We start from the raw sequence: 111,343 nt of genomic DNA on the forward strand, positions 1-111,343 counted from the left end.
TGCAGGCGGTTCGCCGGATCGGCGAGAACGAAGGTCGCCGTCCCGTCCTTGCCGGCGATCTCCTCCGCCAACGCCTTGCCGCGTTCTTCGTCCGTATCCGCCAGAACGAGCCTGTCGCCATGCGCAGCGAAGCGGCGCGCGCAAGCCGCCCCCACGCCGCTCGCAGCTCCGGTAATGACGACAGAGCGGCCTGCCATAAACGGTTCCTGTCGTGTCAGAAAATTATAACCGCCCTGCGCGAAAATCGCCGCGCATCCAGCGTTCGCGCCCTTTTCTCAATCGCTTTCGACGCCGCGCGCCCCTCTCAGGACGCGCGGCGCAGTTGATCCTGCGTCAACTCGAATTCGAACCGTTCTGCGTGCGGATGCTCTCGATCTGGTCCTTGATTCGAAGTTTAAGGCGCTTCAGTTCGGTCACCCGGGCGTCGTCATGGCTGGGATGCTTGAGTTCGGCGGCGATCGCCGCTTCAAGCTCCTGATGCCGCTGAGTCAGCGTTTCCAGATGAGCCTTCAACGCCATAGGAAACCTCCTTCGATTGGGACGGTGAAAAGTAAAGCATGGTCGAGCCCCGCCTGTCGACAGGCCCTGTCGCTCAGGTGGGCCTTCGCGCCGGCTTTGCCAAGGGCCGTCTCATGATGTATCAAAAGTCTTACAACCTATTGAGAAAACAGTGAAAAATCCTGACAGACTCATCCTTGGCGTGAGCGGCGCTTCCGGCGCAATCTATGCGCGCCGGGCGCTGGAGGCGCTGGCTGCGGCGGGCGTCGAGACGCATCTCGTGGTCAGCAGGGCTGCTGAGATGACCATCGGCTACGAGCTCGGCGAAAAGCTGAAGGATTTCGCCGCGCGCGCCGATCGTCATTACGCCGCGAGCGACGTCGGCGCGCCGATCGCCTCCGGATCGTTCCGTACGCGGGGCATGCTGATCGCGCCTTGCTCGGTGCGCACCATGTCCGAGATCGCGGCAGGCGTGACGACGAGCCTGCTTACGCGCGCCGCCGACGTCGCCCTCAAGGAGCGCCGCCGGCTCGTGCTGATGATCCGCGAAACGCCGCTGCATCTGGGACATCTGCGGACCATGACGCAGCTTGCGGAAATGGGCGCGATCATCATGCCCCCCGTCCCCGCCTTTTACGCGGAGCCGCGAACGATCGACGATCTCGTCGATCAGTCGGTCGGCCGCGCGCTCGACCTGTTCGACATCGAGACGGATTTCGTGCGCCGATGGGGCGAGGATCTCGAAAAGGGCCGGCGCAAGTGAACGACGCGCGCGCGCAGGATTTCTGGGCGTGGTCGCTCGACCGTTACGCCCGGCCGGGCGTAGAGGAAACCCTTCTCGTGCTGCAGGACCGGCGCGGGCTCGACGTCTGCCTGCTGCTCTGGTGCGCCTGGCGGGCCGAGCGGGGCGACGTCGTCGATCGGCGAATCATGGCTCAGGCCGTCGCGCTTGCGGAGCCGTGGTCGCGGGAGGTGACGGGCCGCCTGCGCGCCGTGCGGCGCGCGCTCAAGACGGCTCGCCCCGAAGCGGTCGCCGCCGGCGCGCCGGCGCTGCGCGAGGCGGTCGGAAAACTGGAGCTCGAAGCCGAGCGGGCCGCCTGCGCCATGCTCGACGGCCTCGCGCCTGAGGCGCCGCCGACGGGCGCTTCGCCTGATGCGGCGGACGCCGGGACGCAGGCGCGACGCAATTTCGCCGCCTATCTCGCCGCCGCCGGGCGCGCAAGCGAGGCCGACGCGGAAATCCGGGCGCTGCTCGACGCCCTCGCCGCGCGCCTCTTCGCCTGTTCAGCCGGGCCTTGAGGGAGTAATCTTCAATCGATGAAGGATGACCTGCCGCCCGGTCCCGATGACGGCGCGCCCGACGCGAAAACGCTGAAAGGCCGGTTCCCGGCGCGCGAGAAATCGCTCGACGCCGCCAACGACGAAGCGTTGCTCATCAAGCTGCGCCTCTTGCAGGAGGAGCACGCCGATCTCGACGCGGCCATTTCCGCTCTCGAAGCGCAGCCCCATCACGACCGCCTCGCCGTTGCGCGGCTGAAGAAGAAGAAGCTCCTGCTCAAGGACCAGATACAGGCGGTCAAGGACCAGCTCACGCCCGACATCATCGCGTGAGGCCGGCGCCTTTTCCGCCGGCGCCGCCCTTTCAGCAGGCTCACGCCAGCAGCTTCTTTTCGTATTCGGGCTCGAGCCGCGCGATCGCCGCCCAGAACGGCGGCGGCGTCGCCCCTTCGAGCTTCGCTTTTAGAATGTCGAGATGAGAATGCCAGCCGCCGGAAATGCTGATGAGGTCCTGCGGCGTCCGGAGCTTCGAATGGGTCAGCGTCAGGCGCACCTTTCCGCTTTCCTCCGTCAGCCGGATTTCGACCTCGGTCCAGTCGCCGGACTCTTCGGGCCATTCGAAAACCAGAAGATGCGGCGGTTCGGCCTTGACGATGCGGCCGTCGAAACGGGTCTCCCCGGCGTGTTTTTCGTATTTCGGCGGCGGCTTGTCGTCCGCCGATGTAATGCGGCGGTGATCGAAATGAAATTCGGCGCGCCCGCCCGGCCGCAGATCGAACTCGCCGGCGCAGAACCATTCGGCCCGTTTGTCCGCCTCCGTCAGATAGGCCCACACCCGCTCCAGCGGCCCCGGCAGCAGCCGCTCGATGCGGAACGTCGTCTTGTCGAGATATTCGCCATAGTCGCTCATCTCTTTCGTCCTTTCCGTAGGCGTTGCTTCGCCGCGTCGTCCTCGACGAGGGCGCGCTCGAGCGCGTCGAGCCGTTTCGTCCAGAAGGCGCGCTTCTCCTCGATCCAGGCCGCGGCCTCGTCGAGCGGCGCCGGATTGAAGGACAGGAAATGCTCGCGGCCCGACCGGCGCCGGCGCACCAGCGAAGCCCGTTCAAGCAGGCGGATATGTTTCGACACGGCGTTGAGCGAGACGGCGAACGGCGCGGCCAGATCCGTCACGCGCGCCTCGCCCTCGCGCTGAAGCCGGTCGAGGATCGCGCGTCGCGTGGGATCGGCGAGCGCCAGCATGACATGATCCAGGGTCTGAGGCTGCATGCCTGCTCCTACATTAAACCTTTTAGTTGAATATATGGCTTTCCGCGCGCCGTCAACCCGCCCCCGCCGCGCCCGAGCGGCCGCGCCAATGCGCTTTCCGTCCGGCTCACGCAGGCGTGACGGCCTTTCCCGGGCGGCGGACTTGCGCAGCAGCGCAGCCGGTTCCTACCTCAGCGTCGCGCGAAACGCAGTCGCTTTCGCGCCGGCGCCGTCTTCCACGGTTTCAAATCCGTATACGTATCAATAAAGGAGAAGATCATATGGCGAGGCTGACGCAGGTCTCAGACGAAAAGGCCGCTCCGAAGGCTGCGGAGCTGTTCGGCGCGATCAAGGAAAGGCTCGGCGTCGTGCCGAACGTCTATCGCGTGCTCGCGAACGAGCCGGCCGCGCTCGCCGCCGCGCTCGCCTTCAACGAAGCGCTGGCAAAAGGCTCGTTCGACGCCAAAACCCGCGAGGCGATCGCGCTGGCGACCGCCGGCGCGAACGGCTGCGACTACTGCGCCTCCGCGCATACGGCGATCGCCAAGGGGCTGAAGGTGGATGACGGCGAAATCGAAAAGCGGCTTCAGGGCCGTTCGGACGATCCCAAGGTGCAGGCGATCCTCGCATTCGCGACGGCCGTGATCGACAAGCGCGGTTGGGCGACGGACGCCGATCTCAAGGCCGCGCGGGACGCCGGGCTTACGGATGGCGAGATCGTCGAGACCGTGGTCAACGTGGTCGCCAACATTCTCACTAATTACATCAATCATGTAGCCGAAACCGATATCGACTTTCCCGTCGTCAAGGCCAAAGCGGCATAAATCGTTCGGCCTGAATATCGAGGCGCAGCGGGGTCCGTCTTGCGCGCTCTTTTCGCTTGCGGCGATCCGCGCCGGGACGATAGGCTCGGCGCATGATCGCGCGCCTTCTGACCCCCTTTTTCGCGCTCGCCCTGCTTGCAGCCGCATGGTCGCCGACGACGCAAGCGGCGGATTTTCCGCCGGTCTTTCGCGCGCTCGAAGGCGAATGGCGCGCGGAAGGCGAGGCCTTCGGCGCAAGCGCGAAAAGCAGCATGATCTGGGCGCCGACGCTCGACGGGGAATTCTACCGCATCGTCTATCGCATTGAGATGGCGCGCGCCACTGGCATCGAGATTTTCGAAGGCGTCGGCTACTATCAGGCGCTCTCGGCGGAAAGCGCGCGGGGGTTCTGGGTCGACAACAGCGGCGATCTTCATCCGCTTACGGTCAAAATCGAACCGAGCGCCCTGACGAGCCACTGGGGAACGGCGGGCGGCAAGCAGGGACGGACCGTCTATCGGCTCACCGCCGGCGATTCGGTGGAAGTCACGGACTGGATTCTCGCCGAGGAGGGCTGGCGGCGATTCAACAGGGCGGTGTTTCGCCGCGCCGGCGCGGACTGATAGCCGACGGCGACGCCGTTAGCGCGCGCGGCGCGGAAAGGCTATGATGGCGCGCTGTTGTCCTGGCCCGCTGAAACCTTATGACCGACGCTGAAACGCTTGTTCTTCGACTGAACCCGCGGCTCGATCCTGAACCGTTCGCGCGCGCCTATGCGCGCGACAGGATCGTGCGCATTCCGGACATTCTAGACCCGGAAACGGCGGAAGGAGTCTACGAAGTGCTGACCCGCGCGACGCCCTGGCGGCTCGTCTACGCCGATGCGAACGGACGGGCGGTTCATATGTCGCAGGAGCAGATCCGCCGACTAGGCCGCGAAGAGACCGCCCGGCTCCAGGCCGAGCTGATGGAGCGCGCCCGACGCAATGTCGGCTACGCCTACAACTGCTATCCGATGATCGAGGCCTATCTCGGCGGCTGGGATCGCGGCCATCCGATTCATCTGCTGACGGAGTTTCTGAATTCGCCCGAGTTTCTGGAATTCGGCCGCAAGATCATCGGCGCGCCCCTGATCACCAAGGCCGACGCGCAGGCGACGTTCTATGCGCCCGGACATTACCTGACGCGCCATGTCGACGACGGCGAGCGGCGCGAGCGGCGCGCGGCCTACACGCTCAGCTTCACCAGGAACTGGCAGCCGGACTGGGGCGGGCTGCTTCTGCTGCTTGACCGCAATCTCGACATCGCGCGCGGCTTCCTGCCGCGCTTCAACGTGCTCACCCTGTTCGACGGGATGATGGTGCACACGGTCTCTTGCGTATCCCCCTTCGCCGGCGGCGGGCGCTATTCGGTCACCGGCTGGCTCAGGGACGACCCGACCCGCAAGGACATGATCGAGAAAGGCGCAGCCTACGACCGCCCGCCCCTCAAGCCCTATTATTTCGGGGAGCCTTGCCCGAACTGAGCCGTGGCGCTTCAAGCCGCCGGCAAGCCCATCATCGCGCGCGCCTCGGCCGGGGAAGCGACCTCGCGGCCAGCCGCTCGCGCGATCGCAGCGAGGGCTTCAATCATCGGTCCGTTGGAGGCGGCCTTCGCGCCGTTCGGCAAATAGAAGCTGTCCTCGAGCCCCGTGCGCAGGTCGCCGCCGAGCTCAGCCGCGCGGGCGTGCACAGCCCAGACTTCCTGCCGGCCGATCACGGTCGCCTGCCAGGGCGTCCCGGGCTTCTTGTATTTGATCAGAATGGGGAGCAAATCCGGATCGGCCGGCATGCCGCTCGCCACGCCCATGACGAAATTATAATCGGCGTGATCGGTCATGCCGTTCTCGATATAGAGGCCGACCGAACGCACGATGCCGAGATCGAAACATTCGAATTCCGGCAGGATCCCCTGCTCTTTCATCACATCGAGGAAGGCTTTCACCTTCTCCACCGGGTTGTCGAAGACCATGGGCGGCCAGGCCCAGGAGCCGTCCTTGCGCGTTTTGAGATAGTTGAGCGTGCCGGCGTTGCAGGCGGCCATCTCCGGCCGGCAGGCGCGCAGATAATCGAGCACATGGCCGTAATCCTGCCCGACCACGCCCGTCGTCATGTTGATGACGACGCCCGGGCAGGCTGAGCGGATCGCCGCGTTGATCTCGTTGCAGATCGCGGGATCCCAGGTCGGCAGATGACCCTTGCCGGGGCGCTGGTCGCGGTAGTGAACATGCATGACCGCGGCGCCGGCGTCATAGGCGCGCTTAGCCTCCGCCGCCATCTCCTCGGGGGTTACAGGCACGGGATGCTGCTGCGGGTCGGTGAGCACGCCCGTCAGAGCGCAAGTGATGATCGCCTTGTCGGCCATGGCGGACTCCTGCAGCCGCTGTTTTCATGCGCTCAGGATTCCACCTTTTCGCCCGGCTCTCCAAGGATGAGATGCAGAAAGCGGCCCGCCAGGGGGCCGCTTGCCGTTGAATGACGCCGGCGATGCGTCGCGCGCCGCTATTCCTCGTCGCCTTCGTCCTCGGCGAACGCGGTCGGGCCGGAATCTTGGCCCTTGGCGGCCTCGTCGCGGTCGACGAACTCGATGACCGCAAGCGGGGCGTTATCGCCGTAGCGGAAGCCCGCCTTCATGATCCGGATGTAGCCGCCGTCGCGTTCGGCGTAACGAGGGCCGAGCGTCTCGAAGAGCTTTTTCGTCTGCGTCTCGTCGCGCAGGCGCGAGGCCGCCAGCCGGCGCAGATGCAGCGCGCGGGATTCGTCCTTGCCCGCCTTCTTCGCCAGGGTCACCAGCTTCTCGACGATGGGCCGCAGCTCTTTCGCCTTGGGCAGGGTCGTGGTGATCTGCTCGTGCTTGATGAGCGCGGCGGCCATATTGGCGAACATGGCCTGGCGATGTTCATGCGTGCGGTTCAGTTTGCGATGCGCGAACCCGTGTCGCATGGCTTCGTCTCCTCATGCCGGCGCCGGAGAAGGCCTACCGGATCTGATCCTCGTACTTCTTGGCGAGTTCTTCAATATTGTCCGGCGGCCAGTCGGGCACGTCCATGCCGAGATGGAGGCCGAGGCCGGCGAGCACTTCCTTGATCTCGTTGAGCGACTTACGGCCGAAGTTCGGGGTGCGGAGCATCTCCGCTTCCGTCTTCTGGATGAGGTCGCCGATATAGACGATATTGTCGTTCTTGAGGCAGTTGGCCGAACGTACGGAAAGCTCCAGCTCGTCGACCTTGCGCAGGAGCGCCGGGTTGAAGGGCAGCTCCTCGTGAGCGGCGCCGCCGACGTCCTTCTTCGGCTCGTCGAAATTGACGAAGATCTGGAGCTGGTCCTGCAGGATGCGCGCCGCATAGGCCGCCGCGTCCTCGGGCGTGACCGAACCGTCGGTCTCGATCTCGAGGATCAGGCGGTCATAATCGAGCACCTGGCCTTCGCGGGTGTTCTCCACGCGATAGGCGACGCGCCGGACCGGCGAGTAGAGGCTGTCGACAGGAATGAGGCCGATCGGCGCGTCCTCGGGCCGGTTGCGGTCGGCGGGCACGTAGCCTTTGCCCGACTGCACCGTCAGCTCCATGCGCAGCGAGGCGCCCTCGTCGAGATGGCAGATGATCTGGCTCTTGTCGAGAATCTCGACGGCCGACGTTTCCTCAATGTCGCCCGCCGTGACCGGCCCCGGCGTCGACTTCTTCAGCGTCAGGCGCTTGGGCGTATCCGAATGGCAGCGCAGCGCGAGCTGCTTGATGTTGAGGACGATGTCGGTCACGTCCTCGCGCACGCCCGGTATCGAGGAAAATTCGTGCACGACCCCTTCGATCTGGATGGAGGTCACAGCCGCGCCCTGCAGCGAGGAAAGCAGAATGCGGCGCAGCGCATTGCCGAGCGTCAGGCCGAATCCCCGCTCGAGCGGTTGCGCGATGATCGTCGCCCTGCGCTGCGGATCGTGACTGGGCGTCACTTCCAGCTTCGAAGGGCGGATCAGTTCTTGCCAGTTCTTCTCAATCACGGTTGCCATGGCTCCTTGCGGCGCCCGATGCGCCATTCTGTTCGGGCGTCGTCAGCGCCCGGAAAATACGCCGTTCCGTCCGCGCCCCGAGGGCGCTCCGTCAGACGCGCCGGCGCTTGCGCGGCCGGCAGCCATTGTGCGGGATCGGCGTCACGTCCCGAATGACCTGAACGATCAGTCCCGCCGACTGCAGCGCCCTGAGCGCGCTTTCGCGGCCCGAACCGGGGCCGCGCACTTCAACGTTCACCGTTTTGAGGCCGTGCTCCATGGCCTTGCGCGCTGCGTCCTCGGCGGCGAGCTGGGCCGCGTAAGGGGTGGACTTGCGCGAACCCTTGAAGCCCATCGACCCCGCGGACGACCAGGAGATCGCATTGCCCTGCTCGTCGGTGATCGTAATCATGGTGTTGTTGAATGAGGCGTTCACATGCGCCACGCCGGCGGTGATGTTCTTGCGCTCGCGGCGACGGACGCGCGTGGTCGATGCGGCAGGAGATTTCGCCATCTGAGGTGGTCCTTACTTCTTACCGGGCTGCTTCTTGCCCGCGATCGGCTTGGCCGGTCCCTTGCGGGTGCGGGCGTTGGTGTGGGTCCGCTGCCCGCGAACCGGCAGGCCGCGGCGGTGACGCAACCCGCGATAGCAGCCCATGTCCATCAGGCGCTTGATGTTCACCGCCACTTCCCGGCGCAGATCGCCTTCCACGACGTAATCGCGGTCGATTGTCTCGCGGATCTGCAGGATCTCGGCGTCGGAAAGCTGGTTCACGCGGCGTTCGGCCGGAATCCCGACCTTCTGGCAGATTTCCGCGGCCTTGGCCGGGCCGATGCCGTGAATGTAGCGCAGCGCGATCTCGACGCGCTTGTTGGTCGGAATATTGACGCCTGCGATGCGGGCCACGGGATGCTACCTCTTCTGTCTCAGCTTCCGCCCAGGGGCGGCGAAAGACGCCCCGAGGCCTTATTCCAAGCCATAAAACAAGGCCCGCCCCGGCGCGCTTCCTCGGAAGGAGCCGGGCGAGCGTTACGCCTGTCGGGCGGAGGCGCGTAGATATACTGGCGTTCCGCCGCCCGTCAACTCTTAACTCGCCGCCCTTCGGCCGAATTTTCCGCCTTTGCGGCGTCGATTTCGTCGAGGACGGCGTCGACCGCCGCCGCCACCTGTTCGACCGTTCCCATGCCGTCCACCCGGCGCAGCTTGCCCTGGTTTTCGTAATAGGGAATGAGAGGCGCTGTCTGCTCGCGATAGACCTGCTGGCGCTTTTGGAAGGTCTCCTCCGTGTCGTCGGCGCGCAGCGGCTGGCCGGCGGCCTCAGCCTCGCGAATGCGGCTGCGCAGGCGGTTGAGGAGCTCCTTCTCGTCGACGACGAGCTCGATCACCACGTCGAGGCTGCGGCCCTGCCCGGCCAGAACCCGGTCGATCATTTCCGCCTGGCCGACGGTGCGGACCGCGCCGTCGAGGATGAAACCCTTCGCGCAATCCGGCTCCTGGATGCGGGCGGTGATGATTGCTTCGATCACTTCGTCGGAGACAAGGTCGCCCCGATCCATGATCGCCTGGACCTTCTTGCCCAGCTCGGAACCCGAGGCGATCGCCGCGCGCAGCATATCGCCGGTGGAAAGCTGCGGAATGCCGCGCTTCTCGACGATGCGCTGGGCCTGGGTGCCTTTGCCGGCGCCCGGCGGGCCGAGAAGAATGAGAATCATCGCCGTCCCCCGCGCAGCTTCGCCTTTTTGATAAGCGACTCATACTGCTGCGCAAGAAGATGGCCCTGAATCTGACCGACCGTGTCGAGCGTGACGGAGACTACGATGAGCAGCGACGTGCCGCCGATATAGACAGGTATCGCCTGGCCGTAGCCCATCTTCAGGACCTCCGGCAGGATGCACACGAAGGTCAGGTACAGCGCGCCGATGACGGTCAGCCGGGTCAGCACGTAATCGAGATACTCCGCCGTGCGCGGCCCAGGCCGGTAGCCCTGGATGAAGCCACCATACTTTTTGAGATTGTCCGCTACGTCCTGAGTGTTGAACACGACGGAGGTGTAGATGAACGTGAAGAGAATGATGAGGGCGGCGTAGAGCGCGATGTAAAGCGGCCGGCCGGGCGAGAACATGAACTGCAACGTCTGCAGCCATTCGGGCGAATCTGCGCCGACCGCGCCCGCCGCCGTCGCCGGCAGGAGAAGCAACGAAGAAGCGAAGATCGGCGGAATGACGCCGGCGGAATTGAGCTTCAGCGGCAAGTGGGACTTCTCGCCCTGAGTCATGCGCTGGCCGACCTGGCGGCGCGGATACTGGACAAGAATGCGCCGCTGCGAGCGCTCCATGAACACCACGAAAGTCACAAGCGCCAGCGACAGCACGACGACCGCCACGATGACGCCGCCCGGCAGGCTCGCCCCGCCCGCTCCCGCCCCGCGCCCGAGCGCCAGCAGGCCGGCGATCGCGCGCGGCAGCTCCGCGACGATGCCCGCGAAAATGATGAGCGACACGCCGTTGCCTACCCCGCGCGCCGTGATCTGCTCGCCCAGCCAGAGCAGGAACATCACCCCGCCCACGAGCGTGACCACGGTCGTCAGCAGGAAGAACGGGCCGGGATCGGCCACCACGGGAACGCCGCCGCCGGCGTTCGACTGCAACGTGACGGCGATGAAATAGCCCTGCATCGCCGCCAGAAACACCGTAAGATAGCGCGTGTACTGATTGATCTGCCGTCGCCCCTGCTCGCCTTCCTTCTTGATCGCTTCGAGGGAGGGAATGACCGCGGCCATCAGCTGCATGATGATGGACGCGGAGATATAAGGCATGATGTTGAGCGCGAAGATCGCCATCCGCTCGACGGCGCCGCCGGCGAAGATGTTGAGCGTGCCGAGAAGACCGCCCGTCTGCGTCTGGAAGGCCTGGGCGTAAGCCTCGGGATTGATGCCGGGAATCGGCACATAGGTGCCGAGGCGGTAGATCACGAGCGCGCCGAGGGTGAAAAGCAGGCGCTTTTTCAGCTCCTCGGCCTTGGCGAAATTCGCAAAGCTCAGATTCGAAGCGAACTGTTCGGCGGCGGATGTCATCGGCGTATCGCTCGGCTCCCGATCTCAGTGCGCGGCGCGGCGCATTCTGCGGTTTCGCCGCCCCGAACGGCGCAGATGTGGCGGCGGCGCGCGGCCGGCGCAACCGCCTGCGCTGAATTAATCCTGCTCGGCGTCTGCGGCCTTTTTCGCCTTTCTGGATTTCGCCGGCTTGGCGGACGCGGCCTCCTCGGCCTTGCGCGCGGTTTCGACCACGGCGCCGCCGGCCTTTTCGACCGCCGCGCGCGCGCGCGCCGAAGCGTGGGCGACCTCGATCTCGACCTTGGCTTTCAGCTCGCCGACGCCGAGCAAGCGCACGCCGTCGAACGGGCGCCGGATGACGCCCGCCGCAACGAGCGCGGCCGCGTCGATCTTCTTGCCGGCGTCGAGCTTGCCGGCGTCGATCGCCTGTTGCAGGCGGCCGAGATTGAGCTCGACGAATTTCAGGCGGTTCGGCTTGTTGAAGCCGCGCTTGGGCAGGCGCATGTAGAGCGGCATCTGGCCGCCTTCGAACTGGCGGATACCCGTGACGCCGGAGCGGGATTTCTGGCCCTTGACGCCGCGCCCGGCGGTCTTGCCCTTGCCGGAGCCGATGCCGCGGCCCACGCGCACCCGCTCCTTGCGAGCGCCGGGATTGTCTCTGAGATCGTTGAGCTTCATCGCTGTCTTCCTTCGACTTGCGGCAAGGGCGCCTGGCCCGAGCCTCGCCTGTTTGGGCGAACGCGAACGGCGATCGGGAGCGAAACAAAGTCCTGCTCGCTCCTGGCCGCTCCCTATTCGGCGGCTTCAACCACCTCCACGAGGTGCGACACCTTCGCGATCATGCCGCGCACGGCGGGGGTGTCCTCGAGCTCGCGCTCGCGGCCGATCTTGTTGAGGCCGAGGCCAACCAGCGTCGCGCGCTGCTCTTTCGGCCGACGGATCGGGCTGCCGGTCTGGCGCACTTTCAGCGTCTTTTTCTTCTTCGCTGCCATGACGTTCAGCTCCTTCAGGCGGCGTCGGCGTCTGCGGCCTCGCCGGCGCGGCGGGCGACGATTTCCGAGACCTTCTTGCCGCGCTTGGCCGCGACGAGACGGGGACTCGTCTGGGCCTTCAGGGCGTCGATGGTCGCGCGCACCATGTTGTAAGGGTTCGACGAGCCGAGGGACTTCGCTACCACGTCCTGCACGCCGAGCGTCTCGAACACGGCGCGCATCGGACCGCCGGCGATGATGCCGGTGCCCGCCGGCGCCGAACGCAGGACCACCTTGCCGGCGCCCCAGCGCCCATGGGCGTCATGGTGCAGGGTGCGGCCTTCGCGCAACGGCACCCGGATGAGCGAGCGCTTGGCCTCCTGCGTCGCCTTGCGGATCGCCTCCGGCACTTCGCGGGCCTTGCCCTTGCCGTAGCCGACCCGGCCTTTCTGATCGCCGACGACCACGAGCGCGGCGAAGCCGAAATTCTTGCCGCCCTTGACCACCTTGGCGACGCGGTTGATGGCGACGAGCTTGTCGACAAATTCGTCGCGATCGTCCCGGTCGCGTCCGCGGCCGCGTCCGCGTCCTTCGCCGCCTTGATGTTCACGCGCCATGCGAATTCTCCTTCGGAACCCTTAGAAATTAAGGCCGGCTTCGCGCGCAGCCTCAGCCAACGTCTTAACGCGGCCATGATACACGTAACCGCCCCGGTCGAACACGACGTCCTTCACGCCCGCCTTGAGCGCGCGCTCCGCGACGGCCTTGCCCACGATCGCCGCGGCAGCCTTGTCAGAGCCCTTCGCGAGCGATTCCCGCAGATCCTTGTCGAGACTCGAGGCCGCGACGATCGTGCGTCCCGCCGCGTCGTCGATAATCTGCGCCGAGATGTTCTTCGACGAACGGAACACCGACAGGCGCGGACGGCCTTTCGACACGCGCCGGATCTTGCTCCGGGTGCGACGGGCCCGCTTGTTCGTCATTTCCTTCACTTCAGCCATTGCTGACCATCCTCGATGCTCAACGTCGCCGCGCCGGCGCGTTACTTCTTCTTGCCTTCCTTACGGAAGATGTACTCGCCCTCATACTTGACGCCCTTGCCCTTGTAGGGCTCCGGCGGTCGGTAGGCGCGGATTTTCGCCGCCGTCTCGCCGACGAGCTGTTTGTCGATGCCGGAGATGACGATCTCGGTCGGCTTCGGCGTTTCGATCTTCACGCCTTTCGGCACAGGAAAGTCGATCTCGTGCGAAAAGCCGAGCTGGAGATTGAGCGCCGACCCCTTCATCGCCGCGCGATAGCCGACGCCGACGAGCTCCAGCTTCTTGGTGAAGGCCTCGGTCACGCCCGCCATCATGTTGGCGATCATCGTGCGGTTCATGCCCCACTGCGCGCGCGCGGGCTTCGACAGATTCACCGGCTCGACGGAAATCTTGTCGTTTTCAAGCGCGACCCGGCACAGCTCGTTGACGACGAATTCGAGTTCGCCCTTGGGGCCTTTCGCCTTCACCGTCTGGCCGTCGACCGTGACCGTCACGCTCTTCGGCACGGGAACCGGCCTTTTACCGATGCGGGACATGGCTCCATCTCCTCGTAACGCTTAGTAGACCTGGCACAGCACTTCGCCGCCGACATTCGCGGCGCGCGCGGCCTGGTCCGACATGACGCCCTTCGGCGTCGACAGAATGGAGATGCCGAGGCCGTTGCGCACCGGCGCGAGCTCGCTCACCGAGGAGTAGACCCGCCGGCCGGGCTTCGACACGCGCTTGATGTTCGAGATCACCGGCTCGCCGTCGAAATATTTGAGCTCGACCTCGAAGGTCGGTTTTTCGCCTTCCTTTTCGACGCGCGCATAGCCGCGGATATAGCCTTCGGCCGCGAGAACGTCGAGCACCCAGCCGCGCAGCTTCGAGGCCGGCACCACGGTCTTGGAGTGCCGGCGCATCTGCGCGTTGCGGATGCGGGTGATCAGATCACCGATAGGGTCGTTGATCGCCATCGTCAGCGCTCTCCCTTACCAGCTCGACTTAACGAGGCCGGGAATCTTGCCGTCCGAGCCCAACTCGCGCAGAGCCACGCGCGACATCTTCAGCTTGCGATAGAAGGCGCGCGGACGGCCCGTCACCAGACAGCGGTTGCGGATGCGGGTCTTTGACGAATTGCGCGGCAGCTCGGCGAGTTTCATCGCCGCTTCGAAGCGCTCTTCGGCGGGCTTGGACTGGTCGCGAACGATCGCCTGAAGACGCGCGCGCCGGGCCTCGAACTTCTTGGCCATGCGCCGGCGCTTCAGGTCGCGTTCGATCATGCTCTTTTTAGCCATCAGGATCTCCGTTAAGCCGGTTTCCGCCTCATTGCGGACCTTGCCTATTTCTTCGTCTCCTTGCGGAACGGGAAGTTGAACTGAGCGAGCAGTTCGCGCGCCTCGTCGTCCGTTTTCGCGGTGGTGCACACGATGATGTCCATGCCGCGGATTTTCTCGACCTTGTCGTAGTTGATCTCGGGGAACACGATGTGCTCCTTGAGGCCGAGCGCGTAGTTGCCGCGCCCGTCGAAGCTTTTCGGGCTCAGCCCCCGGAAGTCGCGCACGCGCGGCAGGGCGATGGTGACGAGCCGGTCGAGGAACTCGTACATGCGGTCGGCGCGCAACGTGACCTTGCAGCCGACCGGCATGCCTTCGCGCACCTTGAAGGAGGCGATCGATTTCTTCGCCTTGGTGATGACCGGCTTCTGGCCGGCGATCAGCGCAAGGTCGTTCGCCGCGGCCTCAACCGCCTTGCGGTCGTTCACCGCGTCGCCGACGCCCATATTGATGACGACCTTCTCAAGCCTGGGCGTCTGCATCGGGTTCTTGTAGCTGAATTTTTCGTTCAGAGCGCCGCGGATCTTGCTCTCGTAAAGCGTCTTGAGCCGCGGTTTGTAGCTTTGCGCCTCAGCCATCGATCACCTCGCCCGACCGCTTGGCCACGCGGACCTTGCGGCCGTCTTCCTGAATCCTGAATCCGACGCGCGTCGGCTTGCCGCCGACGGACAAAGCCACATTCGACACGTGAATCGGCGCCTCGCGCGTGATGATCCCGCCCTGCTGCGTCGGCGTCTGGCGCTGATGCTTCTTGACGAGGTTCACGCCGCGCACGACCAAGCGCGATTCCTTCGGCATGACCTTGAGCACCTCGCCCTCGACGCCGCGATACTTGCCAGCGAGCACGACGACCTTGTCGCCCTTCTTGATCTTCGCCGCCATTACAGCACCTCCGGCGCGAGCGACACGATCTTCATGTGATTAGCCGCGCGCAGCTCGCGCGTGACCGGTCCGAAGATCCGCGTGCCGATCGGCTCCTTGTTGTTGTTGATAAGAACGGCCGCGTTGTTGTCGAAACGGATGACGGAGCCGTCCCGGCGCTTGATGTCCTTGGCGGTGCGCACGACCACGGCCTTCATGACCTGGCCTTTTTTCACGCGCCCGCGCGGGATCGCTTCCTTGACGGAGACGACGATGATGTCGCCCACGCGAGCGTATTTGCGCTTCGCGCCGCCGAGCACCTTGATGCACATGACGCGCTTCGCGCCGGAATTATCCGCCACATCCAAATTCGTCTGCATCTGGATCATTTCGACCCTCTTACCCCGGACTTTCTGCAGGCCCGGGCTTTCCTATCACACGCGCAACGCGCGCCGATTCACAGAGCGGCTTCGCCGCGACTTTTCAACCCTTCGCCCCGACGCCGATCACTTCCCAACGCTTCAGCTTCGATTTCGGCGCGCATTCGCGGATCTGCACCACCTCGCCGACTTTGTAAGCGCCTTCCTCCACATGCGCGTGATACTTCTTGGAGCGGCGCACGGTCTTTTTCAGCACCGGGTGGGTGAAGACGCGCATGACGTCCACGACGACCGTCTTGGGGTTCTTGTCGCTCACCACTGTGCCCTGAAGAATGCGTTTCGGCATGTTCGTTCGCCCTTGTCCTTTCCGGCCTATCGCGCGGCCTGAGTCGCGCGCGTCTTCTCGTTCAGGATGGTCTTGATGCGCGCGATGTCCTTCCGGACTTCCCGGATGCGCGACATCTTTTCGAGCTGGCCGGACGCGCGCTGGAAGCGCAGATTGAACTGCTCCTTCTTGAGCTGCATCAGCCTGTCCTTGAGCTGATCTTCAGTCATGTCGCGAATTTCGCCGGCTTTCATCGGACTTCTCCCTACTCGCCGATGCGCTTGACGATGCGCGTCTTGATCGGAAGTTTGGCCGCACCGAGGGTAAGCGCCTCGCGCGCGACGTTTTCAGGCACGCCGTCGATCTCGAACAGGATGCGCCCCGGCTTGACGCGCGCCACCCAGTATTCGGGCGAACCCTTGCCCTTGCCCATGCGCACCTCGGTCGGCTTCTTGGAGACCGGCACGTCCGGAAAGACGCGGATCCAAAGCCGACCCGCGCGCTTCATGGCGCGGGTGATGGCGCGGCGCGAAGCCTCGATCTGGCGCGCCGTCACGCGCTCCGGCTCGAGCGCCTTCAGGCCGAGCGAGCCGAAGTTGAGCTCGACGCCGCCCTTGGCGACGCCGCGAATGCGCCCTTTGAACTGTTTGCGGAACCTCGTCCGTTTCGGCTGCAACATCGCCTGTCTCCAACTCCGTCCTTATCGGCGCGCCCTGGCTTAAGCGCGCGCTTCGTCGCGCCGGCTCGGCCCGAGGCCGCCCGTCTGCGCGTCGAGAATGCGTTTCTCCTGGGCGAGCGGGTCGTGCTCCAGGATCTCGCCCTTGAAGATCCAGACCTTCACCCCGATCGTGCCGTAGGTGGTGCGCGCAGTCGCCACGCCATAATCGATATCGGCGCGGAGGGTATGCAGCGGCACGCGGCCCTCACGATACCATTCCATGCGCGCGATCTCCGCGCCGCCGAGTCGGCCCGACACGTTAACGCGAATGCCGAGCGCGCCCATGCGCATGGCGGTCTGCATCGCGCGCTTCATAGCGCGACGAAACGCCACCCGGCGCTCGAGCTGCTGGGCGATGTTTTCGGCGACCAGAGTCGCGTCGATCTCGGGCTTCCTGATCTCGACGATGTTGAGAACCGTCTCCGAGGTCGTGAGCTTCTGCAGCTCGCCGCGCAGCTTTTCGATGTCGGCGCCCTTCTTGCCGATAACCACGCCCGGCCGCGCGGTGTAGATCGTCACCCGACACTTCTTGTGCGGGCGCTCGATGACGATGCGCGAAACGCCGGCCTGCTTCAGGCGCTTGTTGAGGAATTTCCGGATCACAAGATCCTCATGCAGAAGATCTGCATAGGTTCCTTTATTCGCGTACCAGCGCGAATCCCAGGTCCGGTTGATTCCCAGCCGGAGGCCGATCGGATTGACTTTCTGGCCCATTAAGCGGCCTCCTCGACTTCTTTCACGACGATCGTGATTTCCGAAAACGGCTTCAGAATGCGTCCGACGCGCCCGCGCCCGCGCGGCGACCAGCGCTTCATGACGATGTTGCGTCCCACATAGGCCTGATCGACGACCAGCGAGTCGATGTCGAGATCGTGGTTGTTCTCGGCGTTGGCGACGGCGCTCATCAGCACCTTCTTGACTTCGCGCGCCGCGCGCTTGCGCGAGAAGGTGAGATCGGCCAGCGCCTTCTCCACCTTCTTGCCCCGGATGAGTTGGGCCACCAGGTTGAGCTTTTGCGGCGAGGTGCGGATGAGCCGGCCCTTGGCGAGAGCGGCGTTCTCCGCGACCCGTCTGGGATTTTTCTTCTGTCCCATGACTATTTCCTCTTGGCCTTCTTGTCGGCGCCGTGTCCGTAGAATGTGCGGGTCGGCGAGAACTCGCCGAGCTTGTGCCCGACCATGTCCTCGGTGACATGGACCGGAATGAACTTGTGTCCGTTGTAGACGTTGAACGTCAGACCGACGAATTGGGGCAGGATGGTCGACCGGCGCGACCAGGTCTTGACGCCGCCCTTATGGCCGCCCGAATGCGCCTCTTCCGCTTTCTTCAGCAGATAGCGGTCGACGAACGGGCCTTTCCAGACGGAACGTGGCATAGTTTTTCTCCAGCGCCCTACTTCTTCTTGCGCGCGTGACGCGACCGGATGATGTACTTGTCGGTCTGCTTGTTGTTGCGGGTCTTGCGGCCCTTTGTCGGCTTGCCCCAGGGCGTGACCGGATGACGTCCGCCCGAAGTGCGCCCTTCCCCGCCCCCATGCGGGTGATCGATCGGGTTCATGGCGACGCCGCGCACGGACGGACGGCGGCCCTTCAGGCGGCTGCGGCCGGCCTTGCCCAGGGTCTCGTTGAGATGATCCGGGTTCGACACGGCGCCGACCGTGGCCATGCATGCGCCATGCACGAGACGGACCTCGCCGGACTGCAGGCGAATTTGCGCCATTGCGCCGTCGCGGCCGACGAGCTGAGCGTAGGAACCCGCCGCGCGAGCGAGCTGGCCGCCCTTGCCGGGCTTGAGCTCGACATTATGCACGATCGTGCCGACCGGCATCGACTTGAGCGGCATGGCGTTGCCCGGCTTCACGTCGACGCGCTCGCCGGCGATGACCTTGTCGCCTGCTTTCAGCCGCTGCGGCGCCAGGATGTAGGCGCGCTCGCCGTCGAGATATTTGATCAGGGCGATGAAGGCGGTGCGGTTCGGGTCATATTCGAGACGCTCGACCTTCGCCTCGACATCGCGCTTGCGGCGCTTGAAGTCGACGATGCGATAAAGCTTCTTCGCCCCGCCGCCGCGTCGGCGCACGGTGATGCGCCCCATATTGTTGCGTCCGCCATGGGATTTCAGCCCCTCGGTCAGCGACTTGACGGGATCGCCCTTCCACAGATCGCTCCGGTCCACCAGCACGAGCTGCCGGCGGGCGGGCGACGTAGGATTGAATGTTCTCAGCGCCATTGGTCCGTATCCGTCCGGTTAGAGCCCCGTCGTCACGTCGATCGAGTGCCCTTCCTCAAGGGTGACGATCGCCTTCTTCACGGTCGAGCGCGCATACGGCCGGCCGCGAAACTGCTTGGTCTTGCCCTTTGCGCGCAGCGTGTTGACCGCCTTCACCTTGACCTTGAAAAGCGCCTCGACCGCTTCGGCGATCTCGGGCTTGGTCGCGTCGAGCGGCACGCGGAACACCACCTGATTGTTCTCCGTCGCGATCGTCGACTTCTCGGTGATGACCGGCGCGATCAGCGTGTCGTAATGCTTCTCGACGACGCCGGCCGCCTTCTTGCTTTTCGCCGTCTTGCTCATTTCAGGCGGGCCTCCAGCCCTTCGACCGCCGCTTTGGTCAGCACCAGCTTCTCGCGGCGGAGGATGTCGTACACATTGGCGCCCACGACCGGCAGAACGTCCACGTCCGGAATATTCCGGGCCGCCAGGCGGAACTTTTCATCGACCTCGGCGTCGACGATCAGCGCGTTCGACAGGCCGAGCTTGCCGAAAGCCTCGATGAGCGCCTTGGTCTTCGCCTCGTCGAGCAAGGCCTGATCGACGACAATCAGCTCCTTGGCGGCCTGCTTGGCCGAAAGGGCGTGCTTGAGCGCCAGACGGCGCACCTTTTTCGGCAGACCGATCGCGTGGCTGCGCGGGCGCGGCGGATGCGCCACGCCGCCGCCGCGGAATTGCGGCGCAGCCTTGTTGCCGTGCCGGGCGCCGCCGGTGCCCTTCTGGCGGTGCATCTTCTTCGAGGTCGCCTTGACCTCGTTGCGCGGCTTCGCCTTGTGCGTGCCCTGCTGGCGCTTGGCGAGCTGGTAGACCACCATGCGGTGCAGGATGTCGCGGCGCGGCTCGAGCCCGAAGACCGCGTCGTCAAGATCGATCGACCCGGCCTTCTTGTTGTCGAAGCTGAGAACGTCGACTTTCATTATTCGTCGCCCTTCTTGTCTTTTTCGGTCCCGACGTCGGCCGCGCCTTGAGCCGGCGCGTCCGTGACCGGCGCGCCTTCGGCGATCATCTCCGCTTCTGGCGAGGCCGGCTGGGGCGAGTCGACAGGCGCTTCCTTCTCGAGGAGCGCGGCAGGCTTCGGCGCGTTCTCCGGCAGCGGCGCCTTCACCGCGTCGCGGATCATCACCCAGCCGCCCTTGGGGCCGGGGACCGCGCCCTTGACCAGAATGAGCCCGCGCGCGCCGTCGACGCGAACCACCTCGATGTTCTGCGTCGTGCGCTGCGCCACGCCCATATGGCCGGCCATCTTCTTGCCTTTGAAGACCTTGCCGGGATCCTGGCGCTGGCCGGTCGAGCCATGCGAGCGGTGCGAAATCGACACGCCATGCGTAGCGCGCAGACCGCCGAAATTGTGCCGCTTCATGGCGCCGGCGAAGCCCTTGCCGATGGTCACGCCCGAAATATCGACTTTCTGTCCGGGCACGAAGTGCTCGGCCGAAAGCGCGGCGCCGACGTCGACGAGATTATCCTCCGACACGCGGAACTCGGCGATCTTGGCTTTCGGGGCCACGCTGATCTTCGCGAACTGGCCGCGCTCGGCCTTGTTCACGCGCTTGGCCTTCTTCTCGCCGGCGCCGAGCTGCAACGCGACATAGCCGTGCTTGTCCTTCGTGCGCTGGCCGACAACCTGGCAGTTGTCGACATGCAGCACCGTGACCGGCACGTGCGCGCCGTCCTCGCGGTAGATCCGCGTCATGCCGACTTTCTTCGCGATGAGACCGGTCCGCATTTCCATTCCTCCGGGCCCCTTTAAGCGCCGAGCCGGATTTCGACGTCGACGCCCGCCGACAGGTCGAGCTTCATCAGCGCGTCGACCGTCTGCGGCGTCGGATCAACGATGTCGAGCACGCGCTTGTGCGTGCGCATTTCGAACTGCTCGCGGCTCTTCTTGTCGATGTGCGGCGAGCGGTTGACGGTGAAACGCTCAATGCGCGTGGGCAGCGGGATCGGTCCGCGAACCTGCGCGCCGGTGCGCTTGGCCGTGTTGACGATTTCCTTCGTCGAAGCGTCGAGCACGCGATGGTCGAACGCCTTCAGCCTGATGCGGATGTTCTGTTGCATGGTCCTGACGCTTCGCTTGACGGTTCCGTTCCGAGAAGAAAAGCGCGGACCGGCGAAAACGACCGGCCCGCGCTGACTTGCAGCTATGGCCTACTCGATGATCTTCGAGACGATGCCGGCGCCGACCGTGCGGCCGCCCTCGCGGATGGCGAAGCGCAGCTTCTCCTCCATGGCGATAGGCACGATCAGCTCGACATTGAGCTCGACATTGTCGCCCGGCATGACCATTTCCGTGCCTTCCTTAAGCGTGACGATGCCGGTCACGTCGGTGGTGCGGAAATAGAACTGCGGACGGTAGTTCGAGAAGAACGGCGTGTGGCGCCCGCCCTCTTCCTTGGTGAGGATGTAGGCTTCAGCCATGAACTTCTTGTGCGGCGTCACCGAGCCCGGCTTGCAGAGCACCTGGCCGCGCTCGACCGCCGTACGCTCGATGCCGCGTAGAAGGACGCCGACATTGTCGCCCGCCTCGCCGCGATCGAGCAGCTTGCGGAACATTTCGACGCCCGTGCACGTCGTCTTCTGGGTGTCGCGGATGCCGACGATCTCGAGCTCGTCGCCGACCTGAACGACGCCGCGCTCGACGCGGCCCGTGACCACCGTTCCGCGGCCGGAGATCGAGAACACGTCCTCGATCGGCAGCAGGAAGGGCTGATCGATCGGACGCTCCGGCGTTGGAATGTACTCGTCGACGGCCTTCATCAGTTCACGAATGGAGTTTTCGCCGATTTCCGGATCGCGGCCTTCGAGCGCGGCTAGCGCAGAACCCTTGATGATCGGGATTTCATCGCCAGGGAACTCGTAGGACGACAGCAGCTCGCGCACCTCCATCTCGACGAGATCGAGAAGCTCCGGATCGTCGACCTGGTCGACCTTGTTGAGATAGACGACGATCGCCGGCACGCCGACCTGACGGGCGAGCAGGATGTGCTCGCGGGTCTGCGGCATCGGGCCGTCGGCGGCGTTGACCACGAGGATCGCGCCATCCATCTGCGCCGCGCCGGTGATCATGTTCTTCACGTAGTCGGCGTGGCCCGGGCAGTCCACATGGGCGTAGTGGCGGTTCTCGGTCTCATATTCGACATGGGCGGTCGAGATCGTGATGCCCCGCGCCTTTTCCTCCGGCGCGGCGTCGATCTGATCGTACGCCTTGAACTCGCCGAAATATTTTGTGATGGCGGCCGTCAGGGTCGTCTTGCCGTGATCGACGTGACCGATCGTGCCGACGTTCGCATGCGGCTTCGTGCGCTCAAACTTTGCTTTTGCCATTTTACGTCTCTCCGTCTCCTGACGACATTCCTGGTTTTCGTTCACCTGCCGCTTCCACGCTCCCGCGGAGGAAGGCTCCTTTCCTCAAGGCCCCTAACCGGCCAGCTTGGCGCGGACCTCGTCCGCCACCGCCTGCGGCACTTTCTCATAGTGGTCGAACTGCATGGTGTAGTTCGCCCGGCCCTGAGTCATGGACCGCAGGTTGTTCACGTAGCCGAACATGTTGGCGAGCGGCACCATGGCGTGGATCACGTTGGCGTTGCCGCGCATCTCCTGGCTCTGGATCTGGCCGCGGCGGGAGTTGAGGTCGCCGATGACGCCGCCGGTGTACTCCTCCGGCGTAACGACCTCGACCTTCATGATCGGCTCCAAGAGGGCGAGGCCGAGATGCGGCTTGGCCTCGCGCATCGCGGCGCGCGCCGCGATTTCGAAGGCGAGTACCGAGGAGTCGACGTCGTGATAAGCGCCGTCGATGAGCTCCACCTTGAAATCAAGGATCGGGAAGCCGACGAGCAGGCCCGCCTCGCGCACCGAGTCGATGCCCTTCTGCACGCCCGGGATGTATTCCTTAGGAATTGCGCCGCCGACGATTTTCGACTCGAATTCATAGCCCGTTCCCGGCTCGCCGGGAATGATGTTCATCTTCACGCGGGCGAACTGGCCGGAGCCGCCGGTCTGCTTCTTGTGGGTGTAATCGATGGTGTAGGGCTTGGTGATGGTCTCGCGATAGGCGACCTGCGGCGCGCCGATATTCGCTTCGACCTTGAACTCGCGCTTCATGCGGTCGACGATGATGTCGAGGTGAAGCTCGCCCATGCCCTTGATGATGGTCTGGCCGGACTCTTCGTCCGTGGACACGCGGAAGGACGGGTCTTCAGCCGCGAGGCGCTGCAGGGCGAGGCCCATTTTCTCCTGGTCGGCCTTTGTCTTGGGCTCGACGGCGAGCTCGATGACCGGCTCGGGGAACTCCATTCGCTCAAGGACGACCGGCTTGTTCGGATCGCACAGCGTGTCGCCCGTCGTCGTGTCCTTGAGGCCGACGATGGCGATGATGTCGCCGGCGTGCGCTTCCTTGATCTCTTCGCGGGAGTTGGCGTGCATCTGCAACATCCGGCCAATGCGCTCGCGCTTGCCCTTGACGGTGTTGAGCACGGACGAGCCGGACTCGACCTTGCCGGAATAAACCCGGCAGAAGGTCAGCGAGCCGACGAACGGATCGTTCATGATCTTGAAAGCGAGCATGGCCAGCGGCTCGTCGTCGGAGGACTTGCGCGTCACTTCCTCTTCCGAATCCGGCAGATGCCCTCTGATCGGCGGCACGTCGAGCGGGCTCGGCAGATAATCCACGACAGCGTCGAGCAGCGGCTGCACGCCCTTGTTCTTGAACGCCGAACCGCACAGCACCGGGTACCAGGCGAGCGTGCGCACCGCCTTGCGGATGAGCGCCTTGAGCGTATCGATGTCGGGCTCCCGACCTTCGAGATAGGCCGTCATCGCGTCGTCGTCGAGTTCGACGGCGGCCTCGATCAGGTTGTTACGGTACTCCTCGGCCTTATCTTTCAGATCGTCCGGGATCGGCTCTTCATGAAAGGTGGCGCCGAGGGTCTCCTCCTCCCAGATGATCGCCTTCATCTCCAGAAGGTCGACGACCCCGCGGAAATCGCTCTCAACGCCGATGGGCAGCTGAAGCGGCACCGCCTTCACGCCCAGACGCTGCTTGATGGTGTCGAGGCAGAAGTAAAAATCCGCGCCGATCTTGTCCATCTTGTTGGCGAAGATGATGCGCGGCACCTGATATTTGTCGCCCTGGCGCCAGACGGTTTCCGTCTGCGGCTCGACGCCCTGGTTGCCGTCGAGCACGCACACCGCCCCGTCGAGAACGCGCAAGGAACGCTCGACCTCGATAGTGAAATCGACGTGGCCGGGCGTGTCGATGATGTTGAGTCGCTTGCCCTTCCAGAAGCAGGTCGTGGCGGCCGAGGTGATGGTGATCCCCCGCTCCTGCTCCTGCTCCATCCAGTCCATGGTCGCCGCGCCGTCGTGGACCTCGCCGATCTTGTGGCTCTTGCCCGTATAATAGAGCACGCGCTCGGTCGTGGTCGTCTTTCCGGCGTCGATATGCGCCATGATGCCGAAATTTCGATAATCTTCGAGTTTGTGCGTGCGGGCCATGACAGCGATCCAGTTACTCTGCAGCGGGACTTACCAGCGGTAGTGCGAGAAGGCGCGGTTCGCCTCGGCCATCCGGTGCGTGTCCTCGCGTTTCTTGACAGCGGCGCCGCGGTTCTGGGCGGCGTCGATGATCTCGTTCGACAGGCGGTCGATCATGGTCGTCTCGTTGCGCGCGCGGGCGGCCGAAATGATCCAGCGCATGGCGAGCGCGAGCTTGCGCTCGGGGCGCACCTCGACCGGCACCTGATAGGTGGCGCCGCCGACCCGGCGCGAACGAACCTCGATCGACGGCGTCACGTTGTCGATCGCCTCCTTGAAGAGCTCGACCGGCGCACGGCGCAGCTTCTGCTCGATCTTGTCGAACGCGCCGTAAACGATCTTCTCGGCGGCGGACTTCTTGCCGTCCGCCATCACGTAATTCATGAATTTCGACACCGTCCGGTCCCCGAACTTCGGATCGGGGTGGACGACGCGCTTGTCAGCTCTGCGACGACGGGACATGACGCGATCCTATTTCGGCCGTTTGGCGCCGTAGAGAGACCGGCGCTGCTTGCGATCCTTGACGCCCTGCGTGTCGAGCACGCCGCGGATGATATGGTAGCGCACGCCCGGCAGGTCCTTCACGCGCCCGCCCCGGATCAGCACCACCGAGTGCTCCTGCAGGTTGTGCCCCTCGCCGGGGATATAGCCGATGACCTCATAGCCGTTGGTCAGGCGGATCTTGGCGACCTTCCGCAAGGCGGAATTCGGCTTTTTCGGCGTGGTCGTGTAAACGCGCGTGCACACGCCCCGCTTCTGCGGGCAAGCCTGCATCGCCGGGACCTTGTTGATCTTCCGGCGCGGCTTCCGCGGCTTGCGGATCAGCTGTTGGATCGTCGGCATTCGTTCTCCAAATCCTCGCCAATCAGGGGCCTGCCCCCGTCATCTGTCGCGCCGCCTCAGCGAAACCTGAAACGACGCAAACGAGCGGGGCTCCGGTCGGGGCGGAACGCCGCTCAGTAAACTGCACTACAATGTCTTCGGCAGGGCTGGCCGCGTTTCAGTCGCGCCCGAGGGACAATCCCCAGGCGCCGCTGACAGCCGGCCTTTCCAGCGGCGCGGAACCTATAGGCGCGAATCGCGCCGGTCAATACGCCGTCGCAAAATTTTCGCGCGTTTGCGTCGCTTTCCTTCGCCCTTTTCAAGCGCCCTTCTTGCGCCGCAGCTCCTCTCGCGTCCGGTTTGGTTTTTGAATAGCCTCGTGTAGCGGAACTTTTAGAGAGCGCCAGCCCCGGAAGAACCGATGACCGTTCCTGCCATGAACGACCAAGACCCCGACCGCACCCCCGGCGCGTCCGGCGAGCTTATGGTCATCCCAAGCGTCGGTTTCGCCCGGCGGGCCGGAAAGCTCTGGCTCGATACGAAATTCGTAGAGGGCATGCGCCTGAACGCTCGCCTGTGGGGCGGCCCGATCAGCGCGGCGATGCGCCCGGCCGAGGAAGGCGCCATCCCCTTCGGCGCGGCCTTCGAACCTGGCTCCCTGCCTTTCCGTCTGATCGAACTGCCGGAGCAAGGTCCGATCGAGACGACGCATCTGCGCGGCGCGGCCGTGATTCTCGCAGGCGGCGACATGCACGACCAGCTTCATTTGCCTGCTCTTTTGAATGGCGAAGGCAGGCCGGCGATCTGTTACATCGTCGAGCACGATCAGGCGAATCGTTACCGGATGATCTGGACCAACGGCGCGCCGCTCGTCAGGCGCATAAAGACGCTCGCCTGGACCTGGCTGACGGAACGCCGGCGACTGCGCGCTTTCGCGCGCGCCGACGGCGTGCAGGCCAACGGCGCGCCGGCCTTCGCCAGCTACAGCCGGCGTCAGTCGAATATGCTCCTGTTTTTCGATTCCCGCACCCGCGAGGATATGCTCGCCCGCCCGGAGGAAATGGCCGCCCGCTCCGCGCGGCTGCGCGCCGGCGAGCCATTGCGCCTCGTCTTCACAGGCCGGCTTGAGCGCATCAAGGGCGCGCAGGATCTTCCGGCCGTCGCACAAGCCCTTATGACTCTCGGCGTCGACTTCACTCTTGACGTGTTCGGGGCCGGCTCGCTGGAGGAGGAGATCAAGGAGGCGATAGAAAGGCTCGGCCTCGGCGGGCGCGTGATCCTGCACGGAATCGTCGATTTTGAAACTTCGCTGACGCCCTATCTGCGCGCCAGAGCCGATATGTTCGTTTGCTGCCATCCGCAGTCGGACCCGTCCTGCACTTATCTTGAGACCTATGGCTGCGGCGTTCCCATCATCGGATACGATAACGCCGCCTTTGAAGGCCTGCGGCGCGCCTCTGGCGCGGGATGGTCGACGCCGATGAACCGGCCCGACATGGCGGCCCGGGAAATCGCCCGGCTTGACCGCGAGCGGGAGGAAATCATCGCTCATGCCGAACGCGCCCTCGCCTTCGCCCGCGAGCACACATTTGAAAAGACCTTCGAACGCAGGATCGCGCAGCTCAGGAAACTCGCCAAAGGTCGTCGAGCCGAGCCTGTCGCGCCGACGCCATGATTCGTTTACGGAATCATGAGTTTCAAGCAAAAACCGCGCAAAGCCTTCCCCGACGCAGCGCAAGACAAGGACATCGATCACTTCAGTACGGCGGATAGGGAGCGGGACTAGCGCTCATGAGCGCCACTTTCAACAGGCATTACTTTGGGCACGCGATATCATCTGCAATCATGTCGATCGTCTTATCGAGAGCCGGGATATCGACTTCAACCCCGTCGTCTCGCGCTGCACCAATGACGAAACCGTATCTGCACGAAATCTGCGCCGCAAAATCGTTCCAGATATTGTTTACCATGGTCGGCATCTGGATCGCGACATAGCCGGCTGGGGCTCCCAGAAGATATAAGGCATGGGATTGTTGGCTGCCTTCTATGGATACGAATAATTTCGCATCCAGCATTGTGGCGGCGATTTCTTCGATAGGGTCGCGTGTAACGTCGAGAATATGGAACCCGCGCCGGATGAGAAAATCAATAACCTCTGGTTCATTTCTTATGATCCGCTTATGTATGCCGGAATCGCCGCGGGCGAGATACACGCCGTGTCCTGTATATTTCGGCGTCACCGCTCGACGGATGCGCCGTCTGAGCTCTTGATATCGAGCAATCTTGTGACTGTTCTGGCCAACATCTCGGATAACGAAGAGCGTCTCAATGTCAGCGGCGTCAGTAGGCGTCCAGTCCTGTCCGAAAGCGGAAGCGTAAAACGCGCGATGCGGCCAATCAGGCGCGCGGATAGCCAATGGTTCGCCAAAAGTTTCCGCAACTAATCGGGTCGTCGCATCGTCTCTCAGCCAATGGCCAAAATATTGCACCCCGCAATAAGACGATGAAAGCGCGCATACGGCCTTTGACGTAATCGCCGGCTTATCGTTGTCCTTTAAGTCAATCCGTGGAAAGTACATCGACCACCGGCCTTTATAGAAACCAGCGTCGCGCAGCCGGACATTTTCGAGTCGATAGGCCACTGTCGCCGCGTGCCGATGGACGCCGCCGCGGATGCGGCGCTCCTCCGTCTCCCGCGTCGTTTCAGGATGAAACGACTGTATCTTCTCAAGTTCAGATTCAAGATAGATTGCGGGCGGGGAGATAATTTCCTCCGCCTGATGCAGAACGATGCGATCCGTGGACACGGCTTCGAGCGGCTGGGCGCCTCCAAACAGCGCCCGCTGGGCTAGGTGCGCGGCATGGGTCAGTGAGTAGCTACGCAAAGCTCGTTCCCTTACACGAGGCCGAAGAGGCGATCAGGCTGCGTGTCCCCTCAACCTGCCGACCATGAACGGCGCGCGTCAGCACTCCAACTGTCGCAAGAACGGCAGCCGCAAAGGCCGCCGTTTCGCGTCTCTCTTCTACAGGGCCTATTCCGCCGCGGCCGATTCGCCGGCCTGGGCTTCCTCGCCGCCCGGCGGCAGGGCCGCCGCGGCGCGCTTCTCGCGTTCGGCGAGGAGCGCCTTGTCGCGCCGGTCGGCTTCGAGCTGATAGCGCGACAGGCTGCCGCCCGTGCCGGCCGGAATGAGGCGGCCGACGATGACGTTCTCCTTAAGCCCTTCGAGGGTGTCGACCTTGCCGTTGACGGCGGCGTCGGTGAGCACCCGGGTCGTCTCCTGGAAGGACGCCGCGGAGATGAAGGAGCGCGTCTGCAGACTGGCCTTGGTGATGCCGAGCAGAACGGGAGCGGCCCTGGCCGGCGTCTTGCCCTCCGCCTCGAGGCGCGCGTTGGTCTCCTCGAACTCCAGCTTGTCGACCTGCTCCTCCTTGAGGAACATCGAGTCGCCGGGGTCGGAGACCTCCACCTTCTGCAGCATCTGGCGAACGATCACCTCGATGTGCTTGTCGTTAATCGGCACGCCCTGCAGTCGGTAGACTTCCTGGATCTCATTGATGAGATATTTCGCCAGCGCCTCGATGCCGAGGATCTGGAGAATGTCGTGCGGCGCCGGGTTGCCGTCGATCAGAAACTCGCCCTTGGCGATGTAATCGCCCTCCTGCACGGAGATGTGCTTGCCTTTCGGAACGAGATACTCGATCGGCTCCAGGTTTTCGTCGGTCGGAATGATCCGGATGCGGCGCTTGTTCTTGTAATCGCGGCCGAATTCGATGCGCCCGTCGACCTCCGCGATGATGGCGTGGTCCTTCGGTCGGCGCGCTTCGAACAGCTCCGCCACCCGCGGGAGACCGCCGGTGATGTCGCGGGTCTTGGCGCCTTCGGTCGGAATGCGCGCGAGCGCGTCGCCCATGCGCACTTCGTCGCCGTCCTCGACCGAGAGGATGGCGCCCACGGGCAACTGGTAGCGCACCTCGCCGCCGGTCGTTTGCGACTTAAGCGGCTTGCCCTCGTCGTCGACGATGATGATGGCCGGCTTCATGTCCGCCGCGCGGGGATTGGCCCGCCAGTCGGTGACGACGCGGCTTGCGATGCCGGTCGCCTCGTCGGCGACCACCTGCATGGAAAAGCCTTCGGTGAGATCCTCGAATTTCACCTTGCCGCCGATCTCGGTCAGGATCGGAATGGTGTAGGGATCCCAGTCGGCGAGCCGCTGGCCGCGCACCACCTTCGCGCCTTCGTCGATCCGCAGCTTGGCGCCGTAGGAGACCTTGTAAGAGGCGTGCTCCCTGCCGTTCTCGTCGACGATCTTCACCAGGGTGTTGCGGCCCATGACGATGAGGTCGCCGGAAGAGTCCTTCACGACGTTGCGGTTCTCCAGCGCGATAACGCCGTCATGGCTCGCCTCGATGAACGAGGTGTCGCCGACCTGCGCCGTGCCGCCGATGTGGAACGTGCGCATGGTAAGCTGGGTGCCAGGCTCGCCGATCGACTGGGCGGCGATGACGCCGACCGCCTCGCCGATATTGACGTGGCTGCCGCGCGCGAGATCACGCCCGTAACACTTAGCGCATACGCCGGATTTCGAATCGCAGGTGAGGACAGACCGTACACGAACTTTCGTCACGCCTGCGCCTTCGATCTCCTCGGCCTGCGCTTCATCGATCTCATCGCCGGCGCGGGCGAGAATATCGCCCGTCTGCGGATGGGCGATGTCCTCCAGCGCGGTGCGCCCGAGGATGCGCTGCGACAACGGGACGACCGTCTCGCCGCCCTGCACCACCGCCTCGATGGCGATGCCGTTCTCGGTCCCGCAGTCCTCTTCACGGACGATGCAGTCCTGCGCCACGTCGACGAGACGGCGCGTCAGATAGCCTGAGTTCGCAGTCTTGAGCGCGGTGTCGGCGAGGCCCTTGCGCGCGCCGTGGGTCGAGTTGAAGTACTCGAGCACGGTCAGGCCTTCCTTGAAGTTGGAGATGATCGGCGTTTCGATGATCTCTCCTGACGGCTTCGCCATCAGGCCGCGCATGCCGGCGAGCTGCTTCATCTGGGCCGGAGAGCCCCGCGCGCCCGAATGCGACATCATGTAGATCGAGTTGATCTCCATCTCGCGGCCTGTTTCCGGATCGACGCGCTTCTTGGAAATCTCCTTCATCATCTCGTCGGCGATGCGGTCGGTGCACTTCGCCCAGGCGTCGACGACCTTGTTGTACTTCTCGCCGCGCGTGATGAATCCGTCCGCATACTGCTGTTCGTAATCGCGCACCAGCGCGCGCGTCTCCTCGACGAGCTTGTGCTTGGCGTCGGGGATGACCATGTCGTCCTTGCCGAAGGAGATGCCCGCCTTGCAGGCTTCCTTGAAGCCGAGATCCATGATCCGGTCGGCGAAGATGACCGTCGCCTTCTGGCCGCAATGGCGGTAGACGATGTCGATAAGGCCCTGAATCGTCTTCTTCGTGAGGAGCTGGTTGACGACCGCGAAAGGCACGTTCCCGTCCTTGGGCAGGAGCTGGGCGACTTTCATGCGGCCCGGCGTGGTCTCCACGATCTCGCGGATCGGCCGGCCGTCCTTGCCCACCGATTCCCAGCGCGCCTTTATCTTGGAATGTAGAGTCACGACGCCCGCTTCGAGCGCATGCTCGATCTCGGCCATGGAGGCGAAGACCATGCCCTCGCCCGGCTCGTTCTCCTTTTCGAGCGTGATGTAGTAGAGGCCGAGAACGATGTCCTGCGACGGCACGATGATCGGCTTGCCGTTCGCCGGCGACAGGATGTTGTTCGTCGACATCATGAGCACGCGCGCTTCGAGCTGGGCTTCCAGCGACAGCGGCACGTGAACGGCCATCTGATCGCCGTCGAAGTCGGCGTTGAAAGCGGTGCATACGAGCGGATGCAGCTGGATCGCCTTGCCTTCGATCAGCTTCGGCTCGAAAGCCTGAATGCCGAGGCGGTGCAGGGTGGGCGCGCGGTTCAGAAGAACCGGATGCTCGCGGATCACCTCGTCGAGAATGTCCCAGACCTCCGGGCGCTCTTTCTCGACGAGCTTCTTGGCCTGCTTGACGGTCGCCGCCAGTCCCTTGGCGTCGAGGCGCGAATAGATGAACGGCTTGAAGAGCTCGAGCGCCATTTTCTTCGGCAGGCCGCACTCATGCAGCTTCAGCTCCGGACCGACCACGATGACCGAGCGGCCAGAATAATCGACGCGCTTGCCGAGCAGATTCTGGCGGAAACGGCCCTGCTTGCCCTTAAGCATGTCGGAGAGCGACTTCAGGGGGCGCTTGTTCGTGCCGGTGATGACGCGCCCGCGCCGGCCATTGTCGAAGAGCGCGTCGACCGCCTCTTGCAGCATGCGCTTTTCGTTGCGCACGATGATGTCGGGCGCCCTGAGCTCGATGAGGCGTTTCAGGCGGTTGTTGCGGTTGATGACGCGCCGGTAAAGGTCGTTGAGATCCGACGTGGCGAAACGGCCGCCGTCGAGCGGGACGAGCGGGCGCAGCTCCGGCGGGATGACCGGGATGACGGTGAGGATCATCCATTCGGGGCGGTTGCCCGACTGGATGAAGGCGTCGATGAGCTTCAGCCGTTTGGCGAGCTTCTTGGGCTTGAGTTCGCTAGTCGATTCGGCGATCTCGACTCGCAGCCTCTCGGCCTCGGCCTCGAGATCGATTCCCATGAGAAGCTCGCGGATCGCTTCCGCGCCGATCCCGGCGGTGAAACTATCCTCGCCATATTCCTCCTGAGCCTGAAGATATTCTTCTTCGGTCAGGAGCTGGCGCTGATCGAGCGGCGTCAGGCCCGGTTCGATAACGATGTACTGCTCGAAATAGAGGACGCGCTCGACATCCTTCAGCGTCATGTCGAGCATCAGCGCGATGCGCGAGGGAAGCGACTTCAGGAACCAGATATGGGCGACCGGCGCAGCCAGCTCGATATGGCCCATGCGATCGCGACGCACCTTGGTGAGCGTGACCTCGACGCCGCATTTCTCGCAGGTGATGCCCTTGTACTTCATGCGCTTGTACTTGCCGCACAGACATTCGTAGTCCTTCACCGGACCGAAAATGCGGGCGCAGAAAAGGCCGTCACGCTCCGGCTTGAAGGTGCGGTAATTGATCGTCTCGGGCTTTTTGATCTCGCCGTATGACCAGGAGAGGATTTTCTCCGGCGACGCGATTGAAATCCGGATCTGATTGAACGTCTGCGGCGGCGCAGCCGGATTGAAGATGTTCATCATTTCCTGGGACATGGAGACCTCATCTTTCGTGCGAACAGGGTTCGCGGAAAATCAAACTCTTGGTTCGTCTCTCAGTGCGGCCCGCAAGGGGGCGAACCTGCTTGAAACAAAGCGGCGGCCTAGCCGTTCTGCAGCTCGACATTGAGGCCGAGCGAACGCATTTCCTTCACGAGCACGTTGAAGCTCTCGGGGATGCCAGCCTCGAAGGAGTCGTCTCCGCGCACGATCGCCTCGTAGACCTTGGTGCGGCCAGCGACATCGTCCGACTTCACGGTCAGCATCTCCTGCAGCGTGTAGGCGGCGCCGTAAGCCTCAAGCGCCCACACCTCCATCTCGCCGAAACGCTGGCCGCCGAACTGCGCCTTGCCGCCGAGCGGCTGCTGCGTGACGAGCGAGTACGGACCGATGGAGCGCGCGTGGATCTTGTCGTCCACGAGATGGTGCAGCTTCAGCAGATATTTGTAGCCGACGGTCACGGGGCGGGTGAACTTCTCGCCCGTGCGCCCGTCATAAAGATCGACCTGGCCGGTCTCATCCAGTCCCGCCTCTTTCAGCATCTCGACGATCTCGGCCTCGCGCGCGCCGTCGAAGACGGGCGTGGCGACCGGCACGCCGCGCGTCAGGTTCGACGCGAGCTCTTTCAGCTCCTCATTGGAGCGCGGCAGCACCTGATCCTCGCCGTAAATCTCCTTGATGCGGGCAACCAAGTCGTCGCGACTCGCCTCGCCGGCGCTCCACTTCTCAAGAATCTGACCGATATGATGGCCGAGGCCGCGGCAGGCCCAGCCCAGATGGGTCTCGAGGATCTGGCCGACGTTCATCCGCGAAGGCACGCCCAGCGGGTTGAGCACGATGTCGACCGGCGTACCGTCTTCCAGGAACGGCATATCCTCGATCGGCGAGATCTTGGAGATGACGCCCTTGTTGCCGTGCCGGCCGGCCATCTTGTCGCCGGGCTGGAGCTTGCGCTTCACAGCGACGAAGACCTTGACCATCTTCATCACGCCCGGCGGGAGCTCGTCGCCGCGCTTCAGCTTGTCGACCTTGTCCTGGAAGCGCGCCTCTAGCCGCGAGCGGCTTTCGTCATATTGCTTCTTGAGGGCTTCGACCTCGCCCATCGCAGCCTCGTCTGCGAGGCCGATCTTCCACCACTGGCCGCGCGTCAGTTCTTCAAGCGCGGCTTCCGTCACCTTGCCCTTTTCGAAGCCTTTGGGCCCCGACACGGCTTCCTTGCCAAGCAGAAGCGCCTTCAGGCGATCGAAAATGTTCCGCTCAAGGATCGCCAGCTCGTCGTCGCGGTCCTTGGCGAAGCGCTCAATCTCTTCGCGCTCGATCGCGATGGCTCGCTCGTCCTTGTCGACTCCATGGCGGTTGAAGACGCGCACTTCGACGACGGTGCCGGAAACGCCCGGCGGCAGCCGGAGCGAGGTGTCGCGCACGTCGGCCGCCTTCTCGCCGAAGATCGCGCGTAAAAGTTTCTCCTCCGGAGTCATCGGCGATTCGCCCTTGGGCGTGATCTTGCCGACGAGAATATCGCCGGGGTTGACCTCGGCGCCGATGGCGACGATGCCGGCTTCGTCGAGGTTGCGCAGCGCTTCTTCCGACACGTTTGGAATATCGCGCGTGATCTCCTCCGGTCCGAGCTTGGTGTCGCGCGCCATGACCTCGAACTCCTCGATATGGATCGAGGTGAATACGTCGTCGCGCACGATGCGTTCGGAGATGAGGATCGAGTCCTCGAAGTTGTAGCCGTTCCACGGCATGAAGGCCACGAGCACGTTCTTGCCCAGCGCCAGCTCGCCGAGCTCGGTGGACGGGCCGTCGGCAATGATGTCGCCCTCGCGCACGGTGTCGCCGATTTTCACCAGCGGACGCTGATTGATGCAGGTCGACTGGTTGGAGCGCTGGAATTTGCGCAGGTTATAGATGTCGACGCCCGGCTTGGTCGGGTCCTTCTCTTCCGTTGCGCGGATGACGATGCGCTGGGCGTCCACCTGCTCGACGACGCCCGGCCGGCGCGCGGTGACCGCCGCGCCGGAATCGCGCGCCACGATCGACTCCATGCCGGTGCCGACGAACGGCGCCTCGGTCTGAATGAGCGGCACCGCCTGGCGCTGCATGTTCGAGCCCATGAGCGCGCGGTTGGCGTCGTCGTTCTCAAGAAACGGAATGAGCGCGGCCGCGACCGAGACGAGCTGCTTCGGCGACACGTCGATATAGGCCACGTCTTCACGCGGCACGAGGGTCGCGTCCCCGCCGACGCGGCAGTTGACGAACTCGTTTTTGAGCCGGCCGTCCTCGTCCACCTCGGCGTTGGCCTGGGCGATGGCGTAGCGCTGCTCCTCCATCGCGGACAGATAGACGATCTCGTCGGTGATCTTGCCGTCGACGACGCGCCGGTACGGGCTTTCAATGAAGCCGTATTTGTTAATCTGCGCATGCGTGGCAAGCGAGTTGATAAGGCCGATATTCGGCCCTTCCGGCGTCTCGATCGGACAGATGCGTCCGTAGTGAGTCGGATGCACGTCGCGCACCTCGAAGCCCGCCCGCTCACGCGTGAGGCCGCCTGGCCCCAGCGCGGAGAGGCGCCGCTTGTGGGTGATCTCCGAGAGCGGATTCGTCTGGTCCATGAACTGGGAGAGCTGCGAAGATCCGAAGAACTCGCGCACCGCCGCCGCGACCGGCTTGGCGTTGATAAGGTCGTGCGGCATCAGCGTTTCGAGCTCGGCCGACGACATGCGCTCCTTGATTGCACGCTCCATGCGCAAAAGACCGATGCGGTACTGATTCTCCATCAGTTCGCCGACCGAACGCACCCGGCGATTGCCGAGGTTGTCGATGTCGTCGATCTCCCCGCGCCCGTCGCGCAGATCGACGAGCGTCTTGAGGACGGCGAGGATATCCTCCTTGCGCAGGGTGCGAACCGAATCGTCGGTCTCGAAGCCGAGGCGCATGTTCATCTTCACGCGGCCGACGGCGGACAGATCGTAACGTTCGGGATCGAAGAAGAGGCCGTAGAACAGCCCTTCGGCTGTCTCGAGCGTGGGTGGTTCGCCGGGACGCATCACGCGATAGATGTCGATGAGCGCCATCTCGCGGTTGCGGTTCTTGTCGGCCGCCAACGTGTTGCGCATGTAGCCGCCGATATTGATGTGATCAACATCGATGGTGTCGAAAGCGTCGACGCCGATCTCATCGAGAAGCTCGAGCGTCTTGGCGGATATCTCGTCGCCCGCCTCCGCGTAAATCTCGCCGGTCTCGAAATTCACCAGGTCGGAGGCGAAGTAGCGGCCGATCATCTCCTCATCGCTGAGAAGCAGCTTTTCGAGCCCTTCCTCGGCGAGTTTCTTGGCGGCGCGCGCAGACAGCTTCTTGCCGGCTTCGAACACGACCTGCCCCGTCTTGGCGTCGACGAGGTCGCGTTCGAGCTTCACGCCTTTGAGCCGATCAGGATTGTAAGGCGTGGTCCAGCCGCCCTCGACGCGCTCATGCGGCACGCGGCTGTAGAACTCGTCGAGGATCTCCTCCTGATCCATGCCGAGCGCGTAAAGCAGCGTCGTCGCCGGCAGTTTACGCCGCCGGTCGATGCGAACATTGACGATGTCCTTGGCGTCGAACTCGAAATCGAGCCACGAGCCGCGATAGGGAATGATTCGGGCCGCAAACAGAAGCTTGCCGGAGGAATGGGTCTTGCCGCGGTCGTGATCGAAGAACACGCCCGGCGAGCGGTGCATCTGGGAGACGATGACCCGTTCGGTGCCGTTGATGATGAAAGTGCCGTTGTCGGTCATGAGCGGGATGTCGCCCATGTACACTTCCTGCTCCTTCACGTCGCGGATCGACTTCGCGCCGGTGTCCTCGTCGACCTCGAACACCGCCAGGCGCAAGGTGACTTTCAGCGGCGCGGCGTAGGTCATGTCGCGCTGCTGGCATTCGTCGACGTCGTATTTCGGCTCTTCGAATTCGTAGGAGACGTATTCGAGCACCGCAGTCTCAGTGAAGTCCATGATCGGAAACACCGAGCGGAAAACGGCCTCGAGACCTTCGTTGCGGCGTTCGGCCGCCGGGATATGGCGCTGCAAAAACTGCTCGTAGCTGTCCTTCTGGACCTGGATCAGATTCGGCATCGGCGCCGCGTCGCCGATCTTGCCGAAGTTTTTGCGGATGCGTTTTTTCTCAACGAAGGATTGAGCCATGAGTTCCTCACAAGGGATCGTCGCAAATCCGCGCGCGCGGCGCGCCGGGCGCGCGCGTGCGCGGAAAACCCGCCCGGCCGCCTAGCCGCCAGCCGCGGGTTTTCAAACCTGATTTTTCGACTCGATTGACCGAAGCACGTCGCCGCAAAGCCTGGGCCGCCAGCCTAGCGCGCCGACGGCGAACGCCGTTAATAGGCGGGTCGGGCCGCTCTCGCAACCCCTCATGACAAAAAATGTACGTCCGATCCCGCCCGTCCAGCGGATCCCGGAACGGACCCATTTCCTTCATAGCCGACGCGCGCGGGCGGTTCCGCCCTACGCGCGCCGCAAGCTTCCGCCAATCGGCGGACGAAGGCAAGCTTATTTGAGCTCGACCTTGGCGCCGGCCGCCTCAAGCTTCTTCTTGATTTCCTCGGCTTCAGCCTTCGGCACGCCTTCCTTGACGGCCTTGCCGCCGGCCTCGACGAGGTCCTTGGCCTCCTTGAGGCCGAGGCTGGTGATCGCGCGCACTTCCTTGATCACGTTGATCTTGCTCGCGCCGGCGTCGACGAGGATGACGTCGAACTCGGTCTTCTCCTCGGCCGCTTCGGCCGCCGCGCCCGCGCCCGGCATGGCCGCCGCCACGACCGCGCCCGCAGCCGGCTCGATGCCGTACTTCTCCTTAAGGATGTTCTTCAGTTCAGCCGCCTGCAGCAGCGTCAAGCCGACAAGTTCTTCCGCCAGTTTGTTGAGATCAGTCATTTTTCGGTTCCCAGTTTCAAAGCGTGATTGCGAATCGGGGCCGCCAGGCGAAACGCCTTATGCGGCTTCGCGCTTCTCCAGAGTCTCCAGAACGCCGGCGATCTGCGCGCCGGGCGCCGTAACCGCGCCGACCAGATTGGCAGCCGGCGACATGATGGTCTGCACGATGGAGGCGAGCAGCTCCTCGCGCGAGGGCATGGCGGCGAGCGCCTTGACGCCTGCGTCGTCGAGGGTCTCCTCTCCCATCGCGCCGCCAAGGATGGCCAGTTTGGGATTCTTCTTGGCGTAGCTGTCGACGGCTTTCGCTGCCGCGACCGGATCTTCGGAGTAAGCGATGGCGGTCGGCCCTCTGAAAAGATCGGCGATCTTTTCGCTGGGCTTTCCGGAGATGGCGATCCTGGCGAGGCGATTCTTGACCACCTTCATGTTCGCGCCCGCCTTGCGAAGCTCGCCGCGCAGCTCGGACATTTCGGCGACCGAGAGGCCGCCATTGGCGACCACAACGACAGCGTTCTTGTCGAACACGCCGCCGATCCACTCGACCATCGCCGCCTTTTGGGCTCTGTCCATCGGACGTTTCCCTTCCACGGTCCTGCATGGGCGAGACCGGCCCATCCGGTCCCGCCAAGGGCGAAACGCCTGAAAGATGCGGGAGACCTAAAAAAGGCCCCGCGCCGATCAGGCACCGGAGCCTGTCCAGAAGGTCGATGGACGGCGCGTCGACCCTCCGTCGGAGGGAACCGGGCGACGATCCTTCTTCCCGTCTATGCGGGAGATTAAGCCGGCCGACGCCGGCGCCCGCAGTCTCGGACAGGCGGCCCGCCGTTTCCGGCGGACGCGCGGGCGTCATACAGCCGCCAGCGGGAATTGCAAGACCCTATTTGCACGCCGCTCCTTTCGCGGACCGGCCTCCCGGGAATAGCCCAGGGCTCGCGGAGCCGCCGCCTGCTCCCAGGCCGGCGAGCGAACGCCGGGCGAGCGCGGAAAGAACCGGCGGGCCGGCCCAACGCTCCAGTTGACCTGCAGCCAAGATGCGTTTTGCACCAGTATTAAGGCTTTAACGATGCTGCTTGCTTCAGACTTCGTGCTGTATATGCATGAAACGGGGAACGCAACTTGCATGAATGTCTACGCTTATTGGAGAGGGATGTTCGCGCCTTGAACCAACAGATCCCGTCTCTTGACGGCATCCGGGCTGTCTCGGTCCTTGTCGTTCTGCTGGCCCATGCAGGGCTTGGCCATGTCGTGCCGGGCGGCTTCGGCGTGACCACGTTTTTCTTCCTGAGCGGCTACCTCATCACCCGGCTTTTCATCGAGGAGCGCGCACGAGAAGACCGTATCGACATTAAAGGCTTTTATCTGCGCCGGGCGATCCGGCTGACCCCGCCGCTCATCATTACGCTGGCTGTCGTTTACGGGCTGCAATCCGTAGGGGCGGCGCCTGGCGGCGCGCATCCCTCTCCGCTGTTGTGTCAGGCGCTATACTGTTTCAATTACTACCAGCTCCACGGCTCGTTTCCCGGCGCGATCGTCCCCGGCACAGGTGCTATGGTCTCTCGCGGTAGAAGAGCATTTTTACCTCGCCTACCCCTTCGCGTTCCTGCTGATGACAACCCGCTGGCGCGCCGGCGCGCTGATCTTCATGGGCCTGCTTGCGCCCCTCGTTCTCAGACTTCTCAAATATCATCTTCTCGGCGTTTCGCCGCACGCGATATACATCGCGACCGATACGCGGATCGATTCCATTCTGTTCGGCTGCGCGCTGGCTTTGCTTGAGCGGTCTGCGGCGACGGCCCGCATTTTTCCGCAAGCGCCGTTCTTGCGGTGGACGATCCTCTGCTCGGCGCTAGCCATCCTGTGCTTCACCTTTCTCTACCGCGACCCGGCGTTCAGGGCGACTTTTCGCTATACGCTACAGGGACTCGCTTTGATGCCGCTCTTTCACTATGCCGTCCGTATGCCCCGCATGTTTCCTTTTTCCATCCTCAATACGCCCGCGATGCGCTGGATCGGCGTTCGTTCGTATACGATGTATTTGATACACTTCGTTGCAATTCAGATGCTGATAGATTACGGCGTTGCGAAGAATGATACCTTCACGCTTCTGGTCGTCGGAAGCATGGTTACAACGGTTTATGCGGCTGTCATGTATCGCTATGTCGAGAGCCCTCTCGCGCGGCTTCGCAAATCGCTTCATAAAAGGCGCGCGCCGCCAGCCCCATCCACAACATCGCACTACAGGAAAGAGCAATGCTTTGGCGCATGATTCTCCTTTCCGCTGCGCTCGTCGCGGCTGCAGAGCTGTTGTTGCGCTTCGGAGTCGGGCTCGGCGAACCGCCGCTTGCAGAGACTGATCCCGAGATCGAGTATCTCCTCGCGGCCGACAAAACCTATCGCCGGTTCGGCAATCACATCAGCATCAACGCGCACCGCATGCGCGCGCCGGAATTTCCGGCACGAAAACCAGCCGACGAATGGCGGATCATGCTGATCGGCGACAGCGTCGTCTATGGCGGCCATCACGTCTCGCAGGATGAGACCATCGCTGCGCGCCTTGCAGAAACTCTACGCCAAGAACACCCCGACTGCGCCATACTCGTCGGCGCGATCGCAGCGTCGAGTTGGGGACCCGTGAATGAGCTTGCGTTCATCCGACGCTACGGACTTTACGACGCCGACGACGCCGTAATCGTCGCTTCGAGCCACGATCTCTACGACGTTCCCACCTTTCGTAACGATCTCATCCCCTATCGCCTGCGCCCGCCTGTCGGCGCGCTCGGCGATGCCGCTGAAGCCGCGCTGCAACGCTTGCGAGCGCGGTTTTTCCCGCCGCGGATCGAAGTCGCCCCCACTGAGGTCAGAAAAGCTCAGTCCCTCGACGCGCTCGCGAACATGCTCGACGAAATCGCGGCACGCGGTGCGAAGGGGATCTTTTATTTCCACCCGACGACACGCGAGGTCGGCTCTCCCGATCGGGCGCGCCGGGCGATTGCGGCCTTCTTCGACGTCGCCGAGAAGAAAGGCGCCATGACGATCGATCCCATGCAGGCCTATCGCCGCGCCGGCGAGGCCGGCCGGCCGGTCAATGCAGACGGCATTCATCCAGACCCTGAGGGCGCGGCGCTCATTGCAGCCATCATCGCCAGCGCGCTTTCGCCGCCCGCCGGACTGCCCTGCGCCGCCTCCGAAGCGACAGATCTTTCAGCCGGTGGGAAATGAAAAAGCCCGGCGGGCCGCCGGGCTTTTCCCCATGATATGAAGCGTCGCTTCAGACCGACACCGAAGACGGCTCGATTCTGACGCCCGGCCCCATGGTCGAGGAAACCGAGATTTTCTTGATATATGTCCCCTTCGCGCCGGAGGGCTTGGCCTTGGCCACGGCGTCGATGAAGGCGCGCACATTCTCAGCGATCTGCTGCTCGGAGAAGCTCGCCTTGCCGACCCCGGCGTGGACGATGCCCGCCTTCTCGACGCGGAACTGCACCGAGCCGCCCTTGGCGTCCTTCACAGCCTGCGCGACATTCGGCGTGACCGTGCCGACCTTCGGGTTCGGCATAAGGTTGCGTGGCCCGAGAATTTTGCCGAGCCGGCCGACCAGCGGCATCATGTCCGGCGTCGCGATCACGCGATCGAAATCCATGAAGCCGCCCTGAATCTTCTCGACCAGATCTTCGGCCCCGACGATGTCGGCGCCGGCCTGGCGGGCTTCTTCCGCTTTCGGGTCGCGCGCGAACACGGCGACGCGCACCGTGCGGCCCGTGCCGTTCGGCAGCGCCACGACGCCGCGTACCATCTGATCCGCATGACGGGGATCGACGCCGAGATTGACGGCGACTTCGATAGTCTCATCGAATTTCGCCCTGGCGTTCTCCTTGATGATTTTCGCCGCTTCTTCGACCGTATACGTCCTGTTCCGGTCTACGTTCTCGCGGATGGCGCGCAGTCTTTTTCCGATCCTGGCCATGACTTACTCCACCACCTCGAGACCCATGGAGCGCGCCGAGCCCATGATGATTTTCGTCGCCGCGTCGAGGTCGGTCGCGTTGAGATCCTTGAGCTTGGCTTCGGCGATTTCGCGGCACTGCGCGACGGTCACCGTGCCGGACTTGGCCCGGCCGGGCGTCGAGCCGCCTTTTTGAATCTTCGCCGCCTTCATCAGATAGTAAGACGCCGGCGGCGTCTTCATCGCGAAGGTGAACGACTTGTCGGAGTAAATCGTGATGACGACGGGGACGGGCATCCCCTTTTCCATCTCTTGCGAGGCGGCGTTGAACGCCTTGCAGAACTCCATGATATTGAGACCGCGCTGGCCGAGCGCGGGACCGATGGGGGGCGACGGCGTCGCCGAGCCCGCCGGCACCTGAAGCTTCAGGTAGCCTGCGATTTTTTTCGCCATGACAGCCTTCCTGCGTCGCGCCGGCCCGCGCCGTTCTTACAGCGAAGCCCGGCTGGTTGAAGGGTCGCGGTGCGGCCCGGCGTGGACTTCCGCCGGCGGCCTCCCGCGAGGGAGCGTCGCCTTTAGCCGATGCCCGCCCGTTCTGCAAGCGTTGACGCCCGCCGCAGCAAGCTTGGCGGGACGAGTCGTATCTCGAGCTGACGGGGGCCGCCTGCGTCAGGCGTTTGCGCCGATCGAAAAAGGCGGATGAACCCTATAGGGGACTCGAGCCCATCCGCCGATACGCAACAAAATCTACTCTACGCAACGAAAACATACGCGCGCCGGCTATTTACGGCTTATGCCGCCGTCCGGAGTAGTTATGTTATAAATTTACATACCCGGCCGACCTATGCGCGTCAAGGGCGCGGCGCTCCCGTTTACGGAGAATGCGCGGACAGGACCTCGTCGCCGCCGGGGAGCGCGCGGTCAAGGCGGCCGGCCGCAAGAAACGCATGCGGCCGGCCGTCGACGATACGAGCCCGCGGCGGTCGGGGAGAGAGATATAGGGAGAAACCGCCTACAGACCCGCCGATTAACGCGATGACGCGATTTCGGCGAGCTTTGTCTCGCACGCGATTACGCGCACAGCGCGGCGAGGATACGGCGGAAGAGTGACTTAACTCGCCTTCTCAACTTGGCTGAATTCCAGTTCGACAGGCGTGGCGCGTCCGAAGATCGACACCGCGACCTTGAGCCGCGCCGTATCCTCGTCGACGTCTTCGACGACACCTGAAAATGACGCGAACGGACCATCGACCACGCGCACGTTCTCGCCGATCTCGAAGGTGATCGTGGAGCGGGGCCGCTCGGCGCTATCCTCGACGACGCCGCGAATGCGGTCCACCTCTTTTTGGCTGACCGGCATCGGCTTCTTGCCGGAGCCGAGAAAGCCCGTGACCTTCGGCGTTTCCTTCACGAGATGATAGGTGTCGTCGTTGAGCACCATTTTGACGAGCACATAGCCCGGGAAAAACCGGCGCTCGGTCGTGACCTTTCGCCCGCGTCGCACTTCCTGCACGTCTTCGGTCGGCACGAAGACCTCTTCGATGAGCGCTTCAAGGCCCTTTTCCTTGGCGGCCTGCCTGATCGCCTCCGCCACCTTCTTTTCGAAGTTGGAATAGGCGTGGACGATATACCATTTGGGTTCCATGGCCGGATTCCGTCGCGTGTGAATGTTGAAAGCTATCGGTCGAGCGGAACGCAGTCGATCGGCAGGATCGTGCACACCGCGAAACGCAGACCCTGATCCACCAGGAAAAAGAACAGCGCCATGATCGCCACCATGATGAGCACCATGACGGTCGAAATCAGCGTCTCGTTACGCGAGGTCCAAGTGACCTTCAGCATTTCGGCGCGGACCTGTTGAATGAATTCGAGCGGGCTCGTTTTCTTTTTCTTGCGCGAGACTTCCTCAGCCTTGCCTTCAATGGTCTCGGCGCCGCCCGCAGGCTTTTTCTGTCTGGCCATAACCGCCCTTTTCTCCGCTCCGGACAAAGGTCCCTCGCGCGCCGGACCGACGCTGCTTCGCCTTTAGTCTTTTTCGGATGATGGGCCGTACCTAAACCTTTTCGGCGCGGCGTCAAGAGACCGCAGGCGAAAGCGCGGCGGACATGCGCCGGCCTGGCAGGGGCAGAGGGACTCGAACCCCCGACCCTCGGTTTTGGAGACCGATGCTCTACCAGCTGAGCTATACCCCTAGGCCGGGCGTCTTCAATAAGACCGCCGCCGGCGAGGTTCAATAGACGCCGCGCCCTGTCAAGAACTTATCAACGCGGAACCTCGACGCCACCCACATGAATTTCGCCGCCGCCGGCGCGTGAAAGGCGCCCCTCGACCGCGCCGAAACGGGCTTCCGCCGAGCCGAAAAGCCGCAAGTCGGGGCGCACCGCCGTCCCTTCGAACTGCACCAAGCCCGACCCGTCGATCGTCGCCTTGAGCGTGTCCGCCCGCCCCGCCTGGATCATCACCGCCCCTGAGCCGGCGATGCGCGCGGTCAGCGGTCCGTCCAGACGCGCGCCCCGCACGGTCCCCGAGCCGGCGATCGACACGTCGAGCATCCCGCCTATCTCGCCGAAGACCACGTCGCCCGGGCCCGCTATGTCAATGTCGGCCATCGCCGCCTTGCCGGCGCGCAGGTCTGCATCGCCGGAAATATCGGCTTCGAGCGCGCCGGCGACGTCGCCGATCACCAGCCGGCTGCCCTCGACAAGGCTGATAACGGCCTCGCCGAGATTTCCCGTTTCGCCATAGACATAGCAGCCGTCGAGATCGAGCGCGCCGTCGAGCGCGTCCATCCGCAACCTGACCCGGGCGTCGACGAAGGCAGCATCCCCCTTGCGGGGCATTGTCACCTGGATGGTCGGATGGTCGGCGAAGAACGCCTCGTTCACGGGCGCGCCTGTCGAAGCGGTTCGTCCGCGGCGCGGATCGACGCGGCGCAGGATGCGCGCGTTGCAGCAGTCGCGCGTTTCCTCCTCACGCCATTTCTCGCCGACGACACGTACGGTCCCGTCCTCAAGCATGAGCTGCAGAGGAGCATGGGTCTTGCCCTGACGGATGACGACGTCGGTCTGCGACCCGTTATTCGTAACGATCTCCACCGTTCCGACCACGTTCTCGAAGCGGATGCTTTGCGCCTCGAAGCGCGCCGCAGCGGCGCTCGCCTGTATGACCGCCGCGGCGAGCATGGCGGCGAAAGCGGTCTTGCGAAGCATCGGCGGCCCTCCCCTAGCCCGCGCCGCCTCAGGCGCGGCTGGAATTGGTCTTTCAGGATATAGCAAAAACCGGACCGGTGCCCCTTTCAGGCGGAATCCTGGCGCGCGACGATGTTTCCGACGGCGCCGGCGGGCGAATTGTGCTTGGTTGCGCGCCAATGAGCGAGTTTTTCCACATGGGCGGGCATGCGGCCTTCGTCTGGCCGGCCTACGCCGTTTCGGCGCTGGGGCTCGGCGGGCTCGCCTTTTTCATCTGGCGGCGCGACAGCCGGGTTCGCGCCCGCCTGCGCGCGCTCGAAGAACGGCGCGCGGAAAACCCCCGCGGCGAGGCGTGATGCGCACGGCCGCCCGATTCGCCGTCGGCCTCCGGCTGGAGGACGTCGCCGTGGCGCGCGGCGGGCGAACCATTCTCGCCGACGTCTCGCTCACGCTTGCGCCGCGCGAGACGCTGTTAGTGAAAGGCCGCAACGGCGCCGGCAAGACGACGCTGCTGCGCGCGATCGCAGGGCTTTTGCCAGTCGAGCGCGGCCGCATCGCGCTGACCAACGCCGGAAGCGAAGCGCAAGACCGGCGCGGCCACGCCATATACGCCGGCCACGCCGATGCGCTGAAGCCAGCCCTGACCGTGCGAGAAAACCTCGCCTTCTGGGCGAAGCTCCACCGCGCCCCCATAGCGCGGATCGAGGAGGCGCTCGCCGCGCTTGATCTCGCATCCCTCGCTGACCAGCCCGCGGCACGGCTTTCGGCCGGACAGAAGCGGCGGGCGGGACTGACGCGCCTCGTCCTCTCCGGCAAGCCGCTCTGGCTGCTCGACGAGCCGGCCGCTGCTATCGACGCCGACTCCCTCGCTCGGCTGACCGGGCTTGTAAAGGCTCACTGCGACAAAGGCGGCGCGGCGATCATCGCCACCCACGACCGGATCTCGCTGCCAAGCGCGCGCGCCGTGATAGTGGGACCGGAGGCGACGGCGTGAGCGGGCTCGTCGCGATCGTGGCGCGCGATGTCGTGCTCGCCCTGCGCGCCGGCGGCGGGGCGGTGCAGGCCGCGCTCTTTTTCGCGCTCGCAGTTCTTGTCTTCGCGCTCGCGGTCGGGCCGGACCTCGACACGCTCGCCGAGCTCGCCGCGCCGGTCCTGTGGACCGCGGCGCTGCTTTCAACCCTGGTCTCGCTCGACAGAATCTTTCAGGCGGATTTCGAGGACGGCTCGCTCGACGTGATGATCGAGACCGCCGACCTTCTGGAGCTCGTCGTCCTGGCCAAGGCCGTCGCCCACTGGCTGACCTCCGCCCTGCCGCTCATTATCGCCGCGCCGGTCCTCGCGCTCCTGCTCAATCTCCCGCAGGAAGGCTACGGCCCGTTGCTGCTGTCGCTCGCCATCGGCACGCCGGCCTTGTCCTTGATCGGCGCGCTCGGCGCGGCGCTGACGCTGGGGATGCGCCGGGCGGGCGCTCTCGTGTCGATCCTTGTCGGTCCGCTTTACGCGCCGACGCTTATTTTCGGCGTCGGCGCGGCGAAAGCCGGCCTTGAGGGCGCGCCGAGCTATGGGCCTTCGCTCCTTCTGCTTGGCGCGGTCACGCTTTTCGCCGCGGCGCTCGCACCCCTTGCAGGCGCCGCCGCGATCCGCTTCAACATGCGCTGAACCATGGTCACGGAATACGCCAACCCCGAGAAGTTCTCGCGTCTCGCGCGGCCGTTCATTCCGGCGCTCGGCGCGATGTCGGTGCTGCTGTTCACGGCGGGGCTTTATTACGCTCTGTTCAATTCGCCTGCGGATTATCAGCAGGGGGAGACAGTGCGTATCATGTATGTCCACGTGCCGGCGGCATGGATGGCGTTGTTCTGCTATGCGGCGATGGCCGGCGCTTCGGCAGCGGGCTTCATCTGGAAACATCCGCTCGCGGATGTCGCAGCAAAGGCCACCGCGCCCATCGGCGCGGTGTTCACCGCCCTCGCCCTTGTCACCGGCTCGCTCTGGGGCAAGCCGATGTGGGGGACATGGTGGGCGTGGGACGCACGCCTCACCTCCGTGCTGATCCTGTTCTTTCTCTATCTCGGCTATATCGCGATCTGGGAGACGGTCGAGGAACGCGCGCGCGCCGCGCGGCTCGCCGCGATCGTCGCCATCGTGGGCGCTGTGAATCTGCCGGTCGTAAAATTCTCCGTTGACTGGTGGAACTCGCTGCATCAGCCCGCGAGCGTTTTCCGGGCGGGCGGGCCGACGATCCACGAGTCCATGCGCCCGCCGCTTTTTTTCATGGCGTTCGCTTACATGACGACCTACGGCGCGCTGCTGCTCGTCTCCATGCGCGCCGAACTCGCCGCGCGGCGGCTCGCGCGGCTCGAAACGCTGGCGACGGAAAAAATCTCCGGAGTGCGCCCCGAATGACCCGCAAGCAAAAACGCCTCGCCCTTCTCGCCGGCGTCTTCGCCGTCGCCGCCGGCGGAGTGGCGCTGGTGTTGACGGCGCTCGGCCAGTCGGTCGCCTATTTCTACACCCCCGCGGACCTCTCGCGTCTGGCCGCGCCGCCTTCCGGGCTCATCCGTCTCGGCGGACTCGTGGAGGCCGGCAGCGTCGAATATGCGGAGGGCGGTGCCGCCGTGCGTTTCGTCGTGATCGATGAGTTTGCGCGCACGCCGGTCTTTTACCGCGGCCCCCTGCCGGATCTTTTCCGCGAAGGCCAGGGCGTCGTCACGCAGGGCCGCCTCGTCGACGGCCGGCTCGAAGCCAGCGAAGTGCTCGCCAAGCACGACGAGACCTACATGCCCAAGGAGGTCGCCGACGCGCTGAAAGAGCAAGGACGCTGGAAGGAAGAAGGCGGCGCTTACAAACCTTAGGCAGGCCCCTTCATCCACGCGCGGATTTTCTCCGCCCCGAGCTTCGCCGCGGGCGGGCCGTCGACCGCCAGGCTCGCCAGAAGCCTCGGAAAGGCTTCGAGCTGCTCGGCGCGCGCCTCGCTCTCCCTGAGAAGCGGCGCGACGGCGCCGGCGAGATTGCGCGGCGTGCATGCGCCCTGAAGAAGCTCGGGCGCGACATAGTCGCCGGCTGTGACGTTCAGGATGGTGACGAAAGGCGTGATCATGACCCGCCGCGCCCAGAAGGCGGTGAGCGGATCGAGTTTGTACGCGACCGCCATCGGCGTGTGATTGATCGCAAGCTCGGTCGTCACCGTGCCGGATTTCGCGATCGCCGCAGTGGCAGCGGCGAAGGCGTCATAACGCTCCTCCGGCTCGACGAGCGTAACCGGAACAGGCCAGCGGGCGGCTTTCCTCCGCACGCGCTCGGCGACGGCCGGCGCGAGAGGGATGCAGAAGCGCAGATCAGGGGTGCGTTCTGCGAGCAGCTTCGCCGCCTCGGCAAAGACAGGCATGAGACGGTCGATCTCTGAGCGCCGGCTGCCGGGAACGAGGACGAGCAGCGGCGCATCGCCCATTTCATGTCGGCTCCGAAAGGCGCCGCCGTCCCCGCGCGCCGCCCAGGCGGCCTGAAAGTTCGGATTGCCGATGAAGGCGGCGCGCACGCCCGCCTCCTGAAAAATCCTGGGCTCGAAGGGCAACAGGCACAACACTCCGTCGAAATGTTTCCTGACGAAACCGACCCGGCCCGGTCGCGACGCCCAGACCTGCGGGGCGCCGAGCTTGAAGAGCTTCGTCGACGGCGCGCGTTTTTTCAGTCGGGTCGCGCAGAGCCGAGAGAAACCCCAGCCGTCGATGAAGATGATCGCGTCGACCCGTTCGCTTTCCGCCAGGCGCACGATTTCCGCCGCGCGCCGCAAGGCTTCAGGCCCGGCCCGAACCGAATCCGTAAGTCCCATGACCGACAGGGCGTCGATGGGAAACAGGCTCTTGAGCCCTTCGCGTTCCATCAGCGGGCCGCCGCATCCTTCGAACAGGGTCTCAGCGGAAAAGAGCGGCCTCAGCTCGCGCAAGAGCGCCGCGCCCAGCGCATCCGCCGACGGCTCTACCGCGACAAGCAAGATCCGCTCCGGCGACGCGGCCCAGTCGATCGGAACCACCTTGCCGCTCACGGCGCGTGCGTCTCCTCTGGATCGAACCCATAGAGAAACAGGCCGAGCCTGTCGGCTTCGGCGATCGTCTCGGCGGCGTCGATGACGAGCGCGCCATCGGCCTCGACCGCGATTCCTGCAAGGCCGGCGGCATGGGCGCGCCGCACCGTCTCAATGCCCACGGTCGGCATATCAATGCGCCGGTCCTGGCCCGGCTTGGGGCGCTTGACGAGAACGCCGCGCGCGCTTCGCGCCGCGCCCTGAGGGACCGGAGCCGATGCGCAGCGTGCGAGCATTGCATCAGTGCCTTCTGCAGCCTCGACCGCAAGCACGAGCCCCCCCGCGACGACAGCGCCCTGGCCGGCGTCGAACGGGCCGAGCGCCGCGATCAGGGCCGCCGCCTTGCGCATATCGGCGAGATCGTCCGCAGACGGCGCATAGGCGCCCATGACGCCCGCTGGCGCAGCGAGCTCGTCAAGCGCCTCTTGCGCGCCGACGACGCGAAATCCTTCGGCGGCGAGTTCAGCGACCAGCAGATCGAGCAGCGCGCCGTCGCCGCGAGCCGCCGCGGCGACAACTCTCGGCAGCAACGCCGCGCCTCGCCAGTCGAGCCTGAGACTTTTGAAGTTCGGCCGGCGGACGAGGCCGGCCAACACCACCCGTTCGCAGCCTTCCCGCCGCAGCGCCTCGATGATCCTGCCGGCTTCGCCGAGACCGCAATCCTCCCCGGGGAAAGCCGTCAGCGCCGCGTCGGCGCATCCTGCGAGGCGGATGACGCAAACTCCCTCGCCGCGACGCGTGCAGCCTTCTACAATGCGCAAAGGAAGCGCGCCGCCGCCCGCGATGACGCCGAGCTTGCCGCGGCCCGCCATCGCCGTCAGCGCGCCGCCGCCATAATGGGCCGGCGCGACTCCGTCTTGATGAAGGCGATGATCCGCATGATCTCTTCGCGATGGGCGTAGCGTCGCTCCGCCTCGGCGAGACGCTCCTGAAACGCGCCCTCGCCTGCGAACAGCAGGCGAAAGGCCGCCCGCATCTCGTGTATGACTTCGCGGGAGAGGCCGCGGCGCTTCAGGCCGATGATATTGAGCCCTTCCAGGCGGGCGTGATTGCCCACCGCCGAACCGTAGGGAATGACGTCGCCCGTCACCGCAGCGCAGCCGCCGATGAAGGCGAAGGCGCCGATGCGGCAATGCTGATGGATCGCGCAAAGCCCGCCGAGAAAGGCGCCGTCCTCCACGACGACATGCCCGCCCAAAGTGGCGTTGTTGGCGAAGATCACGTCATTTCCGACAATGCAATCATGCGCGATATGGGCGCCGGTCATGAAGTAGCCGCGATCGCCCACGCGCGTCAGGCTGCCGCCGACGGGCGCGCCGATGTTGATCGTCGTATGTTCGCGGATGACGTTGTCTGCGCCGATGACAAGGCGCGTGTCCTCGCCGCGATAGCCGAGATGCTGGGGCGGCCCGCCCAGAACGGCGAAGGGATGAACGATCGTCCGCGCCCCGATCTCCGTACGGCCTTCGACGACGACGTGCGAGAGGAGCCGGACGCCGGCTGCGACCTTCGTGCGCCCCCCGACGCGGCAATAAGGGCCGACCTGCGCTGTCGGGTCGATTTCGGCGCCGTCTTCGATGATGGCCGTCGGATGGATGCCCATATGCCTGCCGTCGCGGAACTGAATTAGGCGGAAGCCGAAGAGGCCAGCATCGCGGCGAAATCCGCCTCAGCGGCGCGCTGGCCGTCTACGGTTGCGACGCCTTCGAACTTCCATACGGGCGGCCGGCGATGGGCAGTGCGCACGTGAATAAGCAATTGATCGCCGGGCGTGACAGGCCGGCGGAACCGCGCCCTGTCCACCCCCATGAAGAGAACGATTTTGTTTTCGACGTCGAGCTGTTCGGTGTAGGCGGCGTAGGCGGCGGCGGCCTGGGCCATCGCCTCAATGATGAGCACGCCGGGCATCACCGGCTTTTGCGGAAAGTGGCCCTGAAAGAACGCCTCGTTATAGGTGACGTTCTTCACCCCTACGGCGCCCTCGCCCGGCCGTATGTCCGTCAGCCGGTCAATCATCAGCATGGGGTAGCGATGCGGCAGAAGCTGCATCAGCTCCTCCACCGAGAGCATAGTCTTTCCGGGTTCAAGCGCCATCGTCTTTCGCTTTCTGTCTTGTCTCTCCAGCGAGCTTCGAGAGAGTCGCCGTTTCCCGGAACCACGTTCGAAACGGGCGGGCCGGATAGCCGCCCCATTTCTCCCCGGCCCCGACGTCGCGCATGACGCCGGAGCCTGCGGCGATCTGGGCGTCATCGCCGACTCTGACATGGTCGGCAAGGCCGACTTTTCCGCCCAGCATCACGCGCGCGCCGATCACGCAGCTTCCAGAAATTCCGACCTGCGCGGCGATGACGGTAAAAGGTCCGATGCGGACGTTGTGGCCGATCTGGACGAGGTTGTCGATCTTGACGCCCTCGCCGATGACCGTATCGCCCAGCGCGCCGCGGTCGATGGTCGTATTCGCGCCGATCTCTACGTCGTCGCCGACGATCACTCGGCCGAGCTGCGGCATTCGGACGAGCCCGTCCGGCGAAGGAACGAAGCCGAATCCCGCCTGGCCGACCCGCGCACCCGGCAGCACGGCGACCCGTGCGCCCAATAGCGCGTGGGTGACGCAGGCCGCCGCTTCAATGCGGCTGTCTTCGCCGATTTCTACGCCGGGTCCGATCGCCGCATGCGGACCGAGAAAAGCGCCGGAGCCTATACGCGCGCCGGCGGCGACGACCGCCGTTTCGTGAATGTGCGCGCCGGGGGCTATTTCCGCTTCCGGATGGACGCCGGCCTTGAGATTGAAACGACGCTCACGGCAGAGGCGGGCGGCGAGGCGCGCGAAGCCGAGCCGCGGCGTCTTGGCAAGCCCGATCGCGCCTGACAAGCGAAGCGCCGACGCAAGCTCGGGCGGCGCCAGGCAAAGGCCGACGGGTTTGGCTCCCAGCTTTTCGGCCGCTTCGCGCGTTTCGACGAAGACGAGCGCTTCGGCGAGGCATTCTTCGTCGATGTCGGCGGCGCGCGTTACAAGGCCGCCTTCCGCAAACAATTCCGCGCCAGCGAGTCGAGCGGCTTCTTGAACCGACAACGGATCGGCGGCGATGTAAAAGCGCGGATCGGCCATAAACGCGGTTCCGGTTATCCGCCGCGGGCTCACCTTGGCGCCGCAACGATCTCGCTCGCCAGAACGCCCTGCTAACGGAACGCTCGCCGCCCCGTCGAAAGCCCGCCGGTTCTTTTTACTTCTTCTTCTTGTTCTGCGCCGCGGCCGCCTGCTGAGCCTGGCGTTGAAGTTCGGCAAGCGAGACCTTTTCGACCTTTACGCTCGTGAGCGCCTTGTCGAGCTCGGCGATGACCTCGGCCGTGATGTCAGTGTCGACCGCAGCATACATCACCGCCGAACGGTCGAGCAGCAGAGTCGCGCCGCGCTGTTCGACGATTTTCTGGAGAATCGGCGTCAGCTTCTCGTTGATCTTGTTGATGGCCTGTTGCTCGGCGATGGAAAGCTCGCGCACCTTCACTTCGCGCAACACCGGAAGATTATTCTGCTTGACCGCGAGTTGCTTGGCTTTTTCCAGCCAAACATCTTCCGCCATGAGATCCTTCTGCTTTTTGAGATCCTCGCTCTCCTTGACGATTTTCTCGACCTCGGCGTTGAGCTCCTGATTGGCCTCCTCCTGCAGCCTTTCAAGCTGCGGGCCGATGGATTGGCCAGCCTTTGACTGGGCGAGCACCTGAGCCTGATTGACGATCAGGATCACGGGCGCCCTGTTTTGCTGCGCTGCAGCAGGGGCGAGCCCGGTGCCGACGGCGAGCCCTGCAACCGCCAGCGCAACGGCGCCGACGATGCCGAATGCTGCTCTTTTCATGTCAAACACCTCACACCTTTCTAAAAGTTTGTCCCCGCGCTGAACCGGAACCCCTCCGTGCGGTCATATTCTTCCTTGCGGAGCACCTTGGCGATGTCAAATCGCACCGGCCCGAACGGCGAATCCCAGCTTACCGAAACGCCCGCCGAGGCGCGCAGGGAAAGATCGTCCTGCACCGGCTTTATGAAGATGCCGTCGCCGTCCGGATCGACCCAAAAGTCAAGATTCTCGTTGAGCGCCTTCGTGCGGTCGTCCACGAGTCCGACAGTGCCGAAATCGGTGAACAACGCCGCCCGAATTCCATATTCGTCAGGCAACGGCAACGGCAGCAGGATCTCGGCCGAACCGATCGCATAAACCTTGCCGCCGATCGACTGGCCGATGATTTCTCCATCACGGTTGAGCCCCGCACCGCGTTGAATGAAGCGGGGGCCCACGCCGGCGACCTCGAAGCCGCGGAAGGTGCTCGCGCCCTCGAAGAAACGGTCGGACAGGCGCACGTCGTCGCCGGCGAAGCCATCCACATAACCACCCCGCAGCTTCATTGCGCCGATGAAACCGCGCCAGAGTCGCTTGTAATAGGCGCCGGAAAACTCCGTACGGTGGTAATTCACATCCCCGCCGAGGCCGGCGACGGCCTGGGAGAACGAAAACCGCCAGCCGCGCGTCGGATCGATCGGATCGTCGCGCGTGTCGAAAGACAGCGAATACCCGACGAGCGATGTCAGAAACTCGCCTTCCGACTCGCAGGTCGGCGTGAGGCTGTTCTGCACCAGATCGCAGAAGTCCGTGCGGACGACGGTCACCGGATTGCCGAAGAGATCAGTCGTATCGATCACCTCGAACGACGAGCCCGGAACGACGAGGCTCGCCGGATCGGTTCCGTCCGGCAACGTCGCCGTGCCTGTCAAATCGATCGTCACGTCGTCATATGTCAGCAGATACTGCAGGCCGCCGCGGCCATACTCCGACACCTGGAAGCCGGCGTTGAGGCCGAAGCCGATCCGGTCGCGGACGAATCCCGACTCGCGAAAGTCCGTACGCTGATTGAAAACGGAGAAGCCTGCGGCGAGGTTACGATCGAGGAAGTAGGGCTGCGTAAAACGGAGGTCCACCTGCCGCGTTCGCGAGCTCGCCTGCACGCGGAAGCGCAGAAATTGTCCCCGCCCCATCAGGTTGCGTTCTTCGATGGAGAAATCGACGATGAAATTCTCGGTCGAGGAAATGCCGACCCCGACGCTGAACGAGCCGGTCGAGCGTTCTTCCACGGAAACGTCGAGCACGGTTCTGTCAGGGGCGGAGCCGGGCTTTTCCTCGATCTCAACCTCGCCGAAATAGCCGAGCGCGCGGATGCGGGTTTTCGAACGGTCGACGAGCACGCGGTTGAAGGCGTCGCCCTCGGCGATGCGGATTTCCCGACGGATCACCTTGTCAAGCGTGCGCGTGTTGCCCTTGATGTTGATGCGCTCGACATAGACGCGCGGGCCTTCGTTCACCTCGAAAGTGATGTCGATGGTCTTCGCCTCCCGATTGCGTTCGAGGCGCGGGCGCACGTCGACGAAGGCGTAGCCGGTCGCGCCGGTCGCAAAGGTGATCGATTCAACAGCTTTCTCGACCTTTTCCCCGTCATAAGTATCGCCGGGCTTGATGTTGATGAACCGCTCCAGGGCGCGCTCGTCGAGCTTGGCGAGCGTCGTTTTCACGCGCACGTCGCCGACGGTGTATTGCGGCCCTTCCTCGACCGTGAAGGTGATGAAGAAGTCCTCACGGTCCGGCGTCAGCTCGGCGATCGCCGAGACGACTTGGAAGTCCGCGTAGCCATGGCGGGCGTAATGCTGACGGAGCAGATCCCGGTCGTATTCCAGCCGGTCAGGGTCGTAGTTGGAATGGCTGGAGAAAATCTTCCACCAGCGGCTTTCAGATGTGAGTATTACGTCGCGGAGCTCGGCGTCGGTGAAGACGGTGTTGCCGACGAAGTTGATCTTGGCGACGCCCGTCTTGGGCCCCTCGTCGATCTCGTAGATCACGTCCACGCGGTTCTGCTCGAGGGGCGTCACCTTGGGCGTGACGACCGTAGCGAAGCGGCCGGTGCGCCGGTAGACCTCGATGATGCGCTGAACGTCGGCCTGAACCTTCGCGCGCGTGAAGACGCTGCGCGGCGTGAGGCGGATCTCTTCCGTCAGCTTGTCGTCCTTGACCCGCTTGTTGCCGTCGAGAATGACGCGGTTGACGATCGGGTTCTCCCTCACGTCGATCAGGAGCACGCCGTTCGGCTGCATCTCCATGGTGACGTCGGCGAACAGGCCGGTGTTGAAAAGCGTTTTCAGTCCGAGATCGAGAAGCTGAAGATCGGCGCGATCGCCCGGCTGGACGACGAGATAGGACGCGATCGTGTCCCCCTCGATCCGCTGGTTTCCGCGCACCGCGATCGACTGGATGATCGGCGCCTGCTCGCCTGGCGCGATGCCGAGGATCCGCCCGCCCGACTGGGCGTCAAGATTCGCGAGCGCTTCGCCCGGCGAGGACGTTTCAGCCTGCTGCGCGTTCGCCGCGTTTACGACCCCGCACGCGGCAGCGAAAAAGATCGCCGCCGCCAAGCGCAGTACGCCCCCCCCCGACTTCATATGACTCATGCCGCCGACCCGAATTCTTTATGAGAGAAGATTGGCGATGTCGTTCCACGTCACGAAAAGCATTAGCGACGCCAACAGGATGACGCCGGCCTTGAACCCTATCGCCTGCGCTCTCGCCCCCAAAGGCCTGCCAACCGCCGCCTCATAGGCGTAATACATGAGATGGCCTCCGTCGAGCACCGGCACCGGCAGAAGATTCAAAAAGCCGATCGACACCGAAATTACGCCAGCCAGATAGATGAAGCTCGCAAGGCTGACCTTCAGCATTGTCAGAAAGTCAGGCCTCTCCGCATAGCCAGACTCGTCGAAGCCGGTCATCAGAGACTGGCCGGCGTATTGCGCAATCTTGACGGGTCCGCCCAGCTGGCGCGTGTCTTCCTTGCCGAGAATGAGCCGGCCGAGAAACTTGACCGTCGCGCGCAGAATGTCGACCACGTCCGACGCGGCCTCGCCCAAAGCGCGAATCGGGCCGTAGCGGACGAACTGATAAGCTTTCGGATCGACGGCTACGCCGAGCTTGCCGGCCGAGACAGGATTGCCGTAGGCGTCGGTCATCTCCTCGCGGCGCGGCGTCGCCGTCAGGACGATCCTCTCCCCGTCGCGCTCAACCAGAAAACGAATCGGCTCGCCGGCGGAGAGCTTGGCCGTAATCGACAAATCCTGAAAGTCGCGGATCGGCCGGCCGTTCGCCTCCAGCACGAGATCGCCCGGCTGAAAGCCCGCCTCGGCCGCGGCGGAGTTTTCCTCCACCATGCCGATGCGGGGCTGCCAGACGCCTTCGCCGAACGCCACCAGAAGCGCCCAAAAGATCGCCACTGCAAGGATGAAGTTGGCGACCGGCCCCGCCGCGACAATCGCCGCGCGCGCCCAAACCGGCTTGAAGTGGAAGCAGACTTTTTTCTCCTCCGGCGTCAGACCGCGGCCCGCGGCTGCGGGCCGCGGAAACTGGGTCGTCGCGGGTCCGGATTGCGTCTTTGCTTCTTCGCCGTCGGCTGTGTTCAGATTCGGATCGCGTTGCGAGGCGGCGTTCGCATCGCCGAAAAACTTCACATATCCGCCGAGGGGGATCATGGCGATGCGCCATTCCGTGCCCTTGCGGTCCCGCCAGCGCGTCAGCGGTTTGCCGAAGCCGATGGAGAAGACGTCCACCCGCACGCCCAGCAGGCGCGCGACGATAAAATGCCCGTATTCGTGGAAGAAGACGATAATCGTAAGGAGAAGCAGAAAGGCGATTATCGAAATCGGCAAGATCAGAATCTGGTCAAAGGAGATTCCTGCGACTGTCATCCGTCTTGCCTCGCTCTCGCGTTACGCCGCAGCGCGCGCGGCGACGGCTTCCGCCGCCAGGCGCCTTGCTTCTTCATCGACGGCGACGGCTTCCTCGAGCGTCGAGAGCATAGCTGGTCCGTTACGCCGACCCACCCGGTCGAGAACCTGCTCGGTAATCGCCGCTATGTCCAGAAATTTTAACTGACCATTGAGAAAGGCGGCGACAGCGATCTCGTTTGCGGCGTTAAGCGCCGCCGGGAAAACGCCTCCGCGGCGGACCGCTTCTCGCGCAAGGCGCAGCGCGGGGAACCGTTCGGGGTCGGGCGCCTCGAAATCGAGCCGGGCGATATCCGCGAGGTCAAGGCGCGCGCTTGGGCTTTGCATCCGCTCCGGCCAGGCGAGCGTGTAGGCGATGGGCGTGCGCATATCCGGCGCGCCAAGCTGGGCGAGCACCGACCCGTCGACGTACTCCACCATCGAATGGATGACTGACTGGGGATGCACGATGATCTCGATATTCTCTGAAGAGATCGGGAAAATATGCGCCGCCTCAATGAGTTCCAGCCCTTTGTTCATCATCGTTGCAGAGTCGACGGAAATCTTTGCGCCCATCGACCAATTGGGATGAGCCACGGCCTGAGCCGGCGTGGCCGCGGCCATTTCAGCCTTCGACCAGCAGCGGAACGGCCCGCCAGACGCAGTCAGAATGAGGCGGGAGACCCGCTCGGGCCGTTCGAAGTCGAAGACCTGAAAGATCGCATTGTGCTCAGAGTCGACCGGAAGGAGTTCGCCGCCCGCCGCTGCGATCGCCGCTTTCAGGATATCGCCGGCGCAGACGAGGCACTCCTTGTTCGCAAGGGCGATGGTCGCGCCGCGCTTCGCCGCCCTGAGGGTCGGCCTGAGGCCGGCCGCCCCGACGATCGCCGCCATCACCCAGTCGGCGTCGCGGGCCGCCGCCTCCTCGATCGCTTCGGGGCCGGCGCCGATTTCGACCTCCAGCCCGTCCAGCGCGGCTTCAAGCTCCGCCTGTTTCGAGGGATCGGCGACCGCGACATATCGGGGTCGGAAACGGCGCGCCTGCTCAGCGAGCAACCCCACATTGCTGTTCGCCGTTAACGCCTCGACCTCATACGTCGCCTCGCCCTGCTCCCGGGCGAAGCGGATCAAATCGAGCGTATTCACGCCGATCGACCCGGTCGAGCCGAGAATCGTGACGCGGCGCGCGCGGCGCGCGCCTTCATCGCCAGCCATAACCCCTCACCCGTTTATCCTTCCGGCGATCATATGAAGGAAAAGCGCCAAGGTCATCGCCGTCGTCGCAAAAATCATCCCGTCTAGGCGGTCCAGAAAGCCGCCATGGCCCGGAATGAAGCCGCTCGTATCCTTGACGCCGAAGGCGCGCTTGAAGGCCGACTCGGCCATGTCGCCCAGGATCGAGGCGAGGCCCAAACAGCCGCCCGCCAGGACATAGAGCGCGAGCGGTCCCTCGCCGTAGATCCAGCGGGCGCAGGCGAGGCCCGCCAGCGCGCCTAAGATCACCCCGCCGACAGCACCCGCCCAGGTTTTCGCCGGGGACAGAACAGGATTCATTTTCGGCCCGCCGACAAGCCGGCCGCCGATATAACCGCCCGTATCGGCCGCCCACACGATCAGAAGCAGCATGATCGTCAGAGCGCGGCCGTTTTCGACCGCCTCGCGCAACCAAATCAGCGCCGCGCAGGGCGCAAGGATGTAGGCTGCGGCGAAGGCCGCCCAGAGGGGACGGCGTTCGCCGCGCGCCGCCAGGGCCCCGGCGGCGAGCGCGGCCATTCCACAAATCGCGAACGCGATCGGAAATCTCCCCGCCGCCGCCAACATCAAGGCGCCGGCGCCGGCTGCGGCCAGCGCGTAGAACGCCGGCGAAAACTCGCGCTTTTCGATCATCCGCGTCCATTCGAAGACCATCACGATTGCGGCGAAGGCGACGACAGCCGCGAAGACCGCCCCGCCAGCATAGGCCGCGGCCAGCGCCCCAGGCGCCAGAAACAGCGAGGAGGCGATGCGCTGGGCGAGCGATGTGCGCAACAGCGCCGGAATGCGGGGCTTCATGATGGCCTGCATGGGCTTTTCACGCTCGCCGTTCACGCCGCGCCGACGCCGCCAAAACGGCGCTCGCGCCCGTGAAATTCCTCCAGCGCGCGGACGAAATGCGCATGATCGAAGTCAGGCCATAATACGTCGAGAAAGACATATTCCGCATACGCCGCCTGCCACAGCAGAAAGTTGCTGATGCGCTTCTCGCCGCTCGTGCGAATGACGAGATCGGGTTCGGGCGCGTCCGCCGTGTCGAGCCGCGCGGCGAAAGCCGCTTCGGTCACCTCCTCCGGCTTGAGCGCGCCGGCGGCGGCCTCCTTCGCGATCGCGCGGGCCGCGCGCGTAATCTCGTCCCGGCCGCCATAGTTGAAAGCGATTTGCAGCAGGAAGCGCTCATTGCCCGCCGTTTCGCCCTCCGCCCGCGCGACCAACATGCGCAATTCCGGATCAAGGCTCGCCCGGTCGCCGATCACCCTGACGCGCACGCCTTCCTTTTTGAGCGTCGGGAGGTCCTGAAAGATGAACTGGCGCAGCAGGTTCATCAGGTCGCGGATCTCGCCGGCCGGCCGACGCCAGTTTTCAGTCGAAAAGCTGTAGAGCGTCAGGGCCGTGACGCCGAGGTCTCGCGCGGCCTCGACCGCGCGCCGGGCGGCTTCTACGCCAGCGCGATGGCCGTCCGCGCGCGGCAGACCACGCGCCGCCGCCCAGCGGCCGTTGCCGTCCATGATGATCGCGACGTGGAGCGCGACGCCGGCGGCCGCGCCAGCGGCCTTCGCGTCGTTGCGCTCCGGCGTCGGCGCAGGCATCTGGGGCGCAGGTTTGGCCGTCAACGCATACCTCCGCGGCGGTTCCGTCCGCCGGATACAGGACGCCGCGCCGCCTGAGCAAGCCGCAGCAGAAGGCGACGCCTCCTCAGACCTGCATGATCTCGGCGTCTTTCGCAGCCAGCGCGTCGTCTACCGTCTTGACGAACTCGTCGGTCAGCTTCTGGACCTGATCGGCGAGACGCTTCTGCTCGTCCTCGCTGATTTCCTTCGACTTCTTGATCGCGTCCATGCCCTCGCGGCGGACATTGCGGATCGCCACGCGGGCCTGCTCGGCGTATTTGTGCGCGACCTTGGTCAGCTCCACCCGTCGCTCCTGGGTGAGCGGCGGGATAGGGATGCGCACCAGCGTGCCGTCGACGACCGGATTGACGCCAAGGCCGGATTCGCGAATCGCCCGCTCGACGGCGCTGACGAGCGCCTTGTCCCAGACCTGGATGGAGATCGTGCGCGGCTCCGGCACGCTGATGGTGCCCACCTGGGTCATCGGCATGTGCGAACCGTAGGCCTCGACCGTGATCGGCTCGACGAGGCTCGCCGTGGCGCGACCCGTACGCAGGCCGGCGAACTCCGACTTCAGCGCCGCAACGGCGCCTTCCATGCGCTTGCGCAAATCCTTGAGGTCAACGCCCTTGGTGCTCATGTCGTCATCTCCTGGCGGTCATTAGACCCTGATTTTGCGGCGAAATACAGGCCGGCTCGCGGCTTTTGCAGCTCAGGGGTCGCAGATGATCGTATGCGGGCCCTCGCCGGTCAGCGCGCCCACGATGCCGCCCCGCTCGCCGATCGGGAAAACGACGATGGGAATCCTGTTCTCCCGGGTGAGCGTCACGGCCGTCTGGTCCATCACCTTCAGGTCGCGGACCATGACCTCGTGATAGCTGAGGCGGTCGAAACGCTCCGCATCCGGATTCTTTTTTGGATCGGCCGAATAGACGCCGTCGACCTGAGTGCCCTTGAGCAGCGCGTCGCAGCCCATCTCCGCCGCGCGCAGCGCCGCAGCCGTATCGGTTGTGAAGAACGGATTGCCCGTGCCGGCCGCAAAAATCACGATGCGGCCCTTCTCCATATGGCGGATGGCGCGCCGTCTGATATAAGGCTCGCAGATGGCGGTCATCTCGATCGCGGAAAGCACGCGGGTGTAAAGACCGATCGCCTCGAGCGCGTTCTGCACGGCGAGCGCGTTCATGACGGTGGCGAGCATGCCCATATAGTCGGCGCTCGCGCGCTCCATGCCGCTGGCGGCCTGGGACACGCCCCGGAAGATGTTGCCGCCGCCGATGACGAGACACAGCTCGACGCCGAGCCGCAGGCGGGCCTCCTTGACCTCCTCGGCGATCCTGCGCACCGTGGCGTGATCGATGCCGTACTGGGCCGGCCCCATCAGCGCCTCGCCCGAAATCTTCAAAAGCGCCCGTTTGAAGCGGGACTCGCTTGAAGACGCTGCAGCTGGGGCGGAGTCGCTCATCTCGATGCCTTTCGCTTGTCGCGCGAGCAAGGCGCGGGTCCTGGACCTTTGTCGCCTGTCGCTCTTCCAGGAAGGCTTGTCCTGAAAGGGCGCCGGCGGCGCGCGGCCCGCAAACCGCGCGCCGCCGGGATGTTATTCTTCTTCGTCAGCTTTCTCCACGCCTTCGCCCAGCTCCAGCCGCACGAAACCCGCCAGCTCGACAGGCGCGCCGACGTCCTTGACGGCGTTCTCGATCACCTTGGCGACCCTGGTTTCGCCGTCGACCACGAAAATCTGCTCCAGGAGGACTGATTCCTCGTAGAATTTGCGTAGACGGCCTTCGACCATCTTGGCGATGATCTCTTCCGGTTTGCCGGAGCCGCGCGCCTGTTCGGCAAGCACCGCGCGCTCGCGCTCGACTACGGCGGGATCAAGCTCTTCCACGCGTGCGGCGAGCGGACGGGCCGCCGCCACATGCATCGCAAGCTGACGGCCCAGCGCGGCGAGTTTGTCCTCGTCGCCCGAGGATTTAAGGCCGACGAGCACGCCGATGCGGCCGAGGCCCTCGTTCGCCTGCCCGTGGATATAAGACGCGATGACGCCCTCCTCGACCGCCAGACCGGCGGCGCGCCGCAGGGTCATGTTCTCGCCGATCTGGCCGACCATTTCGGCGATGTGCTCCTCGACCGTCTTGGCGCCGCCGGGATAAGACGCGGCGCGAACCGCCTCGACGGTTCCGTCGGTCGCAAGCGCGGCGCGCGCGACTTCGGAGACCATCTTCTGAAACACCTCGTTGCGGGCGACGAAGTCGGTTTCGGAATTGACCTCGACGACGACCCCCTTCGCGCCCGCGCCTGCCGCTTCGACGGCCACGGCCACGAGGCCTTCCGACGCAGTGCGGCCGGATTTCTTCGCCGCCTTGGCGAGGCCTTTCTTGCGCAGCCAGTCGACGGCCGCCTCCATGTCGCCGCCGGTTTCGGCGAGCGCGACCTTGCAGTCCATCATGCCCGCTCCGGTGCGCTCCCGGAGATCTTTCACCATCGCAGCGGTAACGCCAGCCATAGTTCTTCTTCCCTTTCCAGTCATTTGATCGCGGCGCCGTCGAGGCGGGCGACCGGGTCAAGCGGCTTCATTCGTATCCGGCCGGACGCAATCAAGAAGGCGGCCTCGGGCCGGCCGGCGCCTGTCAGGCCTTTCTCCCGTCGGGCGTCCTCTTCACCTGCGCCGGAAGCTTCTCCTTGGCGCTCATAGATGACGGTTTTAAGGACGCCCGGAATTCAGGCGCTAGGCTGTTCTGCGGAAGCCTCGGATCGGGCCTCGTCGGATCCTGGCTCCTGCGCCGCGTCTTCGCCCCGCTCCTCCAGCACCGCCGGTTCGTGCGGGGCTTCCGCCATGGCGCCGATGTCGACCCCGAGAGCGGCCTGGCTCGCCGAAATGCCGTCGATTACGGCGTCGGCGACGAGATTGCAGTAAAGCGCGATCGCCCGCGAGGCGTCGTCATTACCGGGGATGACGTAATCGACGCCGTCCGGGCTGCAATTGGTGTCGACCACAGCGACGACGGGAATGCCGAGCTTGTTGGCCTCCTTGACGGCGATCGCCTCTTTCTTGACGTCGATCACGAACAAAAGATCGGGCAGCCCGCCGAGCTCGCGGATGCCGCCGAGAGAGGCTTCGAGCTTGGCCTTCTCGCGCGCGAGCTGAAGCTGCTCCTTTTTGGTCAGGCCCATGGCGCCGGCTTCGAGGCGCTCTTCCATCTCCTTCAGACGTCGAATGGAAGCCGAGATCGTCTCCCAATTGGTCAGCGTGCCGCCGAGCCAGCGCACGTTCATGTAGTATTGCGCGCAGCGTTTGGCGGCCTCCGCGACCGGCGCCTGCGCCTGTCGCTTGGTGCCGACGAACAGCACACGCCCGCCGCCGGCGACCACCTCGCGGATCTTGACCAGCGCCTGATGCAGGTACGGCACCGTCTGCGAGAGATCGATAATGTGGATGCCGTTGCGCTCGCCGAAGATGAAAGGCTTCATCTTCGGATTCCAGCGATGGGTCTGATGGCCGAAATGGACGCCAGCTTCCAGAAGCTGGCGCATGGAAAATTCTGGCAGCGCCATGGTCGTCTCCTTCAGTTTGGCCGCCGCAGCGCCGTAAGCGAAACCCGCCCGAGCCTGTCCGCGTCAAGCCGCATCGAGGCCACTGAGGATGGCGCTGCGTGTGAGATGGCGCGCCCTATACGCGCTCCGGCGCCGCTTTTCAACAGGGAGCCGGATAGAAAAGAAGGGCCAGGAGCGACCCGGGATCAGGACGGCTCTGCGAGATCAGGGACGAGGGTCGAGATCTTGGATTGAGCCGGCTTAAATGATCGGCCGCCAAGAAAGCCTCAATGCCCATCCCTTACCTCCGACCCCTGCTAAACAAGCTCGACCTCGGCGACCCCGTCCACGGTCTTGAGCGCCCCGCGCATGGCCGGCGTGCATGCGGCGGGCGCATCAAGCGCGATTTCCACTTCGCGGGGACGCGCGCCGGAAAGCTGCAGGGCGAGCACGACCCGCCCGGCCTCCTGGCGCGAAGCCGGACGCGACGCGGCGAGCCGACGTCCAATGGTCTCGATCGCCTCGAGCGTTGTGACCGAGATCCGCAACATCGAGACGGCTTGGGCGGCCGCTTCGTCGAGGCGTCGCGCGCTCTCGCAGGTGAAGCGGATCTCGCCGTCCCGGTCCTCGGCCGTGACCGTCAGAAAAAGCAGGGCGCCGGTCTCGAACAGATCGCGCGCCGCGTTCAGGACTTCGGAAAACACCGTGATCTCGAACTCGCCAGCCGCGTCGGAAAGCTCGACCCAGGCGAAAGGCTTGCCTGCGCGCGAACGGCGCATCCGGACGCTGCGCACGACGCCGGCCATATTAAGCGCGACGCGGGACTCCGCGGCGCGCTCGCGCGCTTCCGCGGCGGTGACGACATTGAGCCGCCGCAGCTCGCGCGCGTAATCGTCGAGAGGATGGCCGCTGAAATAGAACCCCAGCGCCGCGCGCTCCTCGTTGAGACGCTCGAGCGGCGGCCATTCCTCGGCCGCCGGCAGGCGCGGTCGGGCGAGCGCCGGCGCGGCGGCGAGGTCGAAGAGCCCGGCCTGCGCGCTCGCGCGCTCCTCGGCCGCCTGGGCGGAATAGCGGATCAGAAGATCGACCGCGGCGAGCGCGCCAGCGCGCGAGGCCCCAAGCCCGTCGAGCGCGCCGGCCCGGGCGAGATTTTCGAGCGCCCGCTTGCCCACGGCCTTCAAATCTACGCGCTCGGCGAAATCGTGAAGGTCCCTGAACGGACCGCCGCGACGGCGTTCTTCGCTGATCGCGGCCATCGCGCCTTCGCCAACATTCTTGATCGCCGCGAGGGCGTAAACGATCGCGCCGTCGTCATCGACGAAAAAGTCCGCCTCGGAATGATTTACGTGCGGCGGGCGCACGCGCACGCCGGTCTCGCGCGCCTCCTTGAGGAAAAGCGCGAGCTTGTCGGTGTTCGCCCGGTCGAGCGACATCGAGGCGGCGAGGAAAGCCGCCGGATGGTTCGCCTTCAGATAGGCGGTCTGATAGGCGATATAGGCATAGGCCGCCGCGTGAGACTTGTTGAAGCCGTAGCCGGCGAATTTCTGCACGAGGTCGAAGATGGAGGAGGCCTTGGAGGCCTCGACTCCGCGCGCGCGCGCCCCCTCGACGAAGCGCTTGCGCTGAAGGTCCATCTCCTCCTTCTTCTTCTTGCCCATGGCCCGACGCAGAATGTCGGCCTCGCCCAGCGTGTAGCCGGAGAGGATCTGCGCGATCTGCATCACCTGTTCCTGATAGATGATGACGCCGTAGGTCTCCTTCAGGACAGGTTCGAGCGAGGGGTGCAGATAATCCGGATCCTGACGGCCCTGCTTGCGCTCGATATAGGTCGGGATGTTCTCCATCGGTCCCGGCCGGTAGAGCGAGACGAGCGCGATGATATCCTCGAGGCTGTCCGGCCGCATGGCGCGCAGGGTCGCGCGCATTCCGGCGCTTTCAAGCTGGAACACCCCGACCGTCGCGCCCTCGCCCAGCATGTCGAAGGTCGCCTTGTCGTCGAGGGGGACCGATTTCATGTCGAGGCGAGTCCCGGCGCGGCGGGCGAAGGCGACCGCGCGGTCGATGACAGTGAGGGTTTTAAGGCCCAGGAAGTCGAACTTCACAAGGCCCGCCGGCTCGACCCACTTCATGTTGAACTGGGTGGCGGGCATGTCCGAACGCGGATCGCGATAGAGCGGGGCGAGTTCGACGAGCGGCCGGTCGCCGATGACCACGCCGGCGGCGTGGGTCGAGGCGTGCCGGTAGAGCCCTTCGAGCTTCAGCGCTTTTTCCAGAAGCGCGGCCACCGTCTCATCGCGGTCGCGTTCCTCTCGCAGACGCGGCTCGCTCGCCAGCGCCTCGGCGAGGGTCACTGGGTTGGCGGGATTGTTGGGAACGAGCTTGCACAACCGGTCGACCTGGCCGAAGGGCATGCCGAGCACGCGGCCGACGTCGCGCAGGACCGCGCGCGCCTGCAGCTTGCCGAAGGTGATGATTTGCGCGACCCGGTCAGCGCCGTATTTCTGCTGAACGTAACGGATCACTTCGTCGCGCCGGTCCTGACAGAAGTCGACGTCGAAGTCGGGCATCGATACCCGTTCGGGATTGAGAAACCGCTCGAACAGCAGCCCGAAGCGCAAGGGGTCGAGATCGGTGATGGTGAGCGCCCAGGCGACGAGCGAGCCCGCGCCCGAACCCCGACCCGGGCCCACGGGAATGCCTTGCGCCTTCGCCCATTTGATGAAATCGGAAACGATTAGGAAGTATCCCGGAAAGCCCATCCGGTTGATGATGTCGAGCTCTTTCGCAAGGCGTTCGTCGTAGTCCGCGCGCGACGCGCTCAGAGGACCGGCGGCGAGCCGCTTCTCAAGCCCCTCTCGGGCCTGACGTTCGAGCTCGCGCGCTTCCTCCTCGGCGTCTCCCTCCACGAAGCGGGGCAAAATAGGCCCGCGCTGGCGCGGCCGGAAGGCGCAACGCCGGGCGATCTCTACGGTGTTTTCGACCGCTTCGGGCAGATCGGCGAAAAGCGCGGCCATCTCATCACCGGACTTGAAATAGTGGTCGGGCGTGACGCGCCGACGATCGTCCTGATGCACATAGGCAGCCTCGGCGATGCACAGCAGCGCATCATGGGCCTCGTAGTCGCCCGGCTCGGGAAAGAACGGCTCGTTCGCGGCGACGAGCGGGAGGCCCAACGCATAGGCGAGTTCGACGAGATCGGCCTCGACCGCGGACCAGTCGCGCCCTTCATGGCGCTGCAGCTCGACATAGAGCCGCGCGGGGAAGCGCGCGGCAAGACGTTCGAGCAGCGCCTTCGCCTCGCCCAGACGGTCCGCCCGCAGCAGCCGGTCCACGGGTCCGTCATAACCGCCGGTCAGACAGATGACGTCCTCGCTCAGCCCGTCGAGCCAGCCGAACTCCGCGCAGGGGCCGTCCTCCCGCGCAGAGCGCAGAAAGGCCTCGCTCGTCAGCCGCATAAGGTTGCGATACCCTGTCTCGCTCTGGGCGAGCAGGACGAGATGCGGCGGGCGCGCGCGCCTGACCTCGACCCCGGCGAGCGCATCCATGTGGAAGGCCTGCTGCAGGCCGGCGATCGGCTGAATCCCGGCCGCGCTCAGCGTCTCGGAGGCTTCGAGCGCGCCGAACAGGTTGTTGGTATCCGTCACCGCCGCGGCCGGCATGGCGTGGGCGAGACAAAGATCGCGCAGCCGCGCAAGGCGGATCGCCCCTTCCAAGAGCGAATAGGCCGAGTGCAGATGAAGATGAACGAAGGGCGTCACGCGATCCTCCCGGCCGGCGCTTCCCGTCGGCGTCTCACGCGCCGAACAGCGCGCCCCAGAACTGCGCCGCGGCGATGAGCACGAGGACTAGGCCGAGTCCGAACCCGTCCCGCAACGTCTCGTTTTCCACCGCTGGCTTGGCCGTCCTCACGCTCATGGAATCCTCCCGGCTGACGCGTTCCGTTTTTGTTCTGTATTCGCTTTTTGTTCTCGTGTAAAGCGTCCCTATCCGGTACGGCCCTCACCGCCTCACGCCGGCCGCGGCCCCCGTCCCGCGTCGCGCAGGATCTCGCGGGCGGCGTTGCGGCCGGGCAGGCCGGAGACACCGCCGCCGGGATGCGCGCCCGAGCCGCATAGATAAAGCCCCGCGAGCGGCCCGCGATAATCGCCATAGCCGAGGGCGGGCCGCGCGGCCCAGAGCTGATCGAGACTGAGGGCGCCGTGAAAGATGTCGCCGCCGACGAGGCCGAATCTCTCCTCGAGATCGGCGGGCGAGAGGATCGTCCGGGCGACGACGGATTTTTTGAAATTCGGCGCCCAGGCGTCGACCGCATCGATGACGGCGTCGGCGGCTTCCTCGCGGGCATCGGCCCAGCTTCGCCCGTCAGGCAGGTCCGGCGCGAAATGCTGGCAGAAGAGGCTCGCCACATGGGCGCCCTCGGGCGCGAGCGTGTCGTCGATCGTCGAGGGGATGAGCATCTCGACGATGGGCGCGCGCGACCAGCCATGGCGCTTCGCGTCCATGAAGGCGCGGTCCATGTAATCGAGGCTGGGGGCGATGATGATCCCTGCTTGGTGGTGCTCGCCTTCCCCCGGCAGACAGGAAAAGTCAGGCAGTTCGGACAAAGCGACGTTCATGCGGAAGGTTCCCGACGCGCAGCGCCAGTTCTCCATCCGCCGACGGAAATCCTCCGGCAGCGCGGCTGGCTCGATCATCCGCGTATAGAGGAGCTTCGGATTCACATTGGCGACGACCCGGGCGGCGGCGATCTCCGCTCCGCTTTCTAGAACGACGCCGCGCGCCGCGCCGTTTTCGACGCGAACCGATTTGACCGGCGCCTCGAGCGAGATTTCCACGCCCGCATCGAGACAGGCCCGGCGCATCGCCTCCGTGATCGCGCCCATGCCGCCGACTGCGTGACCCCAGGCGCCCTTCTCGCCCGTCGCCTCGCCGAAGACGTGATGAAGAAGCACATAGGCCGAGCCCGGTGCTTCTGGGCTCGCATAATTGCCCACGACCGCGTCGAAGCCGAAGATCGCCTTGACCGGATCGGACTCGAACCAGCCGTCGAGAAAGGCGCGCGCGCTCTTGGCGAAGAGGTCGAGAACGTCCTCCATCAGGTCGAGCGGGCCGGCCGCCACAGGCCAGAGCTGACGGGCGGCGGCGAGGCCCGCCGAAAGGCGCCTGCGCGGATTGGGCGGCGTCTCCATCGCAAGCCGGCGCAGGATATCGGCGACGGCCTCGAGCCTGTCGTAGTAGCGCGGCAGCGCCTCGGCGTCGCGGACGGAGAATTTCGTGACCTCGCCCTGCGTGCGCTCGAGCCCGCCGCCAACCTTGAGATAGCGCCCGTCCTCCGCAGGCAGAAAATTAGCGATGGGACGTTTGAGAATCCGCAGCCCGTAATCGGCGAGCCGCATGTCGGCGATGACGCCCGGATTGAGAAGGCTCACCGTGTAGCTCGCCGCCGAGTTGCGGAAACCAGGATGGAACTCCTCGGTGACCGCCGCGCCGCCGACCATGGTCCGGCGCTCGCACACCCGCACGCGCAGCCCCGCCCGGGCAAGGTAGAAAGCGCAGACGAGCCCGTTATGCCCGCCGCCGATGAGAACCGCGTCGTAAGCCCCTGAACTGTCGGATCTGGTCATGTCGGCCCTTCTTCACGTGCAGGAGAGCGGCCGGCTGAGACGGGGCCGTGCGAGCCGCCGCTTGCTTTCGGTCGCCGGACGGGGAAAATCGGCGAAAAAGAAAAGAACGCCGTCATGGGTCATCTCTTCATCCGAGTCGCGGTTCTCGCCGCATCTGCGGCGCTCGCCGGCTGCGTTTCTTCCGGCGCGCCGGCGTCCGCGCCATCCTATGCGACTGCGGGCGAGTCGTCCGCGCCAGCGAATGCGCTCATCGTCCGCGGCGACCGGCTGTTCGTGCCGGCTCGCTTCAACGGCCGGCAGGTAGAAGCCCTGCTCGACTCCGGCGCGGAGATGACGATTCTCGACCGCGCTTTCGCGGAAGAGCTCGGAGTCGTCGCGACCGGGTCGCACACCGCCCGAGGCACGGGCGGGGAGACCGAAGCGGCGTTCGCCAAAGGCGTCGACATCGAGGCGGCCGGCGTCGAACTCGTCGACAGAATCGTCGCCGTCATAGATCTTTCCGACATCGCCGAGCGACTTGTAAAGGCGTCTGTTCCTGCGATCATCGGGCGCGACCTTTTCGACGCGGCGCGTTTCGAGATCGACATCGAAGCAGGGCGCATCGAAAAAACAGACCGCGCGGCCGCGCCCAGCGGCGCGCGCCTGCCGATGGAAACGCACAAGGGATTGCAGACCATTCCCGTATCGGTCGAAGGAAACGCGCCGGCGCAGGCCGATTTCGATCTCGGCAATGGCGGAAACGTGCTCGTCGGCGCCGCCTATGCGGAACGCCTGGGCCTGACCGCGCCCGGGCGCATCGTTGACCGGCAAACGGGCGGCGGCCTCGGCGGGGAGATCGCCCGGGACATCGTAGTTCTTAAAACGCTGGAAATCGCCGGCGAAACGTTCACCGATGTTCCCGCCGCCATCGATCCGACGGAGAACGCCGCAGACGTCAATGTCGGCGTGAGGATCCTTCGGCGATTCAGAATGACGGTCGACTTCGCCGAAAACGCGCTGTGGGTCGAGCCGCGATAGGCCGCGCCTCCTAACTTTCCCTCTCAAGCGGCAGCTCGGTGGTCTGCTTGATCTCGCGCAGGGCGATGGAGGAGCGCACGCGCCCCACGCCCGGCAGCTCGAAGAGGAACTTCTGCAGGAAGCGGTCGTAATCGGCGATGTCTCGCGCAACGACGCGCAGGGTGAAGTCGGCGTCGCCGGTGGTGGCGTAGCATTCGAGCACTTCCGGCCGGCGTCGGATCTTCTCCTCGATCTCGTCCACATATTCCGGATACTGACGCTCGATCGAGACATGCACGAAAGCGCACACCGCCAAGCCCAGCTTCTCGCGGTCGAGAACGGCGCGATAGGCTTCAATGACGCCAGCCTCCTCGAGCGCTTTCAGGCGCCGCCAGCAGGTGGCCGGCGACACGCCCGTCTCCTCGGCGAGCTCCTGGGAGGAAAGTCGCCCGCGCTTCTGTAGCGCGGCGAGAATTTTTCGGTCCTGGGCGTCGAGAGACATGGTCATGGCCGGGCCGTCCTCGGAATAATCACATCATGCGCGGCGATCCCGCTGCGATATGTATAAACCACAATCGGCCATCTATATGAAATATATGTTTCGTAAAATCGCGATATTTTGCGTTGATCGAAAAGCGCTTTGCGCGCAAAAGGCGTATATTGCCTCACGAGAAACGTCGGAGGCGATGTCCCATGACGGAACAGCCCCTCGCCCTCCCCCGAGAACGAGAGCCGGCGCTGGACCCTTACGAGCTCGACGACCGTTATCAGCGCGAAACCGGCCGGGTGTTTCTCACCGGCAGTCAGGCGCTCGTGGCGATCATGCTGTTGCAGGCGCGCGCCGATCGCGCCCGGGGTCTGAACACCGCCGGCTTCGTCAGCGGCTATCGCGGCTCGCCCCTCGGGGGCGTCGACCAGGCGATGTGGCGCGCCAGGAAACATCTCGACGCGCATCACATCACCTTCCTGCCGGCGATTAACGAAGACCTCGCCGCGACCGCGATTCTCGGCACGCAGCAGGTCGAGATCGAGGAAGACCGCGCGGTCGATGGCGTCTTCTCCATGTGGTACGGCAAGGGGCCCGGCGTCGACCGCGCCGGCGACGCGCTGAAGCACGGCAACGCCTACGGATCGTCCCCGCACGGCGGCGTGCTCATCGTAGCCGGCGACGACCACGGCTGCGTGTCCTCCTCGATGTCGCATCAGTCGGACGTCGCCTTCATGGCGTGGTACATGCCGACCCTGCACCCGGCGAACATTCAGGAATATCTCGAATACGGACTGTACGGGTACGCCCTTTCGCGCTTTTCCGGCATGTGGGTCGGCTTCAAGGCCGTCTCGGAGATCGTCGAAAGCGGAGCGAGCGTCGAGCTTCCCGCCCTGCCCGACTTCAGGACGCCGGAGGATTTCACGCCGCCGCCCGATGGTCTTAACTTCCGCTGGCCAGACCTGCCGGGAATGCAGATCGAGCGGCGCATGCGTGCGAAAAAAGAAGCGGTGCGCGCTTTCGCCCGCGCCAATCCGATCGACCGGGCGATTTATGGCATCCCGAACGCGCGCTACGGCATCATCACAACCGGCAAGGCCCATCTAGATGTAATGGAGGCGCTCGCCCTGCTGGGCATCGATGAGCGGCGCGCGCGGGAAATCGGTCTCGACATTTACAAGATCGGCCTTGTTTGGCCTCTCGAAAATCGGGGCGCCGAGCGCTTCATGGCGGGCAAGGAAGAAGTGCTCGTCGTCGAGGAAAAGCGCGGCATCATCGAAAGCCAGCTCAAGGAGTATATTTACGACCGCGCCGTCGAGAAGCCGAAGCATATTCTCGGCAAGCATGACGAGACCGGCGCGCATCTGATTTCCTGGGTCGACGAGCTGTCTCCGTCTAGCCTCGCGCCGATCATCGCCGGGCGTCTTTCGAAAATCTTCCCCGATTATTCTTTCGCTGAAGCGCTCGCCGAGATCGAGGCCCGCCAGCGTCCGGTCGAAGCGCCCGGCGGCGCGAAGCGACTGCCCTATTTCTGCTCGGGTTGCCCGCACAACACCTCCACCCGCGTACCCGAGGGCTCGAAAGCGCTCGCCGGCATCGGCTGCCATTTTATGGCCTCGTGGATGGACCGCGAGACGACCTCGCTCATCCAGATGGGCGGGGAAGGCGTTAACTGGGCCGCGAAATCGCTCTATCTCAAGGACCGCCCGCATATCTTCCAGAATCTCGGCGACGGCACCTATTTCCATTCCGGCTCCATGGCGATCCGCCAGGCGGTCGCCGCCGGGGCGAACATCACCTACAAGATTCTTTACAACGACGCGGTGGCGATGACCGGCGGCCAGCCGATCGACGGCGTGCTGACGGTTCCCCAAATCGCCAACCAGCTCAAGCACGAAGGCGTCGGGAAGATCGTCATCGTCTCCGACCAGCCGGAGAAGATCGTCGCGGCCGGTGGCTACCCGCGCGAGGTCGAAGTGCGCCATCGCGACGATCTCGACGCCGTCCAGCGCGAATTGCGCGAGATCAAGGGCGTGACCGCGCTCATCTACGAGCAGACCTGCGCGGCGGAGAAGCGCCGCCGGCGCAAGCGCGGCGAATATCCCGACCCGCCGAAGCGCATTTTCATCAACGAGCTCGTCTGCGAAGGGTGCGGCGACTGCTCGAAGCAGTCGAACTGCCTGTCCATCGTCCCGGTCGAGACGGAATTCGGCCGTAAGCGGAAGATCGACCAGTATTCCTGCAACAAGGATTATTCCTGCGTCAAAGGCTTCTGCCCGAGTTTCGTATCGGTCGAAGGCGGCCGGCTGCGCGAGCCCGCCGCAGGCGGACTCGACGCGGCGATGCGCGCGCGGCTTGACGAACTGCCCGAACCCGCCGTTCCGGCCACGGGACGAACCTACGACCTTCTGGTCGGGGGCGTCGGCGGCACCGGGGTCGTCACCATCGGCCAGATCGTCACCATGGCGGCCCATCTCGAAGGCAAGGGCGCGAGCGTGCTCGACTTCATGGGCTTCGCCCAGAAGGGCGGCACGGTGCTGAGCTATGTAAGGCTCGGCGAAAATCCGGCCGCGCTCAACCAGGTGCGCATCGACGCCGGCGCGGCGAACGCCGTGATCGTCTGCGACCTCGTGGTCGGAACGGACCCGCGCGCGCTGGCCGTCATGCGCAAGGGGCGCACGAAAGCCGCGGCCAACACCGACATCATTCCGACTGCGGACTTCATCCGCGACCGCAATATCGACTTCGCCTCCCATCTGCGCCTGAAGACCATCCGCGAAGCCTGCGGCGAGGATCTGGTGAGCGCGATCGACGCGAGCGCGATCGCCGCGCGCCTGCTCGGCGATACGGTATTCGGCAACATGCTGCTTCTCGGCTTCGCCTGGCAGCTCGGCCTCGTTCCGACAAGCCGCGCCGCGCTTGTGCGCGCCATCGAGCTTAACGGCGTCGCCGTCCCAAGGAACAAGGACGCCTTCGCGCTCGGCCGCCTCGCCGCCGTCGAGCCGGACATCGTTCACAAGGCCGCCGGCCTCGCCGACGAACCGCCGCGCGAGCAGACGCTGGAGGAGATCATGGAGCGGCGCGCCGCGTTCCTCGCCGATTATCAGAACGCGGCCTACGCCCGCGCCTATCGGGACTTCGTCGCGGACATCGCCGCGCGCGCGCGCGCCGTCGAAGGGAGCGAGGCTTTCGCGCGCGCCGTCGCCCGTTATCTGTTCAAGCTCATGGCCTACAAGGACGAATACGAGGTCGCCCGGCTCTACACCGACGGCTGGTTCAAAAAGAAGCTCGCCGAAGAGTTCGAAGGCGACTACACGATCAAGTTTCACATGGCCCCCCCGATTTTCCACCGCGGACTCGACGATCAGGGCCGGCCGAAGAAATCGGTTTTCGGCCCTTGGATGTATCCTGCGCTGTCCTTGCTGCGCCGGTTGCGCTTCCTGCGCGGCACGCCCTTCGATCCCTTCGGTCACACCGAAGAGCGCAAGCTCGAGCGCCGGCTCATCGAGGAATATCGCCAGCGCATGGCGGAAATCGCCGACCGGCTGACGCCGCGAAATCTCGCCGTCGCCGTCGAGATCGCGCGTCTGCCCGACGGGATCCGCGGCTATGGCCCTGTCAAACTCGACTCCGTCCGCAAGGCGGAGGCCGAGCTTTCCGGCCTCATGAAACGGTTCGAGGATGCGAATCTCGCCGAAGTCGCGTAAGGAACCTTGCCCACAACGTCATAAGGACTTCAGTCATGTTCGCCGACGTCAAGCCGCTGCCGCCCGATCCGATCCTCGGCCTGTCGAAGCTGTTCGTCGACGACCCGCGCGAGCGGAAGATCGACCTCGGCGTGGGCGTCTTTCGCGCGGCCGACAACACGACCCCGGTTCTGAAGGCGGTGAAGATCGCCGAACAACGATTGCTGGAGCGGCAGGCGACGAAAGCCTATGCGCCGCCTGCGGGCGTGCCCGGTTTCGTCGAAGGCGCGGCGCGGCTCGTCTTCGGCGAAGACTCGCCTGTGCTGCGCGACGGACGCAGCGCCGGCGTTCAGACGCCGGGCGGGTGCGGCGCGCTTCGGGTCGGCGCGGAGATTCTGCGCCGGCTTGAGGCGGGAACGGTTTATGTCGGCGCGCCGACCTGGCCGAACCATGCGCCGCTGCTCACCGAAGCGGGCCTGAAGCTCGAAATGATTCCTTATTACGATGCGCAGGCGCGCGCCATCGAGTTCGACGGCTTCATAGCGGCGGTCGAAAAGCTCGGCCCCGGCGACGTCCTCCTTGTCCACGGCGCCTGTCACAATCCCACAGGCGCCGATCTCGACCGGGCGCAGATCGACGCGATCATCGAGACGGCGGACCGGCGGGGATTTCTGCCTTTCGTCGATCTCGCCTATCACGGCTTCGCGGCCGGGCTCGACGACGACGCCTACATCGTGCGCGAGATGGCGCGGCGCTTGCCGGAGCTGCTCGTCTCCTATTCCTGCTCGAAGAATTTCGGCCTTTATCGCGAGCGCACGGGCGCCTTGCTCATCGTCGGCGAGACCGGCGAGCGCGCCGGCGCGATTCAGTCCCATGCGCTCAATGTCGCGCGCGGGATGTATTCCATGCCGCCGGCCCATGGCGGATCCATCGTCGCGGAGATTCTTCAGAGCCCGGAGCTTGAGGCGAAGTGGCGCGATGAGCTCGCCCATATGCGCGACACGGTGAAGGCGAACCGGCGCCTGCTCGCCCGCACGGCCGCTGAGATGCAGCTCGGCGACGCCCTCGCCTATATCGAGGGCCAGAACGGCATGTTCTCGCTTCTTCCCCTGAGCGAGAAGCAGGTGCTCGCCATGCGCGAGAAGCACGGCGTCTACATGACCGGCAACGCCCGCATCAATCTGTGCGGCGTCAACGCCGGCAATGTCGCCCATCTTTGCGAGGCCTATCGCGACGTGACGCAGGGCTGACGTCCGGCTCGAACGCAGCCGCGAGAACAGGCTGCGAACGGCCGCAGCTCCCAAAGCCGCGCGCTCGGCGCGGCTGATTCCCGGCTTTATGAACGTTGCGCCGCCCCGCCCTGAGCTGGCGCCGCTCACGCCGACAATTCGAACCACCGCGCAAGCGCCATGAAATCAGCTTCGAGCCGCGCCTCGCGCGCGGCGGCTTCGGCGTCCGCGCCCCAGCGCTCGGCCTGAAAGCGCTCGTCGAGGCGCGCGGCGACGAAAATGTCCGCGGCCGGGAACGCCCGATGCGCGAGCGCCAGCCCCAGCACCGCCGAGCCGGCGATCTCGGTCGCCGGCCGAGCGGCGGCGAGTCGCCAGGGATCGAGACGCGCGACGGCGCGTTCGACGGCGGCCAGGGTTTCGGCCGACTGCGCGACGGCCACGACGCCTTCGGTGACGGCGAAGCGGGCGCCCAGCGCTTCCCGGGCCCAATCGAGATAGGGCGTCCAGACGCGCGCCTGGCGCTCGACGAGCGCGGCGGGCTCGCCGGCCCGATAGCAGAGAAGGTCCGTGCGCGCATAATCGACGATCGCCGCCCGCCATGGCGCGCCGTCCCCGGCCTCGAGATCGAGCGCGGCGATCGCAAGACGGGTCAGCGGCATGGAAGCCAGATCGACGGCCTCGCCCTGCGCGCGCCATTCTGCGGCGACGGCCTCGGCGACGGGGCGCGCCGGCGGCGCAAGCATTCGCCCGCCTGGCGCTTTTGCCGGCCTGCCGTCCAGCAGGACGGGAAAGCGCCCGCCCTCCTCCGTGATCTCGACCGCATGGTAAAAGCGCTTCAGGCGCGCGGACTTCGCCGGGGCGAGCTCGACCATCATGCGATCTCCGGCCAGCCGACTTCGGCGTTCTCGTCGAAGCCGAAGAAGCGCCACGTCTCCAACATGTGGCCCGAAAGCGGCGCTTTCAGCGTCATGCGCTTGCCTGTCGCCGGATGGGGAAAGCTCATCGCCCGACAGAACAGGTGCAGCCGGCCCGCCACGCCTTCAAGGCGCGCGGCCGGCCCGCCATATTTCCCGTCGCCGACGATGGGCGTTCCCATCGCCGCGCAATGGACGCGAAGCTGATGGGTGCGTCCGGTGCGCGGACGCAGCGCGAGGAAAGCCGCTTGGGGGCCGGCGTCGTCCATGGTCTGAAAATCCGTGACCGCCTTTTTCGCGTCCTCGCCCTCGGCAGGGACCACCCGCTCCTGGCCGCCCTCGCCGATTCGAACCATGCGCTTGGCGATCGGCAGATCGATCGTTCCCTCGCGCGGCCTGGGCTGGCCGGCGACCAGCGCCCAGTACGTTTTCTCGACCTCATGACGCTGAAAGGCGCCGCCGAGCCTGGCCGCCGCGGCGCGGGTTTTCGCCAGCAGCAGAAGGCCGCCGGTGTCCCGGTCGAGTCGGTGCACGAGACGCGGGCGCTCGCCCTTCTTTTCGAAAGCGGCGAGCATGGCGTCGATGTGACGACCGGTCTTCGCCCCGCCCTGAACCGCAAGACCGAAGGGCTTGCCCAGAGCCATCACGGCGTCGTCCTCGTAAACGATCAGGGAGCGAATGAACGCCGCGTCCTCGGCGCGGACGGGTAGCGCCGGCTTTTTCGCCGTCGTCTCCTGCGCCGCCGCGGCGAGCGGCGGGACGCGGATGGTCTCGCCCGCTTCGAGTCGGCGGCCGGCCTTGACCCGCCCGCCGTCGACGCGGATCTGGCCGGTGCGCAGGAGCTTTTCGAGCGCGCCGTGGCGCAGCGCCGGATAATGGGCGCGGAACCAGCGGTCCAGCCGCATTCCGGCCTCCTCCGCCGTCACCGTCGCCATGCTCACGCTGCTCTTGCTCATCACATTCTTTTCCTTGCGCATCGTTCTTCGCGGCCGCTTTTAACGCGCCAGCCGCCCTGCGCGCCAGAGCGCCGGTCCCCCGGCCATTCGCCGCACGGGCCCGCGGGGTGATCGCGGCGGCGGATCATGCTAGGCCGGCGCCCTGGAGGAACGGCAAAGCGGCGGGAGCCGGCATGAGCTGGCAGGTCTTTCTGTGGGTCGCGTTCGGCGGCGCGCTCGGCAGCGGCGCGCGCTATCTGTGCTCGGGACTCGTCGCGAGCCTTGCCGGACCGACCTTTCCGTGGGGCACCATCGCGGTCAACGTGCTGGGCTCTTTCCTTATCGGTTTTTTCAACACCTTGAGCGGGCCGGACGGGCGGCTTCTTATTGGAACGGAAGCGCGCCAGTTCGTCATGCTGGGCCTCCTCGGCGGCTATACGACCTTTTCCTCCTTCAGCCTGCAGACGCTCAATCTTATACGCGAGGGCGAATGGGGGCCGGCCGCGGGCAATGTGATTCTTTCCGTCGCGTTGTGTCTGGGCGCCGTCTGGCTCGGCCATGTCGCGGCCGCGGCGTTCAACCAGCTTAAGGGAGGCTAGAAGTGCAAATCCCGCGTGACGCGCTGTTGCTGCGCGTGTTCATCGGCGAGAGCGACCGGCATGACGGCAGTCCGCTTTACGAGGCGATCGTGCTGAAGGCCCGCGAGAGCCATCTCGCCGGCGCGACGGTGCTGCGCGCGCCCATGGGTTACGGGCGGTCGAGCCGTCTGCATACGACCAAAATCCTGCGCCTGTCCGAGGACCTGCCCATCGTCATAGAGATCGTCGACAGCAAGGAGAAGATCGAGGCGTTTCTGCCCGTGCTCGACGCCATGATGGGCAGCGGCCTCGTCACCCTGGAAAAAGTGCAGGTGCTGCGTTACGGCGACGGCGAGGCTACGGCGTCTCCTTCATAAAGGGCGCGAGCAGGAGCGGCAATAAGGGCCGGTCTTCAGCGCCTTCGACGCCGATTTTCATCTCTCTCGTCCGCCGTGTCGGGCTGCGGGTGCCGAACAGCGGGTCCCACAGGCTGAACACGCCGGCGTAGTTCGAATTGGTGTCGCGGCGGGTCGCGTGATGATGCACCCAGTGGATCGAGGGCGTCACGACGATCCGAGACAGGACGGATTCGAGCGCCGGCGGCAGCCTTACGTTCGAATGGTGGAAGATCGACGCCGCGAGCAGCGCCGTCTCGAAGACGACCACATGGGCGAAAGGAATCGCCAGAAGGACGACGGGCGCCATGCGCAGCGCGGCGGACAGGGCGACTTCTCCGACATGGAAGCGCACCGCCGTCGTCGTATCGAGATGCTCGTCGAGGTGATGCGGCATGTGCAATCGCCGCATCAACGGGATTTCGTGATAGGCGCGATGGACCCAGTAGGCCCACAGATCGAGGATCACGATATCGACGGCGAGCGCGGGAAGGCCGGACCAGTCTTCAGGCCGCGTCCATAAGGGATGGGCGCTTGCAAAGGCCGTCAGCGGCAGGACGATCAGCGGCGAGACGAGGATCATCATGAGCCACAGAACGCCGTTGACCGCCAGCCGACGGCGATTCCTCGGCGGCGGCGCCGCGGCGGCCATCCGTTCCAGAACGAAAAACAACGCGAACCATCCCGCGACGAACCAGATTTTGAAAGCGAGGACGGTTTCGATCATCCCGCGCCCGCCCCATCGTCGAAGCGCTTCCAGTCCGCGCGCTCGAAACAGGCCGGATGGCGGACCATGCCGATGCGCTCGTAGAAACCTTCCGCTTTCGGCGCGGACAATAGGAAGAAATGAGCGTAAGGCCCCGCCGCGCGGGCGCTTTCCTCGATCAGGCGTCGGCCGACGCCTTCGCCCTGCCGGCTCTCGTCGACCGCCAGGTCGGAGCAGTAACAGCAGAAGGCGAAATCGGTGAGGCAGCGGCTGACCCCGACGAGGCAGCCCTCGCAGTCGCGCACCGTCACGATCAGGTTCGCGTTGCGCAGCATCGTCTCGATGCGGGCGCGCTCCTTCGCCAGCCGCCGCTCGGCGAGAGTCGAGCGAATGAGCACATCGACGAACTCATCCGTGTCGAGATCGTTCTCGATGGCGTAGACTAGCGTTCCGCTCATTTCTTCTCCCGCCCGGCGCGCCGCGCCGTCCAATAATCGAGGCGCTTGCGGATTTCCTTTTCGAAGCCATAGGGCGTCGGCTTGTAATAAGCATGGCGCGCCATGCCGGGCGGGAAGTAATCAAGCCCAGCGAAGGCGCCTTCCGCATCATGATCGTATTCGTAACCTTCCGCATAGCCGAGCTGCTTCATCAGTTTGGTGGGCGCGTTCATCGCGTGAGGCGGCGGGGCGAGAGAGCCGGACTCTTTCGCTGCGCGGCTCGCCGCTGCGAAAGCGCGATAGACCGCGTTCGACTTCGGCGCCGTCGCGAGATGGACGACCGCCTGAGCAAGCGCAAGCTCGCCTTCGGGCGAGCCGAGGAAGTCATAGGCGTCCTTGGCGGCGAGGCAGATCTGAAGCGCCGTCGGGTCGGCCATGCCGATGTCTTCAGACGCCATGCGCACGAGCCGGCGCGCGATATAGAGCGGATCTTCGCCGCCGGCGAGCATCCGCGCCAGCCAGTAAAGCGCGGCGTCGACGTCCGATCCGCGCACGGATTTGTGCAGCGCGCTGATTAGGTTGTAATGTGCTTCCTGGCCCTTGTCGTAGAGCGGCGCGCGGCGCTGGACGATGCGCGCGAGTTCTTCCGGTCCTACGGGCTCGCGGCCTTCGGGCTCCAGAAACACGTCCTCGGCGAGGTTGAGCGCGAAGCGCCCGTCGCCGTCGGCCATGGCGACGAGCGTCGCACGCGCTTCGGGCGTGAGCGGCAGAGGGCGCCCTTCGGCCTTCTCCGCGCGCGCGAGGAGCGTCTCCAGCGCCGCCTCGTCGAGTCGCTTGAGCACCAGCACCTGCGCGCGCGACAGGAGCGCCGGATTGAGCTCGAAAGAGGGATTCTCCGTGGTCGCCCCGACAAGGGTGATGAGGCCGGATTCCACATTGGGAAGAAAGCCGTCCTGTTGGGCGCGGTTGAAGCGGTGAATCTCGTCGACGAAGAGAAGCGTTCCCATGCCCGCGCGCCGGCGCGCCTCGGCGCGATCGAATACCTTGCGCAGGTCTGCGACGCCGGAGAAGACCGCCGAAATCTGCTCGAATTCGAGCTTCGACTCGCGCGCGATGAGCCGCGCTATGGTCGTTTTCCCCGTGCCGGGCGGACCCCAGAGAATGATCGAGGACAGCCGTCCGGCCTTCAGCATCCGACGGATCGGCGCGCCCTCGGCGATGAGATGGTCCTGTCCGACCACCTCGTCGAGAGACTGCGGGCGCAGCCGGTCCGCGAGCGGGCGCGGCGCGTCCTTGTCAAGGCCGGCGGCGTGGAAAAGATCGCTCACCCGCTCATCGTCCTACCGTCCACGTCACGATGCGCCGGCCGGTGTCGACCTCGATGTCCCAGCGGCGCGCCGGACGGTTGATCTCGCGTTCCAGTTCGGCCGAGGTGCGCACTTTTCTGCCGTTCACGGACAGAATGCGATAACCGCGCCTCAGACCCCGCCGCGCCGCGAAGGAGCGCGGATTCACTTCCGCCACCACGACGCCGGCGCGGAACGGATCGAGCCCGACCTCTTCGTTGAAGCGCGGCGAGAGATTGTCCACCGTCACGCCGTCGAGCGGATGCGGCCCCGCCAGGGTTCGCGGATCGCGCGCCGGCTCGTCAGGGGGCAGCGCCAGCGCGACCCGGGCCGTGCGCTCCCTGCCGTCCCGCCGATAGACGACCGTCGCCGTCTCGCCGTCGCTGCGCACGCCGACGCGGTAGCGCAGGGTCGCCGCGTCATAGACCGGCTCGCCGTCGATCTCGGTGACCACGTCGCCGACCTTGAGGCCCGCCCGATCGGCCGGCCCGCCCGGCCAGATCTCGGTGATGATCGCGCCGGCCGGCCGGTCCAGCCCGATGGCGCGCGCGATGTCGGCGGTCACCGTGTCCGCAGCGGCGCCGAGCCAGGGGCGCACCAGCTCGCCTCCGGTCACGGCCGAGCGGATCACCTGCTGCACGAGCGCGGAGGGAATCGCGAAGCCGATGCCGTGCGAGCCCCCGGTGCGCGAATAGATCGCCGTATTGACGCCGACCAGACGGCCGTTGACGTCGACGAGCGCGCCGCCGGAATTGCCCGGATTGATCGCCGCGTCGGTCTGGATGAAGAACTGATAGTCGGTGATCGACACCCCGGTGCGCGCCAGCGCCGAGATGATGCCGCTCGTCACGGTCTGGCCGACGCCGAAAGGATTGCCGATCGCCAGCACGATGTCGCCGACCTCCACGGCGTCGGAATTGGCGAATTCGAGAAAGGGCAGCGGCTCGCCCGCCTCGATCTTCAGCACGGCGAGATCGGTTTTGGAATCGGCGAGCAGCACTTGCGCCTCGAACTCGCGCCGGTCGGCGAGCACGACCTTGATCTCGGTCATGTTCTCGATGACGTGGTTGTTGGTGACGATGACCCCGTCCGGACTGACGATCACGCCCGAGCCGAGGGAGGTCTGCTCGCGCGGGCCCATGCCGAAGAAGCGGTCGAAAAAGGGGTCGCCCGTCGAGCGATTGACCACGCGCCGCGTGTAGATGTTGACGACCGCCGGCGCGGCGCGCTCGACCACCGGCGCGAAAGAAAGATGCATCTCCGCCATCGACCGCGGCGCGACGCGCGGCGCGCTTTCGATGGTTTCCCCTTCAAGAGCGGGATCGGGCGCGTCCTGGGCCGCAGCGGCCACGGCGGCGGCGGTCTCGCCGGACTCGGCGCAGGCCGCGCTGGAAAACGCCAAAAGACCGATCACTCCCCAAAATAGAAGACGCATGGATCAGACCCCTGTTTCGCCTGTCGCGGCCAACGCCCGCGTCCTTATAGCAGAGGCGCTGAAGCGCGGCAGTCACCACAATATGGTGGCGGGATCGGGACGGGAAAGGGTGCGGAAACCCTTGCCGCCCGCGAGCCGCCTTCTCCACCCAACGGCGCGTTCAAGCGTTCGCAAGCCCGGCTGCAAGCGCCGCGAGGGAGCGCGCCGCCAGTCCGCGGCGCGCATGCGTGATCCGGTCGGGAAAGCCGTGACGCGCGGCATGTTCGCGCGGGATCTCGGTCCAGCCGCTTGCGGACTCACCGCGCCACCACGTCGCGCGAGGCTTTGGTCAGGCGTTCGCAGCCCCTTTCGGTCACGACGACCGTGTCGGACAGGAAGTAATCGCCCTTCGCGGTGCGCAGAAGCCACGACATCAGGTGGAAAACCATGCCGGCGCGAAGCTCCATCTTCGAGCCGGCGCGCAGGCCGAGCGGCACCCCGCCCCCGCTCCAGCTCGGCGGGAACCCGATGCCGACCGCATAGCCGCAGTGATGGCGGCGATAACCCTCCAGGCCCGAACGGTCGACCACGCCCTGCCAGGCGGCGTAGACGTCTTCGGCCGCGACGCCGGGACGGATCCTGTCGGCGGCGGCCTCGATCGCCTCTTCGCAGACGCGCTGCATCTCGTAGGCGCGCCTGGGCGCCGATCCGATGAAGACGAGCCGGCCCGCCGGAGCGTGATAGCGCTCCACGCAGCCGCTCATTTCCAGGAAGAGAATGTCCTTCCTCTCCAGGCGTTGATCCTCCCACGAACCATGTTCATGATCCAGCGTGTGGGCGGCGCGCACCAGCGGCACGAAGCCCGGATAGGTGCCGCCGCGATGAAACATGGTCTGGTATATCGCGGCCATGATGTCCGGCTGCGGCACGCCGGGGCCCGCCGCGGCGACGCCCGACAGGATCATCGAGTCGGTGATGACGGCGGCCTTGCGCGTATAGGCGAGCTCCGCCGGCGACTGGATGAGACGCACGTCGGTGACGAGATTCGAGGCCGCCTCGAAGCGCGCGTTCGGCAGCGCCTCGATGATCGCCTGGCCGATGCCGTAGGGAAACAGGGAGCTGCTCGCCTCGATGCCCAGTCGGGCCTTTTCAAGCCCGCTTTCCACGATGGCCTCGACGGTCGCCTTCGCGGGTCCTTCGTAGACCGCCGCCCCGCCCGGCCCTGCACGCGTCGGCACGCCAAGGCTGGTCGACCAGGGCCGCACGCCGCCGCCCGCCTCGTCGAGACGCGGCCCGTCCTCGCCGTTGGCCGAAGGCGGCAGCGGCGCGACCCCGTCGGAATATTTCACATGCCGCACGTCCGGCACCTTGTCGCGGATGATCGCCTGCTCCATGGCGCGGGTGATGAGCGACGGCTCGCCTTCGAGCGGCACGAGGAGAAGCTGATAGGCGAAATAGCCGAGATAGCTGAGGCCGGTAAGGTAGCAGATGTTCTCCGGGCTCGAGACCAGCATGCCGTCGAGGCCGCGTTCCGCGATCGCCTTGCGCACGCGCTCGAGCCGGGCGGCGTACTCCTCCTTCGGAAACGCCCGCAGTCGTCCTTTCATTTTTTTCTTCGCGTTCTTCGCCGCCGCTTCAGCCATTCATGCGTCCTTTCTTCGGTCGGCCGTGTAAAAGTGATAAGCAATTTCAGTGAAAGCGCAAGCGCGGCCTTGCAAAACGGAAAGGCCGGCTGATGCTTCCTTATACGGAATGTTGACACGCTCCTGGAAAGGATGCGATCCTGCTGTAATTGATGATATGAATATGTTCGCAGGCGAGCATTCGCTCTCATGCGATTCTTGCGATCGGCGCCGACTTTTCCGGTTCTGCATATAGTTTTTCCGTCATGCTCGGTCTGATCCGGGCGATAGTGAGCGCGACAGGTGCGGCGACGCGCCGATTTCGCCGACCGTCTGCGGGCCTGAAACCATGGAAAGGAGACTGGAGACTTATGACCGCCGCCGTCAATCTTCCCAAGTCCCACAAGGGCGCAGTTCCCGTGCGCCAGACGAAGCTTCTGATCGACGGCGCGTTTCACGACGCCGCGAGCGGGCGAACCTTCGCCACGATCGACCCGTCTACGGAGGAAGTGATCGCCGAGGTCGCCGAAGCCGGCCCGGAGGATGTCGACCGCGCCGTCAGGGCCGCGCGCGCCGCGCTCGAAGACGGCCCTTGGGCGCGGATGGACGCGCGCGAGCGCGGCCGGCTGCTCATGAAATGGGCCGATCTCATCGAAGCGAACATGGAGGAGCTCGCCCGCCTCGAAGTCCTCGACAACGGCAAACCGATCGCGGAAGCGCTCGGCTACGACATTCCGAGCGCGGCGGCGACCATCCGCTATTTCGCCGGCTGGGCCGACAAGATCGAGGGCCGGACGATCCCCGTTTCGGGTCCCTTTTTCACCTATACGAGGCGCGAGCCCGTGGGCGTATGCGGTCTCATCATTCCCTGGAATTTTCCGCTCGCCATGGCCGCATGGAAGCTCGGGCCCGCGCTCGCGGCCGGCTGCGCGGCGATCCTGAAGCCCGCCGAGCAGACGCCGCTCACCGCCCTGCGCGCGGGCGAGCTCGCCCTCGAAGCGGGCGTTCCTCCGGGCGTGCTCAACATTCTGCCCGGCTTCGGGGGCGGCGGCGCGGGCGAAGCGATCGTCAAGCATCCCGGCGTCGACAAAATCGCCTTCACCGGCGAATACCGAACAGCGCAAATCATCAAGCGCGAGACCGCTGATTCGATGAAGCGCCTCACGTTCGAACTCGGCGGAAAGAGCCCCAACATCGTCTTCGAGGACGCCGATCTCGACGCGGCGGTCGAGGGCGCCTTCGGCGCGATCTTTCTCAATCAGGGACAAAACTGCTGCGCGGGCAGCCGGGCCTTCGTACATGAGAAGATCTACGACCGCTTCGTCGAGAAGCTCGCCGAAAAAGCGGCGAAGCGGCGCATCGGCGACCCTCTGAATTCGGACACGGAGCATGGGCCGCAAATCGACCAGGCCCAGTTCGAGAAGATCATGCGCTATATCGACCTCGGCCGCGAGCAGGGCGCGCGCCTCGCCGCCGGCGGCGAGCGAGTCGGCGAGAAGGGCTTTTACGTCGCGCCTACGGTCTTCGCCGAGGTGCGCGACGAAATGGCGATCGCCACCGACGAGATCTTCGGTCCGGTCGTCGGCGTGCTGAAGTTCAAGGACGCCGACGAGGCGATCCGGCGCGCCAATGACTCCATGTTCGGCCTCGCCGGCGCGGTGTGGACGCGCGATCTCGACAAGGCGAATGCGGTGAGCGCGCGGCTCAGGGCCGGTACGGTGTGGGTCAATTGCTACAACATCGTCGATCCGGCCGCGCCTTTCGGCGGCTTCAAGATGTCCGGCGTCGGCCGCGAACTCGGCGAGGAGGCGCTCAACGCCTATACCGAAACCAAAACCGTCACCATACGGAATGGATAAGGACGTTGTAATCTCTCCTCATCGATCTCAGTCCTGCGCCGGCGCCAGGCGGGCCAGCACGGCGCGGATCGCCACCTGATCGCCGACCGAGGCGGACAAGGTCTCGACTACGCCGTCGCGCGGCGCGGCGAGGCGGTGCTCCATCTTCATCGCCTCGACGGCGATGAGCGTCTGGCCTTTCTTCACCGCGTCGCCGGGTTTCACCAAAACGCTGGCGACCACGCCCGCCATCGGCGCGCGCACCTCGTTCCCGCCGCCCGCCTGCGCGCCCGCCGGCGCATGGGTCATGTCGGCGAAGGTGCGCGCGGGCCCCGCGCCCTTGAGGTGCAGGCGCGCGCCTTCGCGCGCAAACCGCGCGCAACGAACGGCGCCGTCGACCCGGTAACGGATGCGTCCGTCTTCGATCGCCAGCGCTTCGACGGACGCTTGCCCGTCTCCCAGAAAGCCCGTGACGCGCGGGCCGTCGATGATCGCCCGCGCCTCGATAATTTCATCCCCATGCTGAAGTTTCAGCGGAAAAGCCGTCGGGCCGCGCGAATTCCACCCGGCAAGCGGATCATCAAGGCGCCAGTCCGCCAGCGTCGCGGCGGCGAGCGCGATATCGAGCGCGGAGACCGGCGCCGGCGCAGGCGCGAGCCGGTCGAGCGCGCGCTCGATATAGCCGACGTCGGCTTCGCCTTTCGCGAAAGCCTCGTCGCGCAGCAGGCCCGCGAGAAACGGCGCGTTCGTCGTCACGCCCAGAATGACGGCGTCGTCAAGCGCGGCCGCGAGCCGCAGGCGCGCTTCGTCTCGCGTGCGCCCATGCGCGACGAGTTTCGCGATCAGCGGGTCGTAATGCGGCGAGACGGCGTCGCCGGCTTCGACGCCTGCATCGACGCGCAAGAACGCATTCGAATCAGAAGAAGCCTCGCGGCGAGCGGTCGGCCCGCCATCACAGGACGGAAGATCGAAACATGCGAGCCGGCCCGTCTGCGGCAGGAATCCCTTCGCCGGATCCTCAGCGTAAAGACGGGCTTCAATCGCCCATCCGTCGAGACGGACGTCCTCCTGGCCGAATGGCAAGGGGCACCCTTCCGCAATGTCGAGCTGCAACGCGACGAGATCAAGCCCGGTCACAAGCTCCGTGACCGGATGCTCCACCTGAAGGCGCGTATTCATTTCCAGAAAATAGAAGGACTGCGTCGACGGCTCGAACAGAAACTCCACGGTGCCGGCGTTGCGGTAGCCGACGGCGCGGGCGGCCTCGACCGCGGCCGCGCCCATCGCCGCACGGGTTTCAGGACCGACGACTGGCGACGGCGCCTCCTCGATCACCTTCTGGCGTCGGCGCTGGAGCGAGCAGTCGCGCTCGCCGAGATGAACCGCATTTCCGTGCGCGTCGGCGAGAACCTGAATCTCCACATGGCGCGCGCCGACGACAAGCTTCTCCAGCAAGAGGCGCCCGTCGCCGAAGGCGCTTTCGGCTTCCTTGCGCGCGCCAGCAAGCGCGTCCTCAAGCTCCTCCGGTCCCTGAACGACGCGCATCCCCCGCCCGCCTCCGCCCGCGGCGGCCTTGACCATGACGGGATAGCCGATTTTGTCCGCCTCCGTCCGAAAACGCGCCGGCGACTGGTCCGCGCCGTCATAGCCGGGCGCGCAAGGCACGCCCGCCGCGCTCATGCGCCGGCGCGCTTCGGCCTTGTCGCCCATCGCGGCGATTGCCGAAGCCGGCGGGCCGACGAAAGCGATCCCGGCCTTTTCGCACGCTTCGGCGAAAGCGGCGCGCTCGGACAGGAAGCCGTAGCCGGGATGGATCGCGTCGGCGCCGACTTTCTTCGCCGCGGCGATGATCGCCTCGATGTCGAGATAGCTCTGCGCCGGCGCTGGCGGGCCGATGAAGATCGCCTCGTCGGCCCGTTTCACGTGAAGCGCGTCTTCGTCCGCGGCCGAATAGACGGCGACGGCGCGGATTCCCCGCGCCTTCGCCGTCCTGATGATGCGGCAGGCGATCTCGCCCCGATTGGCGATGAGAAGGGCGCGGATGGGCTTCAGCATGGCTTCGTCATCCCGGACGCGCCGCAGCACGCAGTGTTGCGGCGCCGATCCGCGATCTTGCGCCGCGCTCGTTTATCCCGCTGACTCGCTTGCTTTCCGGCCTGCGCCCGATCCCGGGTCTGTGTTGCGGCGCTTCCCGCCGCAACGCGCCCGGGATGACGTCCAAGCGATGTTTCACGTGAAACATTCCCGCTACGGACGAATCCCGGCGAATGCGATCCCTTCATTGGCGAGGAACGCCTCATCCTCTCACTCTCTGTTCGTCTTGCCGGGGAGAATCCCCATATATTTGCAGATGATGGAGAGCATCACCTCGTCGGCGCCGGCGCCGATGGAGGCGAGCCGCCCGTCGCGATATGAGCGGGAGATCGGCGTCTCCTCCATATAGCCCATGCCGCCCCAATATTGCAGGCAGGAGTCGTTGACCTCGCGCAGAAGCCGGCCGGCCTTGAGCTTCGCCATCGACGCCTTGAGCGTCACGTCCTCGCCCGCGACCATCTGCTCGACGCACTCCCAGGCGAGCGCGCGCAGCGCCTCGACCTCGGTCATCAGCTCGGCCATGCGGAAATGGACGACCTGATTGTCGAGGATCGACTTGCCGAACGCCTTGCGCTGGCGGGCGTAGTCGATGGTCGACTCGATCGTCTTCCTCATGCCGACGAGGCCGGAAAGCGCCCCCCACAGGCGCTCCTCCTGGAACTGGAGCATCTGATACATGAAGCCCGCACCCTCCTCGCCGATGCGGTAGCGCTGAGGCGCGCGCACGTCCTCGAAGAAGAACTGCGCCGTGTCGGAGCTTCTCATGCCGAGCTTCTTGAGCTTGCGGGCGATCTCGATCCCCGGGCGGAGTTTTCCCTTGTCGTCGCGCAAAGGCAGGCAGATGAGGGTCTTGTTCCGATGCGGCGCGTCGTCGGAGGTGTTGGCGAGCAGGCACATCCAGTCGGCCTGGGTCCCGTTCGTCGTCCACATCTTGCCGCCGTTGACGACGTAATCCTCGCCGTCCTTCCGCGCCGTCGTCTTGATGGAGGCGACGTCGGAGCCCGCGCCCGTCTCCGATACCCCGAGACAGGCGACGTAATCGCCGCTGATCGACGGGCGCAGGAAATCCTCTTTCGCCGCGTCGGAGCCGAAGCGCGCAAGCGCCGGCGTCGCCATGTCGGTCTGCACGCCGATCGCCATGGGAATGGCGCCGCAATTGATATGGCCGAGGGTTTCCGCGACGACCGCCCCGTAGGACCAGTCCAGCCCGAGCCCGCCATATTCGACCGGCTTGGTCACGCCGAGAAGTCCGAGCTCGCCCAGCCCCTTGAACACCTCATGGGCGGGAAAGATTTCCGCTTCTTCCCACTCATCGACATACGGATTGATCTCCGCGTCGATGAATCGCTTGAGCGTATCGCGAAGCTGCTCGTGTTCAGGGGTGAGGTTCATTGTTCAGCTTCCTTGGGTTGCATCGTCCCGGACGCGCCGCAGCATTGCATGCTGCTGCGCGCACGGGATGACGGCCGTCGAGGGGATTGCCAATCATCACATCCTCGCCACGCCGAAGGTGTTGGGCCGCAGGCGGCGCGCTTCGGCTTCCGCGACCGTGTCGAGGCAGAAAGCAAGAACCTTGCGCGAATCGCGCGGGTCGATGAGCCCGTCGTCCCACAGACGCGCGGTTGCGAACAAAGCCGTCGACTCGCGGTCGTAAGTCTCGACGATCTGCTTCGCCATGGCGTCGAGGAAAGCCTCGTTCGGCTCTTCGCCTTTCCGGCGCGCGCCTTCCTCGGCGACGATGCGCATGGTCTTGGCCGCCTGCTCGCCGCCCATCACGGCGATGCGGTTGTTGGGCCAGGCGAAGATGAAACGCGGATCGAAGGCCCGCCCGCACATCCCGTAATTGCCCGCTCCGAAGCTCGCGCCGATATGCAGCGTCAGCTTCGGCGCGGTCATGTTGGTCACCGCCTGGATCATCTTGCTGCCATGCTTGACGATGCCGCGCTGCTCGGCGTCGGTTCCGACGAGATAGCCCGTCGTGTTCTGAAGAAAGACGACCGGCGCGCCCGCCTGACACATGAGCTGGATGAACTGGGCGGCCTTGGCCGCGCCGTCGGCGTCGATGGGCCCGTTATTGCCGATGATCCCGACGCCGTGGCCGGCGATCTCCGCCTGGACGCAGACCGTCGCCGCGCCGTAGCCCGCCTTGAAATCGAGAAAGTCCGAGCCGTCGACGACGCGCGCGATCACTTCGCGCACGTCATAGGGAACGCGGTAGTCCGCGGGGACGACGCCGAGGATCTCCTCCGGGTCGTAGGCCGGCTCGCGGAACGTCCGCGCGCGGCCGGGCGCGTCGCGGCTCCACTGGAGCTTGGCGACGATCTCGCGCGCGATGCGGACGCCGTCCGCGTCGTTCTCGGCCATGTATTCGGCGGTGCCGGAGACGTGATAGTGCATCTCCGCCCCGCCGAGCTCTTCGTCGGTCGCGATCTCGCCGGTGGCGGCCTTCAGAAGCGGCGGGCCGGCGAGAAACACTTTCGTGCGGCCCCTCACCGCGACCACATAGTCCGACAGCCCCGTCTGATAGGCGCCGCCGGCCGTCGACGATCCGTGCACCACGGAAATGACTGGGCAGCCCGCAGCCGACAGCCGCGCGAGATTGGCGAAGGTGCGCCCGCCGGCGACGAACATCTCCGCCTGGCGGAAGAGATTCGCCCCCGCGCTTTCGATGAGCTGGATGAAGGGCAGCTTGTTCTCCAGCGCGATCGCCTGGGCGCGTAGCGCCTTCTCGACGCCCATGGGCGTGGCCGCCCCGCCCTTGATGCCGCTGTCGGAAGCCGAGACGAGGCAGCGCGCGCCCGCGACGAAGCCGATCCCGGCGACGCCGCCGCCGGAAACGTTCGCCTCTCCGTCGTCGTCATGCATCTTATGGCCGCAGAGGGTCGACAGCTCGAGAAACGGCGCGCCGCGGTCGAGGATGAGCGCGAGCCGTTCGCGCGGCAGAAGCTGTCCGCGCTTTTCGAATTTCGGCCGGGCGCGGTTCGACGCCTCGACGATCCGCCGCTCGAGCGCGCGGAATTCCTCGATGAGCTTCAGGTGCGCCGCGCGATTGGCCGCGAAGCTCTCCGCGCGCGGATCGATCTGGCTTTCAAAGACCGGCATGAGCCTCCTTTTCTCTGGCCTTCGGGCGCCGCGTTCGGCCCCATGGCAATGCGCGCCCCGCCCCAGGTCAAGCGCGAGGCGCAGTCCATCCTACCCCCGGCGCGAAAGGCGGGGATAACTATCCACGTTTTATCCCCGTTTTCGGGGATGGATCGAAAAAATAGCGGAAATTCAGATTGTTATCGTTCGCCTTGCACGGGGCGCGATCACGCCGAAGACCCCGCCGTCATCCCGGCCGGAGCGCAGCGGAGAGCCGGGATCCAGGATCGATCGCCCCGGCGGCGGCGCAAATTCCGGGCTTGATCCCGACCGCCCGGCGCAGCATGACGGCGCGTCCGTAGTCTGCGCAATCCGTCAAATATGCACCACCCGTCCAAACGCATCGAGCGCTGATTCGTGCATCATCTCCGAGAGCGTCGGGTGCGGAAAGACGGCGTGGAAGAGGTCTTCCTCGGTCGCCTCCAGCGTGCGGGCGACGCCGAAGCCCTGGATGAGCTCGGTCACCTCCGCGCCGATCATGTGAGCGCCGAGAAGCTCGCCGGTCTTGTCGTCGAACACCGTCTTGACGAGGCCTTCAGGCTCGCCCAGCGCGATCGCCTTGCCGTTGCCGACGAAGGGAAAGCGCCCGACGCGCACCTTGTAACCCTTCTCCTTCGCTTCGGCCTCAGTGAGGCCGACGGAGGCGACCTGCGGATTCGAATAGGTGCAGCCCGGCACTTTCGAGACGTCGAGCGGATGAACGGTGTTGAGCCCCGCGATCTTCTCGACGCAGATCACGCCCTCATGGCTCGCCTTGTGCGCCAGCCAGGGCGGGCCGACGAGATCGCCGATGGCGTACAGGCCCTTGACGCCCGTCTCCAGCCACTCGTTGACCACGACATGGCCCTTCTCGACCTTGACGCCGAGCTCTTCGAGGCCGAGGCCATCCGTGTTCCCCGTGATGCCGATGGCGACGATGACGCGGTCGGCTTCGACCTTTTCGGTCTTGCCGTCCTTCTTCTTCACCGCGGCGATCGCGCTTTGCTTGTTCTTCTCGAGCTTTTCGACCGTCGCGCCGGTGAGGATGGTCATGCCCTGCTTTTTGAACTGCTTTTCGGCGAATTTGGAGATTTCCTCGTCCTCCGCCGGCAGGATGCGGTCGAGCATCTCCACCACGGTCACTTCGGCGCCGAGGGAGCGGTAGAAGCTCGCGAACTCGATGCCGATGGCCCCGGAGCCGACCACCAGCAGCCGCTTGGGCATCGCGTCGGGAACCATCGCCTCCTTCGCGGTCCACACGAACTTGCCGTCGGGCTCGAGCCCGGCCTTAGGCAGGGTGCGCGCGCGCGCGCCGGTGGCGAGAATGACGTGTCTGGCGCGCACGGTTTCCTCGCCGCCGTTCTTCGTCTTGACCTTGACGAGGGGCGCGCCCGCGCCGTTCGTCGATTTGGCGAGGCGCGCGGCGCCGTCGATCACCTGGATCTTGTTCTTCTTCATGAGCCCGCCGACGCCCTTGGAGAGCTGGCCGGCGACCTTGCGCGAGCGCTCGACGACCGCCTCGAGGTCGAAGCCGACATTCTCCGCTTTCAGGCCGAACGCCTTGGCGTGCTGGAAATAGCCGTAGATCTCGGCGGTGCGCAGGAGCGCCTTCGTGGGAATGCACCCCCAGTTGAGGCAGACCCCGCCCAGATGCTCGCGCTCGACGATGACGGTCTTGAGGCCGAGCTGGCTCGCCCGGATCGCGGCCACATAACCGCCGGGCCCCGCCCCGATCACGCAAACGTCGCAAGCGATTTCCGCCATGGCTTCTGTCTCCTTCGTGATCGAAAAGCTGCGGCCGGGCGTTGGCCGCGCCGGAATTCGGCGCGACTATAGCGGGGCGGCCGCGGAATGAAAGACGGGAGGAGACCATGACGATCAAGGCGTTGCGCACCCCTGAGGCGCGTTTCGAGAATCTGCCGGGCTGGCCCTACCAGCCGCGCTATGTCGACGACCTGCCCGGCTATGAGGGTCTGAGAATGCATTATGTCGACGTCGCGCCGGAAGATGGGCCGAAGGACGGGCCGGTCTTTCTGTGCATCCACGGCGAGCCGACCTGGGCCTATCTCTTCCGCAAGATGATCCCGGTCTTCGTCGAGGCCGGCGGACGCGCCGTCGCCGTCGACATGTTCGGCTTCGGGCGCTCCGACAAGCCGGCGGACGACGAGACGTACACCTATCATTTTCACCGCAACGCGCTGCTCGCCTTCGTCGAACGGCTGGACCTCAAGGACGTATGCCTCGTCGTGCAGGACTGGGGCGGGGTGCTGGGCCTCACCCTGCCGATGGAGGCGCCGGCGCGCTATACGCGGCTCATCGTCATGAACACCGGCCTGCCCGCGGGCGAGGAGGCCCCGGAAGGCTTCGCCATGTGGCGGGCTTTCAATCGCTCGCAGCCCGATCTCGACGTTGCGGGCCTGATGAAGCGCGCGACGCCCATTCTTTCCGACGAGGAAGCCGCGGCCTACGCCGCGCCCTTCCCCGACCAGTCCTACAAGGGCGGCGTCCGGCGCTTTCCCGAGCTCGTCATGCTGAAGGAGAAAGGCGCGGCGGACCTGACGCCGCTGTCCAAGGAAGGCGTCGAGACGTCGCTCCGGGCGCGGAAGTTCTGGTTGGAGGAATGGGCCGGCGAGTCCTTCATGGCGATCGGGATGCAGGACCCGGTGCTCGGCCCGCCCGCCATGCACGCGCTCAGAAAGTTCATCCGCGGCTGCCCCGAGCCGATGGAGGTCGCCGAGGGCGGCCATTTCGTGCAGGAATGGGGCGCGCCGATCGCCAGGGAGGCGCTGAAAAGGTTCGCCCTGGCGTGACGGATCGCAGCCCCGCCGCGTCCGCCGCGCGCGCAACGAGCTTAGCGGGCTCGCTCGAACGTCAACACGAGATCGTCCGGATGCGAATCAGCATCCGGCGCGTTCGTGCCGCGAAATCTCAGCTCCTCGCCAAGCCCTTGATAGATGAGCGCGGCCGGGACGCGCGGATTGGGCTCGATGAGGCGAAACTCCGCCCGCTCGCCGTCCGCCGACACGAGGTGATAGGCGAGCGGCGCGTCTTCCTCCCATACGGAATAATCCGCGTTGAAATGCTTGAAGCGCAGATAGATTCCGTCCTCCTCGGCGCTGATGATGACAAGCTCGGCGACGATGAACCGCTCGCCCTGCGTCCAGCGGAAGGCGGCGACCTTCGTGCCCGCCGCCGCCGGCGACCACCATTCCTCCGCGCCGGCGGCCTCGCCCGTTCCGCGCCACTGGCCTGTCATGAAATCAAGCGCGGCGAGATCGTCCGCCTGCGCCGCGCCGATCCAGCACGCCAGCGCCGCAAGCCCCGCCGCCATCCTTTTCAGCAATCCGCCCATCGCCGCTTCTCCTTGTTCGCCCCGTCTTTATTCCATTTTCCGCCGCATGGCCACGGCGATTTCGGGGAGCGCTTCGGCGCTCGGCAGATAGGCCGGCTCGACGCGGTGCTTCGTGCGCTGCTCATAGGCGTAGCCATAGGCCAGCACCTGCGCGTCGGCGTCTTTCGCGCCGATGAAGGAAACGCCGACCGGCGCGCCGCGCGCCGCTCCCATCGGCACGGAAAGATGCGGATAGCCGGCGATGGCCGCCAGATAACCCGCCCCCGCCCAGGCCGGCCACACGTCGCCGTTGACCGGATCGATGCGGCCGGGCAGCGGGCCGGACGGCGAGACCAGGACGTCGACGCCATGCTCGGCGAGCAGCCTGTCGATACCCTCCTCCCGGGTCGCGCGCTGAATGGCGGCGCGCGCCTCCAGATATTCCGGCTCCTCCAGTCCGCCGCGCGCCGCCGAAGATTCGAACAGCGACTGGTCGAACAGCGCCAGCTCGACGTCCGCATGTTCTTCGTTGAAAGCGATGAGCGCGTCGAGATCGCGGGTCGCGACGCCGGGCGCGGCTGCGGCGAGATAGTCGTTGATCGTCGCCTTGAATTCATATTCGAGAACGGCGCGCGCCTTGCCCCAGAAATCTTCCGTCGCCGGCTCAAAATTCTCGATCTCGACGAGCTCCGCCCCGGCGGCTTTCATGTCTTCAAGCGCGGCGTCGAAGAGCGCAATCACGTCCGCGTTTTGGCCCTGAGCGAAACGGGCGACGCCGATGCGCGCGCCCTGAAGCGCGTCCTCGTCGAGCGCCGCGACGTAATCGGTTCTCGCTTCGCCCGTCGCCATCGCGTTCAGCATCATCGCCGCGCCTGCGACGGTCTTGGCCATCGGTCCGGCCGTATCCTGCGAGAACGAGATCGGCACGATATATTCCTGCGAGACGAGGCCGACGGTCGGCTTGAAGCCCACGATCCCGTTGACCGTAGACGGACAGATGACCGAGCCGTTGGTCTCCGTGCCGACCGCGCCCGCAGCCAGAGACGCGGCCACAGCGACGGCAGAACCGGAGCTCGATCCGCAGGGATTGCGGTCGAGCATATGCGGATTCCTGACCTGCCCGCCCAGCGCCGACCAGCCGCTCATGGAGTCGTTGGAGCGAAAATTCGCCCACTGACTTAGGTTCGTCTTTCCAAGGATCACCGCGCCAGACGCGCGCAGGCCTGCGACGAGCGGGGAATCGCGGCCGGCGACATTGTCCTTGAGCGCCAGCGCGCCGGCGGTCGTCGGCACAGGATCGAGGGACTCGATATTGTCCTTGAGAAGGATCGGAACGCCGTCGAGCGGGCCGAGCGCGGCGCCAGCCGCCCGGCGCGCATCCGATGCGCGCGCGTCCTTGAGCGCGTTCGGATTGAGCGCCAGCACGCTTTGCAAGGCCGGCCCCGCCCAGTCCACGCGCTCGATGCGGGCAACATACGCTTCAACGAGCGCCTCCGACGTGGTCTCGCCCGCGGCCAGCGCGGCGGCGATTTCCGGCAGCGTTTTGGCGATGACTCCTTCCGGCGCGTAGTCGGCCGCCTGTTCCGCGCTTTCCGCAGGCGACGCCTCTTCTACTCTCGGCGAACAGGCGGCGATGGCGGCCGCCGGCAGCATGGCGATGATCCAGCGTTTCATGAGCAAGCCCTCCGTTCTTTTCCGCAATCTCGCCTTTTCGGCATCGTCCTGACTGGAGCGCCCCACGCGGCAGGCTCCGTCCCCTCAGCGCGGCAATATACACGGGCGCGACGCCCTGTCGCCCCCTGGGAAGACGAACAGGTCGAGGCGGAGCGAAACGAACCTTGATGCGCAAAACCGCGACCCGCAGCAGGCGGCGAGGCCGTTAGCTGCTAATTGCGCCTGACAGCCGCCGGGGCCGCCGCTTGCCGGAACCTGCAAGCCGGCCAGGCGTGATCAGGCGGGCGCTTTTACGGGACAATATGTCTTGAGATAGGCCTCGTGCGCCGGCAGGCTTTCGACCGTTCGCGCGACGTTGCCTTCCACATGGGCCAAAAAGCGCGCCAGCTCCTCTTCGGACATCACGTCTGCAACGGGATGATATGTCTTCGGCAGCAGCCCCTGTCCCAGCATCACCTGCGTCCAGGAGTTCTCGGCGAACAGCTCGTCATTCGCTTTGAAGGCGCGCCCGGTTTGGGAAAATAGCCGCATGCGATGTTTCAAGCCGTCGGGAATATCCATATTGCGGCAGTGACGCCAGAACTCCGTGTCCGTCCTGTTCGTCAGATGATAGTGCAGGATGATGAAGTCTCGAATATGCTCCAGCTCGTAGAAAGTCTGTTTATTGAACTCCGTCACGTCGGACGGCTCGACGTCGCCGTGCGGAAACATCTGCATCAGCCTTATCACCGAGCGCTGGATCAGATGGATGCTCGTCGATTCCAGAGGCTCGATAAAACCGCTGGACAACCCGATGGAGACGCAATTGCGATGCCAATGGGCGCGCCGCGCGCCGGCGCGAAAGCGGATGACGCGGGGCTCCGTCAAGATCTCGCCTTCAATGCTGGAAAGGAGACGCTCCCGCGCTTCATCCTCGCTCATGTAGCGGCTGCAGAAGACAATGCCGTTTCCGGTGCGGTGCTGCAGCGGGATCCGCCATTGCCAGCCAGCCTCATGCGCGATCGATCTGGTGTAAGGAACCGGCGGGCGCGTTGACTTCGTCTGCACGGCGATCGCCCGATCGCACGGCAGCCAATGGGTCCAGTCGTCATAGCCCACGCCGAGCGTCTCGCCGATCAAAAGAGCGCGGAAGCCGGAGCAATCCAGAAAGAGATCGCCTTCAAGGGCGGTTCCGCCCTCGAGGACCAGCGCCTGAAGATCGCCGTTCTCTTTGCGCCGAACGCCGCAAATGCGCCCCTCCTTTCGGACGACCCCGTGCTCCTCGGCGATATTGCGCAGAAAAGCGGCGTAGGCGGTCGAATCTAGATGAAAGGCGTAATTGAGCCCGAGATCGGGCAAATGTGCGAACCGCTCCCGCTCCGCCGCGACGAGCTCCAGGCAATAGTCGCCGAAATCCCTCGCGATCCCCATTTCCCGGCCGCGGCGCCAGAAGTGCGCGAAGCCGGCCGTCCAGTGATCCTTGCCCGTCACGCCGAAGGAATGAATGTAACGATGACCAAGGTCCGTCCAGTTTTCGAAAGCGATGCCGAGCTTGAACGTTCCGCCTACAGCGCTCATGAACTTCGCTTCGTCGATGCCCAGCAACCGGTTATAGGTCACCAGCGTCGGGATCGTCGCTTCTCCGACCCCGACCGTTGCGATCGCGTCAGACTCGACGAGCGTTACGTCGACGATCTTGCCGAGCGTTTTGCCGATCGCCGCAGCCGCCATCCACCCTGCGGTTCCGCCGCCGGCGATAATCACTTTCTTGCGCGGGCGAGATTGACTCATCTGGGCGTCGCCTGTTCAGCCGGTTCAGCAGGAATGCGCGAGCTTGCCGGGCGGCCTTGCGCGTAATCGGCGCGAACGGATCGGATTTCTCGCGCCGGCGTTGCGAACCGGATCGCCTCGCGCTTGCCGCATGCGAGCCTCGATATCATGTCTCAAGCCGCGCATTGCGCCGATCGATCAACGAACGGAACTGGGAGAGCGAAGCGACGGCCATATAGATTGGTTGCAGATTTCCTGCAGCCTGAAGCCGGCCCAGCGCCGATGCGTCAAGGCCATAGAGCGCCTCCTCTGCGATGGTGTAATAGCCTGAAAGACGGCCTGTCGTCCCGTCATTCAGGGTTATGTCAAGCGTGAACGGTTCTATGAGCGAGAACTCTTCGAGCATCGCCGAAAAACCGGCGATGGACTGCTCGCCGTCATGCGCTTCCGCAAGAATGCCGAGCATTTCTTTCAGATAGGGCGAGTGTCCGCCATGCTCCATAAAGATCCGTACGCCATCCGTCTCGCTTACGCGCGGATGGTCGAGATCGATATGGGCTTCCGCCCGCCTGCCCTCGCCCTCGCCCTCGACGGACGAAAACCCGATCAGAAAAGGTCGCATGCGCATGGCGAGCGGCACATAGGGCGCGTCCCATACATCGCCCTTGAGAAAGAGATTCTCGCCCTCTTCGAAGCCGAACAGCGCCAGCGGCCGAAAGCAGGCGAGATTCGGATCCTTCGTGAAAATGATCGGATAATGCGCCTGCACATTGCGGAGCTCGCGGGGAAATACCGGGCATGACATGACGGCGTCGCCGAAAGCCTCGCCGCGCTCCGTTCGGATGCGCAGATTCGCGTGATCGACATTATTCAGTTGCACATGCCTGGCCATGTTTTCGCCTGTCTCGTCTAAACGCGCATCAAGCCATTCGTTAATGCATGATCTATCAATTCGCGATTTGACGGCAATCCGCCGAGAAATTTCTCGCCTCGCGCAGCGATTTCGCTCAGATGGCGCGCGACGCGCCGCGGATCGTCCTTCCGCCGCCGCAGCGGCCTTCGCGCCGTCTCAAACCCCATGCCGTACAACACGAAGGCGTAGCTCGCGGCCGGGAATATCTCCAGCGCGTCGGTGAAGTCCTCGCGCGACGGCGGATCGAATCTCCATTGCTCCAGGAGGCCGGCGAGACGCGCCGGCCATGTCTCGCGCTCGGCGTGAGCGCGCCAGTAATCTTCCGCGCGGCGGCTCAGCGCGTAATGCAGCTTCAGAAAATCGACGATGCGCTCCCAACGATAGGCGAAGCGCGCATTGAACCTCTCCGCGGCGCGCTGCATCATTGTTCTGCGCGCGGGCAGCGTGTCGCTGATCATCCTCGCCGAGAGCTCGACCATGACGATCGCCGAGGCTTCAAGCGGTTCGACAAAACCCTGCGCCATGCCGACCGCTACGACGTTCCTGACCCATGGCGTCTCGCGGTATGCGGAAGAAAACCTGATCAGGCGCGCATCCTCCGCGTTGGCGCCGCTGGGCGGCGAGACGCGGCGAAGATAGGACGCGAGTTCCGCGCGCGCATCTTCCTCGCTTTCGCAGCCGGACGCGTATACGTATCCCACGCCTCGGCGTGATTGCAACGCGATGTCCCATATCCAGCCCGCGCCCATCGCGGTTCCGGTCGTTTGCGAGGCGATCGGCGCGTTTTCATCCATATAGGGAACATGAAGAGCCAGGGCGCGGTCATTAAAAAGAATGTGCGATACATCCTTCGCTTTCACGCCAAGGGCGTCGCCTATCAACAGCGCTCTCGATCCGGTGCAATCAATATAAAGATCGCTTTGGAGAGCGCCATGCCTCCGCGTATTCAGGGTTCTTACGAACCCCGCCTCGTCCGTTTCGACGCCGACCACGTCGTCCGGGACGACGCGCACGCCAAGTCGGCGCACGCAATGTTCGCGCAAGAGGTTCGCGAATGCGGGCGCATCGAGATGGTAGGCGTAATTGACGACCGCCGCATATTCAGGGGTCGTCTTTTGTTTCGGCGCTTTGCCCGCAAGACACAGCGCCGCCTGACAGCCGATCGCCTGGGCGAACGGCGCGCCCGCCGGCGCCGCGCGCCATAACGCCAACATATCGACCTCGTCCGGGCCGGGAGGCGGATCGAAGGGATGAAAGTACGAATCGCCAGACGAGCCGTCGCGCCAGCCGTCGAATCTGGTGCCCTGTTTGAAACTGGCGTTGCAGCGCCGGATGAATTCCGTCTCGCGGATTCCGATCCGCCGCAAGGTGTCGCGAATGCTGGGCCAGGTCCCCTCTCCCACGCCGATAATCGGGATATTCGGCGATTCGACGACCGTGACCTCAAGGCCCTCTTCAGAATGGGCGCAATGCTCCGCCGCGATGACGGCGGCGGTCAGCCAACCGGCCGCGCCGCCGCCGACGATCATGACGCTTTTTACGACCTCGTCCGTCACTTATCTGACTTCCGCGGTTTCCCGAGATCCGCAGCCTGAAGGGAAGATACCACGCTCGCGCTAATCCGCGAGCGTGGCGCCTTGATCCCGCCCGGCCGGGGTTCGAAGCGCGCCGGAGGAAAACGCGCTTCGAGAATCCGGCTAAAACGTGTAACGGACGCCGAAGTTGTATCTCGGTCCTGTCTGGGTCGCAAAGTTGATGTAAGCAGGCGACCGACCGACGACGCGCCCGGTCTCGTTCAAGACGTTGATGCCTTCTACAAAGACCGTGATTTTCTTGCTCACGTCATAGCTCGCGCTGAAATCGAGCTGTCCGAAGTCTTCGACAAAAAGAGGATTATTCGGCGTGCCGCTTACGCCAATCGTCGACGAAAGGAATTTGCCGCGCCAGTTATAAGCGATGCGCGCCTGCAGGCCGTTCTTGTCGTAGAAGCCGATCAGATTGTAGGAGTCGCTGAGGCCGGTGAGCGCGAACTGCGGATCTCCGCTGGAGGGCACCTGCAGCTTGTCGAACGTCACGTCCCCGTTGACGATCGTGTAATTCGCGATCAGACCGAACCCCGTCTCGCCGAATATATGCTGGATCGCAAACTCCCAGCCGTGGAGCTCTGCGGCTCTCTGGTTGATCGGCGTCGCGATGTCGAAAGTCAGCAGCGGATCCTCGCCGGGCACGCCGAAGATGTTTCCGGTGAAGTTCCCGTTGCTGTCGAGCCCGGTTATTTCAAACGTCGAAGGATCGGCGTTCTCGAATATCCACTGGCGAATGGCCGCAAGGTCCTGATCCGAACCAAGCGCGGCGACGGCCGCATTCCAACGAGCGCCGCCGACCGGCGTGTACACTTCAAAGGGCGTTTGCGTAACGACGCCGGAGCCGATGAAGTTCTTTACGTCTTTATAGAAAAAACCGACGGATAGGTATGACCCTTCCTTGTAATACCATTCAGCAGACAGATCTATATTGTTCGACAGAAACGGCTTCAGGTCCGTGTTTCCGTTCGTTCCATTGCCTCCATTGATGCGAAAGAGCTGACTAACGGTCAGCCCGCCGGCGATGTCGCCATAGCCGGGCCGTGTGAGCGTCTTGCTGTAGGAAGCCCGAAGCTTCACATCTTCGAGCGGATCTATCTGGAAATCCACCGCCGGCAGGAAATAGTCGTAGCCGCCGGTAAATTCCTGAACGACGACGTTGTTGGGGTCGGTAAGACCGATGAGAACGAACTCGTTCGCTGCGACCCACTGCGCGCCCGAAGGCGCGGTCACCTGGGACGGGGAGACGACGTTGGTCGTTTCATAGCGGACGCCGGCGATGATCTGCGCCGGCATGTCGCCGACGTGAAAGTCCGAGACGACATCAAGAAAACCAGCCCAGCTTTCCTCTTCGATGCGGCGATCGATCAGAAAATCGTCCGACCGGCAGACGCCGTCTCCGCCGCATGCGTTGAAGAACGGCGGCCCGTCGCTGTCGATGATCTCGATCATTCTGTCGAAGTCAAAGACAAGAAAATCCTGCTGAGTCAGCTTATATCCGCTGAATTGGTCGAAATTGCTCGCCAGATCGACGCGGCGGAATATGTCGTCCGGCAAATCGGCGGCCGTGCCGACGCCGCCCCATGTATCTCGCTGCGCGTTGGCGAAAGCCGAGCGAACCCGGTTCTTCGTGTAGGTCGCCCCGAAATCGACGCTGGACACGATCGAGCTGTCGAAATCATACGAACCTTTGAACTGAACCTGATCGATTTCGGTTCGTATGAAGCTATTGGAGAATACGGACCCCGTCGCAATCATGCGCGCAGGGTCAATATCCGTAAACGGATCCTGGAAGCCAAGCGTGAGAACTGGAATCTCATTCTCGAAATTGACGCCCTGGCTGCGCAGCTGGAAGTCTGCGGTTGAAACCACCGAGCTCGTTCCGAACGGGCTGTTCTGACCGCTCTCTGCGCTCGACATGTGAAAGTCGACATTGAAACTCAACCGCTCCGTCGCGTCCCACGCGACATTCGCGCCGAACGATTTATTCTCGCTCTTTGAGCCGTCGCGACCGCCCCCCATAGACAGATCGCTTCCGGCGTCGCCGAAATCTTCGTTGTAAAAGATCGGATCGGCGATCGGTCCGTCTGTCCAGGCGCTCGTCGTATTGCCGTGATTGAACCAGACCGACAGATCGGCCCTGCGCGCGTCGATCTCATTGCGCGTATAGAAGTAGTCGAACGTCGCAGTGAGATTGTCTGCCGGCCGGAATTGCAGCGCCAGCTGTCCGTTAATCCGCTCGCGGTCGAAGCTGGCGAGCTGGTAATTGATGTTTTGCGGAACCGAATAAATATCGTTCGGACCAGGCCTGTTCGTCACTTGCGTGTCGTTCGGCGGCTGGGGAAGCGTTCCCCAATCATTCTCCGAGCCCAGAAAAGCGCCGCGCCAGCCGCTGGTCGTGCCGACCTGGGCCTGACCGGATTCGCGATCCTGGTAGCTGCCGGCGATCAACACGCCGATTTTGCCCTCCGCAAAGGTGTTGGAGAAGATGCCGGAAATCTCCGGCGTCACGGTCTGTTCCGCCAGAGTCGTCACCGACTTGTCGAGAACGGCCTTCGCGCCAAGGGAGAACCGCAAGCCCGGCATGTCTAACGGCCGCGCGGTTAGGATGTTCAGCGTCGAGCCGATGCCGCCCGTCGGGATGGCGGCGCGGCCGGTTTTGTAGACGGTGACGCCCGCGATGCCTTCCGCGGCGATGTTGCCGAAATCGAAACTGCGAGAGGACGGCGCGCCGCCCGTCAGGAACGCCGAGGGCATCTGACGCCCGTTCAGGAGAACCAGGTTGAAATCGGGGCCGAAACCGCGAACCGTCACCTGGCTGCCCTCTCCCAGAGAGCGATTGATCGACACTCCGGTTATCCGCTGAAGGGATTCGGCCAGATTCGTATCCGGGAACTTGCCGATATCCTCCGCCGTGATGGCGTCGACGACGCCGCGGGATTCGCGTTTCACATCCATCGAAGCCTGCAGGCTCTGGCGGATCCCCGTAACGATGATCACGTCTTCGTTGGTGGCGCCGTCGTCGTCGAGCGCGTCCTGCGCGCATACGGGCTGCGCAAGCGCGAAGGCGGACGCGCCGCCCAGAAGCGAGGCCGACAGCCGCGCGCGCATCTTGTTTCGCTTGTTTCTCATGTTCACCCTCCCGGATTTATATGCTTAATCGCGTTACAGCTGATCTTTCTCCCACGGACCTTGAGGCTCGCCAGACCATTCCTGTTTCGAAAGACACGCCAGCCCTGTTTCGATATCGTCCGTACACTGCTCGACACGAACCCAGTCGACGAGCATCTCGGCCGGAAACGCCGCGTCGTCGAAGCCGCCTTGGTTCGATTTTTCGGGCAGATTTCCGCCCACAGCGAGATTCAGGATCAGGTAAAACGGCTGGTCGAACGGCGCGAAAGGTCTGCCTTTCGCCTTCAGCGAGGCCGTATGCCAATCATCGCTCTTAAGTCGCATGAATATTTTGCCGTCGACGAACCATTGAATGACGCCCTCGCCCCATTCGAGCGTAAAGACATGCCATTCGTTCGCCGGCCCCTCGACCTTGGTCTTGTCGGTTTTCAGGTGCAGATAGGTGTTTTCCGGCGCCAGGCCGCCGAAATGCAGCGCCCCCGACGAGCGCCGCTCGACGCCGCCGACGCATTCCGCGCACGGCGTCTCAAGATTGACGGCTTCCATGATGTCGATCTCGCCGGACAGCGGCCACGGCCCATAAAAATCATCGGCGGGCATCATCCAGAACGCCGGCCACGCCCCCTGCCCCGCCGGCAGCTTTATGCGCGCCGAAAATCGTCCATACCTCCAGGACGCCAGGCCGCGCGTCATGATCTTGCCGGAAGTATAGGCGCGGGTCGCCTCTCCTTGGCGAGCGTCTTTATGATGCGAAGGATAGAGCGGCCCTGTGTAGACTTCAGGCCTCGCCCTCAGCTTCAGGACGCCGCCTTCGACGCTGATGTTCTCCGGTCGGTCGGTATAGCATTGGCGCTCATTGTTGCCCCCGCCCCAGCACGAAACTTCGGCCCGCCATTTCGTGCGATCGAGCGTATCTCCGTCGAAATCATCAGACCAAACCGTTTCCCAGCGCGGCGGCTCTGATTTCGCGCCGCATGCGGCGAGACCGGCGCCTAGCAGCGCCGGCGCTAAAACCGCCAAAACCGGTCTGACGCAGAAAAGGAATGTACCGGTCAACGGCGCCCCTCCCGAAATTCCTTCTTCTTTGATGCGAAGATGAAACCGCCCCGGCGCCGCCTCAATTCTCATGCGGCGAGTGGGAAGGTTGGTGCGGCGGATGGGAAGGCGAATCGCCGCGAGGTGAGTATTGCGGCGCAATAAACGCGCCCTGAGAGCGCGCCTGCCGGCCGATCATCGCTCCGCGCGGCGATCAAACGCGATAATTTAAAGAAGTCGTCAGCGTCGCCGCCGAGGAGCCGCCGACGAAGAAGTCGAACGTCCCAGGTTCGACCACATATTCTCCACGCTGGTTATAGAATCCCAGTTCTTCTTTTGTCAGCGAGAATGTAATGCGCCTGCTTTCTCCCGGGCGGAGCTCGATCTTCCGGAAGCCTTTCAGCTCGCGAACCGGCCGGCTGACGCTCGCCGTGCGATCGCGCATGTAAAGCTGGACCGTTTCCTCGCCGGCGACTTGTCCATCATTCCTGACGCGTACCGATATTTCGATATTCTCGCCACGCTGGCGAACGCTAAGCCTGGAATAGCTGAACGTCGTATAGCTGAGGCCGTGACCGAACGGATAAAGAGGCGCGTTCGATTCATCAATGTAATGCGACCAGAAGACCTCTTCTCTCGGCCCTGGCCGGCCTGTGTTGAGATGGTTGTAATAGATGGGAATCTGGCCGCCTGCGCGCGGGAACGTCATCGGCAGCTTGCCGCTCGGGTTGTACGCGCCGGTCAGAACATTGGTGATCGCCGTTCCCGCTTCGTGACCCAGATGCCACGCCTGCACGATCGCCGGCACATTCTCCGCCGCCCAGGAGAGGACTAGAGGCCTGCCGCTCATCACCACAAGGATGACGTTCTGATTCGCCTCGCAGACCGCTTCGAGAAGATCCTGCTGCACGCCCGGGAATCCGAGATGCGCGCGGCTTCGTCCCTCGCCGGATTGCATCGCGTCCTCGCCCAGCACGATGACGACTTTGTCCGCCCGCCCGGCGGCCTCGACGGCGGCGTCGAAACCGCTGCGGTCAGACGTGTTGACCAAGACTTCGTCGGCGAAGTTCGCCTGCCCGACCTCAAGCGCGGCGCCTTCTTCATACTCGAAATCGACGCCCGCGGCTTCGAATGCTTCGCGCACCGAAACCGCCGAACCGAATTCGGCCTGCGCGCGCCAATTCCCGAGCGGCGTATCCTTGTCCGCGGCGAGCGCGCCGATGAGCGCAATGCTGTCATGCGCTCGAAGCGGCAGAATCTCGCCTTCGTTTTTAAGAAGCACGATCGAGCGTTCGGCGATCTTCAGCGCCAGCTCCCGGTGCGCGGGCTCTGACAACGCCTTCTTTTCACGCGCGGCGTCCAGATAACGGTACGGATCATCAAATAGTCCGAGCTCGAATTTCACGCGCAGAACGCGCCGCACGGCGTCGTCGATCATCTCCATCGGCGCGGCGCCGTCTGCGGCCAGACCCTCCAGATAGCGCTTGTAGATATCGCTCTCCATGTCCACGTCGGACCCGGCGAGAATGGCGAGACGCGCCGCCTCGCGCGCGTCGGGGGCGAAACCGTGTGCGATCATTTCGAGACCTGAACTCCAGTCGGAAACGATGAATCCGTCAAAGCCCCACGCGCCCTTGAGGATATCGCGCTGCAACCATCTGTCGCCGGTCGCCGGGACGCCGTTTAGCGTGTTGAAGGAATTCATGACGACGCGCGCATTCGCGCGCTCGATCGCTTTGCGGAACGGCGGCAGCACGACGTTAAAGAGCGTGACGGTTCCGATATCGGCCGCATTGTAGTCTTTTCCGGATTCTGCGAATCCATAGGCGGCGAAGTGCTTGAGCGTCGCCGCGATCGTGTCGGGGGCGGCCAGATCCTCTCCCTGAAAACCGCGCACGCGGACCACGGCGATTTCAGCGCCCAGAAAAGGATCTTCGCCCGCGCCCTCCATCACGCGCCCCCACCGCGGATCGCGCGAGATGTCGACCATCGGGGCGAAGGTCCAGTTGAGGCCTTGCGCCGAGGCCTCAATCGCCGCGATGCGCGCGCTTTTCTCAATGAGGGCGAGATCCCAGCTCGCCGCCTCCGCAAGCGGAATAGGAAAGGCGGTTTTGTGCCCGTGGATGACGTCGTAGCCAAACAGCATCGGGATGCCCAGGCGCGAGTCTTCCACCGCGATCTTCTGGATCTCGCGCACGTCTTCGACGCCGATCACGTTCAACATCGAGCCGATCAGGCCGGATTTGACGAACTCGACCTTGCGGCGCTGCGTTTCATCCTGCGGCGCCGGCCCGGTCACGTCGCCGGGATCAGAGTACAAGACGAGCTGCCCGACTTTCTCCGCGAGGGTCATCTGCGCAAGCAGCGTTTCGATGCGCGCGTCGATCGCGTCGGCCTCGGCTCCGCGCGCTGCGGCCGCGAGACACATGAGCGCCGCCCCGATCGCCAATCCAGGGCGTTTTGCAAGGGTTTTCACGTTCCCATCCTCCCAGACGCCGTCAGCGCGAATTTGGAAGGTTATCCCGAATCGTCCCGGTCGAGCGCAACGCGCCGCGCGGCGGATCGTCCGATTCCTGCGGCGGATAGGATTGCGCGGCGCGAAAGCGGCGATGCTCACAGGCCCGACGTCAGCGCCTGGACGACGTCGCGGTACGATCGGCTCGTGCGCACGCTCGCGTCGTCGCTCATATGGATGAGAGCCTCGCCCTTGGGCAACAACGTGATCTCCCGAATATGCGAGGCGGCGACGATCGCAGACCGGTGCACGCGCGCAAAATGCGCCGCGGGCAGTTCAGACTCGAGCGCCTTGATCGTGACTCGCACCGTGACTTCGCGCTCCCCTGCGAGATGGAGCAATGAATAATCGCCCGCCGCTTCCACCCAGATTATCTCGGCATGAGGGATGAAATAGAGCTTGCCCGCATCCTTGATCTTCAAAACGCTCGCGTCGTCAGCCGGCGCCGTTTGCGCGACCCTTATTGGCGCGCCCGATTCCCGCTCACGGATGAAGCGGCGCAGGCGACTCGCCTTTTCGACCGCCTTTTGCACGCGCAAGGGATCAAGCGGCTTGAGAATGTAGTCGATCGCATCAACGCCGAACGCCTCGACCGCATACTCCGGATGGGCGGTCGCGAAGATCACCAGCGGGCGCGGTTCGACCGTGATCCGCCCGCAAGCGTCGACGCCGGTCAGATCCGGCATTTCAATGTCGAGAACGACAAGGTCGACGCCGCCGTCGTTGATGGCGTCAAGGGCTTCGCGAACCGACTGGCACGCGGCGACGAGCTCGATCTCGCCCGTATCGCGCAGCAGAGACGCCATCAGTTCAAGGGCGGGCGGCTCGTCATCGCATATGACCGTCTTGAGCATCCGATCTCCTCGCGGGAGGCGTCGCCGGGACATTTCTCTTTCGTCCCGCCGCTTGACGGCCGCCGCAATTTGGCGCCCCGTACCGACTTTGGAGCCGCCACAATGAAGCAGACGCCTGACGCCACGTCCAGCGCCACGCCCTTCTCCAAATTGCCGGGTTATTGGACCTTCCAGCTCGGAGGCTGGCTGGGCTTCGCCGCATTCAGCTACGTCACCCTCACGATCTGGTATAATCCTGGCGAGTTGATTCCCGCCATTCACACCGTGCTTCAGGCCCTATTGGGCATTGCGGTCAGCCATCCGCTGCGTTGGGTCGCAAAAGCCGTATGGGACGCGAAGATCTGGCTGCGCATTCTCGTCAACGGCGTCGCGATTATCGCCGCTTCGCTTGCATGGACGGCGTTGCGACTCGGCGCGTTCACGTGGATGTCGGGCGAAATCATCAGCATGGACGACTGGGGCGGATGGATCTTCGGATCGTTCACTGTCATGGCCTCCTGGGCGTTTTGCTATCATGCCCTGAAATACTACCGGCAATGGATCGAACAACGCGAATTGGCGCTCGAGGCGCAAAAGTCGGCTTTGGAAGCGCAGGCGATCGCCCAGCAGGAGAGCATCCGGCGGCTTCATGCGGAAAACCTGGCGCGCGAATCGAAGCTGCGCAGCTTGAAATATCAGTTAAATCCGCATTTTTTCTTCAACGCGCTGAACTCCGTCGCTTCGCTCGTGCAGAAGGACAACAAGCAGGGCGCAACCGAAATGCTTGCGCGAATCGGTGCGTTCCTGCGCGCGTCGCTCGACGAAGACGACGCGCTGCAACACACGCTTCGCGACGAAATCGACATTCTCAACCAGTATCTCGGCATCGAAAAAGTGCGTTTCGGCGACCGCCTCAACGTCGAATTCAATGTCGATGAAGATGCGCAATCGGTGGAGATACCGAATCTCCTTTTGCAGCCATTATTCGAAAACAGCATCAAACACGCCGTCGGCCGAAGCCTTTCGCCGACCCTGATCCGGCTCGATGCGCGCCGGCGCGGCGAGCGTCTTGAGATAATCGTGACGGATAACGGACCGGGCAAGCCGACCGCATCCAACGGCGCGGCGGAACGCTCTCCGGGCATCGGACTGCATAACGTCAGACAGCGGCTTCAATCAGTATACGGCGACGATTTTGAGTTTTCGGTCAGTCAGGACCGAACGTCGGGATTCGAAGTGCTGATCCGTCTGCCTTGCGGCGCGCCGGGTCATCGCCCGTTCTCATAAGCCTTCGAGAAGACGGCCCGTTCGGACCGCCGCGGCGTCCGGGTGTTGTGAATTCAGTCGCCATGGTCCGGCGATCATCTCTGTCTGCGGCAGGCTGGTGACGATGACAATCCTCTCTCTGACCCGAGGGCGTGTCGGGCGCGCGCGACGACGAGGCCTTACGACCCCGACAACTTCTCCGCAGCGGGGCCGCCTCGATCGACGCGGGCGCGCCGCTGACGCATGGAGTCGGCGAGATCGGCCAGATCGATCAGACTCAACCTCACCCGCGCGATCGGCAGCAGGATGCCGTTCTCAAAAGCAAGATGCTGCTTGATCTGCTCGGCGAACCGGTTGAGCCGGGCGCGCATCGCCGCGTCGATAGAAGCGCCGGCGCGGATGGCGCGCAGGTCTTCGATGATCCGGTCTAGCTCGGCTTCCTCCCACTGATGTTCGCCCATGATCTTCGCGATCGCCTCGTCGATGCCGTCTTCAGGAAGACATCGCGCCTTGAGGAGCGGAAACAGGCTCAGCTCTTCATCTGCGATATGAAGCCTGTATTCGCTTTCGAGAAACCGGATGATCGCCTCGATTTCGGCGGAATCGCATTCGCCTTCCGCCGTCATGGAAAGCAGCGAGCTGACTGCGCGCTGGCGGTAATGTTCGGCGAAAATGAAATCGAGCGGTCGATCGAGAAGATGAAGCGGCGCAGGCTCGATTGTCATGAAGCCGCCCCAGCCCGGTTCCGCCGGCAAAGAGGCGCAGGGCGGCGCGCCGCCTGGCGAATTCCTGTCGTCGCCGATCATGTTCGCCTCCCTAATACTGGAACCGAAGCGACGTCCAGACGATGCTCCGGTCCGCCGGGCCGAAATCGCCGCCGTCGAAGACGGCGCCAGAAAGCTCCGCTGACCAATGTTTTGTAATCGCAATCATGAGCCCGGCGTCCAGTTCGCGCCCGAAATCGAGCTCGCCGCTCTCGGACTCAAAATCATGCGCGGTCACGAACAAGTTTGCCTTGTGAAGGAACGTCGGCGCAGGAAGCCTAAGCGAGAGCGTCGCGTAAACATCTTCGATCCCCTGCGCAGGCGTAACCAGAAAGGCGTCGGCCAGTCCCTGAAACTTGTGCAGCGTCGCAAGCGGGGTGGAAAATCCGATCGCGCCGTTTCCGCCGAGACTCTCATAACCGACGATTGCAGCTACAGATCGAAGAGCGAAGGTCGCCTCGCCGTGCAGGTAAGATTCGCGATAATTGAACGGATTGCGCGCATGGTCCCTTTGGGACGCATATTCTGCGACGAATGAAAAATGCGCGCCGGCGGTCTCGTCGATCTCAATTTTGTTGGCGTAGCGCCCGCCCCAGGTCGCAGAAGAATTGACCGGGCTGTTCTCCAGGTCGAGCAACAACCCATAGGCGGATACGACCCCAAGACGTCCGGCGTCGTAGCTCGCCGCGAACACATGACTGTCCCCCTCGAATTCGCCGAATGGATGGTCGTCGCCGAAGACGCGATGCACGCGCCGGATATGCAGATAGTCGAACGACAGCCCCTTGACCGGCGTGACGAAAAGGCGCGCGGCGTCAAACGTCTGCTGGTTCTGCCGAAAGTCGACTGCGCCCAGGAAACGCTGATTGAGAAGATTGAACCGCTGCCGCCCGAACCTTATCTCCGCGCCGTCGATCCCGCTGAAAACAACCTCGGCCCGATTTATCTCAGTCGCCGCCGGATCGGCGACGATGGGAAACTGCGTGCGTCCATTCACCATAGAGTTAAATCGATCATCGCCAAGAACCGCGACATTCTCGAACTCGACAAGCGCCCGGATTCCGGCGACCACCCCTGTCTCGTAGCCGAACCGCGTACGTATCGTGTTCGCAATCGCACGCCGATCGAAGCCGTCCGTATCGTTTGTTTCGAAACGATAACGCACGTCGATTATCGGTTTGCCGGAGAGTATCGCTGCGATGACGGGGCTGCGCTGTTCGTCCGGCGTCGACTCGGCGGCCACGGCGCCGGCGAAGAGACCTGCTGCGAATGCGGCCGTTTTAAGGGCGACTCGCAACGCTCGCGCCTGGCGAGAACGACGGTCCATGACTTTACTCCGCAGGCAAGCGGCGGGCCGCGCCGCCCTTTCTCGTGCGCACGATCTGATAGCCGCGGCGGCCGAGGTACCAGACCGGCGCGCTCAGGATGTGGACGAGTCGCGTGAAGGGAAAAACCAGAAAGATCGTCAGACCCAGAAACAGATGCGCTTTGAAAATGGGATGAGCGTCCGCCACGAGGTCGGCAGCCCCGCCCCTGAATGTGACGATGCGCTGAGCCCACTCCATAAACTTCACCATTTCATGCCCGTCGAGGTGCCGCAGGGACACGAATATCGTCGACATGCCGAGGATGAGCTGCACGTAGAGAAGCAGAAGAATGGCGATGTCGCCGAAACTTGAGGTCTTGCGGATGCGTGCGTCGAACAGACGGCGATGGATCAGCATCGTCGCGCCGATGAAACAGACCACGCCCGCCAATCCGCCCACGACGATCGCAAGGATCTGCTTCGCGCCGTGCGATATGCCGAGCGCGTCGAAAACCCATATCGGCGTCAGAAGACCGACGAAATGCCCCAGAAAGATAATAAGAATGCCGACATGGAACAGGACGCTGCCGATCATGAGCTGCCTGCGGCGCAAAAGCTGGCTCGATCCGGATCGCCAGGAATACTGTCCATGCTCGAATCGCAAAATGCTTCCCACCATGAACACGGAGAGACAGACGTAGGGATAAAAGCCGAAGAGAAATTCGTTGAGAAACTGCGTCATCTCGCGTCCTCCTGACGGCGGGAAGGCTGCATCATCGCTTCGCCGCGATGCATCCGTGCAAGGACTTCCCGCGTCGCCGGACATCCATCTTCCGATGACGGACCGAAGGTCACCGCCGCCTCCTCCCAGGCCTCGTCGAGCGCCGCCAGATCGCGCGGGTCGTCGTCCGGCGCGCGGCGAAGCTCTTCGAGATCTTTAGGGCGCGGCGCATTCTCGGCGATCTGTTCGAGCGCGATAAAAACCGTCGCATAAGGGCTTTTCCGCCGCATAAGACGTTCCTTCAGCGCAACGATCACCGCAATGGGCTCGGCCAGCAGCGCGCGCGCCTCCCCGATCGGCCGCGTCGACAGAAACTCGAGAAACAAC

111 protein-coding genes, 1 tRNA gene and 1 pseudogene (2 of these 113 only partly in view) are annotated in these 111,343 nt (G+C 64.6%); 23 read left to right on the forward strand and 90 right to left on the reverse strand.

Features of this window, described 5'->3' with window-relative positions:
* A protein-coding gene (locus CHB64_RS06420) for an SDR family NAD(P)-dependent oxidoreductase (protein ID WP_089411768.1) crosses the window boundary here: on the reverse strand, window positions 1–197 show its 5' end (the start). 589 nt of this gene lie to the left of the window's left edge; the window shows 197 of its 786 coding nt (coding positions 1–197); its start codon is at window positions 195–197; its stop codon lies off the left edge, out of view.
* A 136-nt stretch (window positions 198–333) separates the two neighbouring features.
* Window positions 334–519 (reverse strand): YdcH family protein, encoded by a 186-nt coding sequence (locus tag CHB64_RS06425; protein ID WP_089411769.1) that lies wholly within the window; start codon window positions 517–519, stop codon window positions 334–336.
* Window positions 520–670: 151 nt separating this feature from the next.
* On the opposite strand from CHB64_RS06425, the gene CHB64_RS06430 reads away from it, so the two are divergent.
* From CHB64_RS06430 to CHB64_RS06440, 3 genes are read left to right on the forward strand one after another with little or no spacing between them, the layout of a single operon-like run.
* Window positions 671–1,261 carry a UbiX family flavin prenyltransferase gene (locus CHB64_RS06430; RefSeq protein WP_089411770.1) on the forward strand — a complete coding sequence of 197 codons (591 nt, stop codon included), beginning with the start codon at window positions 671–673 and terminating at the stop codon, window positions 1,259–1,261.
* Window positions 1,258–1,797, forward strand: coding sequence for a TIGR02444 family protein (locus tag CHB64_RS06435; RefSeq protein WP_159462433.1), 540 nt, complete (start codon window positions 1,258–1,260; stop codon window positions 1,795–1,797). Before CHB64_RS06430 ends, CHB64_RS06435 begins: the two co-directional genes overlap by 4 nt.
* A gap of 18 nt (window positions 1,798–1,815) precedes the next feature.
* Window positions 1,816–2,109, forward strand: coding sequence for a YdcH family protein (locus CHB64_RS06440; protein WP_089411772.1), 294 nt, complete (start codon window positions 1,816–1,818; stop codon window positions 2,107–2,109).
* Window positions 2,110–2,149: 40 nt separating this feature from the next.
* Here the strand turns inward: CHB64_RS06440 and CHB64_RS06445 are convergent, their stop codons facing one another.
* Window positions 2,150–2,686 carry an SRPBCC family protein gene (locus tag CHB64_RS06445; protein WP_089411773.1) on the reverse strand — a complete coding sequence of 179 codons (537 nt, stop codon included), beginning with the start codon at window positions 2,684–2,686 and terminating at the stop codon, window positions 2,150–2,152.
* The gene (locus CHB64_RS06450; RefSeq protein WP_089411774.1) at window positions 2,683–3,042 is read right to left on the reverse strand and encodes an ArsR/SmtB family transcription factor; all 360 of its coding nucleotides are present in this window, start codon (window positions 3,040–3,042) and stop codon (window positions 2,683–2,685) included. Before CHB64_RS06450 ends, CHB64_RS06445 begins: the two co-directional genes overlap by 4 nt.
* Before the next feature lie 260 nt (window positions 3,043–3,302).
* Here CHB64_RS06450 and CHB64_RS06455 point away from each other — a divergent pair, with 260 nt between their 5' ends.
* From CHB64_RS06455 to CHB64_RS06465, 3 genes are all read left to right on the forward strand, one after another.
* The gene (locus CHB64_RS06455; RefSeq protein ID WP_089411775.1) at window positions 3,303–3,845 is read left to right on the forward strand and encodes a carboxymuconolactone decarboxylase family protein; all 543 of its coding nucleotides are present in this window, start codon (window positions 3,303–3,305) and stop codon (window positions 3,843–3,845) included.
* 92 nt (window positions 3,846–3,937) lie between these two features.
* Window positions 3,938–4,447, forward strand: a complete 510-nt coding sequence (locus tag CHB64_RS06460; protein ID WP_089411776.1) for a hypothetical protein — start codon at window positions 3,938–3,940, stop codon at window positions 4,445–4,447.
* 80 nt (window positions 4,448–4,527) lie between these two features.
* A complete protein-coding gene (locus CHB64_RS06465; RefSeq protein ID WP_089411777.1) occupies window positions 4,528–5,349 on the forward strand; it encodes a 2OG-Fe(II) oxygenase in 822 nt (273 codons plus the stop codon).
* Window positions 5,350–5,360: 11 nt separating this feature from the next.
* Here CHB64_RS06465 and CHB64_RS06470 read toward each other — a convergent pair whose 3' ends face one another.
* The 32 genes from CHB64_RS06470 to rpsL all read right to left on the reverse strand — a co-directional run bounded on the left by CHB64_RS06470 (window position 5,361) and on the right by rpsL (window position 25,160).
* Window positions 5,361–6,227: a BKACE family enzyme gene (locus CHB64_RS06470; RefSeq protein WP_089411778.1), complete on the reverse strand. Its 867-nt coding sequence runs from the start codon at window positions 6,225–6,227 to the stop codon at window positions 5,361–5,363.
* A 137-nt stretch (window positions 6,228–6,364) separates the two neighbouring features.
* Window positions 6,365–6,805 (reverse strand): 50S ribosomal protein L17, encoded by a 441-nt coding sequence (gene rplQ / locus CHB64_RS06475; protein WP_089411779.1) that lies wholly within the window; start codon window positions 6,803–6,805, stop codon window positions 6,365–6,367.
* 34 nt (window positions 6,806–6,839) lie between these two features.
* On the reverse strand, window positions 6,840–7,859 hold the full coding sequence (locus CHB64_RS06480; protein WP_089412019.1) for a DNA-directed RNA polymerase subunit alpha: 1,020 nt from the start codon (window positions 7,857–7,859) through the stop codon (window positions 6,840–6,842).
* A 100-nt stretch (window positions 7,860–7,959) separates the two neighbouring features.
* Window positions 7,960–8,361: a 30S ribosomal protein S11 gene (gene rpsK / locus CHB64_RS06485; protein ID WP_089411780.1), complete on the reverse strand. Its 402-nt coding sequence runs from the start codon at window positions 8,359–8,361 to the stop codon at window positions 7,960–7,962.
* Window positions 8,362–8,373: 12 nt separating this feature from the next.
* Complete coding sequence (gene rpsM, locus CHB64_RS06490) at window positions 8,374–8,754, reverse strand: 30S ribosomal protein S13 (RefSeq protein ID WP_089411781.1); 381 nt, start codon at window positions 8,752–8,754, stop codon at window positions 8,374–8,376.
* A gap of 173 nt (window positions 8,755–8,927) precedes the next feature.
* Window positions 8,928–9,560 (reverse strand): adenylate kinase, encoded by a 633-nt coding sequence (locus CHB64_RS06495; RefSeq protein WP_089411782.1) that lies wholly within the window; start codon window positions 9,558–9,560, stop codon window positions 8,928–8,930.
* Window positions 9,557–10,921 carry a preprotein translocase subunit SecY gene (secY, locus tag CHB64_RS06500; RefSeq protein ID WP_089411783.1) on the reverse strand — a complete coding sequence of 455 codons (1,365 nt, stop codon included), beginning with the start codon at window positions 10,919–10,921 and terminating at the stop codon, window positions 9,557–9,559. The genes CHB64_RS06495 and secY overlap by 4 nt, the downstream gene beginning before the upstream one ends.
* Before the next feature lie 117 nt (window positions 10,922–11,038).
* Window positions 11,039–11,578: a 50S ribosomal protein L15 gene (gene rplO / locus CHB64_RS06505; RefSeq protein ID WP_089411784.1), complete on the reverse strand. Its 540-nt coding sequence runs from the start codon at window positions 11,576–11,578 to the stop codon at window positions 11,039–11,041.
* Between the two features lie 113 nt (window positions 11,579–11,691).
* A complete protein-coding gene (gene rpmD, locus CHB64_RS06510) occupies window positions 11,692–11,892 on the reverse strand; it encodes a 50S ribosomal protein L30 (protein WP_089411785.1) in 201 nt (66 codons plus the stop codon).
* A 14-nt stretch (window positions 11,893–11,906) separates the two neighbouring features.
* Window positions 11,907–12,488, reverse strand: a complete 582-nt coding sequence (gene rpsE, locus CHB64_RS06515) for a 30S ribosomal protein S5 (protein WP_089411786.1) — start codon at window positions 12,486–12,488, stop codon at window positions 11,907–11,909.
* Window positions 12,489–12,509: 21 nt separating this feature from the next.
* On the reverse strand, window positions 12,510–12,872 hold the full coding sequence (gene rplR / locus CHB64_RS06520) for a 50S ribosomal protein L18 (RefSeq protein WP_089411787.1): 363 nt from the start codon (window positions 12,870–12,872) through the stop codon (window positions 12,510–12,512).
* A 41-nt stretch (window positions 12,873–12,913) separates the two neighbouring features.
* Window positions 12,914–13,447 carry a 50S ribosomal protein L6 gene (gene rplF / locus CHB64_RS06525; RefSeq protein ID WP_089411788.1) on the reverse strand — a complete coding sequence of 178 codons (534 nt, stop codon included), beginning with the start codon at window positions 13,445–13,447 and terminating at the stop codon, window positions 12,914–12,916.
* A gap of 21 nt (window positions 13,448–13,468) precedes the next feature.
* Entirely contained in the window at window positions 13,469–13,867 is a 399-nt protein-coding gene (gene rpsH, locus CHB64_RS06530; protein ID WP_089411789.1) for a 30S ribosomal protein S8, read from the reverse strand.
* A gap of 15 nt (window positions 13,868–13,882) precedes the next feature.
* Window positions 13,883–14,188 (reverse strand): 30S ribosomal protein S14, encoded by a 306-nt coding sequence (gene rpsN, locus CHB64_RS06535; protein ID WP_089411790.1) that lies wholly within the window; start codon window positions 14,186–14,188, stop codon window positions 13,883–13,885.
* A gap of 44 nt (window positions 14,189–14,232) precedes the next feature.
* A complete protein-coding gene (rplE, locus tag CHB64_RS06540) occupies window positions 14,233–14,805 on the reverse strand; it encodes a 50S ribosomal protein L5 (protein WP_089411791.1) in 573 nt (190 codons plus the stop codon).
* A complete protein-coding gene (gene rplX / locus CHB64_RS06545; RefSeq protein WP_089411792.1) occupies window positions 14,798–15,109 on the reverse strand; it encodes a 50S ribosomal protein L24 in 312 nt (103 codons plus the stop codon). Before rplX ends, rplE begins: the two co-directional genes overlap by 8 nt.
* Window positions 15,109–15,477 carry a 50S ribosomal protein L14 gene (rplN, locus tag CHB64_RS06550; RefSeq protein WP_089411793.1) on the reverse strand — a complete coding sequence of 123 codons (369 nt, stop codon included), beginning with the start codon at window positions 15,475–15,477 and terminating at the stop codon, window positions 15,109–15,111. Before rplN ends, rplX begins: the two co-directional genes overlap by 1 nt.
* Window positions 15,478–15,571: 94 nt before the next feature.
* On the reverse strand, window positions 15,572–15,814 hold the full coding sequence (gene rpsQ, locus CHB64_RS06555) for a 30S ribosomal protein S17 (protein ID WP_089411794.1): 243 nt from the start codon (window positions 15,812–15,814) through the stop codon (window positions 15,572–15,574).
* 26 nt (window positions 15,815–15,840) lie between these two features.
* Window positions 15,841–16,047 carry a 50S ribosomal protein L29 gene (rpmC, locus tag CHB64_RS06560; RefSeq protein WP_089411795.1) on the reverse strand — a complete coding sequence of 69 codons (207 nt, stop codon included), beginning with the start codon at window positions 16,045–16,047 and terminating at the stop codon, window positions 15,841–15,843.
* An 11-nt stretch (window positions 16,048–16,058) separates the two neighbouring features.
* The gene (gene rplP, locus CHB64_RS06565) at window positions 16,059–16,472 is read right to left on the reverse strand and encodes a 50S ribosomal protein L16 (RefSeq protein ID WP_089411796.1); all 414 of its coding nucleotides are present in this window, start codon (window positions 16,470–16,472) and stop codon (window positions 16,059–16,061) included.
* Between the two features lie 39 nt (window positions 16,473–16,511).
* Window positions 16,512–17,225: a 30S ribosomal protein S3 gene (gene rpsC, locus CHB64_RS06570; protein WP_089411797.1), complete on the reverse strand. Its 714-nt coding sequence runs from the start codon at window positions 17,223–17,225 to the stop codon at window positions 16,512–16,514.
* Window positions 17,225–17,605 (reverse strand): 50S ribosomal protein L22, encoded by a 381-nt coding sequence (gene rplV / locus CHB64_RS06575; protein WP_089411798.1) that lies wholly within the window; start codon window positions 17,603–17,605, stop codon window positions 17,225–17,227. The genes rpsC and rplV overlap by 1 nt, the downstream gene beginning before the upstream one ends.
* A 2-nt stretch (window positions 17,606–17,607) precedes the next feature.
* Window positions 17,608–17,886 (reverse strand): 30S ribosomal protein S19, encoded by a 279-nt coding sequence (gene rpsS, locus CHB64_RS06580; RefSeq protein WP_089411799.1) that lies wholly within the window; start codon window positions 17,884–17,886, stop codon window positions 17,608–17,610.
* 17 nt (window positions 17,887–17,903) lie between these two features.
* Window positions 17,904–18,740, reverse strand: coding sequence for a 50S ribosomal protein L2 (gene rplB / locus CHB64_RS06585; protein WP_089411800.1), 837 nt, complete (start codon window positions 18,738–18,740; stop codon window positions 17,904–17,906).
* A gap of 18 nt (window positions 18,741–18,758) precedes the next feature.
* A complete protein-coding gene (locus CHB64_RS06590; RefSeq protein WP_089411801.1) occupies window positions 18,759–19,085 on the reverse strand; it encodes a 50S ribosomal protein L23 in 327 nt (108 codons plus the stop codon).
* Window positions 19,082–19,699 (reverse strand): 50S ribosomal protein L4, encoded by a 618-nt coding sequence (gene rplD, locus CHB64_RS06595; RefSeq protein WP_089411802.1) that lies wholly within the window; start codon window positions 19,697–19,699, stop codon window positions 19,082–19,084. Before rplD ends, CHB64_RS06590 begins: the two co-directional genes overlap by 4 nt.
* On the reverse strand, window positions 19,699–20,508 hold the full coding sequence (gene rplC, locus CHB64_RS06600; RefSeq protein WP_089412020.1) for a 50S ribosomal protein L3: 810 nt from the start codon (window positions 20,506–20,508) through the stop codon (window positions 19,699–19,701). Before rplC ends, rplD begins: the two co-directional genes overlap by 1 nt.
* 20 nt (window positions 20,509–20,528) lie before the next feature.
* Window positions 20,529–20,840, reverse strand: coding sequence for a 30S ribosomal protein S10 (gene rpsJ, locus CHB64_RS06605; RefSeq protein WP_089411803.1), 312 nt, complete (start codon window positions 20,838–20,840; stop codon window positions 20,529–20,531).
* A gap of 90 nt (window positions 20,841–20,930) precedes the next feature.
* Window positions 20,931–22,106: an elongation factor Tu gene (gene tuf / locus CHB64_RS06610; RefSeq protein ID WP_089411804.1), complete on the reverse strand. Its 1,176-nt coding sequence runs from the start codon at window positions 22,104–22,106 to the stop codon at window positions 20,931–20,933.
* Between the two features lie 93 nt (window positions 22,107–22,199).
* Window positions 22,200–24,278, reverse strand: a complete 2,079-nt coding sequence (gene fusA, locus CHB64_RS06615; RefSeq protein ID WP_089411805.1) for an elongation factor G — start codon at window positions 24,276–24,278, stop codon at window positions 22,200–22,202.
* 30 nt (window positions 24,279–24,308) lie between these two features.
* On the reverse strand, window positions 24,309–24,779 hold the full coding sequence (gene rpsG, locus CHB64_RS06620; protein ID WP_089411806.1) for a 30S ribosomal protein S7: 471 nt from the start codon (window positions 24,777–24,779) through the stop codon (window positions 24,309–24,311).
* A 9-nt stretch (window positions 24,780–24,788) separates the two neighbouring features.
* Entirely contained in the window at window positions 24,789–25,160 is a 372-nt protein-coding gene (rpsL, locus tag CHB64_RS06625) for a 30S ribosomal protein S12 (RefSeq protein ID WP_089411807.1), read from the reverse strand.
* A gap of 400 nt (window positions 25,161–25,560) precedes the next feature.
* On the opposite strand from rpsL, the gene CHB64_RS06630 reads away from it, so the two are divergent.
* Window positions 25,561–26,814 (forward strand): glycosyltransferase, encoded by a 1,254-nt coding sequence (locus tag CHB64_RS06630; protein ID WP_089411808.1) that lies wholly within the window; start codon window positions 25,561–25,563, stop codon window positions 26,812–26,814.
* 139 nt (window positions 26,815–26,953) lie between these two features.
* On the opposite strand, the gene CHB64_RS06635 is transcribed toward CHB64_RS06630, so the two are convergent.
* The 5 genes from CHB64_RS06635 to rplJ form a co-directional block, all read right to left on the reverse strand.
* On the reverse strand, window positions 26,954–28,024 hold the full coding sequence (locus CHB64_RS06635; protein WP_143265954.1) for a glycosyltransferase 61 family protein: 1,071 nt from the start codon (window positions 28,022–28,024) through the stop codon (window positions 26,954–26,956).
* Window positions 28,025–28,171: 147 nt separating this feature from the next.
* A complete protein-coding gene (gene rpoC, locus CHB64_RS06640; protein WP_089411810.1) occupies window positions 28,172–32,383 on the reverse strand; it encodes a DNA-directed RNA polymerase subunit beta' in 4,212 nt (1,403 codons plus the stop codon).
* A 107-nt stretch (window positions 32,384–32,490) separates the two neighbouring features.
* Window positions 32,491–36,567, reverse strand: coding sequence for a DNA-directed RNA polymerase subunit beta (gene rpoB / locus CHB64_RS06645; RefSeq protein ID WP_089411811.1), 4,077 nt, complete (start codon window positions 36,565–36,567; stop codon window positions 32,491–32,493).
* Window positions 36,568–36,927: 360 nt separating this feature from the next.
* Window positions 36,928–37,308, reverse strand: coding sequence for a 50S ribosomal protein L7/L12 (gene rplL / locus CHB64_RS06650; RefSeq protein ID WP_089411812.1), 381 nt, complete (start codon window positions 37,306–37,308; stop codon window positions 36,928–36,930).
* A gap of 57 nt (window positions 37,309–37,365) precedes the next feature.
* Window positions 37,366–37,878 carry a 50S ribosomal protein L10 gene (gene rplJ / locus CHB64_RS06655; protein ID WP_089411813.1) on the reverse strand — a complete coding sequence of 171 codons (513 nt, stop codon included), beginning with the start codon at window positions 37,876–37,878 and terminating at the stop codon, window positions 37,366–37,368.
* A 588-nt stretch (window positions 37,879–38,466) separates the two neighbouring features.
* Between rplJ and CHB64_RS15745 the strand changes: the two are divergent.
* From CHB64_RS15745 to CHB64_RS06670, 3 genes and pseudogenes are all read left to right on the forward strand, one after another.
* Window positions 38,467–38,748 (forward strand): annotated as a pseudogene (locus tag CHB64_RS15745) (acyltransferase family protein); the annotation flags it as partial.
* Window positions 38,749–38,800: 52 nt separating this feature from the next.
* Complete coding sequence (locus CHB64_RS06665; protein ID WP_268802337.1) at window positions 38,801–39,574, forward strand: acyltransferase family protein; 774 nt, start codon at window positions 38,801–38,803, stop codon at window positions 39,572–39,574.
* On the forward strand, window positions 39,559–40,527 hold the full coding sequence (locus CHB64_RS06670; protein WP_089411815.1) for an SGNH/GDSL hydrolase family protein: 969 nt from the start codon (window positions 39,559–39,561) through the stop codon (window positions 40,525–40,527). The genes CHB64_RS06665 and CHB64_RS06670 overlap by 16 nt, the downstream gene beginning before the upstream one ends.
* 49 nt (window positions 40,528–40,576) lie before the next feature.
* Here CHB64_RS06670 and rplA read toward each other — a convergent pair whose 3' ends face one another.
* The 6 genes from rplA to CHB64_RS06700 all read right to left on the reverse strand — a co-directional run bounded on the left by rplA (window position 40,577) and on the right by CHB64_RS06700 (window position 44,460).
* The gene (gene rplA / locus CHB64_RS06675) at window positions 40,577–41,272 is read right to left on the reverse strand and encodes a 50S ribosomal protein L1 (RefSeq protein WP_089411816.1); all 696 of its coding nucleotides are present in this window, start codon (window positions 41,270–41,272) and stop codon (window positions 40,577–40,579) included.
* Between the two features lie 3 nt (window positions 41,273–41,275).
* Window positions 41,276–41,704 carry a 50S ribosomal protein L11 gene (gene rplK, locus CHB64_RS06680; protein WP_089411817.1) on the reverse strand — a complete coding sequence of 143 codons (429 nt, stop codon included), beginning with the start codon at window positions 41,702–41,704 and terminating at the stop codon, window positions 41,276–41,278.
* A gap of 658 nt (window positions 41,705–42,362) precedes the next feature.
* Window positions 42,363–42,896 (reverse strand): transcription termination/antitermination protein NusG, encoded by a 534-nt coding sequence (gene nusG, locus CHB64_RS06685; RefSeq protein ID WP_089411818.1) that lies wholly within the window; start codon window positions 42,894–42,896, stop codon window positions 42,363–42,365.
* Between the two features lie 32 nt (window positions 42,897–42,928).
* Window positions 42,929–43,213, reverse strand: coding sequence for a preprotein translocase subunit SecE (gene secE / locus CHB64_RS06690; protein ID WP_089411819.1), 285 nt, complete (start codon window positions 43,211–43,213; stop codon window positions 42,929–42,931).
* A 154-nt stretch (window positions 43,214–43,367) separates the two neighbouring features.
* Window positions 43,368–43,443: transfer RNA gene (locus CHB64_RS06695), tRNA-Trp, on the reverse strand.
* Window positions 43,444–43,512: 69 nt separating this feature from the next.
* Window positions 43,513–44,460: a head GIN domain-containing protein gene (locus CHB64_RS06700; protein WP_089411820.1), complete on the reverse strand. Its 948-nt coding sequence runs from the start codon at window positions 44,458–44,460 to the stop codon at window positions 43,513–43,515.
* 158 nt (window positions 44,461–44,618) lie between these two features.
* Here CHB64_RS06700 and ccmD point away from each other — a divergent pair, with 158 nt between their 5' ends.
* From ccmD to ccmE, 5 genes are read left to right on the forward strand one after another with little or no spacing between them, the layout of a single operon-like run.
* A complete protein-coding gene (gene ccmD / locus CHB64_RS06705) occupies window positions 44,619–44,795 on the forward strand; it encodes a heme exporter protein CcmD (protein ID WP_089412021.1) in 177 nt (58 codons plus the stop codon).
* Window positions 44,795–45,433, forward strand: coding sequence for a heme ABC exporter ATP-binding protein CcmA (gene ccmA / locus CHB64_RS06710; protein WP_089411821.1), 639 nt, complete (start codon window positions 44,795–44,797; stop codon window positions 45,431–45,433). The genes ccmD and ccmA overlap by 1 nt, the downstream gene beginning before the upstream one ends.
* Window positions 45,430–46,098 carry a heme exporter protein CcmB gene (gene ccmB / locus CHB64_RS06715; RefSeq protein WP_089411822.1) on the forward strand — a complete coding sequence of 223 codons (669 nt, stop codon included), beginning with the start codon at window positions 45,430–45,432 and terminating at the stop codon, window positions 46,096–46,098. The genes ccmA and ccmB overlap by 4 nt, the downstream gene beginning before the upstream one ends.
* A 3-nt stretch (window positions 46,099–46,101) precedes the next feature.
* The gene (locus CHB64_RS06720; protein WP_089411823.1) at window positions 46,102–46,845 is read left to right on the forward strand and encodes a heme ABC transporter permease; all 744 of its coding nucleotides are present in this window, start codon (window positions 46,102–46,104) and stop codon (window positions 46,843–46,845) included.
* A complete protein-coding gene (gene ccmE / locus CHB64_RS06725; protein ID WP_089411824.1) occupies window positions 46,842–47,294 on the forward strand; it encodes a cytochrome c maturation protein CcmE in 453 nt (150 codons plus the stop codon). Before CHB64_RS06720 ends, ccmE begins: the two co-directional genes overlap by 4 nt.
* On the opposite strand, the gene lpxB is transcribed toward ccmE, so the two are convergent.
* The 18 genes from lpxB to CHB64_RS06810 form a co-directional block, all read right to left on the reverse strand.
* Window positions 47,291–48,484, reverse strand: coding sequence for a lipid-A-disaccharide synthase (gene lpxB, locus CHB64_RS06730; protein WP_089411825.1), 1,194 nt, complete (start codon window positions 48,482–48,484; stop codon window positions 47,291–47,293). The genes ccmE and lpxB overlap by 4 nt on opposite strands.
* The gene (locus CHB64_RS06735; protein ID WP_089411826.1) at window positions 48,481–49,335 is read right to left on the reverse strand and encodes an LpxI family protein; all 855 of its coding nucleotides are present in this window, start codon (window positions 49,333–49,335) and stop codon (window positions 48,481–48,483) included. Before CHB64_RS06735 ends, lpxB begins: the two co-directional genes overlap by 4 nt.
* Before the next feature lie 5 nt (window positions 49,336–49,340).
* Entirely contained in the window at window positions 49,341–50,126 is a 786-nt protein-coding gene (lpxA, locus tag CHB64_RS06740) for an acyl-ACP--UDP-N-acetylglucosamine O-acyltransferase (protein WP_089411827.1), read from the reverse strand.
* A 23-nt stretch (window positions 50,127–50,149) separates the two neighbouring features.
* Window positions 50,150–50,617: a 3-hydroxyacyl-ACP dehydratase FabZ gene (gene fabZ, locus CHB64_RS06745; protein ID WP_089411828.1), complete on the reverse strand. Its 468-nt coding sequence runs from the start codon at window positions 50,615–50,617 to the stop codon at window positions 50,150–50,152.
* Window positions 50,607–51,632, reverse strand: coding sequence for a UDP-3-O-(3-hydroxymyristoyl)glucosamine N-acyltransferase (gene lpxD / locus CHB64_RS06750; protein ID WP_089411829.1), 1,026 nt, complete (start codon window positions 51,630–51,632; stop codon window positions 50,607–50,609). Before lpxD ends, fabZ begins: the two co-directional genes overlap by 11 nt.
* Before the next feature lie 115 nt (window positions 51,633–51,747).
* Window positions 51,748–52,377 carry an OmpH family outer membrane protein gene (locus CHB64_RS06755; RefSeq protein ID WP_089411830.1) on the reverse strand — a complete coding sequence of 210 codons (630 nt, stop codon included), beginning with the start codon at window positions 52,375–52,377 and terminating at the stop codon, window positions 51,748–51,750.
* A gap of 20 nt (window positions 52,378–52,397) precedes the next feature.
* Window positions 52,398–55,010: an outer membrane protein assembly factor BamA gene (gene bamA, locus CHB64_RS06760; RefSeq protein WP_089411831.1), complete on the reverse strand. Its 2,613-nt coding sequence runs from the start codon at window positions 55,008–55,010 to the stop codon at window positions 52,398–52,400.
* Window positions 55,011–55,028: 18 nt separating this feature from the next.
* Window positions 55,029–56,297, reverse strand: coding sequence for a M50 family metallopeptidase (locus CHB64_RS06765; RefSeq protein ID WP_089411832.1), 1,269 nt, complete (start codon window positions 56,295–56,297; stop codon window positions 55,029–55,031).
* Window positions 56,298–56,318: 21 nt separating this feature from the next.
* Window positions 56,319–57,530 carry a 1-deoxy-D-xylulose-5-phosphate reductoisomerase gene (locus tag CHB64_RS06770; protein WP_089411833.1) on the reverse strand — a complete coding sequence of 404 codons (1,212 nt, stop codon included), beginning with the start codon at window positions 57,528–57,530 and terminating at the stop codon, window positions 56,319–56,321.
* A 6-nt stretch (window positions 57,531–57,536) separates the two neighbouring features.
* Window positions 57,537–58,379 carry a phosphatidate cytidylyltransferase gene (locus CHB64_RS06775; RefSeq protein ID WP_089411834.1) on the reverse strand — a complete coding sequence of 281 codons (843 nt, stop codon included), beginning with the start codon at window positions 58,377–58,379 and terminating at the stop codon, window positions 57,537–57,539.
* Between the two features lie 20 nt (window positions 58,380–58,399).
* On the reverse strand, window positions 58,400–59,158 hold the full coding sequence (locus CHB64_RS06780) for an isoprenyl transferase (RefSeq protein ID WP_089411835.1): 759 nt from the start codon (window positions 59,156–59,158) through the stop codon (window positions 58,400–58,402).
* 106 nt (window positions 59,159–59,264) lie between these two features.
* Entirely contained in the window at window positions 59,265–59,819 is a 555-nt protein-coding gene (gene frr / locus CHB64_RS06785) for a ribosome recycling factor (protein ID WP_089411836.1), read from the reverse strand.
* A 72-nt stretch (window positions 59,820–59,891) separates the two neighbouring features.
* A complete protein-coding gene (gene pyrH, locus CHB64_RS06790) occupies window positions 59,892–60,644 on the reverse strand; it encodes a UMP kinase (RefSeq protein WP_089412022.1) in 753 nt (250 codons plus the stop codon).
* Window positions 60,645–60,776: 132 nt separating this feature from the next.
* Window positions 60,777–61,685, reverse strand: a complete 909-nt coding sequence (tsf, locus tag CHB64_RS06795; protein WP_089411837.1) for a translation elongation factor Ts — start codon at window positions 61,683–61,685, stop codon at window positions 60,777–60,779.
* Window positions 61,686–61,900: 215 nt separating this feature from the next.
* Window positions 61,901–62,734 carry a 30S ribosomal protein S2 gene (gene rpsB, locus CHB64_RS06800; protein ID WP_089411838.1) on the reverse strand — a complete coding sequence of 278 codons (834 nt, stop codon included), beginning with the start codon at window positions 62,732–62,734 and terminating at the stop codon, window positions 61,901–61,903.
* Between the two features lie 296 nt (window positions 62,735–63,030).
* Complete coding sequence (dnaE, locus tag CHB64_RS06805; protein WP_089411839.1) at window positions 63,031–66,471, reverse strand: DNA polymerase III subunit alpha; 3,441 nt, start codon at window positions 66,469–66,471, stop codon at window positions 63,031–63,033.
* 34 nt (window positions 66,472–66,505) lie between these two features.
* Window positions 66,506–66,628 (reverse strand): hypothetical protein, encoded by a 123-nt coding sequence (locus tag CHB64_RS15625; RefSeq protein ID WP_260167593.1) that lies wholly within the window; start codon window positions 66,626–66,628, stop codon window positions 66,506–66,508.
* 92 nt (window positions 66,629–66,720) lie between these two features.
* Complete coding sequence (locus CHB64_RS06810) at window positions 66,721–68,337, reverse strand: phytoene desaturase family protein (protein WP_089411840.1); 1,617 nt, start codon at window positions 68,335–68,337, stop codon at window positions 66,721–66,723.
* 114 nt (window positions 68,338–68,451) lie between these two features.
* Here CHB64_RS06810 and CHB64_RS06815 point away from each other — a divergent pair, with 114 nt between their 5' ends.
* A complete protein-coding gene (locus CHB64_RS06815) occupies window positions 68,452–69,354 on the forward strand; it encodes a pepsin/retropepsin-like aspartic protease family protein (protein ID WP_089411841.1) in 903 nt (300 codons plus the stop codon).
* Between the two features lie 10 nt (window positions 69,355–69,364).
* Here CHB64_RS06815 and CHB64_RS06820 read toward each other — a convergent pair whose 3' ends face one another.
* Entirely contained in the window at window positions 69,365–69,841 is a 477-nt protein-coding gene (locus CHB64_RS06820; RefSeq protein WP_089411842.1) for an Lrp/AsnC family transcriptional regulator, read from the reverse strand.
* Window positions 69,842–70,026: 185 nt separating this feature from the next.
* On the opposite strand from CHB64_RS06820, the gene CHB64_RS06825 reads away from it, so the two are divergent.
* Both CHB64_RS06825 and CHB64_RS06830 read left to right on the forward strand, forming a co-directional pair.
* Entirely contained in the window at window positions 70,027–73,527 is a 3,501-nt protein-coding gene (locus CHB64_RS06825; RefSeq protein WP_089411843.1) for an indolepyruvate ferredoxin oxidoreductase family protein, read from the forward strand.
* A gap of 35 nt (window positions 73,528–73,562) precedes the next feature.
* Window positions 73,563–74,756: an amino acid aminotransferase gene (locus CHB64_RS06830; protein WP_089411844.1), complete on the forward strand. Its 1,194-nt coding sequence runs from the start codon at window positions 73,563–73,565 to the stop codon at window positions 74,754–74,756.
* A 125-nt stretch (window positions 74,757–74,881) separates the two neighbouring features.
* On the opposite strand, the gene CHB64_RS06835 is transcribed toward CHB64_RS06830, so the two are convergent.
* Both CHB64_RS06835 and CHB64_RS06840 read right to left on the reverse strand, forming a co-directional pair.
* Window positions 74,882–75,610: an ATP12 family chaperone protein gene (locus CHB64_RS06835; RefSeq protein ID WP_200815256.1), complete on the reverse strand. Its 729-nt coding sequence runs from the start codon at window positions 75,608–75,610 to the stop codon at window positions 74,882–74,884.
* Window positions 75,607–76,605, reverse strand: a complete 999-nt coding sequence (locus CHB64_RS06840; protein ID WP_183234016.1) for an RluA family pseudouridine synthase — start codon at window positions 76,603–76,605, stop codon at window positions 75,607–75,609. The genes CHB64_RS06835 and CHB64_RS06840 overlap by 4 nt, the downstream gene beginning before the upstream one ends.
* A gap of 173 nt (window positions 76,606–76,778) precedes the next feature.
* Between CHB64_RS06840 and crcB the strand changes: the two genes are divergently transcribed.
* Window positions 76,779–77,183: a fluoride efflux transporter CrcB gene (gene crcB, locus CHB64_RS06845; RefSeq protein ID WP_089411845.1), complete on the forward strand. Its 405-nt coding sequence runs from the start codon at window positions 76,779–76,781 to the stop codon at window positions 77,181–77,183.
* Between the two features lie 2 nt (window positions 77,184–77,185).
* Window positions 77,186–77,539 carry a DUF190 domain-containing protein gene (locus tag CHB64_RS06850; protein WP_089411846.1) on the forward strand — a complete coding sequence of 118 codons (354 nt, stop codon included), beginning with the start codon at window positions 77,186–77,188 and terminating at the stop codon, window positions 77,537–77,539.
* Here the strand turns inward: CHB64_RS06850 and CHB64_RS06855 are convergent.
* The 5 genes from CHB64_RS06855 to CHB64_RS06875 form a co-directional block, all read right to left on the reverse strand.
* Window positions 77,520–78,284 (reverse strand): sterol desaturase family protein, encoded by a 765-nt coding sequence (locus CHB64_RS06855; protein ID WP_089411847.1) that lies wholly within the window; start codon window positions 78,282–78,284, stop codon window positions 77,520–77,522. The genes CHB64_RS06850 and CHB64_RS06855 overlap by 20 nt on opposite strands.
* Entirely contained in the window at window positions 78,281–78,721 is a 441-nt protein-coding gene (locus CHB64_RS06860; RefSeq protein WP_089412025.1) for a GNAT family N-acetyltransferase, read from the reverse strand. Before CHB64_RS06860 ends, CHB64_RS06855 begins: the two co-directional genes overlap by 4 nt.
* Complete coding sequence (locus tag CHB64_RS06865; protein WP_089411848.1) at window positions 78,718–80,028, reverse strand: replication-associated recombination protein A; 1,311 nt, start codon at window positions 80,026–80,028, stop codon at window positions 78,718–78,720. The genes CHB64_RS06860 and CHB64_RS06865 overlap by 4 nt, the downstream gene beginning before the upstream one ends.
* A 4-nt stretch (window positions 80,029–80,032) precedes the next feature.
* Window positions 80,033–81,481 carry a DegQ family serine endoprotease gene (locus tag CHB64_RS06870; RefSeq protein ID WP_234993321.1) on the reverse strand — a complete coding sequence of 483 codons (1,449 nt, stop codon included), beginning with the start codon at window positions 81,479–81,481 and terminating at the stop codon, window positions 80,033–80,035.
* Window positions 81,482–81,777: 296 nt separating this feature from the next.
* Window positions 81,778–83,103 (reverse strand): M24 family metallopeptidase, encoded by a 1,326-nt coding sequence (locus tag CHB64_RS06875; protein WP_200815257.1) that lies wholly within the window; start codon window positions 83,101–83,103, stop codon window positions 81,778–81,780.
* 350 nt (window positions 83,104–83,453) lie between these two features.
* Between CHB64_RS06875 and CHB64_RS06880 the strand changes: the two genes are divergently transcribed.
* The gene (locus CHB64_RS06880; RefSeq protein ID WP_089411849.1) at window positions 83,454–84,941 is read left to right on the forward strand and encodes an aldehyde dehydrogenase family protein; all 1,488 of its coding nucleotides are present in this window, start codon (window positions 83,454–83,456) and stop codon (window positions 84,939–84,941) included.
* Window positions 84,942–84,968: 27 nt separating this feature from the next.
* Here CHB64_RS06880 and CHB64_RS06885 read toward each other — a convergent pair whose 3' ends face one another.
* The 4 genes from CHB64_RS06885 to lpdA form a co-directional block, all read right to left on the reverse strand.
* Complete coding sequence (locus CHB64_RS06885; RefSeq protein ID WP_089412028.1) at window positions 84,969–86,975, reverse strand: ATP-binding protein; 2,007 nt, start codon at window positions 86,973–86,975, stop codon at window positions 84,969–84,971.
* A gap of 249 nt (window positions 86,976–87,224) precedes the next feature.
* The gene (locus CHB64_RS06890; protein ID WP_089411850.1) at window positions 87,225–88,406 is read right to left on the reverse strand and encodes an acyl-CoA dehydrogenase family protein; all 1,182 of its coding nucleotides are present in this window, start codon (window positions 88,404–88,406) and stop codon (window positions 87,225–87,227) included.
* A 96-nt stretch (window positions 88,407–88,502) separates the two neighbouring features.
* Window positions 88,503–90,116: an acyl-CoA carboxylase subunit beta gene (locus CHB64_RS06895; protein WP_089411851.1), complete on the reverse strand. Its 1,614-nt coding sequence runs from the start codon at window positions 90,114–90,116 to the stop codon at window positions 88,503–88,505.
* 354 nt (window positions 90,117–90,470) lie between these two features.
* A complete protein-coding gene (gene lpdA, locus CHB64_RS06900) occupies window positions 90,471–91,898 on the reverse strand; it encodes a dihydrolipoyl dehydrogenase (protein ID WP_089411852.1) in 1,428 nt (475 codons plus the stop codon).
* A gap of 107 nt (window positions 91,899–92,005) precedes the next feature.
* Between lpdA and CHB64_RS06905 the strand changes: the two genes are divergently transcribed.
* Window positions 92,006–92,944 (forward strand): haloalkane dehalogenase, encoded by a 939-nt coding sequence (locus CHB64_RS06905; RefSeq protein ID WP_089411853.1) that lies wholly within the window; start codon window positions 92,006–92,008, stop codon window positions 92,942–92,944.
* Between the two features lie 41 nt (window positions 92,945–92,985).
* Here the strand turns inward: CHB64_RS06905 and CHB64_RS06910 are convergent, their stop codons facing one another.
* The 9 genes from CHB64_RS06910 to CHB64_RS06950 all read right to left on the reverse strand — a co-directional run bounded on the left by CHB64_RS06910 (window position 92,986) and on the right by CHB64_RS06950 (window position 106,920).
* Window positions 92,986–93,486 carry a DUF6265 family protein gene (locus tag CHB64_RS06910; protein WP_089411854.1) on the reverse strand — a complete coding sequence of 167 codons (501 nt, stop codon included), beginning with the start codon at window positions 93,484–93,486 and terminating at the stop codon, window positions 92,986–92,988.
* A gap of 27 nt (window positions 93,487–93,513) precedes the next feature.
* On the reverse strand, window positions 93,514–95,139 hold the full coding sequence (locus CHB64_RS06915; RefSeq protein WP_089411855.1) for an amidase: 1,626 nt from the start codon (window positions 95,137–95,139) through the stop codon (window positions 93,514–93,516).
* Between the two features lie 276 nt (window positions 95,140–95,415).
* Window positions 95,416–96,909, reverse strand: coding sequence for a tryptophan halogenase family protein (locus CHB64_RS06920; protein WP_089411856.1), 1,494 nt, complete (start codon window positions 96,907–96,909; stop codon window positions 95,416–95,418).
* A 145-nt stretch (window positions 96,910–97,054) separates the two neighbouring features.
* On the reverse strand, window positions 97,055–97,780 hold the full coding sequence (locus tag CHB64_RS06925) for a SapC family protein (RefSeq protein WP_089411857.1): 726 nt from the start codon (window positions 97,778–97,780) through the stop codon (window positions 97,055–97,057).
* 17 nt (window positions 97,781–97,797) lie between these two features.
* Window positions 97,798–99,357, reverse strand: a complete 1,560-nt coding sequence (locus CHB64_RS06930; protein ID WP_200815258.1) for a tryptophan halogenase family protein — start codon at window positions 99,355–99,357, stop codon at window positions 97,798–97,800.
* A gap of 141 nt (window positions 99,358–99,498) precedes the next feature.
* Window positions 99,499–102,516, reverse strand: coding sequence for a TonB-dependent receptor (locus CHB64_RS06935; protein WP_089411858.1), 3,018 nt, complete (start codon window positions 102,514–102,516; stop codon window positions 99,499–99,501).
* Between the two features lie 33 nt (window positions 102,517–102,549).
* Window positions 102,550–103,536: a glycoside hydrolase family 16 protein gene (locus CHB64_RS06940; protein ID WP_200815259.1), complete on the reverse strand. Its 987-nt coding sequence runs from the start codon at window positions 103,534–103,536 to the stop codon at window positions 102,550–102,552.
* A 229-nt stretch (window positions 103,537–103,765) separates the two neighbouring features.
* Entirely contained in the window at window positions 103,766–106,027 is a 2,262-nt protein-coding gene (gene bglX, locus CHB64_RS06945; RefSeq protein WP_200815260.1) for a beta-glucosidase BglX, read from the reverse strand.
* A gap of 137 nt (window positions 106,028–106,164) precedes the next feature.
* Complete coding sequence (locus CHB64_RS06950; protein ID WP_159462436.1) at window positions 106,165–106,920, reverse strand: LytR/AlgR family response regulator transcription factor; 756 nt, start codon at window positions 106,918–106,920, stop codon at window positions 106,165–106,167.
* A gap of 69 nt (window positions 106,921–106,989) precedes the next feature.
* Between CHB64_RS06950 and CHB64_RS06955 the strand changes: the two genes are divergently transcribed.
* The gene (locus CHB64_RS06955) at window positions 106,990–108,186 is read left to right on the forward strand and encodes a sensor histidine kinase (RefSeq protein ID WP_143265956.1); all 1,197 of its coding nucleotides are present in this window, start codon (window positions 106,990–106,992) and stop codon (window positions 108,184–108,186) included.
* Between the two features lie 158 nt (window positions 108,187–108,344).
* On the opposite strand, the gene CHB64_RS06960 is transcribed toward CHB64_RS06955, so the two are convergent.
* The 4 genes in view from CHB64_RS06960 to narJ are tightly spaced (at most 10 nt apart) and all read right to left on the reverse strand, a layout consistent with a single transcriptional unit that may run on beyond the window.
* Window positions 108,345–108,971 carry a hemerythrin domain-containing protein gene (locus tag CHB64_RS06960; RefSeq protein WP_089411862.1) on the reverse strand — a complete coding sequence of 209 codons (627 nt, stop codon included), beginning with the start codon at window positions 108,969–108,971 and terminating at the stop codon, window positions 108,345–108,347.
* A 10-nt stretch (window positions 108,972–108,981) separates the two neighbouring features.
* Complete coding sequence (locus tag CHB64_RS06965; protein ID WP_089411863.1) at window positions 108,982–110,256, reverse strand: alginate export family protein; 1,275 nt, start codon at window positions 110,254–110,256, stop codon at window positions 108,982–108,984.
* Between the two features lie 4 nt (window positions 110,257–110,260).
* Window positions 110,261–110,977 (reverse strand): respiratory nitrate reductase subunit gamma, encoded by a 717-nt coding sequence (gene narI, locus CHB64_RS06970; RefSeq protein ID WP_089411864.1) that lies wholly within the window; start codon window positions 110,975–110,977, stop codon window positions 110,261–110,263.
* Window positions 110,974–111,343: the 3' portion of a nitrate reductase molybdenum cofactor assembly chaperone gene (gene narJ / locus CHB64_RS06975; protein WP_089411865.1), read on the reverse strand. 347 nt of this gene lie beyond the right edge of the window; only the last 370 of its 717 coding nucleotides appear in the window; its start codon lies beyond the right edge, outside the window; the stop codon is at window positions 110,974–110,976. Before narJ ends, narI begins: the two co-directional genes overlap by 4 nt.

Origin of the sequence: Amphiplicatus metriothermophilus, from assembly GCF_900199215.1 — a bacterium.
GTDB lineage: Bacteria > Pseudomonadota > Alphaproteobacteria > Caulobacterales > Parvularculaceae > Amphiplicatus > Amphiplicatus metriothermophilus.

Excerpts from the sequence above, each read along its gene's own strand:
- CHB64_RS06950 (WP_159462436.1), bottom strand. The coding sequence starts at position 106,920 with ATGCTCAAGACGGTCATATGCGATGACGAGCCGCCCGCCCTTGAACTG.
- CHB64_RS06875 (WP_200815257.1), bottom strand. The coding sequence starts at position 83,103 with ATGGCTGAAGCGGCGGCGAAGAACGCGAAGAAAAAAATGAAAGGACGA.
- CHB64_RS06880 (WP_089411849.1), top strand. The coding sequence starts at position 83,454 with ATGACCGCCGCCGTCAATCTTCCCAAGTCCCACAAGGGCGCAGTTCCC.
- nusG (WP_089411818.1), bottom strand. The coding sequence starts at position 42,896 with ATGGAACCCAAATGGTATATCGTCCACGCCTATTCCAACTTCGAAAAG.
- ccmE (WP_089411824.1), top strand. The coding sequence starts at position 46,842 with ATGACCCGCAAGCAAAAACGCCTCGCCCTTCTCGCCGGCGTCTTCGCC.
- tsf (WP_089411837.1), bottom strand. The coding sequence starts at position 61,685 with ATGGCTGGCGTTACCGCTGCGATGGTGAAAGATCTCCGGGAGCGCACC.
- rpsE (WP_089411786.1), bottom strand. The coding sequence starts at position 12,488 with ATGGCGCGTGAACATCAAGGCGGCGAAGGACGCGGACGCGGCCGCGGA.
- CHB64_RS06840 (WP_183234016.1), bottom strand. The coding sequence starts at position 76,605 with ATGAGCAAGAGCAGCGTGAGCATGGCGACGGTGACGGCGGAGGAGGCC.
- rplQ (WP_089411779.1), bottom strand. The coding sequence starts at position 6,805 with ATGCGACACGGGTTCGCGCATCGCAAACTGAACCGCACGCATGAACAT.
- CHB64_RS06700 (WP_089411820.1), bottom strand. The coding sequence starts at position 44,460 with ATGCTTCGCAAGACCGCTTTCGCCGCCATGCTCGCCGCGGCGGTCATA.
- CHB64_RS06735 (WP_089411826.1), bottom strand. The coding sequence starts at position 49,335 with ATGGCGGGCCGCGGCAAGCTCGGCGTCATCGCGGGCGGCGGCGCGCTT.
- secE (WP_089411819.1), bottom strand. The coding sequence starts at position 43,213 with ATGGCCAGACAGAAAAAGCCTGCGGGCGGCGCCGAGACCATTGAAGGC.
- lpdA (WP_089411852.1), bottom strand. The coding sequence starts at position 91,898 with ATGGCGGAAATCGCTTGCGACGTTTGCGTGATCGGGGCGGGGCCCGGC.
- CHB64_RS06815 (WP_089411841.1), top strand. The coding sequence starts at position 68,452 with ATGGGTCATCTCTTCATCCGAGTCGCGGTTCTCGCCGCATCTGCGGCG.
- rplB (WP_089411800.1), bottom strand. The coding sequence starts at position 18,740 with ATGGCGCTGAGAACATTCAATCCTACGTCGCCCGCCCGCCGGCAGCTC.
- rplA (WP_089411816.1), bottom strand. The coding sequence starts at position 41,272 with ATGGCCAGGATCGGAAAAAGACTGCGCGCCATCCGCGAGAACGTAGAC.
- CHB64_RS06440 (WP_089411772.1), top strand. The coding sequence starts at position 1,816 with ATGAAGGATGACCTGCCGCCCGGTCCCGATGACGGCGCGCCCGACGCG.
- rplF (WP_089411788.1), bottom strand. The coding sequence starts at position 13,447 with ATGTCCCGCATCGGTAAAAGGCCGGTTCCCGTGCCGAAGAGCGTGACG.
- CHB64_RS06855 (WP_089411847.1), bottom strand. The coding sequence starts at position 78,284 with ATGATCGAAACCGTCCTCGCTTTCAAAATCTGGTTCGTCGCGGGATGG.
- CHB64_RS06960 (WP_089411862.1), bottom strand. The coding sequence starts at position 108,971 with ATGATCGGCGACGACAGGAATTCGCCAGGCGGCGCGCCGCCCTGCGCC.
- CHB64_RS06835 (WP_200815256.1), bottom strand. The coding sequence starts at position 75,610 with ATGATGGTCGAGCTCGCCCCGGCGAAGTCCGCGCGCCTGAAGCGCTTT.
- CHB64_RS06810 (WP_089411840.1), bottom strand. The coding sequence starts at position 68,337 with ATGACCAGATCCGACAGTTCAGGGGCTTACGACGCGGTTCTCATCGGC.
- CHB64_RS06765 (WP_089411832.1), bottom strand. The coding sequence starts at position 56,297 with ATGACAGTCGCAGGAATCTCCTTTGACCAGATTCTGATCTTGCCGATT.
- rpsJ (WP_089411803.1), bottom strand. The coding sequence starts at position 20,840 with ATGCAACAGAACATCCGCATCAGGCTGAAGGCGTTCGACCATCGCGTG.
- frr (WP_089411836.1), bottom strand. The coding sequence starts at position 59,819 with ATGAGCACCAAGGGCGTTGACCTCAAGGATTTGCGCAAGCGCATGGAA.
- ccmA (WP_089411821.1), top strand. The coding sequence starts at position 44,795 with ATGCGCACGGCCGCCCGATTCGCCGTCGGCCTCCGGCTGGAGGACGTC.
- rplX (WP_089411792.1), bottom strand. The coding sequence starts at position 15,109 with ATGGCGGCGAAGATCAAGAAGGGCGACAAGGTCGTCGTGCTCGCTGGC.
- rplO (WP_089411784.1), bottom strand. The coding sequence starts at position 11,578 with ATGAAGCTCAACGATCTCAGAGACAATCCCGGCGCTCGCAAGGAGCGG.
- lpxA (WP_089411827.1), bottom strand. The coding sequence starts at position 50,126 with ATGGGCATCCATCCGACGGCCATCATCGAAGACGGCGCCGAAATCGAC.
- rpsN (WP_089411790.1), bottom strand. The coding sequence starts at position 14,188 with ATGGCTAAAAAGAGCATGATCGAACGCGACCTGAAGCGCCGGCGCATG.
- rpsS (WP_089411799.1), bottom strand. The coding sequence starts at position 17,886 with ATGCCACGTTCCGTCTGGAAAGGCCCGTTCGTCGACCGCTATCTGCTG.
- CHB64_RS06460 (WP_089411776.1), top strand. The coding sequence starts at position 3,938 with ATGATCGCGCGCCTTCTGACCCCCTTTTTCGCGCTCGCCCTGCTTGCA.
- rpoB (WP_089411811.1), bottom strand. The coding sequence starts at position 36,567 with ATGGCTCAATCCTTCGTTGAGAAAAAACGCATCCGCAAAAACTTCGGC.
- rplK (WP_089411817.1), bottom strand. The coding sequence starts at position 41,704 with ATGGCGAAAAAAATCGCAGGCTACCTGAAGCTTCAGGTGCCGGCGGGC.
- rplR (WP_089411787.1), bottom strand. The coding sequence starts at position 12,872 with ATGGCTGAAGTGAAGGAAATGACGAACAAGCGGGCCCGTCGCACCCGG.
- rplP (WP_089411796.1), bottom strand. The coding sequence starts at position 16,472 with ATGTTGCAGCCGAAACGGACGAGGTTCCGCAAACAGTTCAAAGGGCGC.
- tuf (WP_089411804.1), bottom strand. The coding sequence starts at position 22,106 with ATGGCAAAAGCAAAGTTTGAGCGCACGAAGCCGCATGCGAACGTCGGC.
- narI (WP_089411864.1), bottom strand. The coding sequence starts at position 110,977 with ATGACGCAGTTTCTCAACGAATTTCTCTTCGGCTTTTATCCCTACGTC.
- CHB64_RS06470 (WP_089411778.1), bottom strand. The coding sequence starts at position 6,227 with ATGGCCGACAAGGCGATCATCACTTGCGCTCTGACGGGCGTGCTCACC.
- CHB64_RS06450 (WP_089411774.1), bottom strand. The coding sequence starts at position 3,042 with ATGCAGCCTCAGACCCTGGATCATGTCATGCTGGCGCTCGCCGATCCC.
- CHB64_RS06890 (WP_089411850.1), bottom strand. The coding sequence starts at position 88,406 with ATGAACCTCACCCCTGAACACGAGCAGCTTCGCGATACGCTCAAGCGA.
- CHB64_RS06910 (WP_089411854.1), bottom strand. The coding sequence starts at position 93,486 with ATGGGCGGATTGCTGAAAAGGATGGCGGCGGGGCTTGCGGCGCTGGCG.
- CHB64_RS06830 (WP_089411844.1), top strand. The coding sequence starts at position 73,563 with ATGTTCGCCGACGTCAAGCCGCTGCCGCCCGATCCGATCCTCGGCCTG.
- CHB64_RS06425 (WP_089411769.1), bottom strand. The coding sequence starts at position 519 with ATGGCGTTGAAGGCTCATCTGGAAACGCTGACTCAGCGGCATCAGGAG.
- CHB64_RS06720 (WP_089411823.1), top strand. The coding sequence starts at position 46,102 with ATGGTCACGGAATACGCCAACCCCGAGAAGTTCTCGCGTCTCGCGCGG.
- rplV (WP_089411798.1), bottom strand. The coding sequence starts at position 17,605 with ATGGGACAGAAGAAAAATCCCAGACGGGTCGCGGAGAACGCCGCTCTC.
- fusA (WP_089411805.1), bottom strand. The coding sequence starts at position 24,278 with ATGGCCCGCACGCACAAACTCGAAGATTATCGAAATTTCGGCATCATG.
- rpsL (WP_089411807.1), bottom strand. The coding sequence starts at position 25,160 with ATGCCGACGATCCAACAGCTGATCCGCAAGCCGCGGAAGCCGCGCCGG.
- CHB64_RS06915 (WP_089411855.1), bottom strand. The coding sequence starts at position 95,139 with ATGAAACGCTGGATCATCGCCATGCTGCCGGCGGCCGCCATCGCCGCC.
- crcB (WP_089411845.1), top strand. The coding sequence starts at position 76,779 with ATGAGCTGGCAGGTCTTTCTGTGGGTCGCGTTCGGCGGCGCGCTCGGC.
- rplN (WP_089411793.1), bottom strand. The coding sequence starts at position 15,477 with ATGATCCAGATGCAGACGAATTTGGATGTGGCGGATAATTCCGGCGCG.
- pyrH (WP_089412022.1), bottom strand. The coding sequence starts at position 60,644 with ATGAGCGACTCCGCCCCAGCTGCAGCGTCTTCAAGCGAGTCCCGCTTC.
- rpoC (WP_089411810.1), bottom strand. The coding sequence starts at position 32,383 with ATGTCCCAGGAAATGATGAACATCTTCAATCCGGCTGCGCCGCCGCAG.
- fabZ (WP_089411828.1), bottom strand. The coding sequence starts at position 50,617 with ATGGCGCTTGAACCCGGAAAGACTATGCTCTCGGTGGAGGAGCTGATG.
- CHB64_RS06825 (WP_089411843.1), top strand. The coding sequence starts at position 70,027 with ATGACGGAACAGCCCCTCGCCCTCCCCCGAGAACGAGAGCCGGCGCTG.
- CHB64_RS06630 (WP_089411808.1), top strand. The coding sequence starts at position 25,561 with ATGACCGTTCCTGCCATGAACGACCAAGACCCCGACCGCACCCCCGGC.
- CHB64_RS06905 (WP_089411853.1), top strand. The coding sequence starts at position 92,006 with ATGACGATCAAGGCGTTGCGCACCCCTGAGGCGCGTTTCGAGAATCTG.
- CHB64_RS06445 (WP_089411773.1), bottom strand. The coding sequence starts at position 2,686 with ATGAGCGACTATGGCGAATATCTCGACAAGACGACGTTCCGCATCGAG.
- rplL (WP_089411812.1), bottom strand. The coding sequence starts at position 37,308 with ATGACTGATCTCAACAAACTGGCGGAAGAACTTGTCGGCTTGACGCTG.
- rpsK (WP_089411780.1), bottom strand. The coding sequence starts at position 8,361 with ATGGCGAAATCTCCTGCCGCATCGACCACGCGCGTCCGTCGCCGCGAG.
- secY (WP_089411783.1), bottom strand. The coding sequence starts at position 10,921 with ATGACATCCGCCGCCGAACAGTTCGCTTCGAATCTGAGCTTTGCGAAT.
- ccmD (WP_089412021.1), top strand. The coding sequence starts at position 44,619 with ATGAGCGAGTTTTTCCACATGGGCGGGCATGCGGCCTTCGTCTGGCCG.
- CHB64_RS06935 (WP_089411858.1), bottom strand. The coding sequence starts at position 102,516 with ATGAGAAACAAGCGAAACAAGATGCGCGCGCGGCTGTCGGCCTCGCTT.
- CHB64_RS06780 (WP_089411835.1), bottom strand. The coding sequence starts at position 59,158 with ATGCCTGCGCCGACGCCGGAGCGCAACGACGCGAAGGCCGCTGGCGCG.
- CHB64_RS06860 (WP_089412025.1), bottom strand. The coding sequence starts at position 78,721 with ATGAGCGGAACGCTAGTCTACGCCATCGAGAACGATCTCGACACGGAT.
- rplE (WP_089411791.1), bottom strand. The coding sequence starts at position 14,805 with ATGGCTGAGGCGCAAAGCTACAAACCGCGGCTCAAGACGCTTTACGAG.
- rplC (WP_089412020.1), bottom strand. The coding sequence starts at position 20,508 with ATGCGGACCGGTCTCATCGCGAAGAAAGTCGGCATGACGCGGATCTAC.
- rpsC (WP_089411797.1), bottom strand. The coding sequence starts at position 17,225 with ATGGGCCAGAAAGTCAATCCGATCGGCCTCCGGCTGGGAATCAACCGG.
- CHB64_RS06495 (WP_089411782.1), bottom strand. The coding sequence starts at position 9,560 with ATGATTCTCATTCTTCTCGGCCCGCCGGGCGCCGGCAAAGGCACCCAG.
- CHB64_RS15625 (WP_260167593.1), bottom strand. The coding sequence starts at position 66,628 with ATGAGCGTGAGGACGGCCAAGCCAGCGGTGGAAAACGAGACGTTGCGG.
- CHB64_RS06870 (WP_234993321.1), bottom strand. The coding sequence starts at position 81,481 with ATGCGTCTTCTATTTTGGGGAGTGATCGGTCTTTTGGCGTTTTCCAGC.
- lpxD (WP_089411829.1), bottom strand. The coding sequence starts at position 51,632 with ATGGCCGATCCGCGCTTTTACATCGCCGCCGATCCGTTGTCGGTTCAA.
- rplD (WP_089411802.1), bottom strand. The coding sequence starts at position 19,699 with ATGAAAGTCGACGTTCTCAGCTTCGACAACAAGAAGGCCGGGTCGATC.
- rpsB (WP_089411838.1), bottom strand. The coding sequence starts at position 62,734 with ATGGCGCTGCCAGAATTTTCCATGCGCCAGCTTCTGGAAGCTGGCGTC.
- rpmC (WP_089411795.1), bottom strand. The coding sequence starts at position 16,047 with ATGAAAGCCGGCGAAATTCGCGACATGACTGAAGATCAGCTCAAGGAC.
- CHB64_RS06885 (WP_089412028.1), bottom strand. The coding sequence starts at position 86,975 with ATGCTGAAGCCCATCCGCGCCCTTCTCATCGCCAATCGGGGCGAGATC.
- CHB64_RS06925 (WP_089411857.1), bottom strand. The coding sequence starts at position 97,780 with ATGGCCAGGCATGTGCAACTGAATAATGTCGATCACGCGAATCTGCGC.
- rpsG (WP_089411806.1), bottom strand. The coding sequence starts at position 24,779 with ATGTCCCGTCGTCGCAGAGCTGACAAGCGCGTCGTCCACCCCGATCCG.
- CHB64_RS06590 (WP_089411801.1), bottom strand. The coding sequence starts at position 19,085 with ATGAGCAAGACGGCGAAAAGCAAGAAGGCGGCCGGCGTCGTCGAGAAG.
- rpmD (WP_089411785.1), bottom strand. The coding sequence starts at position 11,892 with ATGGCAGCGAAGAAGAAAAAGACGCTGAAAGTGCGCCAGACCGGCAGC.
- CHB64_RS06465 (WP_089411777.1), top strand. The coding sequence starts at position 4,528 with ATGACCGACGCTGAAACGCTTGTTCTTCGACTGAACCCGCGGCTCGAT.
- rpsH (WP_089411789.1), bottom strand. The coding sequence starts at position 13,867 with ATGGCGATCAACGACCCTATCGGTGATCTGATCACCCGCATCCGCAAC.
- CHB64_RS06895 (WP_089411851.1), bottom strand. The coding sequence starts at position 90,116 with ATGCCGGTCTTTGAAAGCCAGATCGATCCGCGCGCGGAGAGCTTCGCG.
- CHB64_RS06920 (WP_089411856.1), bottom strand. The coding sequence starts at position 96,909 with ATGAGTCAATCTCGCCCGCGCAAGAAAGTGATTATCGCCGGCGGCGGA.
- rplJ (WP_089411813.1), bottom strand. The coding sequence starts at position 37,878 with ATGGACAGAGCCCAAAAGGCGGCGATGGTCGAGTGGATCGGCGGCGTG.
- CHB64_RS06755 (WP_089411830.1), bottom strand. The coding sequence starts at position 52,377 with ATGAAAAGAGCAGCATTCGGCATCGTCGGCGCCGTTGCGCTGGCGGTT.
- CHB64_RS06820 (WP_089411842.1), bottom strand. The coding sequence starts at position 69,841 with ATGACCATGTCTCTCGACGCCCAGGACCGAAAAATTCTCGCCGCGCTA.
- CHB64_RS06775 (WP_089411834.1), bottom strand. The coding sequence starts at position 58,379 with ATGCAGGCCATCATGAAGCCCCGCATTCCGGCGCTGTTGCGCACATCG.
- CHB64_RS06770 (WP_089411833.1), bottom strand. The coding sequence starts at position 57,530 with ATGGCTGGCGATGAAGGCGCGCGCCGCGCGCGCCGCGTCACGATTCTC.
- rpsQ (WP_089411794.1), bottom strand. The coding sequence starts at position 15,814 with ATGCCGAAACGCATTCTTCAGGGCACAGTGGTGAGCGACAAGAACCCC.
- CHB64_RS06965 (WP_089411863.1), bottom strand. The coding sequence starts at position 110,256 with ATGGACCGTCGTTCTCGCCAGGCGCGAGCGTTGCGAGTCGCCCTTAAA.
- CHB64_RS06455 (WP_089411775.1), top strand. The coding sequence starts at position 3,303 with ATGGCGAGGCTGACGCAGGTCTCAGACGAAAAGGCCGCTCCGAAGGCT.
- bamA (WP_089411831.1), bottom strand. The coding sequence starts at position 55,010 with ATGAGTCATATGAAGTCGGGGGGGGGCGTACTGCGCTTGGCGGCGGCG.
- CHB64_RS06670 (WP_089411815.1), top strand. The coding sequence starts at position 39,559 with ATGCTTTGGCGCATGATTCTCCTTTCCGCTGCGCTCGTCGCGGCTGCA.